The organism is Neobacillus sp. DZ-9 (assembly GCF_059587065.1).
This window is the reverse complement of the sequence record NZ_JCAIOL010000002.1, coordinates 173,015-286,353: the sequence shown is the minus strand read 5'-3', so window position 1 is coordinate 286,353 and position 113,339 is coordinate 173,015. Positions and strand designations below refer to the sequence as shown.

Genomic DNA, 113,339 nt, shown 5'->3' with positions numbered 1-113,339 from the left:
CAGTTTTTTCTCAAAAGAATTTTTTATAAACTCCCAGATTTGTTCCGGCATGACGATATATGTATAATCTTCTTGGTCCTCCATTAAATAAATGAAGGAATATTTATCGGAATCCACTAGAATTTGACCTTCTGGGATTAACCCTTCAATTTGTTGTTCAACTACTAAATAAAGTTTGTTGTCTGTTAGTTTTGTGTTTTGGATCGATATACTTCTTTTCATTATATTTTACCTCCGTCTTTCACTCCCCTCTATTTTAGCATAATTCCCCCATTTCTCCCAAGGATTGCAGTTGGTGTTGAATTTGAGATAATGAATTAAATATGAAATTAGGAAGGATTGACGTAAGGTGTCGCAAAATATTGAAATCGAATTTAAAAACATGCTGACAAAAACAGAATATGAAAATTTGCTTAAAGAATTTAACCTAGATTATCAGCAAATTATCACTCAAGAAAACCATTATTATGATACTCCAAGCTTTTCCTTAAAGGCAGCAGCCTCGGCATTACGCATCCGAAAAAAAAGGAATACTTACGAAATGACACTCAAGCAGCCTGCTGAAGTTGGTCTTCTTGAAACAAATCAAACTTTAAGCGAAGAAGAAGTATATCATGCTATTCATTATGGGAAATTACCCATTGGAAAAATTACTGATATTTTAAAGGAAAGTGGTATTCCTATTTCAGAAATAGAATACTTTGGATCTCTGGTAACCAATAGAGCTGAAATTGAATATAAAAAAGGATTACTTGTCTTTGATCACAGCATTTATTTACAGCATGAAGATTATGAATTAGAATTCGAAGCGGAAAATTACGAGGATGGGAAGCAGATTTTTCAAGAACTCCTTCATTATTACCGTGTTCCTGAGAGAAAAACAGAAAACAAAATTAGGCGTTTTTATAGGCAAAAGTATGCAAATCAATAAGTAAAAAACACTCTGCTTGTATACATTAAATAACATGTGCACCTCAATAAATTAGCCTTTTCAAGCCTATTTATTTGTGATATGAAAAATGCATTGCTACAATTAAACATACCAAAGTACTAAAAGGAGTTGTCAACATGATTGAGAAAAAGCTTACACCATTCGAAGCCATTGGGGAAGAAACTCTACATCGGCTAGTGGATACTTTTTATGGCCTTGTTGCACAACATCCTGATCTTGCACCGATATTCCCAAATGAATTTACAGAAATTGCTCGTAAACAAAAGCAATTCTTAACACAATATTTAGGCGGGCCAGCACTTTATACTGATGAACATGGGCATCCGATGATGCGCGCACGCCATTTGCCATTTCCGGTTACACCAGTCCGTGCAAAAGCATGGCTTTCATGTATGACTCAGGCAATGGATATAATCGGATTTCAGGGACCACTTAGGGATGAATTTTACTCTCGTCTATATCTTACGGCCCAACATATGATAAATACTCCTGATATTAATGAAAATATTGGTGATACTCGTGAATAGTTCTTGGCCATCAAGCCCAAAGCAGAATTGCCCTGATAAAAAGCCCATTGAAATTTATATGTTTATTGATCCTTTATGTCCTGAATGTTGGGCGCTTGAACCGATTTTAAAAAAATTGCAAATTGAATATGGTCGTTATTTTTCAATTAAACACGTTCTAAGTGGAAGACTGGCTAATTTAAATTTAAGCAGAAAAAAAAGCTATGAGAGTATGGCTGATTTATGGGAGAAAACTGCAAGCAGATCGGGAATGTCATGTGACGGAAGCCTTTGGTTAGAAAATCCGGTCGATGCTCCTTATAATGTTTCCATTGCCTTAAAATCTGCAGAACTTCAAGGGAGACGAGCTGGAATCCGTTTTTTGCGAAAAATTCAGGAGGTATTATTTTTAGAAAAGCGGAATATTTCGAATCTAAAGGTGCTTAAGGAATGTGCAGAAAGTGCCGGTCTTGATGTGGAGGAATTTACCAATGATATGCATTCAGAGAGTGCTGCTAAAGCCTTTCAATGTGATTTAAAGATTACTTCAGAAATGGATGTACATGAAATTCCGACTCTAGTATTTTTTAATGAAAATGTTGAGGATGAGGGGATAAAAATTACTGGAACGTATCCCTATGAGGTTTATGTTCACATTCTAGAAGAAATGCTATCCGAAAAACCGATTCAATCTTCCCCACCTCCGTTAGAGACATTTTTGAAGTGTTTTAAATTTGTTGCATCAAAGGAAATTGCCGTTGTGTACAATATGTCAATTTCTCAAATTGAAAAAGAAATGAAAAAGCTTCTTTTAAAGCAGATTGTGGAACAAATTCCTGCAAAATACGGAACCTTTTGGAGATATATTGAGGAAAATTAAACTTGGCTCTATTCTGCATTTGAAAAAAATGAAAATGCCTTGCAGTTTTATACTGCAAGGCATTTTTCTATTAATACGAACAAAGGGGATGGGAGAAATTTTTCACGGTCAAACAAAGGGGTATATGTTTGTAGTGATCAACTTCACGTTTTAAATATAGCATGGGGTTTAATAGACTGACAATGAGTTTGTGTGTTATTTCACATTATTGTCAAAAAATCATAATTTCAAGAATTGGACAATAGACATAATAGAAAAGCGGAAGCGCCTTGACCAGGGGCTCGAGCTGGACAATTCTCAAAGTCGAAATTTATTCTTTTAAATACTTTAAAAAGGTGGAATTACTTTGAGCAAATTTCCATTTATCGTAATGATTCTTTTTATATCAGCTGCGTTTTTTCTCCATTTGCTTGCTTTGCTTAAAATTTTTCCAATAATGCTTAGTACCCCAATTTTGTTTGTATCTATTCTTATTTTTATTTATTACCTTAATAACCGAAAACGATTTAAAGGTTTTTAAAAGGGATGGTGACAATTGTCACCATCCCTTTATTTTCCTTATGATAATAGCTGCTCCAATTCGTTTAATTTTTCTTCGAATACTTTACATGCATTTTTTATTGGATCAGCGCTCGTCATATCGACTCCGGCTTTCTTTAACACTTCAATCGGATAATCTGAGCTTCCTGAGCTGAGGAAATCAATATAGCGTTTGACTGCAGGCTCTCCCTCTTCTAGAATTTGCTTGCTTAATGCAGTAGCCGCACTGAAACCTGTTGCGTATTGATAAACATAGTAATTGTAATAGAAATGTGGAATTCTAGCCCATTCTAATCCGATTTCCTCATCTATCACGATATCCTCTTCGCCAAAATATTTTTTATTTAATGCATAGTAGCTTTCCGTTAAGGATTCGGCGGTTAACGCCTCATTATTTTGGGCTTTTTGATGAATCAAGTGTTCGAATTCAGCAAACATCGTCTGACGGAATACGGTTCCTCTAAAGCCTTCCAAATAGTGATTTAAAAGGTAAATCCGCTTTTGTTCATCATCAATCGTTTTTAATAAATAATCATTTAATAGTGCTTCGTTACAGGTTGAAGCGACTTCAGCCACGAAAATGGAATAGTTTCCATACGGATATGGCTGTGATTTTCTAGTGTAATAACTGTGCACAGAATGGCCAAACTCATGAGCAAGTGTAAACAAATTGTTTACATTATCCTGCCAGTTCATCAAAATATAAGGATGAGTTCCATATGCACCGGAAGAATAAGCGCCACTGCGCTTACCCTTATTTTCATGGACATCAACCCAGCGGTTTTCGAAGCCTTCTTGTAATATCTTTGAATATTCCTCACCTAATGGTGCTAATCCCTTTATGATTAAATCTTTAGCTTCTTCGTATTTAACTTCCATTTTCACATCTTTAACAAGCGGCGTATACAAATCATACATATGGAGTTCATCTATGCCCAACACTTTTTTACGAAGCTTTATATATCGATGTAATAAATGAAGATTATCAGTAACGGTATTAACAAGGTTATCATATACACTTTCAGGTATATTATTAGCAGAAAGGGCTGCGTGTCTTGCCGATTCATATTTCCTTATTCTTGCGTTGAAATTATCCTTCTTCACGTTGCCGCTTAGAGTACTAGAAAAGGTATTTTTAAAATTACCATATGTTTTGTATACTGCCTTGAAGGCATCGCGTCTTACACGCTGATCCTTGCTTTCCAAAAAGCGAATATAGCGTCCATGTGTGATTTCTACCTCTTCCCCATTTTCATCTTTAATAGATGGGAACTCCAAATCAGCATTATTCAGCATTCCAAACGTATTACTTGAAGCATCCATTACTTCACTTGCTTCAGCTAGTAATGCTTCCTGCTCAGCAGACAGTACATGTGGTCTTTGCAAATTAATTTCAGCAATTGCATGCTCATAAAGCTTTAATTCCGTGTTTTCATTTAAAAAGCTAGTCACTTTGTTTTCATCAATTGCTAGAATTTCCGGAACAATAAAGGCAAGTTGACTACCTGCTTGAGAATACAGAGCTTTCATTCTATCGTCTAATCCTTGATAAAAAGAATTTGTTGTATCCTGGTCATATCTCATATGTGAATATGTATATAGCTTTCCAATTCGTTCAAGCAGCTTATCCTGATATTGAAGAGCCTTATAAAAGGTTTCGGCGCTTTCACCCAATTTTCCCTCAAATTCTTTAATACCTGCAATTTGACTTTTTACATCCTGAAACTCTTTTTCCCATTCTTGGTCATTGGCAAAAATATCTTCTAATTTCCATGTATCTTCAACGGGAATCTCACTTCTTACTGGTAGCGATTTTACAGCTGCCTCATTTGCCATCGTCCATCCTCCATTCTATTGTTTTACGAATAACCATACACATACATATTATTCTCCTAATCCTTCCAATTTCCTCCTTTAAGGCTTGAAAAGAAACGATTTACCTCTCTATATTATGCCCATAGCAATTATTTCATTTATTGTTTCACTAACATATTAAGATATTTTTGATTAAAGTGGAGCTTTGCTTCTTCCTTTTCGCGATTAGTGGTTGGGATCAATATTTTCCGCTCTAGTTTAAAAATATTTTCTCCTTGTTCTGTTATAACCCCAATCTTTTCCAACTGTTTCAAGTAGGAAATCTCGGCCGTAATCGGATTTAGAGAGTCCAACTGCGGCAAGTTTCGCAGCATAATTTCCTTTCGATGGATTCTCTTTTTAAAATGGAAATTTAGTTCCTTTAATGTAAAAGTATCCTGTGGCTTTTTATCAGCGAGCAAATCAATAAATAAATATGTTTGCCATATGATGGGTGGTGTTTGAATAAGAACTGAATGTGGCACATGGAGGCCTATTTCTGGAGGTAATAAAAACATATTTAAATTTCGTTGATATATTTCATGGAGGAAAGAGTTTTGTTTTGGATTGGGATGAAGCATCCAATTTAATATGAATGATTCTTTTTCTGTATTCCAGTTATTCATATTTATACTGGCTGATAACCTAGGACCTAATAATTCTTCCAGACTAATTTTATCGAGTTGATATATTGAATGTTGTACCAAAGCATTTTTTATTGAAATGGGTTGAATGGATTCTAGGAGATGGAAGTGCCTATTTTCGGGGCAATAAGATGGAATAAAGTAGTTTTGTGCTGGAGCCTTCCGTAAAAATAAATAATCAAAGTTTGACAATGCCACGATATTTCTTCTTTTTTTATGGATATGGCTGTTTGCGATAATCCACAACGGGATATATTCATGAGTTAAATAGTTTGTCGTTCTCTTGATAAAATCCTTTTCTGGCAATGGAGAACATTGATATTCCAATGCGTATTTCTCCCCTTGATATTGGAACATAATGTCTGGACGCTGACCAATTACCTTATCATAAAACTCTAAAACTGCAGGAATGTTTTGTCCTAAAAGCCATTGAAAGAGCTGTCGTTTTCCTTCCAAATGGTTTATAGTTTCATTCTCATAAAACTCTCGGCAGCTCCCCCCACTTTTATGAGCAAAATGAAAAATTCGTTGGTTTCCTAATTTTAAGAAAACACTTTCCCCGCAGACTGGGCAAATAAATTCTTCCTTGTTGCGAAGGGAATTTAGGGATTCTTTCTTGTAATGATGACCCAGACAGACTTGTTTACCTGATTTCGTATTAGCAGTTAACATCGATTTTTCCTCCTTTCACCTTTAAGATTCGGCAAAATTTGATAAAAAACCTTTTTTTCAAAAAAATAAAACCCGCCATTCGACGAGTTTCTTATCCTTATAAGAGCGGCGAAAGCAAACGCGCAGTCGATTCTAGCAATCTAAATCCAATATGCCGCTGTTGAAAGGTTTGTAATTCAAGCTGCTTAGCATGCTTTAGATCATTTAAATATTCATCCACAAGCTTTTGGGTGCTATTTGTCCTAAATAAGAAAGCATTGACTTCGAAATTTAAATGAAAGCTTCTCATATCCATATTAGATGTGCCAATAGATGCCAGTTCGTCATCCACAATCACGATTTTACTATGCATAAAGCCTCTTTCATACTCGTATACCTTTACGCCAGCTTCTAAAAGTTCAGGAAAATAGGATCTAGAGGCGTGAAACACTATTCGTTTATCAGGCCGATTGGGTACGAGTAGCCTAACATCAATTCCACTAAGCGCTGCTACTTTTATGGCTGAAAAGATATCCTCATCTGGAATAAAATAAGGCGAAGCAATCCAAACAGACTTTTTGGCAGATGCAATCATGGAAAAAAAGATATTTTTTATAACACTCCACTCATTATCAGGACCGCCTGCAATCAGCTGAACACCACCGTGACTTTTAAAATCAAGTTGTGGCGATAAGTATTCAGCGGTTAAAAAACTATGATTGGTCATGTAATACCAATCCTGAAGAAAGATTAATTGCAGGGTTCGAACGGCTTCCCCTTTCAGCATTAAGTGTGTATCACGCCAAAAGCCTATATCTTTGTCTCTTCCTAAATACTCATCCCCGATATTCAATCCGCCAACAAACCCGATTGTCCCATCAATAACAATGATTTTTCGATGATTACGGAAATTAAATTTATTATTTAAAAAGGGGAGTTTAACAGGTCCAAAGGTTACTGTTTCTATACCGGCATTTTTTAAATCATTTATATATGCCTTAGAAAGCTGCCAGGAACCAACTGCATCAAATAGAAATCGAACTTTTACCCCCTGCTGAGCTTTTTCAATTAAGATATCTTTAATTTCCTGACCAATCCGATCGTGGCGAACAATATAGTATTCCAAATGAATATGATGCTTAGCCTTTTTTAATTGTTCCATGATATGAAGAAACGTTTCTTCACCATTGGTTAATATTTTTGTAGAAGTATCAAACGAAATTGGGCTATTACCTAATTTTTGAGCTAAAGTAAATAATTTCCCCTGATGTTCTCCCAAAAGATTTAGTTTTTCTTCACTTCTTGGATCATTTTCCCCTTCAACCGTTAAAAAAGCTTGTTTATCGAGAAAATACTTTTTTCGAAACATCTTCTCTTTGCGATAATTACGTCCAAATAGAAGATAAAAAATAAACCCGACAAGCGGAAAGCTTCCTAAAACAACGAGCCATGTAATGGTTTGGGTTGGGTGACGGTTTTCTAAAAAGATGACGAATCCAATAAAAATGACTGACAGCGATATTAAAACGCTTAAGAGTCCTAGAATCCCACTTTCCAATCGATCCTTAAAGAAAAACAAAAGTATGGTTAGAACTAAAAGAAAGCAAACAACCCTTACAGTGTTTTTCAATGTACTCACCTGCCAGAAGCTACAAATTTCATTCATACTAAAATACCGATTTCAATACTGAAATCGGTACATGTCTAGCTAAAATGTTTCCTTAATGTTCCAAAAACATTTTCAGAAATTATTTCTTTGCCGTATTCTTGAATCCGATGAATCGTAAGTTGTGTTTCATAACCATACTCAAGCAATAGACTTAATAGGTCATCGATTTCATCTTCTTCAAATAAATCTTCCGGAAATTCAGTATATAAATAGTATTTCCCTTCAAAATGATATAGCTGGGTTACTAAATTGTCTAAACCTGAGCGTTTTGATAACATTATTACATCTTCAAAGTCTTTAAAGGCAAGAATGAACTCCAATGTTTCTTCTTCGAGTAATAACTCATCTTCGTCACTTTGATTTGGACTGAAGTGTTGATCTAAGATATCTTCAATCTTATCGTCTACTTGCAAATCCTTTAATTTATCAGAAGGAATAGGGAGCTCAAACTTTTGGCCATCTTTTGAAAGCTGGGCTTTTGTTACAAGAACCTCTAATCCCTTATCAAGAGCTTGAACTTGAATCCAAAGCGGGCCTTCGACGACAAACTCCTCTTCATCATGAACTTCATCCATCATTTCCCAAAAGAGTTCTTCGCTTCGTTCGCGATTGTACCAGATTTCTTCGCGATCAAATCCTCTTTCTTCTATGTCACCATAGGAAATATAAAATTTGACTGTATTTTCGTTAATACGTTCAATCTCCAACATAATCTCTCCCTTCCTTTGTCGATATTGAAGGGACTAAATACCCCCAGCAGATAATGCCATATAGCATTTACTCAAATAAAAAGGTTTATTCAAATTTATTTTCTACAAAATGTAAATACTCTTGTGCTTTCATTTTATGACATAAATACTAATAAGGGAAATAAAAAAATCCAAAATCAAAAAATCCATTAAAAGCCTAATAAATTAAGGAATTTTCTTATAAGTATATTCCTTAAATTATAACAAAAATTAACCAAAATAACAAACATTAGAGATACAAAAAAGACCTCCAGTCAATGAAGGTCTACATATTTAATTAACCATCCGTTGAGCTTCTCGCAATTGATAAGTCCTCACTCTTCTAGGCAAGAAACGTCTAATTTCATCTTCATTATAACCAACCTGTAAACGTTTTTCGTCTATGATAATGGGACGTCTTAGGAGACCTGGATTTTCTTTAATTAATTGAAATAAATCTTGAAGTGGCATATTATCTAGGTTTACGTCTAATTTTTGGAAAGTCTTTGACCTCGTGGATATGATTTCATCTGTTCCATCCTCAGTCATCCGAAGAATTTCCTTTATTTCTTCCATTGATAATGGTTCCGAAAAGATATTTCTCTCTTTGTATGGAATCTCATGCTCTTCTAGCCATGATTTAGCTTTACGACATGATGTACAACTTGGTGAAGTGTATAATGTTACCATTTGTTCTTCACACTCCTCTTTAATTTACGATTCATATTTATTAAAACGAAATTAGATAAATTAAAAGTATAAAAGGAAAAACAGGGATAAATAATTAAAATTATTATAAATAAGGAATTTATATCATTTATTATACACCACTGTTTCTAAAAAGGATATCCCTTTTTCAAAAAATGTTAAGCGCCTAAAAACTAAGAAAAATATCGTTTCTATCTTATTAGACGAATATTTAGACTAAAGGTTTCAAAAATATTTACATATATCTGTTAGAATTTTTTTACCGAATCATTTTTACATCAATAAAGTCGTATTTAATCTCCTCTTATATGTGGGCTTAATAGAAATTTTCAAAAAAATTCATCCCCCCTTATGAATTACAAGAAAAAGCGAAATGCTCATTCTCAATTATAAACCCGAAATGAAAACGCATACATTTTAACGTTGATCTTTAAGAAGTGTGTGTTTATTTTCCTCTTCCCTTAAGTAGCAACTTCTTTTAAAATAGAAATGGAGGGATTTTAGTTTTGTATTGCAAAAATTGGAGGGTATTTCTATGGGTGCTTACATAACTGATTTAACGATTGTCGCTTTATTAATTATTGGGATTACAGCCCTTATGGGTGTCATAACAAACAGTTTTGGAGAAAAGGTCTTTGGAGGAAAACGCCGCACTGAATTTACCGATCAGGGTGCTAAATATCAAACTGGATGGAAAAATGTCGGTGGTAATAGAAAAGCGTAAGCATAAGTAAGAAAAAACGATCTCAAACTCGAGATCGTTTTTTTTTTAATGTTTACTCTGTGCTTGAAATTGTTTAAATTCTCTTTCAGAACAAAGAACAAAGTGCCCAGGGGTAACTTCTCTAAATTCGACCGGTTCATTGTCCTGGTAATTATGACTTGCAGGATCATAAGTTTTACGTTTACGAGTACGTTCACTGATTGGATCCGGTGCTGGAATTGCCGATAATAGTGATTGTGTGTACGGATGAAGTGGGTTTCTGTATAGTTCATCCGCAGTTGCAAGCTCAACCATTCTTCCAAAATACATAACACCGATTCGATCACTAATGTATTTTACCATGGAAAGGTCATGCGCAATGAAAAGGTATGTTAATTCTTTTTCTTTTTGCAGCTTTTTCATGAGATTAACAACTTGAGCCTGGATAGATACGTCCAATGCTGAAATAGGCTCATCCGCAATAATAAACTCAGGTTGAACAGCTAGGGCACGAGCAATTCCAATACGCTGACGCTGACCACCAGAAAATTCATGCGGATAACGGTTTGCGTGCTCCCTATTTAATCCAACTGTTTCAAGGAGTTCATAAACCTGGTTCATTCGGTCTTCATTAGATTTTGCTAATCCATGAATATCGATGCCCTCAGCAATAACATCGGCAATTTTTAATCTTGGGTTTAAAGATGCATATGGATCTTGGAAAATCATTTGCATTTTACGGTTAAACTCTTTTAATTGCTTTTTAGATTTTCTGCCATGAACATCTACGCCGTCATACAAAACTTCTCCGCCAGTGGCATCATACAAACGAATAATTGTACGACCTGTTGTCGACTTTCCGCAGCCCGATTCCCCAACCAGTCCCATAACTTCACCTTTGAATATCTCAAAGGATACATTATCTACTGCTTTTACTTCATTAGCTTTGCCTTCATTGAAATATTGCTTTAAACCTTTAATCTCTAATAATTTTTTCCGTTCTGTCATTTATTTTCCCTCCTTATTTCCAGGGAATGGACTTCCTGCCCCAACACCTACACCAACATATTGATTTTGGCGTCTTTTTACTGCATCAGGTGGTTCTACCTTCGGTGCATCCGGATGTAGTAACCATGTTGCGGCATAATGTGTATCGGAAACCTTGAAGAACGGCGGCTCCTGCTCTAAGTCAATCTTCATCACGTAAGGATTACGCGGCGCAAAGGCATCACCCTTTGGAGGATCTAACAGATCAGGAGGAGTACCAGGAATAGAGAATAACTCCTCATCATTTGTTTCCATGTCAGGCATAGAACTGATCAATCCCCAAGTATACGGATGCTGCGGATTGTAGAAAATCTCATCAGCAGTCCCAATTTCAACGATTTTCCCACCATACATAACTGCAACCCGATCGGCTACATTGGCAACAACACCCAGATCATGAGTAATGAAAATAATCGATGTATCAATTTTTTTCTGCAAATCCTTCATGAGCTCAAGAATTTGTGCTTGAATAGTTACATCCAGTGCTGTTGTCGGTTCATCGGCAATAAGAATTTTCGGATTACATGCCAATGCAATAGCGATAACTACCCTTTGTCTCATACCACCTGAGAATTGGTGAGGATATTGATTCACACGAATCTCAGGCTTCGGAATCCCAACAAGTTTTAATAACTCTACTGCTCTTTCCTTCGCAGCATGCCTGCTCATGTTTTGATGCTTAATTAGTGGTTCCATAATTTGGTTAGCAATTTTCATAGTTGGATTCAATGATGTCATTGGATCCTGGAAAATCATCGAGATATCTTTACCGCGGATTTTTTGCATATCTTTATCTTTTAATTTGGTCAAATCCTTTCCGTCGAAAAGGATTTGGCCGCTTTTAATTTCTGAATTATGCTCAGGAAGTAAACGCATAATGGATTTCGTTGTTACGGATTTACCAGAACCTGATTCACCCACAATAGCCAACGTTTCTCCTTTAAATAATTCAAAGTTAACTCCGCGAATCGCTTTTACTTCACCTGAAAAAGTATGAAACGATATATTTAAGTCTTTTACTTGTAAAACTTTCTCCACTACCATTCACCTGCCTTCTAATCACGCATTTTTGGATCTAGTGCATCACGTAAACCATCTGCTACTAGGTTAAAGCATACCATTATTAATGCAATCATAACGGACGGAATAATCATTTGATATGGAAACGCAATCATTGCTTTAAATCCATCATTAACTAATGTTCCCAATGAAGCACTAGGCTCTTGAAGTCCCAAACCAATAAAGCTTAGGAATGCCTCGAAGAAAATAGCATTCGGGATTGAAAACATAGTATTAATAATAATTACGCCAAACATATTCGGAATCATATGCTTGAATATGATCGAGCCATTTGAAGCCCCTAATGTTTTAGCAGCCAAGACAAATTCCTGGCCCTTAAATTTTAATACTTGCGCACGTACAACACGAGCCATACTAGTCCATCCCGTAATAGTCAGGGCAATAATAATTGGAATTATCCCTGGTTTAAGGACAAGAATCATTAACACTACGACAATTAAGTTTGGAATACCTACAATTACCTCGATGACCCGTTGCATAAAACTATCCAATTTGCCACCTATATAGCCTGATATTGCACCGTATGAAACACCAATTAACATGTCAATTAACGCTGCCATGAAAGCAATAAATAATGACACCTGTGTACCCTTCCAAACACGGGCAAAAAGGTCACGTCCCAAGTTATCAGTCCCAAACCAATAATAGGCATCTACTTTACGTACTTCATAGGCGTTATATTCCGTACCATCTCTTCTTGTTAAGGTTCCATCAAAAGGAAGCCAATGGACATTCTCAAGCCCTTGAATCCGTGGCGGCAGGTTATTATGCTTTGTTGTTTGCGTGTCATATGAATACGGTGTAATCATAGGACCAACAAATGACATAACAATTAAAATGACAAGCACAACAAGACTAAAAACGGCCCCTTTATTTTTTCGAACCCGAAGCCATGCATCCTGCCAAAAGTTAAGGCTTGGCTTTGCAATTTTTTCACTTTTAGACGGATCAACATGGGCGGGTGCAAACATATCTTTAGAAATTAAAGTTTCTTTGTTGATCATTTAGTTTTCCCCCCCGAAATACGGATACGTGGGTCGATGATTCCGTAAAGAATATCAACAACTAATATAATAACGACGAACAATACAGCAAATAAAATATTTGTTCCCATGATAACAGGATAGTCGTTGACACTGATGGATTTAACAAATTGCTCACCAAGTCCAGGAATTGCAAAAATCCGCTCAATAACTAATGACCCTGTCATTAAGCTGACTGCTAAAGGCCCGAGTACCGTAACTACTGGAATTAAGGCATTTCTTAATGCATGCTTAATGCTAATTTGCCAGAAGCTGGCCCCTTTTGCCTTCGCAAGGGTAATATAATCCGATCCTAATACCTCAATCATTTCCGTTCGCATGAATCGAGCTGCGATAGAAATTGGGAACATCGCTAATGCGATCGTTGGAAGGATCGTGTATTCCGGTCCCCTCCAGAACATTACTGGCAGCCATCCCAATTTAACAGCTACGTAATACTGAAGCAATCCAGCAAAAATGAATGAAGGTACAGACTTACCAACAACAGCCAAAAATGTTGATCCATAATCAATCCAGGTGTTTTGCTTCAATGCAGCAATAACTCCAAGAAAAATACCAATAATTGAGCCGAAAAGCATCGCTTCGAACCCAAGTGTAGCGGAAGGACCTATTCGGTTTGAAAGAAGCGTTGTAACAGGGGTATTATCAAATTGGAAGGATATCCCCAAATCCCCCTTCACCATATTCTCCATATAGTGTAAATATTGAACAGGCACAGGGTCATTTAAATTGTACTTATCAAGTAAAATATTGCGTTGGACCTCCGTGAGCTTTTCAAAGTTATTAAAGGGACTTCCAGGAATTAACTTCATGAGGAAAAAGGTAACGGATGCAACAATGAAAAGTGTAATTAACATATAGAGAACGCGTTGCAATAAATATTTCGCCATGCCTACACCTCCTAATTAGTGAAATATTCGACGTTTTTCGACAATTCTGACACAGGTAAAAAGAGAGTATATTTTTGCAATATACTCTCTTTCTATTTGATTAGTTATAGTTACTTTTTAAGGATTTTGATCCACTGGTAACTATATTCTGCACCAAATGCATGGTGAGCAAAACCGGTAACCTTTTGATTAACTAATAGGTTAGCTGAACGTTGGTATAATGGTGCAATCGCTGCATCATCTTCTAACAAGATTTTTTCAGCATCTTGTAGAGCTTTCCAGCGCTCTTGTGGCTTAAGAGCTAATTCTTTATTAGCAGAATCGATTAATTTATCAAATTCTTTGTTGCCGTAATCCATGTGGTTTTGACCGCCGCCTGTTACCCAAAGATCCATGTAAGTCATTGGGTCAGCGTAGTCAGGACCCCAACCACCCATTAATAAACCATAATCTTCTTTGTCTTCACGTGCAATACGGATTTTGAAAGGTACGCTTTCAATAGTAAGTTTTAATCCAGGAAGATTCTTCTCTAATTGGTCTTTAATGAAAGCATCAGTAGTTTTAGCTGCTTCAGTATCTTGACCAACATATACTAATGAAACTTCTTTAGTTCCAAGTTCTTGTAATCCTTTTTCCCATAACTTCTTAGCTTCTTCTTTGTTAGTCTTAGACCATTGTCCAGCTGTATCGCGGAAGTCTTTACCATCTAAGAATGCAAAGCCTTTTGGTACTAAGTAATCAGCAGCGACAGAGCCGTTTGCTAATACATCGTCAACTAAAGCTTTTTTGTCAACAGACAAAGCGATCGCTTTACGGATGTTTTTGTTTTTCAAAGCAGGAATCTTTTCGTTCATTTTTAACCACCAGATAGATGGCTCTTGGTAACGTAATAAGTCTTTTGTTCCTTCAAATTGTGAAAGAATTGCAGCTTGTGAAAGCTTTGGTGTGATATCAGTTTCGCCTGCAGTGAATGCGTTAGCAGAAGCCTGACCATCTTTTGAAACGTTAAAGTTGATTTTAGTTAAAGTTACGTTTTTAGCATCCCAATAAGTTTCGTTCTTTTCAACTGTCCATTCAGTTGCAGTAGGGCCATCCCACTTAGTCATTTTGAATGGTCCGTTGTAAACTAGGTTAGCAGCATCTTTTGCAAAGTCTGCGCCTTTTTCAGTAACGAACTTTTTGTTTTGCGGATAGAACAATGAGAATGTTAGGTAAGACTCGATGTAAGGAATTGGACCTGTTAAAGTGATTTCTAAAGTATTAGGGTCAATCGCTTTAATACCAAGGTCTTCAAGCTTAGCTTTACCTTCAGTAATTTCAGTTGCGTTTTTGATTTTGCCCATCATGAAGTATGGACCGTATGGAGAAGCAGTTTTTGGATCAATTGCACGCTGCCATGCAAATACGAAGTCATCTGCAGTTACAGGGTCTCCGTTTGACCATTTAGCATCTTTTTTCAATTTGATTGTTAAAACAGTCTTATCATCATTATAAGTTGGCATACCGTCTGCAACACCAGGAATAACTTTTTGATCTGGATCTAAACGGTATAAACCTTCGTTAATAGCTCCCAAAATTGTACCACCAAGTACGTCTTGGTTCATAACACTATCTAATGATGGAATTTCAGCAGATTCTAAAACATTTAGTTCTTGTGTATCTGCTAATTGTTCAGTTGCAGCACCTTTATCTGTGCCCTTGTTCTTGTCCGTTTCTTTGCCTGTGTCCTTACCGCCAGAGCAAGCTGCTAGGAACATGCTAAGAACTAGTGATAGTACTAATAGTAGTGAAAGTTTTGATTTCTTCACTAGTAGACCTCCCTTTTCTATTATTCTGAAAAATTACTACATTCTCTATTATACATATTTTCAACCAATTGTACATTATTTTTTGAAAATTAATTTACAGATTAGATACAATCTTTACGCAAACATTACAAGAACCTGTGGTATACTTTATTTTTGTAGCCATTTTCGGCTATAATAATTCTATATTTTCCTTAATAAATCAATGTTTTGGAGGTTTGCTTGTGAAATTGAGACTCAGAAAAAAATTAATTATGGTAGCGTTTACACAAATTGCCATTTTTTCCCTGTCCCTTATTTTCAACCATGAAATTTCTTTATTAAGCTATATCAATATATCTTTTTACATCTGCGCTGCTTTTCTTTTAACCGCATTACTTCTATATACAATTCATAGCGGTTTTTATGATGTCATTTCAAGGTCCTTTACTCTTGCATTTTCAAGGGGACATAAGCATAAACAGTTTAATGATATCCCGGGATTATCAGAACTTATAACATTTAATCAAAAACCGTTGCTTTTTAATGGTCTTGTGAACGGTGTATTAATGCTGCTTGCCCTCTTCGCCTATTATTTTTTACTGACTTGAAAATAAATATGCAATTCATTTATAATGTTTGTAAATGCATAGTGTTAAAAAAGCGATGATAAAGAGTAGTAAGTATTATTTTTCGATAAAGAGAGTTTGTGGCTGGTGGAAACAAACGCGAATGAAATACTGAATGGACTTTGGAGCTTCTTTCTGAACCTTTCCACTATTGGAACTATTAGTAGGACTAGACGTTTTCCTTACGTTAAAAAGGAATCCTAATCAATTCATTTTTTTGATTTTGGAACTGAGTGACTCATTTTGAGTAATTTAGGGTGGTACCGCGAAACCATTCGTCCCTATTGTTTTTAGAGGATGAATGGTTTTTTATTTATATTTTTAGGAGGAAATAAAATGAAGACAATTTTTTCAGGCATTCAACCAAGTGGAACGATTACACTTGGGAACTATATTGGGGCTTTGAAGCAATTCGTGGAATTGCAAAACGATTTCAATTGCTTTTTTTGCATTGTTGACCAGCATGCTATCACTGTTCCCCAGGATCCGGCAACACTGCGTAAAAATATCCGAAGCTTAGCAGCATTATATCTGGCTGTTGGGATTGATCCTGACAAAGCCACTTTGTTTATTCAATCCGAGGTTCCGGCACATGCACAGGCAGGTTGGTTAATGCAGTGTGTCGCCTATATCGGAGAATTAGAAAGAATGACTCAATTTAAAGATAAATCTGCAGGGAAAGAAGCTGTTTCCGCCAGTTTGTTAACCTACCCGCCACTTATGGCAGCTGATATTTTATTGTATAACACAGACCTTGTTCCTGTTGGGGAAGATCAAAAACAGCATTTGGAATTAACAAGGGATTTAGCAGAAAGATTTAATAAAAAGTATAATGACATTCTTACTATTCCCGAAATCAGTATTCCAAAGGTTGGAGCACGAATCATGTCACTTCAAGAACCAACCAAAAAAATGAGTAAATCTGATCCAAATCAAAAAGCATCCATTACACTTTTAGATGATCCGAAACAAATGGAGAAAAAAATTAAAAGCTCCGTTACCGATTCAGAAGGAATCGTAAAATTCGATAGAGAAACTAAACCTGGCATATCTAATCTTTTATCCATATACTCAATCCTGGGAGGAAAATCTATTCCAGAGCTTGAAGCATTGTACCATGGCAAAGGATATGGGGATTTTAAAGGCGAATTAGCTGAAGTAGTCGTTAACTTCTTTAAACCGATTCAAGAAAAATACTACAATTTATTGGAATCAAGTGAACTTGATGACATTTTAGACCGCGGTGCCGAAAAAGCAAACCGAGTCGCTACAAAAACATTAAAGAAAATGGAACGTGCGATGGGGTTAGGAAGAAAAAGGAAATAGGAAAAGCATAAGCGCCTTGGTCAGCCCCGACAAGAAACCTCGAGTGGCTAGGCGCTGGACAATTCTCGAAGTCAAAATTTATGCTTCCTTGAATTTTAAAAAGTAAAAGCCTGATCCGCAAAAGATATGTGCAGCATACCTTTTGGGTCAGGCTTTTAGTTTACTTTTGGACCATGCTCCATTTCCCATAGTTTTTCAAAAAATGGCTGTCCTTTAATTAAATTTTCACAGAATGTCTCGTGCTTTTTTGACCATCCGTATTTTGCTTCTACAAATAACTGTTCCCAAGCTTCTTCAAAATTTAACTCTTGAATGGTGGAATACTGTTCTGGGCACCACTCTGTAAACCAATAGCGAATTTCAGCTTCATTATTTGAAGAGAGCAGCTGATCAAGTGCCATAAACAACAGCTGTTTAAGTTGTCGCTCTTTCCGAGTTAACCCTGTCATCAGTTCTGGTTCAGGAGAGAGAATATGAAAATCCTTTGTTTTTGGCTGTTGATAAAAATGATATTTTTGGGCATCATGTGTCCCTATCATTTCATAAACAAGCTGTTCCTGTCTTGGGATTAGTCTGCTTTTCCTGATCGGAATATTATAGCCAATTGTATCAACTGCCAATATCCCCGTCCCATCGGTAATAACAAAGCAATAATCCAACTGGACTCTTTCATGATTTTTCCTTAAGTATGCTTTTTGATAAATATCATCTAGAAGTTGTTGAGGTAACTCTGACAAGTCATTTTCGATATAGTTAAATAGAATCGGCTCGACCTTTAACAGCGGAACCTGGTCCAGCAGTTCCACTCCGTCATCTTTTCGCCATTCATGAAAGTGACAAACATTATAACCGTTTTCTTCACCTTCAAACCAATTTACCCAAACATCATGAAGATATAACATTATACAACCCCTCACTTCAAGAAACTGTTTGTCAATCAGTATGGGCAGACCTAAGTTAAATTATTCCTTTAGAGGAAATTGAACATGTCCTAAATTTTACTTAAGATATATGAAACGGCAAATATGTTTAGTACAAAATAAAAAATCTACCATAAATGGATGGTAGATTTTATCTTCTTGATTTTGGATTAAAGGCATCTTTTAAACCCTCTCCGATAAAGTTAATCGAAAGAATGGTTAAAGTAATAATCAATGCAGGTGGTACCCAAATCCACAGCTTATATTGTAGTACATCAGGTTCATTTGCTGAATTCAGCATATTTCCCCAGCTTGGCACCTCTTGCGGCACCCCAAATCCTAAGTAACTTAATGCCGATTCAACTACAATCATTGTTGCAAACGTAATCGTTGCTTGCACAATAATGGTTGATAGTACGTTGGGCAGAAGATGTTTAACGATGATTTTCGCTGGTGAACAGCCAATAGATATTGCCGCGATAATGTACTCATTTTCCTTTTCAGCAAGAATTTTACTGCGGACAACCCGGGCAATTCCCCCCCAGTAAAGAAGGCTGATTACTCCAATTAATACCCAAAGTCCAGATACTTTACCAAAAAGAATGGCATTTAAAACGATAACAAAAACAAGAAAAGGAAAGTTTAAAATTAAATCGGTAAATCTCATTAACAAACTATCTGCTCTTCCCCCAAAATAACCGGCAATAGAACCAATTAAGATACCAATAAATATGACAAAAAATGTACAACTAATTCCAACTAACAGTGAGATCCGGCCGCCGTAAAGTAACCTTGTAAAAACATCCCGTCCAGCTTTATCCGTTCCTAACCAATGCTTACTAGAAGGTTCTAATCCCATTTCACCAATATTTATTTTCGTAATGTCAGCTGTTGTAATATACGGGGCAAGACAGGAAATAATCGCAACAAGTGCTAAAAAGATGAGGCTGGTCATCGCTAATCTGTTCTTGGTAAATTTTTTCCTGGCAATTGCTAATGGAGATAAACTTTTTTTCTGGGGGACATGGGTAACATTTGTTTCGTTTTGTGTAACTATTTCCATCATTTCTCCCCCTAATCTAATCTGATTCTCGGATCTACAACACCATATAAAATATCAGCGATTAAATTGCCGAATAGTGTTAAGAAGGAGAACATCATTGTCAACGTCAATAAAACAGGATAATCCCTCACCCCGACGGATTGTAAAAATAATTGTCCAAGGCCAGGATATGTAAAAATAGTTTCAGTGATAATGGCACCGCTGATAATAGCAACTATATCGAATCCTAAATAGGTTATAAGCGGAATTATGGAATTTCTAAGTATGTGTACATTATAAATTTTACTTTCAGGTGTACCTTTCGCTCTTGCCGTACGGACATAGTCCTTTCGACTATTTTCAATAATATCGTTTCGCAAAAATTGTGTATAACTGGCAATATTTAAAAATCCCAGGACAAAAGCAGGTAATAATACATGGTGCAAGCGGCTTAACCACCAATCAAATGTACCTTCGGTAACACCGATATCAACAGATCCATTTGAAGGAAACCAGCCTAGTTTAAATGAAAAGAAATAAATAGCAAAAACCCCTGCAATAAATGATGGTATGGACAAACCTAGATAGTTTATCCCGCCAATTAGATTATCCCCAAGCGTATATGGTTTTCTTCCTGCATATGAACCCATCATAAAAGCAAGTAAATAAGTAATTAAGATAGATGTGAATCCTAATAGTATCGTATTAGGTAATCGTTCTCCAATAACATCAGCTACTTCAATCTTAAATCGGGTTGATTTTCCAAAATCTCCTTCGATAAAATTACTAACCCAACGAAAATATTGCTGTGGCATAGGGTCGTTATAGCCTAGCTTTTCACGCATTTCCGCAATATACTGTGGATTTGTATTTCTTGGATCGATTTCTCCACTTAGTGAATCCCCCGGCATTAACTTTGCCAAGGAAAAAACAATGATGGAGGTAAGGAGCAGCATTGGAACCATACCCAATATTCTGCGAAATGCATATTTTAACATGTGCATTCTCCTTGTCTTTAAGCTTTGATGAACCTTAGCAGTTATAAACCCTATCTTGTTCGAATGGGAGAAGTGAACTCCTCCCATTCGATTATTAAGATAGAGTTTTAAAAATTAAGCACTTAAAAGAGACTATATTTCTTGGTCACTCTAATTATTGCTTAATCCACCATTCATTTGGACGGTTCATACCTGATACGTCGAATTTCACACCATTAACGCGCTTGTTTACTGCCATTGTTTCTTCAAGTTCAGCAATTGGCAATACAGGCAGATCTTTCATAAACAGCTTTTGCCATTGTACATAAAGATCTTTACGCTTATTTGAATCTGTTCCGACAACATTGATATCTAGTGCTTGGTCAAGCAATTTATCACTATCCGCATTTACCCATCGTGGATAGTTCCAAAGTGCTTTAGAACCCCATAGTGGAGTTGGATCTGGATCGGAACCTGTTGACCAGCCGCCAAAGAATACTTCCATTGATTTGTCCGCTTTTTCAAGCATATCGTAATATAGATTTACATCCGTCATTGTAAGTTTTGTTTTCAAGCCAACTGCTTCCCAATATTGAGTTAATGCTTTTGCACGTGATTCGAATGTTGGGTTTTGTGTTGCATAGTGGCTGAAGTTAACAACAAACTTTTTACCTTGCGGATCTTCACGGAAGCCATCTCCGTCAACATCTTTATAGCCTGCTTCATCTAATAATTCTTTTGCTTTCTTAGGATCGTACTTGTATTGCTCTAATTCTTTATTATCTGCTGCAATCCAGTGGTTTGTTGGAATTGGACGGTTAACTGGCTTTCCAACTCCAAAGAAGAACGCTTTTACCCATTCATCACGGTTAATCGCATAGTACATTGCTTCACGAAGCTTCTTATCTTGATACTTTGGCTCATTCATGACGTTTTTCTCGCCATCCCATGTTCCTAATCTGAAACCAACATAATAATAACTTACGCCCGGATATGTGATTGTATTTACATTATCAAGTGCCTTAACTTGATCTATGATACTTGGATGGAACGCAGTCATGTCAAGAGTTCCGTTTTTAAGTTCGCCCACTGAAAGTGATGGGTCAATTACCTTAATAACAACCTTTTCAATATGAGGCTTTCCACCGAAATAATCGTCAAAACGTTCCATTTCAATTGATTCGCCAGGTACAACTTTTGTTACTTTAAATGGACCTAATCCAACAGGTTTTGTACGAACCTGTTCAGATCCTACCATATCTTTTACAGCCATACCTTTAAATTCAGTACGATTCATTGGATATGTCCAAAGGTTATCCAGGTTATTAACACGAGCTTTATCAAAAGTAATTTGAATATGGTAATCATCAATTACTTTAATACCTGAAATTTCTTTTGCTTTTCCATCATGGTAATCTTGAGCGCCAACAATATTTCTTACGTTATCAAAACGTGGTCCCTCATAATCCTTGTCAGCAATTACTTTTAAAGCGAATTCCCAGTCTTTTACTGATAATTCGTCTCCGTTATGCCATTTAACGCCTTTTTTGATTTCAAAATCAAAGACTTTATTGTCTGTTGTTTTCCATGAGGCAATATGCGGCTGTGCCTTTAATTGTGCATCATAATCAATAAGGTTCTCATCAAAGAAATCAATTACATTTGCATCAGTTTGAATTCCGTAAAAAGCATAGTTGAATTTACCTTCAGGAGCTGAATCCAAGGCATACACGAGTGTACCGCCGTCCTGTGGTTTATCTGCTGTTTCCCCCGTCTTGCCCTCATTTTCATTCTTTTTCGTTCCTGCCTTTTCACCACCGCTGCAAGCCGCTAAAAATGCTGATAGGACAAGCATTAGGGCCGCCAGCATAAGCATACTTCTCTTCTTCATTTGTTTCCCCCCTATAAGATTTTTTATTTTTTTAGTCTAGTAAAGGTGGCACGCTACTCGATGAGAGGGCTTCACCTCCTTTAATACAGGTTTTTGTTTAGAGCATTCTTCCATTGCCATTGGACAACGAGGATGGAATGGACATCCGGATGGAGGATTGATAGGACTTGGGACATCACCTTTTAAAATAATCCTCTCCTTCTTTTGTCTTGGGTCAGGAGATGGAATTGCTGAAATTAAAGCCTGAGTATAAGGGTGCAGCGGCTCAGCGTAAAGACTATTTTTCTCAGCGATCTCCATCATGTTGCCTAAATACATAACCCCAATTCGGTCGCTCATATGCTTAACAACACTTAAATCATGTGCAATAAAGAGGAAAGTTAACTCAAATTCTTCCTGTAAGTCTTTTAATAGATTTAAAACCTGTGATTGTACTGAAACATCTAGGGCAGAAACAGGTTCATCGGCTATAATCAACTTTGGCCTTAATGCAAGTGCACGTGCAATACCAATTCTTTGACGTTGTCCTCCGGAGAATTCATGAGCATATTTAAAATAGGCATCTGGTGGGAGACCTACCTTTTCCAATAGATCCATAACATCCTGTTTTAATTCATCCCTGCTTTTCTTTGAAAAGTTATAAATAGGCTCTGCTATAATGTCCCCAACCATCTGCATTGGATTTAGAGATGCATACGGATCCTGGAACACCATCTGCATGTCCTGCCTAATATCACGAAGAGATTTACCAGAAATTCGAGTGATATTTTTTCCTTCAAACAGAATACGGCCTTCCGTAGGTTTTAAAAGGCGCAGTATTGTCCGCCCTGCTGTTGATTTGCCGCACCCGGATTCCCCAACTAATCCAAGTGTTTCCCCTCTTTTTATTTCAAATGATATATTATCTACCGCTTTCACATGGCCAATTGTACGTTTAAAAAATCCACCTTTTACAGGGTAATATGTTTTTAAATTTTGAATTTCTAATAGATTTTCAGGTTGAGAGGATTGTTTTTCATCATTTTTATGTATGGTAACAGTACTCATTACCTCACTCCTTCTCTTGGTTTACTAGTTTCAAAAAGGAGACAGGCCACTTCATGACCTTGATCGGCTTCTGCAAGCTTTGGGGTTATGGTAAGGCATTCAGGCATGGCCTTTGGACATCGATTCGCGAATCGACATCCGGATTTGGGCATATTCGTTAGGGAAGGAACGATACCTTGTATGGAACTTAGCCGCTCTTCCTCTTGTTCCATTTTAGGAATGGCCCCTAAAAGGAGTGTTGTATATGGATGTTTCGGATTATAGAACAAAGTGTCTACATCTGTTCTTTCAACAATTTTCCCGGCATACATAACGATTACTTCATCACACATTTCAGCTACGACACCTAAATCATGTGTAATGAGAATGACAGACATATCATTAACTGCTTGAATATCTTTTAAAAGTTCTAGAATTTGAGCCTGTACAGTCACATCCAATGCCGTTGTTGGTTCGTCAGCGATTAATAATTTAGGCTGACATGCGATGGCTATGGCAATCATGACTCGCTGTCTCATCCCGCCAGATAGTTGATGGGGATATTCATCCACAATTTTTTCGGGCCTGGATATCCCTACACTTTTTAATAGGGCGATAGCTTTTAAACGCGCTTCCTGTTTTGAAATCTTTGTATGATTAAATAATACTTCTTGAAGTTGATATCCAATTGTAAACACTGGATTAAGGGAGGTCATAGGTTCTTGGAAAATCATAGAAATTTCTTTTCCACGGATTTTATTAATTTGGGATTCTGTCATTTTTTCTAGATTAAACCCGTCAAAAAGAATTTCTCCGGATTTTACCTTGCCGCTTCCTTTTGGTAGAAGCTGCATGATTGAGAGACTCATAACAGATTTGCCACAGCCAGACTCACCCACGACCCCGACTATTTGACCAGGCTTTACTTTAAAGGAAACATTATCAACGGCATTATAATCGATTCCGTCAATGTCAAATGCAGTTTCTAAATTTTTCACTTCGAGCAATGGTGCCTCTTTGAGTAGTGATTTTTTTGTGCTCATAGTACACCTTCTTACTTTTTAATTATTCTGTTAATTAAAGTGTTCAACTAAAATTCTATTACAGAATTGTTACAATTGCAAGACTCTTTTAATAAATTGCTAATATTCCAACTTATCAAAATAAAAAAAGCCCTAGTTTTATAGGCTTTTTTTACTAATTATCTGGTTATTGCTTTAAAAAACCTGATGAAGGGGCCGAAAAAGATAGTTTTGTAGAATATTGATGTGTTTTGTAATATTCCCCAACAATATTATACCCTGCAGCATATCCAAGCAGCTTGGGTATCCTCCCGCCTCCATACAATAATAGGTCATGGATCCTTTCATCTTTTTTACAGCTTAACTGTTTTTTCATATATTTATCCCAAAATATAGATAATTCCTTTTCAGAATACATTTTGCACCAATTTGCCAGGTATTCTTTTCCACAATTTTTTAATACGGCATATTCTGCCAGACCCTCTATTACAATTGAGTCCAGCAGCGTATATTCTTCCATTTTTTTGTTTAGAGCTTGAAGGCGGCATACATGATGGTATTCATGGACAAAAAGTGCCTCTAATTCTTTAGGGTCCTCAATAGCTGAAAGAAACAGAAACATTTTATCGGGGAATGAAACCCCGCCCTTTTGTCTTTCATCCTTCCGTATAAAAAATCCTCCTGATTGGCCTATCGGAAAGAGAAAGACAGGTACATCCGGTCCAGACCATTTATTCTTATAGTTTTGAAACAACCGTTCAACACGATCCCACGCTTTCTGTTCAACCATTCGATTTAAATTTCTCTTTGAACTTCCCTGTGGACTATACATCCCAAAATTCATTAATTGGCGGTATATTGCCGGAGCAGACTGCCCGTTAAAATTCGGTTTCAATCTTTCACAGATTTTACCTGGCTGTTCAAAATCATCCATTAACCATTTATCCGTTCGAATAATGCCCATTTTTTCCTCACCTCGACAACATATCTTCTGATCATTTTATGAATGTTAAAAGGATAGGTTCGTAAAGAAGGATAGAGAATTTTTCGAAATGCTCGGTTAAACTTGGTTGTTGATTTGCGCTCCAGGCACTTCGCTCCAATTAACGGTGTTAAAAATCAACTATGTCCTTTAACACAGCCATTCAAAAAAAAATCGGCCAGTAAGAACCTGACCGAGTTTTTATATACTATTCGTATTTTTTTAAGACAATTGTCGCGTTATGACCACCAAAGCCTAATGAATTACTCATGGCTGCTTTAATTTCCATTGGACGTGCCGCATTTACAACATAGTCCAGATCACATTCCGGATCTGGCGTTACATAATTCATTGTCGGTGGAAGCATCCTGTCTCTGATTGCCAATACAGTAAAGATGGCTTCAACACCACCTGCTGCGCCAAGTAAATGTCCAGTCATGGATTTGGTTGAACTCATCGCAAGCTTATAGGCATGCTCGCCAAATACTTCTTTAACGGCAAGTGTTTCAAATTTATCATTGTATTCTGTACTTGTTCCGTGAGCATTAATATAATCAATATCTTCTGGCTTTAAGCCTCCATCACTAATCGCCATTTTCATTGCTCGGGCCCCGCCCTCACCACCTGGTGCCGGTGCAGTAATATGATAGGCATCACCTGTTGCCCCGTATCCAATGATTTCAGCATAAATTTTCGCTCCGCGTGCCAATGCATGCTCTAACTCTTCCAAGACGATGATTCCTGCTCCTTCACCAATTACAAAGCCGTCGCGATTTTTATCAAAAGGCCTGCTCGCTGTCATTGGATCAGGGTTTGTGGAAAGGGCAGTGTTGGCACAGAACCCAGCAACTGACATTCTTGTAATTGGCGCTTCTGCACCGCCTGATACCATAACATCTGCATCACCACGCTGAATCACCTTGAAGGCATCTCCAATTGAATTTGTGCCGGTTGCACAGGCTGTAACCGTACAAGAGTTAAATCCCCGTGCACCAAGTGTAATGGAAACCTGGCCAGTTGCCATATCTGGAATCAACATTGGTACGAAGAAAGGACTTACACGTTTATAGCCCCTTTTTTGAAAAATTTCAAATTGCTGTTCAAAGGTTTCCATACCACCAATTCCAGAACCAATCCATACACCCACGCGGTGAGAATTTTCTTCATTGATAGTTAAATTAGCATCTTTTACAGCCATTATTGCACTTGCAACTGCAAATTGCGTAAAACGATCCATTTTTCTTGCATCTTTTTTATCCATAAATACTTCTGGATTAAAATCCTTTACTTCAGCAGCAACCTTCGCTGGATACTCGTCTGCATTTACTCTTGTCAGCGGACCAATTCCTGATTTCCCTTCAAGTATCCCTTTCCAAGTTGTTTCAGCATCATTTCCAAGTGGTGACACTGCTCCTACGCCCGTAACTACGACCCTGCGCTTTTCCATTTGTACATCTCCTTTTCTCTGTTAACTTTTTCCTATTTTTATATAAAGAATCTTCTTATTTACCCCAACGGATTGCAATGGCTCCCCAAGTCAAGCCCCCGCCAAAACCAACCATGACTATGAGGTCATCATCTTTAATCTTTCCTGCTTCTAATTCTTCTACAATTGAAATGGGTATTGATGCTGCAGAAGTATTTCCATATTTATGAATTGTTTTAGACATTTTTTCAATTGGGAGCTCTAAACGCTGTCTCGATGCTTCCATGATCCGAATATTGGCTTGATGTGGGATTAGGAAATCGACATCATCCTTGGTAAGTCCTGCTTTTTCAAGAACATTTATACAGCTCTCTCCCATTTGTCTAACGGCAAATTTGAAAACTTCACGGCCATTCATAATGATATATTCATCTTGAAATAAATGCTTTGCCCCAGTCCCATCTGCACCAAGCTCAAATGAAAGGATTCCTCGATTTTCGGATACTTGGCCAAGTACGACTGCTCCGGCACCGTCCCCAAATAGAACAGCGGTATTTCGATCGCTCCAATCCGTAATTTTAGAAAGCTTTTCAACCCCTACAACAAGTACATGTTTATATTCTCCTGTTTCTATAAACTGTTTCCCAGTGATAATTCCATACATGAACCCAGCACATGCTGCACTAACATCCATTGCTGCTGCCTTATAGGCCCCTAATTTTTCCTGAATTCTGCAGGCAACGGATGGAAAAGGTGAATCTGGAGTAACTGTTGCTACCAAGATTAAATCAATTTCTTCTGGATTTATACCTGCGTTTTGAATTGCTTTTTGGGCAGCAGACAGTGCCATATCAGATGTATTAACATCGTCTGATGCTATCCTTCGCTCTTCGATGCCTGTCATAGTTCGAATCCATTCATCAGAGGTATCCATCATTTTTTCTAACTCATGATTGGTGAGAATTTTTTCAGGTAAATACCTTCCTATTCCAACAATACCAGCTTTCATCATTCCATCTCCTTTAATATTATAAGCTCTCTATACCTAAGATTAATATCAATTATTATGACTTGGTACTAATTTTATCAAATGAGACCTTATTTAAGCAACTGTTACTTACTTTTACCCATCCGCTAGAGTACATTCCTTTTGTTAGTTTGTTCATATTCTAAAGGTAAGAGACATTTTTCTTTGAAGGAGTGTGAGAGGTAATGGAAGATTGGGAAAAAGAGGAATCAACTTTAGAAGAGCAGCCAATGAACTCTGAGGTTGAAAAGCATCATGATCGGTTTACCAGTTTCATGTTTGGACCAAGAAGACCTCAACATGAAAGGAGCCAACTATTTGGCAATCGGCATACTCAAAATTCACATCAAAACCAACCAGATATCGACTATGAACAACTAATGATGAATATTGATACTTTATGGGAATCTATCCAAGGCTTTAAGCCATTATTTCAAAAATTCTATCCGTTTATCCAGCAATTTTGGAAAAAGAAATAAGCTGCCTTTTTTAACGGCAGCTTATTTTAATTATTTATTTATTGATTTACTTCCTTAAGAGCTTCTTCACGGCCAAGGTCATATGCTTCTTGCATAACCTTTGTAAATAAATTCATAAACGGTTCAATTAAGTTCATCGATAATTCTACTCCTGATTTTTCCAGTTGTTCCTTTGCTTCAGGTAAATATTTCATAGCAATCATCATAAATTGTAATGACTTATCTTCGTTGTTCATATGTATCCCCTTTAATATTTATTTTATTGTGGTAACTTCCCAGTTTGCTTAAATGTTTGGATTTGCTTATTAATTTTCTTAATAAATTCCTTGCTCACTAAGGGACTATATTTCCCTAGAGTTATGACATTATCTTGAAAATCGAAGGAAAGGTTTCCTTCATTTAATTTACCGTTATTAAATTGTTCTGCAACCTTCTCATATAATTTATCAACCTGCTGAATCGTGCTTGTTAGTACCGTTGATTCACCCAAATCTGATTGGTCAGAAACATAACCAATAACATATAGTCCTCGTTCCTTGACTCTTTCAATAACAGGGACATTGAAGCCATCCCCAGCAGGATAAATTACATCGACCCCTTTGTCCATCATATGATCGACTAATTGTATAGCTTTTTTTTCATCATCCCAATTCCCTACGTATTCTATACTTACTTGGGCATTTTTATTTTCTGCCAATGCTCCTTGATAGAATCCTTCTATTTCTGGCTGCCATTCATAGGCAGCTAACACTCCTACTTTCTGTCCCTTTGACATGTGGGAAGCAACCATACCGCCAAAAAAGCCCATCGCGTGTGCTTTAAAATTCAAGCTGGTAGTGTTAGCGTTTTTAGCATCGCCATTAAAACTGACAAAGTGAATTTTAGGATAATCCTTTGAAATCATATTAAAATACTCAGCATACTCTGAACCATGACCAAAAATAAGATTTACCCCTTTTTGATCAAACTCTTTTACAGCCCTTTCAACTACCGATTCAGAATTCATACCCTCTTTATAGTAAACTTCCACATTGAATTTCGATTGTATTTTTAGCATTCCTTTAAAGCCCTTTGTTCCCCATACTTGGTCATTTACCGTTTCAGGCACTAATAAGCCAACATTTTGTAATTTGCCTGAGGGCTTTTTTGTTACCCCGCAGGCCCCAAGTAAAAAAAGACATAAAAGAATGATCCCGAAACGGTTTAACATTCAATGCATCTCCTTCATACCGCTGCCATTTCTATACCTCATTTCTTTCTAGATATAATAATGGACCTGTTATTCCTCAATTTTCAACTTTTATTCTACCCTTTGAATAATAAAATGAAAAGATAAATTTCCTACACTGCCACTTTCTGTATATATAGAACACTATCATATATTAACGGCTTCCGTACAACTGGTCTGCTTGATTTTTTTGCTTCAAAAATGATTCGGAAATCGGGGTGACTTTTTTAATTGGGATTTTAACAACTGTTGGATCTATTGCAAAAGGTTCAATACGGTTTGAATGAATAAGATTCTGTTCAATCTTTAAGTAGGACGCGCATGCATCCCAATAATTCTTCTTTCCACTTTCTAATACATAGCTTCCCTGCACATTTATGTCCATTATTTCAAAGATAGAATCGATTGCATCCTCCACAAAAATTGTATCTATTGTCCATTCCCTATTCGATTTAGAAATTTGTTTCCTTTGAAAGTCTGAGATAATCACTTGTTGAAATATAAAAGTTTCAGTCTGCCAGGGACCATAGATAGAAGGTAAATAAAAGAAATGAGTCTTTTTCACCAATCCTTTTACTTGATTCAAAAAGCCTCTGTGCATGTTTTCACCATCAGCTCCCAACAGTTGAATTGGGAGAATAAAGACAAATTCTGTGCAGGAATTATTTCGCTCAATATAGTTCAATATTGGCCCGGTAACCTTTTCCTCTAAATAAATATCATCCTTATATTGCATAAAGGAATCAAATAATGAATAAATAAGGACGGTGTCCGTATTTCCTTGACCGTGATTTTTCACCCAATCCAGTAGACCATGTTCAATAAAATTTGAATTTCTGCCAACTTCAAATCTTTTTTCATCAAGAAATTGGATTTTATCCATCTCTTCAATATTGACCCCATAAACCTCTATTCCTTTATTAAGTAACGTTTTGCAAATTTGAAAACTGACAAAATCATATACACCAAAAATAATGGCCTTGTCCATAAAATCTTCCTCCCCATACTATCCTTAATGAATCCTATGCGTTTGAATAAGGAATTATTTCATTATGGGGATGGGGAGGCTTAAAGGACCTCTTCATGGCTATTAAAAAACTTTATGCATATATCGCCAAGCTGCGGTTTCTTTTCTGGCAGCATATACGTTGGATTAATTTCAGGAGACTTGATAATTTTCTGATAAAGCGTTGATTGGTTATAAGATTTTCCTCCAGATAAAACATGAATAATCTTGACAGGAAATCCAAACTCAAGATTAACATGATCATCCATACTAAAAATGGTGCTTTCAAGTACATTTTGTTCTAGTTGATGAGCTGATACTAATTCTCGTATTAATTTTTTATAAAAGAACTTATGTTCCTTTTCCTGTTCTAAATGATGCTTTAATGAAATGATTGGGTTTAAAAGGATGACCGATCGAATACAGTTCTTTAATTTTTCCATTAATTTTACGGCAACTAGCGCGCCCATTCCTTCTGCTAAAATATGAATTTTATTATTTAGGATTTCACTTCGGATTACATGTTGATATAGCCGCTGTGCCAAATCAACAGATTTTTCGCTCCCCCAGTTTCGCCCATAAAGATTTGAGGAAAAAATCGTGTATCCCTTTTCTTTCAGTTGGTTGATAATAACGGACTTCCCTTCATTTTGTGTCCAAAAGCTTTTACAATCATCCACAAAATGCCGTTCATCTCCAATTATTAAGACCCCAAATCCAGTAGGCTTTTCTGGGTAATAAATGATATTCCATTGGGTATCCATCTGAAAATTTCGACTGTCCATAGGTAAATCTCCTTTTACATATTTCCTCACGATATTGTATGTTGGTTCACAAAAGATGAAAGGGAGTTTGCCTATATTTATTAATTTACATTTATGTGTAGACAACTAATTAAATGAGTGAATTATCAAATAAACATTTATTAATTAGAAGTCATATGGTAATATTAGAAATGATGTAAATAAGGTTAGAGGTGAAAAATAGTGCGATTCTTTTGGACTTTTTTCTGGTTATTTTTACTAGTACAAATGCTTACATATGTTGTAAGTTCAATGAATGGTGTTGCATTTGATGTTAAAGTTGGTTCCATTTTAGCTGTTGCTGTAACCATCTTAGTTTATGTCGTATCATCTTTGATACCAAATGAGCCTGTTGAAAAACATTAAGTGCGGATAAAAAAAGTCTTCCAAATCAATGGAAGACTTTTTTTACTGGAACAATCCCATGTTTATTTTATTAAAATTGTCACTTCTTCATTATGAATCGTAATTTCAACACTTGAACCATCATGGACTCTTCCTGCAATAATTTCTCGAGCTAACTTTGTTTCAATGTTCCTTTGGATGTAACGCTTTAGCGGTCTAGCACCATAGGTTGGGTCATACCCGTTAACTGCGATGAATTCCTTGGCTTCCTCATTGATTGAGATATTTATTTGCTGTTCTTTTAACCTGTTCTGAAGCTCTTTTAACATTTTGACGACAATATTTTTGATTTCTCCTAATGCTAATGGCTTAAATAGGATAATTTCATCAATACGGTTTAAAAATTCCGGACGAAAATGCACTCTTAATTGGCCCATTACCATTTCTTTTGCTGTTTCTGAAATTTCAATTTCATTTTCGACACGTTCAAGTAAAAATTGTGATCCGATATTGGAGGTCATAATAATAACGGTATTTTTAAAATCTACTACCCTTCCTTGTGAATCAGTGATGCGCCCATCATCTAAGGCTTGAAGGAGAATATTAAAGACTTCAGGATGAGCCTTTTCAATTTCGTCCATCAGAACAACCGAATAAGGTCTTCTTCTAACCGCTTCTGTCAGCTGCCCCCCTTCTTCATAACCAACATACCCTGGTGGAGCACCAATTAAGCGTGATACCGCATGCTTTTCCATATATTCCGACATATCGATACGAATAATATGTTCTTCACTATCAAATAAAGACTCCGCCAAAGCTTTTGCTAACTCTGTTTTCCCTACGCCAGTTGGCCCTAAAAAAAGAAAGGATCCAATTGGGCGATTAGGATCTTTAATGCCGGCCCTAGCCCGTAGTACTGCATCTGCTACCAAATTGACGGCTTCATTTTGCCCAATTACTCTCTCATGAAGAATTGCTTCGAGTTTCAATAACTTTTCTCTCTCCCCCTCAACTAATTTTGAGAGAGGAATTCCTGTCCACCTAGATACAATATTGGAAATTTCCTCACCTGTTACCTCTTCGCGCAGTAACCGATTCTCCTTTTCCGTTTCCATTTCTAAACTTTTAAGTTCTTTTTCAGCTAACGGAATTTGACCATGTCTTAATTCAGCAGCACGATTTAAATCGTATTTGTCCTCGGCTTGCTGCAGCTCACGGCGAAGCTTCTCCAGTTTTTCCCTTTTTTCTTGCAAAGTCTGAATGCTTTCTTTCTCTTCCAGCCATTTTGCCTTCATGGTATTAGACTGGTCCTTTAAATCTGCCAGTTCCTTTAGAAGGAATTCTAACCGTATTTTGCTTGCTTCATCGTTTTCTTTTCTTAAAGCAGCCTCCTCAATTTCTAACTGCATGACTCTGCGTGTTACTTCATCTAATTCTGTTGGCATTGAATCAATTTCGGTGCGAATTAAAGCACACGCTTCATCAACAAGATCTATTGCTTTGTCCGGGAGAAAACGATCAGTAATATAGCGGTCAGATAAAGTAGCTGCTGCTACTAAAGCATGATCGTGAATTTTCACACCATGGTGAACCTCGTATCGTTCCTTTAATCCACGTAAAATGGAAATGGTATCTTCCACATTTGGTTCTTGTACAAGCACCTGCTGGAACCTCCGTTCTAAAGCAGGGTCCTTTTCAATATACTTCCGATGCTCATCAAGTGTGGTTGCTCCAATACAATGAAGTTCACCGCGGGCAAGCATCGGCTTTAACATATTGCCTGCATCCATCGCTCCTTCTGTTTTTCCAGCACCAACAATGGTATGAATTTCATCAATAAACAGTAAGATTTGTCCATCACTTTTTTTGATTTCATTCAAAACCGCTTTTAATCGTTCTTCAAATTCACCTCTAAATTTTGCACCAGCAATTAACGAACTCATATCTAAGGAAAAGATGGTTTTATCCTTTAGTCCTTCGGGAACGTCCTTTCTAACAATCCGTTGGGCCAGTCCCTCCACAATGGCGGTTTTCCCTACCCCAGGTTCTCCGATTAAAACAGGATTATTCTTGGTCTTCCTTGATAAGATCCGAATTACATTGCGAATCTCCGTATCACGTCCAATAACCGGATCGACCTTTCCCGCCTTTACTTCAGCAACCAAATCTCTGCCATATTTTTTTAAAGCATCATATCCTGCTTCAGGATTCTGCGATGTCACTCTTTGGTTCCCCCTTATTTCTTTTATTGCTTTTAAAATATCTTCAGGTGTATGGCCAAAAGATTGAATGATTTTTTTCATTTCGGATTGTTTTGAATAGATTGCAGCTAAGAGAATATGCTCCACCGAGATATATTCATCTGAAAACTTTAGAGCGAATTCTTCGGCAGCTGCTAAAAGTCTTTGCATCGGGTCTGTAACATACAGTTTTCCGTGCTCTGCTCCAGTTCCAGTAACCTGAGGTTTTTTATCAAGGGATTCTTTCAGTTTTTTCTTAATGGTTTCTGATGGCAATGTCAATCGCTTAAATATAGATTCAATAAGACTGTCCTTTTGATTCATTAATGCCAAAAATAAATGGGATTCATCAATCTCTTGATGATTATTTTTTACTGCTAAAGATTGCGCATCCATTATTCCGTTTTGTAATCGTTCTGTCATTCGGTTTAAGTCCACTTTTCTCACTCCCTTATTGACCATTTTTGACCTATTACTTTTATTATAAAGCAATCACAGATTTTAAGTAAAATTTGACTAAGAAAAAAGTCATCCTGCATGGATGACTTTTTCTTTTTTTACTATTATGGTTTTCGTTGATAGGTCCAAACACGTTTATCATTGGATGTCTCCGGAAACGAGTCTCCGGCTTTTAATTTAATTTTTTTTGGATTGATCACATTGTCTCCAGTTTCACCTATTTCAATATACACACCGTTATTTGGTGCCTTTTTCCCTGATTTGAACTGATGATTTTGTCCCATTCTTTTCCCTCCTTATCGTCTACATCATTATTATTTCCTTTTCTAGAGTGTCCATTAAAGGAAGTTCTTTCTTTTTTTCACATTGTTCGACAGTATTTCCTAAGAAATAATCGAATCATGTTTGACTTTTTGACGATTGTATGAATTTATTCCACTTTTATTGCTAAATATTCTTTGTAAACAATATAATTATAGTAAAATCATGTAATAACCAACCTTGACTGTCAGTTAAAAAAGTTAAGTAATCGATTAATGTCGTACCATTAAAGGTGGTTTTATGTATGCAGGCAGCAAAAGAAATGCCAGTATCGTTGTTACATCTCCTTGAGAACGTACACCATACTAAAAAAATTGAAAAGGGATCATTTTTATTTCAAGAAGGCTCTCCAGCGGATGAAATGTATATCGTACAAAGTGGGATTTTGCAAATCAGTAAAATTATTCCAGATGGAAGAGAACTTACCTTAAGAATGTGCTCTAATGGTGATTTTATAGGTGAATTAAATTTATTTTCTCCCTCTTCAAGGTATTTATTAAGTGCACGGGTCGTTGAAAGTGGCGAGGTGGCTGTAATTTTGAAGGATGTTCTTGAGGAAAAACTATCGCAAAATCTTTCTGTTTCCTTTGAATTCATTAAATGGATGAGTCAGCAATATCGCAAAACCCAAACAAAATTTCGCGACCTTGTTTTACACGGAAAAAAAGGAGCTTTATACTCTACATTGATTCGATTAAGTAATAGCTATGGAATTAAAACCAATAAAGGAATATTGCTTGAAGTTCCATTAACAAATCAAGAATTAGCAAATTTCTGCGGTACATCAAGGGAAGTGGTTAATCGTTTATTAAGCGACCTTAGAAAAGAAAAAATTATTTCAATTGATAAAGGAACAATCACCATTCATGATTTAGAGTTTATAAAGAATGAAATTGATTGTGAGGATTGCCCAACGGAAATTTGCAAGGTTGATTAGTTAATTAAATCATTAAAAAAATCGGTCTTATTTGACCGATTTTTTTAATAAGTTTACAGTCCAGCTAATCGATGCTTCATCATTAATAAAAAAACATGGTATGTTCATTAGTTCTTCGAGGTGATTTCTTATGGATTCCTTCCAATAAACAACTGCCATTATATTGGTCACACTTTTTAACAAAGGAAGGTCTTCAAGATCCCTAAGTAATAAAAGCTTCGGGTATTTTTTTTGTTTATATCCTTCAATTAAAATCACATCTGGATGAAAAAAACTAATTAATTCTATCTGTTCTTCAATGCTGTTCTCCCATTTTTCTACCTGGAGAAGAAGCCTTCCATCACCTTCAATTATTGAGGCCGCTGCTCCTGCTGCGAGATATTTTGTAGAATCCTTATTATCCACTAAATCAGGCTTGCCGCCGTGTCCGTGGTGTTTAATTACTGCTGATATTAAACCTTGGCCTTTTAAGCTTTCAATTAGCCTTTCCATAAATGTCGTTTTTCCACTATTTTGGTAACCTACAATCTGAAAAATGACCGGTTCTACCAAGGCCACACACTACCCGTCTGATCCTCAAGGAGAAGAACCTCTATCTCTGTTCCTGCTGTAAAACCTCGGGTACCCCCTGGTAATATCATTAAAGAATTCGCTCCTGCAAGGCTCATAATAATATTCGACTTATCTAATCCGCTAGGTATCGCTTTAAGTCTGCCTTCTTGAATAAATGCGGAACTGCGGACAAATCGTGTAAAAGGATTTGCTTTAGGAAAATCAGCCTCTAGTATCGCTTTTTCTTTTCGTAAATGCGGTTTTTCCGAAAATAGACATTTTCGAAGAATTGGTCGTGCAAATAATTCAAAACCAACATAGCAAGCGGAAGGGTTACCAGAAAGCCCGAATAGGAGCCTTCCCTTGTGATGTGCGACTGTCGTAACACTGCCAGGACGCATCGCTACTTTATTAAAGAAAACCTCTGCTCCTAATTTTTCATAAATTCCAGGCAGGTAATCAAAGTCTCCAACTGAAACTCCTCCTGTGGTAACTAACAAATCGACTTTGTCCAGAGCATTTTTTACTGCTTCAAAGCATGTATCGAATTCATCTGGCAGTTTCCCGAAATAATGAACCGTTCCGCCTGCCCGTTCGATTTGAGCGGCGATCATATGAGAATTGCTGTTGCGAATCTTACCAGGAACTAATTCATCGTCGACTTCTAAAAGCTCTGTCCCTGTTGCGAATAAACCAACAATGGGTTTTTTCGCTACGGGGACGTTCTTGTACCCAAATGTTGCGAGCATTGCCTGAATTCCAGGATTAATTAGCGTTCCCTTTTTAACTAAACTTTCGCCTTCCTTTGCGTCTTCACCCCTGAAGGAAACATTGTCTCCTTTTTTAAAGCTTCGTTTGATCGATATATGTGGAATTCCATTCTTTTCATATGATTGTGCAACTTCAAACATTACAACACAATCGGTGCCTTCTGGCATCATAGCTCCTGTCATAATTCGTATAGCCTGGTTTTGTTTGACAACCTTAGTGGAGACCATCCCTGCACCAATATGATCAATTATTTCCAGTTCGACGAAATTTGACTGAGAGGCATCAGTAGTGTCAATCGATCTAACAGCAAAGCCATCATAGGGTGCCCTGTCAAAATGAGGCACATCACTTGTTGCAACTATATTCTCCGACAAAAAACGACCAAAGCTTTCCTCAATCAATACATACTCAGTTGACCCCTGTAATTGAAAGTTCATAATTTTTTTGACTGCTTCCCCTATCGCAAGGGGGGTTCTTCTTTCAAACAAATGAATCGGCTCCTATCTCAAAAAAACGGTATGTAATATAAATCATTCCTTATCATTATAAGCCTACAAAAAGCTTACAGACATATCAAAAGTCACAAAATTGATAGAAACTTAATTAATATAAAAAATCATTTGCAGAGTGTGATTCGTATCACCAAGTTTTATTCTTAATTCTAGTATGCTTATCTCAGAAACCAAATACCTTAATTTTAAGGAGGAACTATAAATGACTTTTCCATTCACGTCTACTTCATTAGTTAAAGATATTGTAAATGAATTACCTAAAACAAGTGATGTTTTCAAAAAGAACCGAATCGATTTTTGCTGTGGCGGCAACATTCCACTTTCAGAAGCTGTCGTACAAAACGGACTCAATATGGACAATTTGTTAGAAGAATTAAAAATCGTTTTTGAAAAATATGAACACGAGGAAAAAGATGTGGAAGTTTGGACAAATTCTGACTCTAATACGATTATTGATCATATTATCTCTAATTACCATCGTACTTCAGAAGAAGAATTAACAATGCTCAGCCCATATGTGACAAAAGTTTCTCGGGTACATGGCGATAACCATCCAGAGCTATTAAAAGTGTATGAATTATTTTATGAATTTAAAAAAGAATTGGTTGAACACATGAAGAAGGAAGAAGCGATTGTATTCCCATTAATCAGGAAATTAGCCGACGGAACAATTGAAAATAAAGAGGATGCCATAAATTTAATTACTGAGCTTGAAAAGGAACATGATCATGCAGGAGAGATTTTAAGACAAATCCGTGCGGTAACATCTGATTTCACTCTACCTCTCGATGCTTGTGGAACATACCGCTTAGTATATGCTCGTTTAGAAGCGCTGGAAAGTCTAACCTTCATGCATGTGCATCTTGAAAACAACATTTTATTTCCTCGATATATTGCATAGTAAAAAACAGCCCGCTTAACAATAAGCGGGCTGTTTTTTAACCACCGATATAAGACATTTCAATTTTTTTACGGCTTTTGTTTGTTTCTGCTGTTCTTTCATCAGAATATCGGTCGTCACGACCATTCCAAATCGCTGTAATCCGCATAGCTATTTCCTCATCGCTAGCACCATTTCTCATGAAATTCCGGATATCATGGCCATTTCCATTAAACAAACAAGTAAAAATCTGCCCATTTGCAGATAAACGTGAACGTGTACAGCTAGTACAGAATGACTCTGAAACAGAAGTAATAAATCCAACCTTCACATCAGAGTCTTTATAATGATAAAGCTTGGCCACTTCCCCAAAATAGGCCGGGTCTACTGGCTCTAGCTCAAAATGCTCTTTCAACAGAAGATAAATCTGTTTTTTAGTCACGACATCGTCCATCTTCCACCCGTTTGTTGAGCCAACATCCATAAACTCGATATAACGAAGCTCCAGTCCATGATTTTTACAGTACTGTGCCATTGGAATAATATCTGCATCATTCAGACCTTTTTTTACAACCATGTTGATTTTAACTCCAAGACCAGCTTGTTTTGCTGCTTCTATCCCCTCTAAAACTGGTCCAGTGCCTACCCCGCGTCCATTGATTTGTCCGAACAATTCATCATTTAAAGTATCAAGGCTTACATTTACTCGTTTAAGACCGGCTGATTTTAACTCTCCTGCCAATTTCGGCAGCAGGACTCCATTTGTTGTTAATCCGATGTCACTTAAACCTTCAATTGCAGAAAGCTTTTTTACAAGTATCGGTAAATCCTTGCGAAGCAGCGGCTCTCCTCCGGTTAAACGGATTTTTTCGACACCTAAATTAACAAATATTTTTCCTAGACGTTCAATTTCTTCATATGTCAATAGGGCCGACTTAGGAAGAAATTCAAAATCCGGTCCAAACTGATCAGCAGGCATACAGTATTGGCAGCGAAAATTACACCTGTCAATCACAGAGATACGTAAGTCACGTAGTGGTCGATTCAATTTATCTTTAATAATGGTTTTTTCCATTTGCATCAACTCCATTATTTAAAAAAAGCAAGAATTATCATAAGTGTATCAGTGTTTTACTAAAAAGACTGTTACTTTATTCACTATCAATATACTTTTAAATATTATTTTACCAGATGTTAAACATGGATGAAATAATTGTATATATAAAAAAATTTCGTATAAGTTTTCACTATATTGTCATTGTTTACTTAATATTATTGGCTGATCTTGAGATAAAATGTTACTAACGAATCCAAAATTGACATTTATTATAAAAATATGATAAGAGGTGATATCCTATGTTAGCACAAATGAAACCAACACATTCTATTGAAATAAAGGAATTACTTAAATTGGGGGACCGGAGATTCAAGAGTGAACGGGATAGTTATATATTTCAGGAGGGTATGATAGCTGAAGAACTTTACGTGATTGTTTCTGGCAAGATTCAAATCAGTAAAATTACTTCTGACGGGCGAGAGCTTTCCTTAAGAATTTGTGGAGAAAATGATATTTGTGGTGAATTGACTCTTTTTACCGATAGTCCAAAGTATCTATTGAGTGCCAAGGTTCTTGAAGAAGGCGAAATTGTCGCAATTAAAAAAGACGTAATCGAAAGTGAAATTTTCCTAAACAGTAAGCTCGCCTATGAATTTATGAAATGGATGAGTGATCATTTTCGAAAAACACAGACAAAATTTCGCGACCTCGTCCTTAATGGAAAACGCGGAGCACTTTTTTCAACCTTAATTCGAATGACAAATAGCTATGGAGTCGAAAAAGGCAATGAAATTTTAATTGACTTGCCATTAACCAATCAAGAACTTGCTAATTTCTGCGGCACTTCCCGTGAAAGCACAAACCGAATTCTTAGTGATTTAAAGAAAGAAAATATCATCTCTGTAAAAAAAGGAAAAATAACAATCTTAGATTTACAATATTTAAAGGATGAAATCGGCTGCGAAAATTGTTCAACTGTTTATTGCAATATTGAGTAAGATGGGAGATTTCTCCCATCCTTTTTTAATGGACTTAATTGTGTCTGTTTTTACCGTATTGCTTTTGGAATGTAAACACAGAATGGTTCACTTTCAAGGTAATCGCCCGTCATAGCATAGGCTCTTGACCTTGAGCCACCGCAAACATGCCGAAATTCGCAGACTCCACATTTCCCCTTAAATTCATCGGGATTTCTTAAAGATTTGAAAATAGGTGATTCCCGGTAAATTTCCGCTAATGGCTGCTCGCGAACATTTCCTGCTTTTACCGGAAGAAGACCACTAGGATATACATCTCCAATATGGGAAATGAACACAAAACCGTTACCATCATTTACTCCCTTTGGAGCACGGCCGAGCCCATCAATCGAACCTGTTAATCCCTGTTCTGTTAAAGCACTTAAATAATTGATTTCAGCTGTCTGTTCCTTTGCTTCACGCATTTTTTGCTGTATAACAACGCGGCGGTAATGCTGTGCAGCAGTTGTTTTAATATCAAAAGTAACTCGTTTGCTTAGTTCATATAGCCATCTAAATACTTTTTCATGTTCAACAGGAGAAATCATATCGGATTCCTGTCCTCTTCCCGTCGGAACTAGGAAAAAGACACTCCACAATACGCATCCTAAATCTTCCACCATTTTGGCCATATCATCAAGGTAGTTAATATTGTACCTAGAAATTACCGTATTAATCTGAATCGGGATTTCAAGCTCGTGTAAGTATTTAATTCTTTCCATTGTTAAATCAAACGACCCCGAAGTTCCGCGAAAATGATCATGGACTTCAGCAGTCGGTCCATCAATACTGAAGGCCCAGCGGGATAGACCAACCTCTTTTGCCTTTTCAATTGCTTCTTTTGTCACATTCGGTGTAGCACTTGGAGTCATCGAAACACGAACTCCTTTTTCTACAGCATATTTAGCAATATCAAAGACATCTTCCCGCATCAAAGGGTCCCCGCCTGTAAATACGAGCATTGGATTATTCATTTCATATATTTGATCAATAAGGTTTTTGCCTTCTTCGAAGGATAATTCACGAGGGTCACGTCTATACTGTGCTTCTGCGCGACAATGCAGGCATTTTAATTGACATGCACGTGTAAGCTCCCAAATAACAATAAAAGGGTCTTTATTAAAATCTCGGCTAAAAGCCATATGAAACGCCTCCTAATAACAGCTATTTCAAAATCAAATAGCCTTTATTACTTTGTATTATAAAGGTGTTTATAGGGTAAAAAAGTGAACTATCTCACAACCTGGCCATTTTATATGTCTGTTTTGTGAAAGTACAAAAAAAAACAGCAGAAATCTCTGCTGTTTTTAAGGTAACTTATCTAATTCCAAGCGCAATTTTTGCATAACGTGACATCATCTCTTTGTTCCATGGTGGATTCCAGACAATATTTACGTCAACATCTTTAATTTCAGGGATATCCGCTAATGCTCGTTTCACTTGGTCAACAATGGTGCCTGCAAGCGGGCAGCCCATAGTCGTAAGAGTCATTGTAACAGTTAGATTCCCTTCTTCATCCATTTCAGTATTATAAACTAATCCTAAATTAACAATATCTACACCTAACTCAGGGTCTATTACTAATTCTAAAGCACCCATTATATTTTCTTTTAAATCTTCATTCATTTTTTCCTCACTCCTATTTATTTTTGTTTTTATTATAACAAAAGCTAATTTTAAACCACATTACCTTTGCTTTTCATTCCTCTTAGTAAGTATAAAGTTTTTTTAATCCTTTTAATGTGAATTTTTTTACACTTTAGATATAAAATTGTTAACATAGAAACTATAGAAATAAAAATTTCCATAGCCGTAGTGTATCATGGAAATAAAATATTTCCTAAATAAAAGGAGTCCATATGGCAGAAAAACATTTAATCGCATTAGATTTGGATGGGACATTATTAAAGGATGATAAAACAATATCTGAAAAAACAAAGGACACCCTAAAAAAAGCGAGAGCGGAAGGTCATATCGTGATGATCGCTACAGGCAGACCCTTTCGCTCCAGCGAAATGTATTATCAGGAGCTCGAATTAGACACACCAATAGTAAATTTTAATGGCGCATTTATGCATCATCCGCGAAATCCAAAATGGGGCTTTTACCATGAACCGTTGGATGTCAAAGTGGCTAAGGAAATTGTTGAAGCCTGCAGAAGCTTTCATTTTCATAATATAATCGCTGAAGTAATGGATGATGTTTACTTCCATTACCATGATGAAAAGCTTATCGATATTTTTAACTTTGGAAATCCAAAAATAACAACAGGAGATTTAGCAAATTATTTACAGGATTCCCCTACTAGTTTGCTGATTCATACTGAAGAAGATCAATTAAAAACGATACGTGACCATTTATCAGCAGTTCATGCTGAAGTTGTTGATCATCGGAGTTGGGCAGCACCATGGCACGTAATAGAAATCATTAAGGTAGGTTTAAGTAAAGCTGTTGGATTGAAAAAGGCTGCCGATTACTTTGGTATCCCTTCAGAACGAATTATTGCTTTTGGGGATGAAGATAATGACCTAGAAATGCTTGAATATGCTGGTCACGGGATTGCGATGGGAAATGCAATTGATAAAGTAAAGAATATTGCCAATGATGTTACCCTTTCAAATGAAGAGGATGGAGTTGCACAATATTTGGCAAATTTGTTAAATTTAAAAGTTTAATCGCAATTCACCATTGTTTACCTAAATGAACGAATCTGGATTTGTGCATACTATTTTATGAGGCAGCATTGCTGCTTCAATTTGGGCTATGAGCATATTGGAGGGATTCGAATGGGTAAACGAAACAAATCAAAACGCTTTGTCCAGCAAGGAAAGGATACCGTCAGCAAACATGCCGAACGTATTCCTTATCACATGACCTACGCTGAAGCGGAAGCTCAGAAATTGGCCAATGTGCACGATTCCTCGATTGGAGGAGCATAGGATGGGAAACCTACTGTTCCAGGAAGCAAGGAGATTTGTTGAAATGGCGAAGTCTGCCAGCCCTGCTGATGTTGACTCTGCAGTAGCGAAAGCCAAGAACGCCCTAAGTTCAGCATTCGCCAATTCGACTGTTGCAGAACAAGCACAGCTCCAACAAATGCAACAAGAGCTTGAACAGATTACTTAAATTAAAAATAAGAAAAGCGGAAGCTCCCCATTTTGAGCTTCCGCTTTTCTTATTGTGTAATTTCTAAAATTATTAGGTATTGGTTAATAATATTTCCATCTTTTTTTCGTTCATAAAGATTCAACATCAATGAACCATTAGCAGGAAGTTTATCGATTGGAAGTTGAATATGAAGCTTAAACGGCTCCCACTCTTCCTTTCCTGTTAAACCAATCTCTTTTTCCTTTATATACTCCTTATGGCCATCCTCAACCGAATAAAAGAAGCCCCTGTTTGCTGGTCTCACTTCTCCTGTAACAACATAATCCCCTTTGGTGCCTGACACTTTTACAAACCTAAATGCAGGGTTTTCTTCAGGAACCTTTAGCTTTTGACTATGGTATAGCTTCGCCCGATTTTTAATAGGTTCATCATTAAGACTTACGGGCTTGAGCAAGGCATTAACCGTATAAATACCTGAAGGTACCCTTTTACCCTTGAATTGATAGTTCCACTTCTCATATCTTTTTACCGTTTGATGCGGCTCTACAACAATGGTTTGAAATGCCTGAAGGAAATACTTCCCTTTTGAATAAACATACACTTCCGTTCCAGCTTGGTCAGTAATCGTTATTTCAATCATTTGCGAGGTAGGAAATTCAAAATGGAGCGGTATGTCTCCTTCATTTTTGATGACTATTTCAAATAAAACATTTTCAGGGCCTGCGATTGGTATAAGATAAAATGAATAATTGAAATCATTCACCCCGTTCGCATTCGTATTCATTGCTAATGAAAAGAAAAGCAGGATTATACATAAAAGAATTCGCATGTTGGGCTCCTTTTTCCTTTATTCTCTTCGAAAAAATCCGTATACCGCAGTTGTCTGAATGATATTAGTGAAAGCTTTGGGGTCAACATCCTTAATAATTCTTTCTAAATCAAACAGTTCATAGCGAGTAATAACAATCATCATGATTTCCCGAGTTTCATTTGAAAAGGCACCTTTCCCCTGAATCATGGTAATACCCCTTACAAGTTTGGCATGAATCGCTTTTTTCATTTCGTCTGCTTTTTTGGTAATGATAAAAGCTGTAAGCTTTGCATGCCGAGTATGGATAGCATCGACTACTCTTGTTGATGTGTATAAGAAAACAAGGGTATAAAGAGCTTTTTCGGCACCATAAAGAAATCCTGCCGTTACAATGATAATGCTATTTAACACAAACATATACGGTCCAATTGGTTTGTCTTTTAATCTTGATAAAACCATTGCTATGATATCGAGACCTCCAGTGGAAGCTCCCCATTTTAATGTTATACCAACACCTGCCGCTACGATGACACCGCCAAAAACGGCATTTAATAAAATATCGTGCGATACTTGTTTAACAGGTATTAGCTCTAAAAATAATGATGAAAGCGCAACACTAAGGAAGCTGTAAACAGTAAATGACCTTCCCACTTTCATCCATCCAAGAATTGCAACTGGAATATTCAATAACAAAAGTAATAATCCCATCGATACGTGGATAGGTGTATGATCACTTAATACCTTTGAAAGTAACTGAGCAATACCTGCCACCCCACTGGAGTATATATTCGCAGGTATAAGAAACAAATTCATTCCTAAAGCATATAAAAATGCCCCTGCAACGACAATGATGATTTTTTGAGTTTGGAGCCAAAGCAAGACAACGCCCTCCTTTATTGTTCACACATTACAATTTTGATAATTGTATTTTTAAGGTGAAACCGATAAACTGAAACTAAATATAATAGCTTGAAAGCAGGTGAGCTTCATGCAGGTAAAAATACTGGCTGACAGCGCATGCGATTTACCTCTAAGTTTCTACCAAGATAATAATGTCACATTAATTCCCTTGAAGGTCCATATTAATGATGAGGAATATGAAGATGTTAAATCGATTGACCCAAAAACTGTTTATGATGCCATTCGAAGAGGAGCGGTTCCCAAAACATCACAAGCCTCTCCCCTAATGTTTGAGGAGATTTTTACCCAAATGGCAGAAAATAATGAAGATGGAATTTACATAGCCTTTTCTTCCGAATTGTCAGGAACATATTCCACCGCTGTTATGATTCTTGACCAAGTGAAAGAAAAATATCCAAATTTTAATTTAACGATAGTCGATACGAAATGTGCCTCGCTTGGACAGGGCTTAATCGTCAAGGAAGCAACAAAACTAGCTGCTGAAAATGCATCCAAAGAAAGCATTTTAAAAGAAGTTCAGTTTAGAAGTCAGCATATGGAGCATCTTTTTACTGTTGAAGATTTGGATTATTTGGCAAAGGGAGGCCGAGTCTCTAAAGCATCAGCCTTTCTCGGTGGATTACTGAATATTAAGCCTATACTAAATGTAGAGGACGGAAAACTTGTTCCGATTGAAAAATTACGAGGTAAGAAAAAAGTATTTCGACGTTTAATTGAGATCATGGAAGAACGCGGTTCGAACATGCAGGAACAAATTATCGGGATCAGTCACGCTGATAATGAAGAAACTGCCTTAGAAGTAAAAACTATGATTGAGGAAGCATTCCATCCAAAAGAAGTTTACATTTCTTCAATAGGTTCAGCTATAGGAGCTCATACTGGTGCAGGTACTATTGCCATATTCTTTTTAAACCAACTATCATAAAAAAACAGAGCAGAATCGCTCTGTTTTTATTTATGATCTGTCGTTTTCGAGTATTGATTTTTCCCGGCCTGGCGGTTTTTTTCGCGCATCATATTTTTTTCATGATGAAGTGCATTATTATCCTTTGCTTTTTTATCATTATCTGATGTATGCGGCATCTTTTCCATACCCCTTTCAAATTACTTCACCTGTAGTTTCTGTTAATTTGAAAAAGATATGTAATCGACTTATTATTCTTTCTTGGCGTATGTCCAGGTGCCTTCCTGATATACCCTGCCCTCTTTCAATAACTTTCCCAGCGCCCGTTTGAATGCACCCTTACTTAATTGAAAACGTTCTTGTATATCTTCCGGCATACTTTTATCGTTGTAGGGCATTGCTCCATTTCTGCTCATCAAGTATTCATAAATCCTTTCCGCATCTAAGTCCTGCGATTCTTCTTTTCTGGCAAGTAAAGAAACGTTAATCGTTCCGTCTTCCTTAATATCGATGATTCGCCCTTCTACTTTTTCACCTAAACGCGGCTCCTGATTTCGCTGCGACTCATGAATAAATCCTTTGAAGCCTTCCAATGTGTAGACCCAGCTTCCAACTTTCGCTGTCCGGTAAATGTGACCCTGTATATTTTTGTTAAAATCATTTCTCGTTGCTTTTGCCGATATAGATTGAATAACCTGATCACTTGCAAGCTTTGCATACAAAAGGAAATTTCGTGTAACTCTTAAGGTGATATAGACTAAATCTCCTACCTTTGGCCATACCGATCTATATGAAGGGAGATCATCTCTTCCCAGCAGGATATCCTTTTGAAGACCAATGTTAAGGAAAACGCCAAGATCGGTGTTGATATCCGTTACCTTAACCCATGCATATTTGCCAACAGCGATTTCCGGAATGTTTGTTGAAGCAGAAATTCTTCCTGCTGCGTCAACGTAAAGAAAAACCTCAACTTGATCCCCTTCTTCAAATTCTTGATGCGCTTCATTTTTATGTAATAACACATCTTCAGTTCCATCAGTTAAAAAATAACCAAATGCAGCCTGTCTAGCTACGGATAATGTTGTTGTTTGACCAATTAGTTCATTTAATGACATATATTACTCCCCTTTTCTTTTTGGAGCTTTTATTTAAGTTGTAATAACCTGCTATATTTTACTATAATGTAGCCATAAAGGGAAACTTTTGCAGGGAAACATTTTTACATAAATGTTAAATAAATGGAGGTTTTGTAATGTCTAAAGACAGCTCATTTGATATTGTATCCAAAGTTGAATTTTCTGAAGTTACCAATGCCATTACGCAAACGATGAAGGAAATTGGCACCCGCTACGATTTTAAAGGCAGCAAGAGTGAGGTTTCGCTCGACAAAGAAGAACTTGTTCTTGTTTCCGATGATGAATATAAAATGGATCAGTTGAAAGATGTTTTACTTGGAAAATTAATTAAAAGAGGTGTTCCAGTAAGAAATCTAGATTACGGGAAAATCGAAAAAGCTTCAGGAGGCACAGTCCGCCAAAGAGCCAAGCTAGTTCAGGGCATTGACAAAGAAAATGCCAAAAAGATTAATACCATCATTAAAAATAGTGGAGTTAAGGTAAAAAGTCAGGTTCAAGATGACCAGATACGTGTAAGCGGCAAAAACCGTGACGATCTACAAAAAATAATTTCCTTGGTTCGTGAAGCAGATCTAACTGTGGATGTTCAATTTATCAATTACCGTTAAAATCATGGCGGAAGGATTTTTATCCTGACGCCTTTTTTATTGTATTCATCTTAAGCTTTTCTCGAAAACTAACAGGTGAAATGATCACTTGGAGGTTTTTACACATGAGCAACAAGCAAAATCAACAAAAAGTCATCTTCCCGCCTCAACATCAGAATCATCAGCCAGGGATTGAAAGCATAATGGATCCATTGCCAGTTTCGATTGATCCCAATTTTAAGCCAGGTGGGAAGTTAGCAGGAAAAGCAGCGATAATTACCGGCGGTGACAGCGGCATTGGGAAATCTGTGGCCATATATTTTGCAAAAGAAGGCGCTGATGTCGCAATTGTTTACTTGGAAGAGCATGGGGATGCTGAAGAAACAAAGCAGTTAATTGAAGCGGAAGGCCGACGCTGTCTCCTTTACGCAGGAGATATCGGCAATGAAGATTTTTGTAAGGATATCGTTCATAAAATCATTTCTGAATTTGGTAAGCTGGACATTCTCGTTAACAACGCGGCAGAGCAGCATCCGCAAAAAAGCTTGCTGAATATTACTTCTACTCAATTAGAAAAAACGTTCCGGACAAATATTTTCTCTTACTTTTACATGACGAAAATGGCTCTGCCTTATTTAAAGAATGGGGCATCGATTATCAATACCGCTTCCATAACTGCCTACGAAGGGAATGAACAATTGCTTGATTACTCTGCTACTAAAGGTGCCATTGTTACCTTTACGCGCTCACTAGCAAAATCGCTTGCACCTCAAGGAATACGTGTAAACGGCGTTGCACCCGGACCAATCTGGACGCCGCTAATTCCCTCCACCTTTCCTGCCGACCAAGTCGCAACCTTTGGTTCGACGACTCCAATGGGAAGGGCAGGGCAGCCTTGCGAACTTGCACCCAGCTATGTTTTCCTGGCATCAGACGACTCTTCCTATGTTAGCGGTCAAATGATACACGTAAATGGTGGAACAATTGTAAATGGGTAAGAAAAACGCATCGGGAGTAAAGCCCCCGATGCGTTTTTAATTCGTTCTTCTTCTTCTTTTAAGAATTAAAATAAGAAATAAGAAAACCAATAAGTAAACGACTATTAACGATGCAATATGAGGAATATTGAGTCCGCTTTTCTTTGTCAATACATATATTTCTGATACATCCCGATCGATAATTAGATTATATTGATTATCATGGCTTCGAACAAGGTCTCCTCCAAGTAAGCCACGCAGCTCTTTCCCGCCTTCAAGCTGTTTTTTTGTCAATGTAACCTTTTGGGATTTTCGTGTATTATTGATTGCAATAATTGAGGTTTCCCCTTTGTAGACACGCTTATAAACAGACATCCCATCCCGGTTATAGAGCATCTCCATTGTTCCTCTTGTTAATGATGGCAGCTGATTTCTTAATTCACCCAGCTTTGTAATATAGTCGATTAGCTCTTTTTCCGCTCTAAAACTCATTTGCCGGCGATTATCCGGAATTTCTCCACCATTTAAAGCAATTTCGGTACCATAATAGACATTCGGAATTCCTGGCGTGGTATAGAGATAGGTCAAAGCCGTTTTCCAGCGCGATCCTGGGAACTGTTTCTGGTCCACGATGTCACTCGTAAATCTGACGGTGAATTCATTATCAAAAAATGTTCCATTTTGAAAAGCTGGTTTACCGTTTTTAGTATTCGATGAGACTGAATGTAAGGATTGATTCGTATTCGCAAAGGCTTTGCGTAAAGACTCACTTTGATTATAATCAAACAAGCTATCGATACCAGCGCTTTGGAATTTATTCATATCAATTGAAGTATTTTCTGCCGGAATGCCTAGTAAGAAGAAGTCCTTTTTATCTTTTTTAACTTCTGTTGAAAAATCCTTCCAAAAGCTTAATGGAACATGATTTACTTCTGGCAGACCAAAACCGTCCACTTCTGTTTTTTTAATCCACCATTTAGCCGCATCAATTAAATATTTTTTTACTTCAGGATTATCTTGATTTAGGTCAGGCAAACCATTTACCCACCCATTTTCAATTTGCTCCTGATTATTCCAATCGGCAATTTCCTGTTTTGGGTGAAACCAATCCTGCTTGGTTTGGTCGTTTACCCATGGGTTCGATGCCGCAACATTATTAGTGACAAAATCAAGAATCACCTTCATTTTCCGATTGTGAGCTTCACTAACAAGCTTTTGGAATGTTTGCAACGTACCAAAATGCTCGTCCACTTTATAAAAATCATTTACCCAATAGCCATGGTATCCATTCTTGGCATTGTCAAAGATAGGGGTTATACGTATGGCGGTAAAGCCCATATCCTGTATGTAATCCAATTTATCGATTATACCTTGAATATCACCGCCGTTAAAGGTTAACGGGTCATTAGTATTTGTATCAATATCATTGCTTGAATCACCGTCATTAAAGCGGTCGACCATGATTGAATATACCGTTTCATCCTGCCATAAGCGTTTTTCTTTTTGTACCTTAGCACTAACCGGAACGGAAGAAAATAAAAAAATGGTGATTAAAATGAGTGTCAATCTTTTCATAAATAATATCCTCCTCATAAAAAAGAGGGGGGAGTGTTCCCCACCCTACACTCATTTTAATCGAATAAAGGTTTTATTCCAAATTTAATCTATTATTTATTGTTTTAATTCACTATATTGATATTGTAATCTTTAAACCATGTGTGCAGCTGCACAAGGTAGGCCAATAATTGTGGTCCTGTCATCAACTGGCCAAACCATGGTTCTTGAAAGGATTTCCCTCCAGAATCAACAATTGCCTCAAGCTTCTCCTTATTAAAGAATTCATGTAAGGCTGAGGATTTATCCAGCAGCACATTTTTTAAGATTTTCTGGACTGCTATTGTATACTGTGGGTTATGTGTTTTTGGGTAAGGACTTTTTTTCCGGTATAGAACTTCTTCAGGAAGGATTCCTTCAAATGCCTTTCGTAACAGTCCTTTTTCTCTTCCCCGATACATTTTCATCTCCCATGGGATATTCCAAACATATTCGACCACCCTGTGGTCTGCAAATGGGACTCTGACTTCAAGACTTGCCCCCATACTCATCCGGTCTTTCCTGTCGAGCAGGGTGGTCATAAACCATGTCATATTTATATAGAATAATTCTCGGCGTTTGGCTTCTTCTGAGCTCTCCCCTTCTAATTTTGGAGTTTCCGCAATCGCCTTTCGATATTGCTCCAAACAATATTCCTGTAATTGTAATTTTTCCTGCCAATGAGGCTTTAATAAATTTTCCCGCTCTGACACTGAACGCATCCATGGGAAACCAGGCCGCTCCAAGTCCTGTTTACGATGAAACCATGGGTAACCCCCAAAAATTTCATCAGCACATTCTCCTGATAGACTTACAACAAAGTCTTTTTTGATTTCTTTACAAAACCAGAGCAGTGAGGAATCAATGTCTGCCATCCCTGGTAAGTCTCTGACATGAACCGCTTCGATTAAATCACTAACTAACTGCTGCTGGGAAATGACCTTGTTATGGTGCTTAGTTCGAAAAATGTCTGTCATCATTTGAATATATTTCCCGTCCGAATCCGGCTGAAACTCATTGGATGAAAAATATTGGTCATTTCCTTCATAGTCAATCGAATAAGTATGAAGCTTCCCTTTATTTTGATCTGCGAAGCCTTTAGCAGCAATGGCAGTAATAATACTTGAATCCAGACCTCCTGATAATAAGGTACATAAAGGTACATCGGATACAAGCTGCCTGGTCACAGCATCACTTACTAAAAAACGTACCTTTTCTGCCGTTTCCTGTGTATTATCCTTATGTTCTTCGCTTTTTACATTCCAGTAGCGCCAGATCTTTAAGCCCTTTTTAGAAAAAGTTAACGCATGTGCGGGCCTAAGTTCCTGAATTCCTTTAAACACACCTGATCCAGGTGATCTTGATGGACCTGCTCCAAAAATCTCGGCAAGCCCTTCTTGGGTTACCTCGGTTTTCATTTCCGGGTGAGCCAGGATTGCCTTAATTTCCGAAGCAAATAAAAGTCCTTTATGATGTTCCGTGAAAAATAACGGTTTTACACCTAATCTATCTCGTCCAATAAAGAGTTGTTCGTTTTTACTGTCCCAGATTGCAAAGGCGTAGATTCCATTTAGATAATTTACACACTCTTCCGCCCATTCTATATAGGCAGTTAACAGAACTTCTGTATCAGAATGACCTTTAAAGGAATATCCTTTAGTAAGGAGAATTTTGCGGATATCTTCAGTGTTATATAATTCCCCATTATAACAAATGGTGAATTTTGCGCTTTCCTTTTGTTTGGACATGGGCTGCCTGCCCCCTTCAGGGTCGACAACAATAAGACGTTTATGCCCAAAGCCTACATGTGTCTCAGTCCAGATGTTCGTTTCATCAGGGCCTCTCTTTGCCAGGGTTTTGGTCATTTTTTCAATTATATCTGTTTGGTTTCTTACGTCCATACCATAATTAATCCATCCAGTAATTCCACACATGTACGTATCTCCTTTCTGTCAATCAAACTACTGTACATCCAATTTATGGTTTATTGTATTCAGCCCATTATTTTTGGTTAATTGTCCATTATCAGAATCACATATTTGGTATACCAAAAGGGGTTTAAATATTAATACTTAATTAAAAAAATTACCTTGTTATAAAATTTCAGGAAGATGTCTAAAAAGGAAGATGAAAGCATCTGGTACGGAGGTTAATAATGAATCGACAACAACGAATGAATCTATATGATCTTCAACAAAGAGCCTATACCGAGGGAACAGTCGAACAAATTAATGATCAGTGGATATTTTTTGATGAGGAGACGGAAGAAGCTGCTATGCTAGAGGATTATCTACAGCAGGAAATTGAAGTTTTCCGGATGAATCGATGGAAAAAAGGGATTTTGTATGAATCGGGGAAAATTCGAATCGGGAAAGAAGCGACCATGCTTCGGGACCATGACTTGGTGAGAATCCGGAAGCATTTAGTTTACTCTCTTGAAAGGCTTTTAGAAGGGGTTAATGATGACGCCTTCTTCCAATTTGTTACCACTCTAAACTCGTTAAACTTTTCCATTTACGATTGTATTTATTGCTACAATCATCTCTCATTTATATCGGATGAACACCGTAAAGATGGCGTAAATTTTATGGTTTTTGATAATCAAGAGCAAATTTGCAATGTTCAGCATCATTTTTTCTACTTTGAAAAGGTCAACGACCGCTTCGAATTCACTTTAAATACCGGAAAAAGACTTATCATCGAAAAAATGATTTCATGAAACAAAAAGGCAGGGATTGTCCCAGCCTTTTTTAGTTTCCAAATTGATTGTCTCTGCTATCTGGCCTCTTGAAAGGGTAATATGTTAATAATATTATAATAAATTAATGCGGTGAACTATTAAAGAAAGTGAATAAAATAAAAAGCTGTCTTTTTAGACAGCCTTTACTTACACAAATATTATGGATTTAAAAAGGACATTGGCAGTTGAACAAAGCCTAAATATAATACTAGCAAAAATGCCACTACAAACTGAATCCAAAATGCCGAAACTCTCCTTTGGCTAGCAACTCTGCCAAGAATCATTTCAAATAAACCAATTACCCAAAGACCAGCGACTGCTTTTAACCAATACATTGGTGTAATATTTCCAACCCCATTTAATTTGGCTAGAAGCCCAATTCCTGTTGCTATAATGAGTAAGAACAATACCCTTAAAATCATTCGAACGATTTTAGCACCTTTTGCTTTTCCTCCTTTAAGTAAGGAAAGAGCCACGAAAAATAATATTAGAGCTAAAACCCATGAAGTAATATGAGCGTGAATCATTGAATTGCCTCCTTATGTATGTTCATTTCATTTATTCCGAAACTATCATACCATAGAGAGTTCCAAAAATCGAAAAAAGTATGTTCTAAATAAAGATAATTAATATGAAATTGTTACTAACTCATGTCAGAAATTTTTTTGAGTTTTTTTATTGTTATCATTGGCCCGTTTGAAACAATTGGTGGAATCATAGCAATAACATGTCCCTCATTCGGCAGCATAAAATCAATAACAGGTGAACTTTCGTCGATTTTTCTTCCGAAAGTGGTGCCAATTTTTTTTATTACGCTTAATAAATGATCGTTATTACGGAATTGAATAGGAGTTAATAATATTTTACCATTCCGTTCACAGTACACTTCGTTTGGTCCATTCACCAAAACGTCTGTAACATCCGTATCCAATAAAAGTGATTTAATTGGCCCAAATGCATGAAAAGGCGTTAGCATCTTGAGCTTTGGAGTAGATGATTGATTTCCAGAGGAAGAAATCTCTTTTTTCAATCCTCCATCGGTTTGATTACTTTGTTCTTGAATGCGTAGTAATAGACCCATTCAGTCGACCTCCTCCTTCGGTAACTGGCTGGCATAGTGCTGATGCACTTTAGCCCCTTTAGCTTTGCGTCACTGATTTTCATCAGTTTTGCCTTTATCGAGAATCAGTAAATTTATTTTCGACTGTTCTCATTATCATCATAGTAGAAATTCACCTCTTATAATATCATACTAATCTATCATTTATAACCTTAAACAATAGTCAATTTGACTCATTTTATTATTTTTTGATAAGGCTATTTTCGCAAAGATGGTTGTTTTTCGTAAAAGTTCATCAACCCGTATAACAAGATTCTTCATGGCATCTTTTCGTAAGGACATTTGGGAAAATTGCCTACCAACTTAGTAAAAGCCCTAAATTAAGCCCCAAAAGCAACATAGTTTACGAAAAGAGCCTTTGATAAAAAACTTTATTTGGGCGAATGAATCACATTACACCCGCCCAATCATAGAATGTAAAGATATTAATAAAAAAAGGGTGTTGAACATGCCAGCAATTGTTGGAGTTGCACAGGTCATAACACTTGGAAGCAGCTCTGTTTTCCATATTGGAGATGTCTATAAAATCATGCCATTTTCTGCAGCCAAAACATTCTCTGGTGCAGGTTCTTTTAATACAGGCGAAATATTAGATGTAAATAACCGATTAAGTACAACAAATACCTATGATCCAGATTCGATTGACCAGCCAATTTCCTTTAACCTGTAAGAATTGGGGGGATATTGATGAATTTTTATATTCAGCAGAATATCCAGATTAATTTTATCAAAATTGGCGGTATTACCAATTCCTCCGTTCTGCAAATAGGGAGTGCCGGAATTATTAAATCAGCAGCTTATTTATCTAATACAGGAGGATTCACCAAACCAGCACCGCCCACTATAAAACCTGGTGAAATTACAAGTGGGGTACCATCCTCACAATTATTACTGGCTCCCTCTGTGCCGCTGCAAGCACCAGTACGGTTAGGAAGTATTGAATAAGGAGTTATAGCGAGGTGATTTAATGTATCAAGATTATTACCAATATCTTCAATGGTTGCAAAAATGTATTCAGGCTCAAGAAAATCGAATCACGGCATTAGAACAAACGATTCAAATGATGCGGGATGAAATAAAAAAATTAAATGAAAAACAATCCATCCATGTCGATAAAATTGAATATAAATTCGATCAATTAAAGGTAGAAACTCTCGAAGGTACATTAAACATTGGCTTAAATCCTAATGATTTAGCGGGAATTGAGGACTTTGCTGTTCAAAATCAATCCTTAAACACTCCATTATCTCCACAATCAAAAATGCAGAGGTCCATTAAAATTGAGGAAGCTATTTATCAATATTTGGAGTTGGATTTACCACAAATAATTGAAAATACTCAAAATAAATTAGCCATCCCACCAAATGAATCCTATTTTTCCTTTATCAAAGAAGATATTTTAAAACAACTTCCTAACAGGATAGATTATCATTTAAAAAATATGAGGTCGAAAGAGAACTCTGAAAATAATCAGTTACACGACGAACAAATCATTGAATTATTAAAGCAGGAGATCCAAAACGGGGTATTTATTTTTCTAAGTAATATCCCAGAAAATGTGAAAGGAATGAAAAACGAATGATATTTGAAGTCTATAACCGGAATCTTTGTGTCGGAGACATTAAAATTACCGGCGTCTCCAGTTCCTCGTTAGTCATGGTAGGTGATACCGAGACCATCCAGTTAGCATCTGCATTTGACACACCGGCAGAATCCTTAATCATTGGACCTTTTGTTCCATTGGCGGCGGATGTGACACCTGGCTATGCTACAGCGACTATCTAGTGTTGATCACCTTAAAGTAATGATTGCATCTTTCTCCTCAATTCTTCAGCTTGGCGATTCCTGTATTATTAATGGATTTTCCCGCGCTCTTGCTGTTCAAAGGGAAGCTGAAATATTTTTTGGAAATGAGGGCAATATGTCTTCCTATAGTGTATCTACCAAACCTATTCCATTCCTGCCAATAAATGAAGCACTTTACTTTACCGCCTATAATACCAATCCTCTGATAAAAGTTCAAAACATGGATATAATCGGTTTTTCTAGTTCATCCATTTTACATGTTGGCAATACTAAAAATGTATCATTGGAGGCCAGGGTTAAACACATACGACATGAACTTCTGTTTGGCCATGAACAGGATATATGAAATACGCATATGTTATCTTATATCTTAATTAAAAAAGGATGTTTATCATGCCAGCCATTATTGGCCCAGTCCAAATTGTGAATGTCGCCGGCGGAATTGTACAATTCGGGGACACCGTCTACATTTCACCTAAATCCGGTTCCAAAACCGCAGCCGGCTCAGGGGCATTTAATACTGGTGGAATCATTATAACCAATAACGGGCTTAGTGGTACTAATGTACTTGATACCAATTTAATTGACCAGCCAATTGCGGGGAATAATTAAAAAATGACATAAACCAATACATTGGTCTATGTCATTTTTTGTATTTTAATCAAGTCTTAAAATATGAGCCCCGTCGAAGAAAAATAAATACCTCTGCGAAACCTTTCTTCGCCAAATTTGCTCAATAGCTTTTGAATAAATGTCAATTTGCAGTCTGTATCTTTTTTCAAGAATTGGTTTAGCCTGGTCAAACCCGCCTTTATATCTGTCAATAATTCCATCGGATTTATAGTCAATTAAGATTAGACCATGCTCATCTTCAAGGATGCAGTCAATAATCCCTTGGACAAACACTGATTCATTCTCGTCCTTCCAATCTGAATAAACTTCATGTGCTGGCAGTGAAAGTGTAAACGGAATTTCTCTATATATAGACTTAGCAGAAAAATATTTTTGTCCCAACTCTGTTTTAAAAAATTGACAAATTAAATTGGTGTCGATAATTCCCGCTTGCTCCTCCGTTAATAATTCATTTTGAACCATCCAGACTAGTTGATTGTGAACGGACTCATTCGTTATAGGCTTTGTCAAATCCACGTGCTGCATCACCATGTGCATGGCAGTACCGCGCTCAGCAGGACTCAATGACTTTTCCTGCATAAATTTAGGCCGTTTTAAAATTGGCTTTTTAATCCGGCGAACAAGGTCTGTACCACTTTGCTCGTCAGCAATCTCCCGCTGGCGTTTCATTTCAGAGACGGTTTGCTTAGAGCGATGAGATGACGCATTTGGGTATAAATATTCCCACGACAGTCTTGAATTAATTTCTTCTGAATAAGCAGATGTTACCGGAACGACATTTCCGTTTTGAACCAATTCTAAGTAATGGTCCTCTTCCATTTCCAAAGTTACTTCCTGTTTTCTTATATCTTCCGCAGACATGATGGAAATTTTCCAACAGGAGGGATGATGTGTAATTTCCTCCGGTATAAACCCATTTGCCTCAGCAGCAGGGTTTAACATCTTGCTGTTCTGATGACGGATAAGCGCCGGCCCTATCCAGTCAATATAACTCGTGCTGCTTGCGCGCTCATAATCATTTAACAGCCATTCTTGATTCGAGGACATGTCTATCCATTGCTCAATCTTTTTTATCGCTTCCTTTAATGTGGCTGTCATGTAAAGCTTCTCCTTCGCCCTTGTCATGGCCACATATAACACCCGCATTTCTTCTGCAAGCATTTCCATTTTCTTTTTTCGCTTAAAGGCAATTTGCGGCAGGGACGGATAGGAAATTCTTTTTTCAGCATTGACATACTTTGCGGCAAATCCGAATTCCTTATCTAGCATATATGGTTTTCGTATATCCATCATATTAAAGTTTCTCGCCATACCAGCCATAAAAACAATCGGAAATTCCAATCCTTTACTGCTGTGAATCGTCATGATCCTCACAACATCCTCCTGCTCCCCAAGTGCTCTTGCTGCTCCGAGGTCATCCCCTCTTTCCATCATTCGTTCTACGAATCGTAAAAAGCGGAACAATCCGCGAAAGGAGGTTTGTTCATAACCTCGCGCCCTATCATAAAAGGCCCGCAAATTCGCCTGCCTTTGTTTTCCGCCGGGGAGGCCCCCGACAAAATCATAAAACTGTGTGTCCCGATAAAGCTGCCAGATTAATTCGGAAAGCGAGCCTTGACGTGCTAATTCCCGCCAAACTTTTAAGGAGTCATAAAACAGACGCACTTTTTCATAAAAAGCTTCATTACTTTCAGTTTCCCTACTCCGGCAAAAAGCAGAAACAGCTTCCCAAAAAGATCCCCTTTTCTGATGAATACGAATCTTTGATAACTCTTCTTCATTTATACCAACGATTGGCGAACGCAGTACCGACGCTAAAGGAATGTCCTGGTAAGGATTATCAATAACCCGGAGCAGCGAAAGCATTATTGCCACTTCGGTAGCTTCAAAATAGCCAGTGGATAAATTGGCGTAAATTGGAATTCCTTGTTGCTTGAATTCCTCCATAATCTGAGGTGCCCACGTCATGGAACGGAGGAGAATGACGATATCCCGATACATTATAGGCCGTTCCGATTTCGTTTTTGTATTATAAACTGGTGCTCCTTCTGCAACTAATTCCTTTATTTTGGCGGCGATTACTCTCGCTTCCATCTGAGACTGTTCAAGATCTGCCTGATCAAATTCAGGCGCCACATCATTGGACTCAACTTCGCCGTCTGAAGTCGATTCGGTTGTTTCTGCTGTTTGGTCAATCATCATAACCTCTACGGGATAGGGAACTTCCTCGGGATACGGTGCACCATTTTTCAATTCTGCAGCTTCGTCATAAGCAATTTCCCCGACCTTAACACCCATAATTTGTTTAAACAAATAATTGGTGGCATCGAGGACCTCTTTTCGGCTGCGGAAATTCTGGGCTAAATCGATTCTAAGACCTGTCGAGTCACCATCAAGGCGGAAACGATTATATTTTCCTAAAAACAGATTTGGCTCGGCTAAGCGAAATCGGTAAATCGATTGCTTAACATCCCCGACCATAAATAGGTTGCCGTTTGCCTCCTCCGGCTTTGCTACCAGCTTTAAAATCGTTTCCTGCACCATATTCGTGTCCTGATATTCGTCACAATAGACCTCTTTAAAATGATTTCGAAAAGCGAGGGCTGCTTCTGAGGGGAAAAATTCTCCTTCTGGCGAAATTTGACCAGTTAAAATATCTAGGCAATAATGCTCCAAATCCGCATAATCCACAAGACCTTTCACTTTTTTTGCTTTTTCAAACCGTACGGAAAATTCTTTAACGAGATGGACAAGTGTTTCAATTAGAGGCAGCATTTCCTCCATATCATGTAAAAAACTTTCCGGCCTCCGGGAAAAGAGCTCTTCTTTAATATCTTGAATTTTCTTCTTTGCCTTTTCCCTTAGCTTTTGTGCCTTTTCTGTCATACTTTCATCATATTCGCCTTTTTTCAGCCTTTTGGCAGTAGAAAATGACCAGTTCTGCATTGCCTGATATAGAACTGCCCATGAATCTTGTTTAGCTAAAATAAGGGTATCAATGACCTGTAAATCATCAATAAAATTTTCCGCCCTCGGGGAGGGACCTCCTGGCAGCTTTGTTAGTTCCAATCCCTTTTTAATCATTTCCTTGGCTGCCTCTAACTGTAATTCAATATCAAAAAGGAGCGCATGGGTAAAAGGAAGTTCTTCAATATTGGTAATCCCGCCTACATCATACATAGAAACAATCCCATGTAAATATTCATCAGGGAGAGGATTGGACCGGGCAAAATCATAAATGGACCGAACAATATCCATTAATGCCGAATCACTCCGATCATTCGTGAATGAATCGACCAATTTAAAAAATACCTCATTCTCCCCTTTTCCATATTCTTCTTCAAACAACTCGTCCATTACTTCATCCCTGATTAATTGCGCTTCAGTTTCATCCGCGATTCTAAATCCTGGGTCAACATCGATTAAATAATAATATTTCCGGATTACCTCCATGCAAAAAGAATGAAGTGTTGAAATGGATGCTTTATTCAGCAAACTAAGCTGTTTTCTTAAGTGGCGGGAGCTTGCATCTGCATCGAGTGCTCTTTCTAATGCTTCGCCAATCCGGTGTCGCATCTCAGCTGCAGAAGCATTGGTAAATGTCACGACTAATAATTCATCAACATCAATTGGATTGTCTTCCGAAAGAATTTTTCGAATGATTCTCTCGACTAAAACAGCAGTTTTTCCTGACCCTGCCGCTGCGGCGACAAGAATATCTTTATCTCTCGCCATTATTGCTTTCCACTGATCATCAGTCCATGTCACGTTTTCCGGTTTTGGCGGTATAATAAAATTACTCATTTGAATCAGCCTCCTTCCGTATTAACCCCAATACCTCTTCCTTCGAATATGGTGTTAGAATCCTGTATTGATTGTTTTCAATCGATTCATCAAATTGACATACTGATTTATAGACGCAAAATGTACAAGGTGTTTTATCCTTCAGTTTGTATGGTGTGATGCCAATCTCGCCATCGATAATGGCATTTCCTGTTTTTTGATATAACTTACGGATATGGTTTTTGAGATTGTTGAATTCATTTAAACTGGCAACCTTAGATTTTTTGGACAAATTGCCGTCCTTCTTAATGCCAGCAGCAATTATTTGCGAGTCGCCGGATTCAAGGGATTGGTCCATCATGCGGATGACATTTTGATCACTTAGCATTAACCCATTCATTTTAAATTTTTTCATGATTTGATTTTCAATTTCATCAATTGTCAGCATTTTGGTAGTATAAATGAATGGATTATGAACATGAAAATAGAGAACTCCAGCGGGACTTGCTTGCATCTCTACCAACTCTTTTGAATGAGTCATAACAATATCAAGATAGGTTAACATTTGCAGGGCAAGACCATAATACACTTCCGTTAAATTGACATCCTTTTCGCTGGATTTGTAATCAATCACTCGTAAAAATACCTGGTCATCTTCACCTTTCGATTGGTCAACTCGGTCAATCCTACCTGCTAACTCCATCTTTTTTCCATTTTTCAAAGTGAAGGACAACGGTGGCAGCTTGCCATTCGGACCAAAAGCTAATTCCAAACCGATTGGCGAGAATCCACTCACCTTTGCATGCTCGCTTAAAACAAGAGAGGCACGAGTAATAATTTGCTCCAATTTTCGCTTGATATAAAGATGGCGCTCCGAGCTGAGAAGGATTTCATTTTGAAGCTTAGGTGCCAATGTCTTAACTGCTTCTTTTGAAAGTTCCTCACATTGCTGACGCGTTAACTGCGCCCATGTTAAATTTTGTTCATTGACGATATCCGCAATCTGCTTTAAAGCAGCATGAAATAATTCCCCAATGTCTGGTGCCTCTAAACGGAATACCTGCCGCTCACGAAGTTTTAGTCCATGCTGGGCGAAATGTGAGAAAGCACAACCATTATAAAGTTCCATTCTGGAAACACTTGCCTGAATTGCTTCACCATAAAGTTCATCGGCTACTTCTTTCGAAAGTTTCACAGTCTGATTGGCGTAAAAAAGACTTGAGAATACTTTAAAAGCCTGTCCCTTCCACTTGCTCGTCATGTAAAAGTTATAAACATCCCACCATAAATCAGAAATCGGATAATGACGTTTGTTCAATTGCAGCTGGGAATTAAGATAGGATAAGGCAGTTGTTACATTAGATACAAAGCCTAATTGCCCTTCTACCATTAATTCAGCAGGGTCTGTAACATAGAAATCCTCTCGGACGTCAGGAAACATATCTTTTATTCTTTTAATATACGAAGAGGGAAGCAAAGCTTTTCCTTCATCATTTGCTAATGGATAGCTAATGTATAGAATTTCGGAGGGTGCTGTAAAAGCTTTATAAGCTAAGAAGTTCTCATCCAGCAGCCGTGTCCGGCTGCTAGGAGCCACCTTAATTCCTGCGTTAAATAGCATTTCTCTATCTTCGTCTGCTAAAATTCCATCAGCAGAAATTTTACCAGGTAAGACGCCTTCATTAACACCCACTACAAAAGCCACCTTGATTTCAGTCAGGCGTGATTTCTCCAAATCTCCAATTATTACTTGGTCGAGTGCAGGTGGAATTAGAGAAAAACGCATCGATTCAAAACCCGTTTCTAAAATGGAAGCAAACGCTTTTAAAGAAACAGGCTCTTCTCCCAATATTTCAACATATTGGTCAAGTAAATCAATTACAGAATTCCATACCTGTTCGTGTTCTCTTGCTCTAACTAAATTCCCTTGCTCTTCAGCTGCTATTTTCCAGTTTTCCAGCTTCGCAGGAATATCTAACTCCTCTAAAAATAAATAAACGGCTTCACATAGCTTTCTTCCTGTATCTGCTTTTTTCAAACGGCGGGTAAGGCGCAGTATTGGAGCAGTTATCATAAGTTTTAACTCATTTAATTCCTGCTCCATTTCTTTTTCTGCATTTGTTTGAACATTCGTTTCCATTTCCAAAGCTCTAATTCGCCGATAACTCCATCGATCCTTTTTCGTCCACTTACTGCCGTTTATTCCATAAGCTAATACATAGTTTTCCAATTTATCAAGCTTCTCTCGCATTTTTGCGGGATTATCCTGCAAAGGGTAGATTAATTCGGTTTTTATTACCCTGAAAACAGACTCGTAGCGCCAAAAAGAATTAATGACTTCAAGGCTTGAACGAATGAGTTCAACTAGAGGGTGGTTTAGCATCGTCCTTTTTTGGTCGATAAAATAAGGAATCTGATAATCAGCGAAAACGGGTTCAACTGTCTCATGATAATCTGCACCATTTCTTATTAATACCGCAATATCTCGATAGCGGTAGCCCTTTGTTCGAACTAATTGGCGAATTTCTCTTGCAATTCCCTCTATTTCAGCGCGTCGATTTACTGCCTGAAAAATCGTAATCGTTGGTTCCCCATGAAAAGCTTCCGCTGGTCGGACATCAAATTTTTCCTCTAAATGAGCTAATGACTTCATTTGCCATTTTTTTTGCTCCTTTAGGACGATAGGTCGTTCGATTTCGATTCTGCTGGCTTTTGCTATTTCATAAATGGAAAAGCAGGCATCACTAGATAAACGGAACAATTCCAATTCGTCCGGCACAGAATCCAACAATATCCGATCGGTTGTCAAGGCGACCGAAACGCGATTACAATGCTTCATTAATTCCTGAATAACCTGATATTCCTGTGGTGAAAAGTTATAAAAGCCGTCAATATAGATTTCAGCCTCTTTTAGATAATCTGAGGCTTGTACTTTCTCAGCAAGAAGTCGAAAATAATCTTCCGAATCAATGTACTTTCCAAAAACCTCGTCCTCAAATTTATGATAAATAAGCTCTAAATCATTCAACTTATCCTGCAGGGCTTTTGAGGACCCTTCGGACTTTAGTGAATCTTGAATAAGCTCTTCTGGCCGAATACAATAACGCTTAAATTCTGTAATCATTTGTTCTAACTGCTGGACAAAGCCACTCTTATCTGCAGCCCGGTGGAACAATCTTAATTGATCCTTTTGTTCTTCAATTATTTTCCGGATTAGCATACTCATCCCGACACTACTTAGATGAACCCGGCTTATTCCGCCGGTCTCTTGGAGTATGCGCCATGCCAAGCGGGAAAAACTAAACACCTGGGCCCGGATCATTCCGCTAATCTCTGGATTAACGGCCAAACGGTATTCAGACAAAAAGGTCATCTGTTCTGGGACAATATAAATAATGGGATTCCCCTTCGGGTCTTCCAATAGTTGATTATGAATTTCGTCAAAAAACATCGTCGTTTTTCCGCTTCCTGATCGCCCAATTACCATTCTTAATGACATGTATTAACCTCTCCTTCCCTATCCCTTCAAAAACTCTGTATCTTCCATTCTAACATAATATGAGTACAAACGTTTGGTTTGCTGCAGACAGATTCATACCAAAATTGGTAATAAAAAAACACGATTGCAAAATCGTGTTTTCTTTCTTAATATATTTATCTGTTGATTTCCGCTCCAGGCGCTAGCTTTCCTCTCTAATCAACCAAGTTATTCGATTAATATTTACTTAAAAATGCACGTCCATTTCGTTTAACGGCCAGTAGCGGAGATCCACCTTACCGACAACCTGATGTGCAGAAATAAAACCAAAATGTCGGCTGTCCCAGCTGCCTAATCGGTTGTCCCCTAGTACAAATAATTTTCCGTTAGGCACCGATTCTACACCGGTAATTTCTTTTAAATTGAAATCGCCTGTTATTTTCACACCGGGTGATTTTTGTTTATACACATTCAAAAATGACTCATCATACTTATGCCCGTTAATGTATAGGGTATCATCACGGTATTCAATTTTATCGCCTGGCAATCCAATAATTCGTTTCACAAAATCTTCTTTTTCATTTGCGTGAAAAACAATCACGTCAAAACGATGTAATTCTCCGACTTGGTATCCAAGCTTGTTCACTACCAGCTTATTACCGTCCTGAAGAGTTGGCATCATAGACTCGCCTTCGACTACATAATTTGAAAAGAAAAAAGTTCGAATAAAAGCAAAAATGATGATTCCAATGGCAAAAGCCTTCACCCATTCCATTCCTTCTTGTTTCCATTCAATCTTCACCGACATTCCTCCTCCGTTTCTCCTGTTCTTTCATTCTATCTATTTCACCAGTATGGACATTTTCTAAAGGTTTATTCAATCTAATCTCGATTCGTTTACCTACATACCACAGGATGAAAATAACAATTAATACAATAACCGATCGATACGGCTGAGTTATCAAGGAATGAATGTCATAACCCACAAAGCTTAGAGTGAATATCATCACCAGTTTTCCAATACATACCGCAAGCATGTATTGAGCAATGCTGATTTTCGAAAGTCCGGCGACAATATTCACGACAGCCGAGGGTGTAAAGGGAAAACATAGTAATATGAAGAGAGGACCGAAGCCATGCCTGTCAACCCAGTCCATCAATTTACGAACCTTCGGGTGATTAGGTAAAAAAGATAATAGCCTTTTTTGCCCATATCTTCGGATTAAAGAAAATACCAGTAATGCGCCAATGCAAGCACCAAGCCAAGAATATAAAAAACCCAGCCAAAGCCCAAAAGCACTGGCATTAGCCATTACAAACAAAAATAGAGGGAGAAACGGCAAAAAGGCTTCAATAACAATAAGCAAAATGACAGGAATGGGACCAAGGGCTCGGTATTCCTGGATAAGATTCATCAAATTCTCAATGGTAAACCATGCTCTAATCGATTCGAAATCCATCCGCTTCTCCTTATTCTTGTTGTGTATTATTTAAGATAGTCTTTTAGGGCTTATTTTGTAATAAATTGTTGAAGCGCTTCTTTATTTTTTTCGACATCAATATCTAATACCGCTCCCTCTCCCTCTATACGTGGTTCCGTAAAACTATTTTCGACAGGAATTCTTAATGTCTCTACATTTCCTCTTTTATCGGAAAAGAAATCTTTTGCCATAAAAATCATGTCCGAAGTTTTCATATTTGTATTAACATACGGAGCAACGACTCCAACTAATTTTGGGAGTTTTGTAATGGTTTGGAATCCGCTTAGTTGGTCTCTAATTGCTTTTACTGCTTTTTGCTGCCGCTCTACTCGCCCAAAATCCCCCATGGCATCATGGCGAAAACGAACATACCCCAGCATCTGTGTGCCATTTAATCGTTGTAGACCAGGCTCTAAGGTCATGTAAATATTCTTCTCCATTTTTTTCTCTACATCAATTTCTACCCCATTAGGGAAAGCTTCATCAATGAGCTGCACAAAGCCTTGAAAATCAACAATCGCATAATATTGCAAGTCAATATCAAAATTTTGTTTGATTGTTTGTCTCATTAATTCAGGACCTCCACGGGCAAAGGCAGAATTTATTTTATGCTTTCCATGGTCCGGAATCTCCACATAACTGTCACGCATAATCGAGGTAAGCTTAAAGGTACCTTTATCTTCGTTATAATGAGCAATCATAATCGTATCTGCCCTGGCTTTTTCTTTTCCCCGTGCATCACTTCCAAGCAATAAGATATTGGTGTCGCCATACTGATCCTTCTTGCCTTCAAATGTATAAACAACCTTCGTTTCCTTCTGGTCTTTATTTATTTTTTTTAAAGATTGATTAACTCCTTGCTCAAATTGATAATAAGCATATCCTGCCACACCGCCAATTAATAATAAGAATATAAGCAAAATGGACGTCCATCTTCTCTTTTTCTTTTTTTGATGTTTTTCAGACCTCACTGTAATCACCTATCTCGTCCATGTATTTTCTGTTCATCTATCTAAAGTTTTATTTTCTTTTTCAAGGTTTCTTCTTTAATTCATTTTCCCCTATCAGATATCCTTCTATTAATAAAAACTTTCTCACGAAAATGAGAAAATTTGCAATAAAAAAACTCGCTTTTAAGCGAGTTTTCTAAAAAGGAATGCAGTATTGCTTTTAATGAAGCTTTTATGTAAAATAAAACAAGAACATTTGTTCTCTATAGGTAGAAAGGTGCGGTGGTAAATGACCAGGATTCCAGAGAATGATCGCGACATCATGGAAAAAGCCATCTATTTACCGATGGTTTTAATCGTCTTAAATCGGGACCTAGAAGTTGTGGAAAAAAGCCCCTTCAAATTAAAAAAACCTTATTTGAATTTAATTGAGGAAACAATGAAAGAAATCCAGAGGGAACTCTCTGAGGTAAAACAATATATGAAAAAGAACAAACTTCAGGTAATTGAAACAAAACGGGACGATGCCTTTACAATGTTCATGTTTATTTATAAAGGATATGAAGAAAACCATAATTATTTTAATCCTAGAATTCGCAATAAAGTTCAAGAATTAATGGAGCTATATTTATTAAAAAAACACCTGTCCCGTTAGAGGATAATATTAACCGGTTTACTCCTCGCCCTTCGAGAATTCACCAGCATATTCATGGGTACTTTCTGAGGCTTGTAACGTCTTCGGAACGTGCAGTAAGTAAGTTAACTTTCTCCCCTTATGGTCAATTCTTTGTAAAATAGTTGATTTTAATAATGCCGTTCTTAATAATTGAGTTTCAATTGTAGAGGATGAAACAGGAAAAAGATAAGATTGTTTATTATGGAAAGTTATCATCGTTTGGTTTGCCCCTGCTCGACGGTAGTCATTAATATGCTCTTGTGAGAGCCAAATACATTCAGGGTTGCTAGGTGAGGCAGTTGGGAAAAAGAAAATGTGATTTGCCGGTTCAATGGCAATTGGGTTTTTGCGATTATAACCAGTTAATTTTCGCGTTCCCCTTTTCCGGCTTTCGTAATCGACGCCAAAGTAATCACAGCTATTTTTTATTATATCCAATGGTTTAAACGGAGACAGGAAACGATCCTCAACTTCATAAATCTGGGAATAAATTTTACTTCCATAAACGACAGGCTTCAAAAACATGGTGCATGAATTAATCTCATATTCATCAATTTTCTGCTCTTTCAATCCATTCCACTCCTTTTCATACTCCTAATTCCACCATATCTTATCATTTTTATTTTTCCAATTCCTCTACTTTTCTGAATTGTTATTAATTATTCACAATTGATGTGTCAAGTAAAAATGTTTCTGAAAATTAAAATAATTTAATGATATTATTCAAAAAAACCCATATAATTAAAAAAAGCATCAGAGGTGATTTTCATGAGTGAAAAATCATACACGGAATTAATGAAACTTGGTGCCATGAAACGAAATCGGCTGAAGGAAAATTTCGTCCAGGATTTATACATTGATATGCTCTTATCAGAAATCCAGCTAACAGTTGAAAAGGAAAAATTATTACGAAAGATCGACTTTGCAATTGATCATCGGGACAAAAAGTCATTCCTCCATCTTTCAGGACAGCTTAAAGAAATTAACAAACGATTTGGAACTTAAGCCTTTCGGGTTAAAAAAATTGCCAGCCTCTCAGCTAAACGTGACAGGCTGGCACTTTTTTTATTTTATAACCTTTTACGATCTACGAACAAATATGGAAACCCCGAAGTTTCCAACTACTTCTTGGAATTCTCTTACAAAGGCGTTTTCTAATAAGCAGCTTTGAGCACGTGAAAAACGATCGTTACGTTCTAAAAGATTCCGACATGGATTAGCACTACCGATAACAGTTGCTTGGACAATTCTGCGAGGGGATCTTCTGTCATTAGCGTTTCTTTCCCAAATAATGAAAACAATGTCTGGTTGATTATTCACTGTAGTACCCCCTTTCATTCCGTTTCTATATTAGATGAAAGGATTAAAATGCTTGTCTAGTGAAAATATCTATTATTTGCCTAAATTATCATAAATAGGCTGATGACAAAGTGTTCGTCATCAGCCTGTATTTTACCCTGTTACTGTTCATGCTTTATTTGATATTCTTCCAGCATTGAAATCCGGTCAAGCATGGAAGGATGGGTATATCTAAAAATTTTCACCAAGAACGGAGGTCTTACTTGGCTTAAACCTGATCGGGTCAATTCCTGAAAGGAAGTAATGGCAGCTTCAGGGTTTTGGGTCATCTCAATAGCATACCGATCTGCCCGTGTTTCCTGATACCGTGAAGCCAAATTTGTCAGCGGACTTGCTGCAAATAACAGCATGGAAATGATCATAAAAAATAACGGGAGAGATCTTATATCTCTGACATCTGAGATTTTCAATTCTTTTCCCCAGCGTTTAACTATCCAATTCATAAATCTATAGGTCAGATATAAACCCAATAGTGAAATTAATAAGTACCCTGCTATCCCCCAATAAATATGCTTTTCAACATAATGACACATTTCATGTGCCATTATAAATAAGATTTGGTCGTCTGTCAGCTTATTTAGAGTCGTATCCCAGAGAACAATCCTGGCGTTTGAGCCAATCCCGGTAACATAGGCATTTAATGAGTTCGTTTTATCCGCCATATTCACTTCAAACACATGTTGGGCAGGAATGTGAGCCTTATCTGCGAGTGCTAATATTTTCGTTTCTAATTCTTTATTTTTTAAAGGATAAAAATCATTGTAAAGCGGGTCAATGACAACCGGCTGCAGGAACATCATAAATAAGGTAAAAGGTATGGATAACAGCCAGCCATATAGCCACCAGCGCTTTTGGCTTTTTTTCATGAGCCAGTATAAGATCGGCACAATAATCAACCATGTTCCGTAATTAAGCCAAAAGTCAATGAGCTCATCCTTCATCCATGATGGGAAGGTCTGGGTAGAAATATGATAGGTTTTGGATAAAGAATAACTTATATAAGTCAAAGGTAAAGTGGCCAAGAAGGCAAAAAATGATAACCAAATCAAATAGATGGGAGTTTGCAAGAATTTGTACTTTGCAGAGTTTTCTGCCCACCGCTTAAAGGCCTTAGAAAAACCAAATAATAAAATTAGAAAATAGAATATCCATTCAAATGGCGTTGATAGGAAAAATAATAAATTTCTTATTTTTGAATACTCCTCACTCAACATGAGCTCTCTGCCATTTAAAAAAGTTGCAGGATCCGCTTTAGTTCCTTGATATTCAAATGGCAGCTTTGGGTCGGCAAGATGGAATAAATACCAATAAAAAAACAACCCATATAGGCAAAAGGCCAAAACCGCATAGAACCCCATTTTTCTGACCATGATTTTGTCCCCCTTTGTGTACAACCTCTCTATACATAGTGTAGATAAAAATCGCTGATTTAGAACTGGACATTAAAAAAAGCCAGCAGAAGACTGGCTACAATAGATAAGAATATAGGGCGAGAACTGTGATAGAACCAAGCGCAGCCATGTATGTTTATTTGCCTTTAAATACTGGTTTTCTTTTCTCAGCGAAGGCCTGCAAAGCTTCAATCCGGTCTTCAGTAGGAAGCGTTACCTCATAGGCTTTTCGCTCGATTTGCAGACCTGTGCTTAAATCAGTATTCATACCATTTTTGATAGCAAATTTCGCTTGTTGTAAAGCAACTGGGCCATTTGCAAGCAGCCCGGAACAAAAAGCGATACCTTCTGAGAGGAGCTGGTTACGATCAACAACCTTTGTCAATATCCCGTAACTAAACGCCTCGTCAGCAGTAAGCCTGCGTGCGGTTAAGATAAGCTCTAACGCTTTGGCTTGGCCGATTAATCTTGGCAGGCGCTGAGTCCCTCCTGCACCGGGTATAATCGCAAGACTGGTCTCAGTTAATCCCATTACTGCAACACTTGCAGCAATGCGAAAATCGCAAGCAAGGGCGAGTTCCATTCCGCCGCCAAAGGCAAAGCCGTTAATAGCAGCTACTGTCGGCTGCGGCAATTGATCAATAGCATTAAATACCTCATTAATTTTGAATAAATTTCGTTTCACCTGTTCATCGGTAAGGTTTTTTCGCTCTTTTAAATCAGCCCCCACACTAAAGGCTTTTTCACCCGCTCCACTAAAAATAACAGCGCGGATTTCTGGATTGATACGAATGTCTTCTACCTTCCTTTGCAGCTCAAGTAAAGTTTCATAATTAAAAGCATTTAGTGATTCTGCACGATTAATCGTAACAACTGCAATATGATCCTCTAAATTCACTAAAATTTGCTCCATGATTTCCACCCCTTTTTAATCCTCTTTAGAAATTCGGAAAAGGCAAGCCAAAAGCCTGCCTTTATTTAAAAAAATAATGTGATTTACGCTCCAGGCGCGAGCCGTTTGGCCTGGAGCGTAAATCAACAGTGTTAAAAAATATTATTTTGCCGTTTCCGTTAGTTGTGTTTTTAATGCACGTCTTAATATTTTTCCGGTCGTATTCTTTGGAAGCTCATCTAAAAATTCAATTGATGATGGAACTTTATATTTAGCCAGGTGTTCTTTACAATACTTAAGTAATCGTTCTGGTGTCTGCTCCGGATTTTTACTAACAACAAAAGCTTTTACGGTTTCTCCTTGATTAGGATCAGGAACACCAAGAACCGCCACTTCTACTACATCTTCGAGATTGTAGATGACTTCCTCCACCTCACGCGGATAAACATTATATCCGCCAACGATAATTAAATCTTTTTTTCGATCGACAATATAAAAATAGCCATCTTCATCCCTTCTAGCTATATCGCCAGTATAAAGCCATCCAGCCTTAATTGTAGCTGCTGTTTCCTCGGGCATTTTATAATAGCCTTTCATCACATTTGGTCCACGAACGATTAACTCCCCAGCCTCTCCAAAAGGCACTTCTTCACCCAGCTCGTTCACCACTTTGTTTTCTACATTAAAAATAGTAGTTCCAATCGAACCAGGCTTCCGCGGACGATCCAGTGGGTTAAAGCATGTTACCGGGGATGCCTCAGATAAACCGTATCCTTCAGAAACTAAAACATTAAATTTCTGCTCAAAATTCTTTAAAAGGGCAACTGGAAGGGATGCACCACCAGAAATGCATAAACGTAATGTTTTTAAATCTTCTGGACTCCCCTCGGGAAATTGATAAAGGAAATTATACATGGTTGGCACGCCTGCAAAAACAGTGGCTTTATATTCTTTTGCAAGCACAAAGATATCCTTAGGGCTGAACCTTGGGGCAATCAACAGTGTTGCTCCGCTCAATAATGGTGCATTCAGGGCTACGGTTAAGCAAAAAACATGGAACATTGGCAGAGTTGTGATAACCCGGTCATTGTTGTTCATTTTTAAATATTCCCCAACATCCTTAGCATTGCTATATAAATTCTTATGGGTCAGCATGGCTCCCTTTGGTTTCCCTGTTGTTCCTGAAGTATAAAGGATGATGGCTATATCATCGTTATTCAGCTCAGGTCCATTAAAGCTTAAATCACCGAGCGCCAATACATCTGTAAACGATTTCAATTTTGAGAAAACCGATAGATTTTCCATTTCTGATTGAACCATACCATTTGGCTTCGTTTCACAAAATACGTAATGTTCAATTTTTGGCAGCAAAGTATGCACTTTTTCTACCAAAGGAATCGCTAAGTCAAGGGCTACAACTGCTTTAACATCGCCATTATTTAAGATATAGCCAATTTCCTCCGCTGTATAGATTGGATTAACGGGAATAACCGTTGCCCCCAGTCGTAATGCCCCGTATAAGCTGATGACAAAATGCGGAGAATTCCCCAACAGTAAGGCAATATGATCCCCTTGCTTGACCCCCAATTTTTCTAACCCTGATGCAAACTTCGTAATCGCACCATCCAATTCGGCATAGGTACTGGACTGGCCCATGAAATAATAGGCTGGTTTATTCGCATAGGCCTTAGCTGTTTGATAAAACTGTGATGATAGATTCATAATTCTCCCCCTTTATTGAATGAATACTCATTCATTTTAATCGTAAAAATTTTCTAAATATATTATATTTAAAGAATTTTATGTATTCAAGTATAACGCGCAAAAGAATATAAAAACGCGATGCTAATTACATCGCGTTTCATTCTTAATAAATCAAATTGATAAATTCATCTTTTGAAATTTTGCCAAAATAGTAGGTAGTATCGATACCTATAAGAGCTTTATCGATTTCACCTTTTTCATATCTAACACCTTTTAACTTGTTTTCTAACTCACTAACATCGCCAACACCAAAAAAGTCACCATAGATTTTGCAATTTTCAATCGTTCCTTTATTGACTTCCAAACGGACATCGATGGAGCCCGCAGGAAAGCGGTGGGAATGCTGCAGATTGAATTTTGGCGATTTCCCGTAGTTCCATTCCCAATTTTGGTAGCGTTCCTTGGAAAGCTCGTGAATTTTCTCCCAATCCTCTACAGTAAGCACATATTCGGAGATTTCGTCTTCTCCTTCAAAAATATATTTTAGAATCAATGAGCGAAATTCCTTGATCGTAATTTTTTCCGTTAGAAATTCAGAGATATTGGCCACCCGGCTGCGGACAGATTTAATTCCCTTTGATTCAATCTTATCTTTCTTCACCTTCAAAGCAGAGACGACATTGTCCATTTCTGAATCAAATAATAGTGTTCCATGACTGAACATCCTGCCCTTTGTTGAAAATTGAGCATTTCCAGAAATCTTTCTGCCTTCGACTTCAATATCATTTCTGCCGCTAAGTTCTGCATTTACCCCTAATTTTTGCAGTGCCTTAATAACGGGCTCGGTAAATTTACGGAAATTATGAAAGCTTTCCCCATCATCCTTCGTTATAAAACTAAAATTCAAGTTTCCAAGATCATGGTACACTGCGCCGCCGCCCGATAAACGTCGTACAACATGAATACCATTACCCTCAACATACTCGGTATTAATTTCTTCTATGGTGTTTTGATTCTTTCCAATAATGATGGAAGGTTCATTTATGTAAAATAGCAGGTATGTCTCATTAATATCAAGATTTTTCAGCGCATACTCTTCAATTGCAAGATTAATGCGTGGATCTGTGATACCTTTATTATCGATAAATAACATCCAAGAAGTGCCCCCCTTATAGTGAAATAGTTTGGAATTCCTCTGCAAGTTTAATTATACCAGCAAATTCACCAGATGCTTCCCTAAGTAATTCAGATAAAATTCCGTAATGCGGCAGGTGTGTAAGTATTAATTGTTTTACACCAGCATCGGCCGCGAGCCTTCCAGCCTCCAGACTATTCATATGGCCGGCTGACTTTCCATTTTGATGGCCATAAAAATTACACTCACACAATAAAACATCGGCACTTTGACTAAATTGATTAAACTCTTCTTTAAAAGCACTGTCCGCCGTGTAAACAATTACCTTTCCGCCTGCCTCGATTCTCATCGCATAGCATGGAACCGGATGTTCGGTCTTTAAAAAGGAGATTTGGAAGGGTCCAACCGCAAGACTTTCAGCTGGATCATATGGGATTCCTTTTGTTATGTTTTTATAGGTAAGCTTGGTAAATTCATATTGATCATAATGGTGTCCGTATATAGGAAGGGTTGGAAAATCTTTGCCTAAGAAACCTTGAATTAGTCTGGCATGCTGCAGAACACCTATATCCGCTGTATGGTCAGGATGATAGTGAGAAATGATGACAGCATTAAGGTCTTCCGGCTCTATTACATTTTGCAATTTTGCAAGAACACCGCTTCCACAGTCGATTAATAAATGAAAACCTTCGTGTTCAAGTAAATATCCAGAGCTTGCCCCATTCTTCTTCGGATAACCGCCCCAATATCCAATTACTGTTAGTTTCATTACGAACTCCTCCATCAAATTAAACTAATTAACTATACTATACATTATCCTTTCATAAACAGAAAAACCAGCCGGATCATAGATTCGGCTGGTCTAAATCAGAACTTATTCACTGACGATGTTTTTGTGTTGAGATATATGTCTCATTATGAAATAAGCAATTGTTCCAACGGAGACCATTCTTTAATCATTGCAAGTATAAAAATGTTAAAAAAGAAAGCTGTTATCAATGAACAGCTTCCTTAGATATTCCCTTCCCTTTTACATAATCCAAAACGGATTTTACTGCTGCCTCTCCTTGGTCTATGCAATCTGGAACTCCTACACCGCCATAGGATGCACCTGCCAAAAACACTCCTGGAAGCTCTTCTTTCACATGAGCAAGAATGGTTTCAAGGCGCTGTTTATGGCCGACAGTATATTGCGGCATTGAATTTTTCCAACGGGAAACAATCGCGAAGTCGGGCTTCATCGTTATCTTCATCGTCTTATTTAAATCGTCAAGAACAATCTTAGTAATTTGGTCATCTGAAAGGTCAACAATTGTTTCATCCCCTGCTCTGCCTACGTAACAACGGAGCAGTACTTTTCCTTTCGGAGTGGAATGGGCCCATTTTTTATGTGTCCACGTGCAGGCTGTTATAGAATAGTCACCATTTCTTGAAACAACAAACCCTGTTCCATCGATATCCTGCTTAACAGCCTCTTCCGGAAAGGCCAGAGCTACAGTTGCAACCGATGTGGAAGGAACTGATTTAAAAGGATCAAAAAAGTTATATTGTGAAAACATCATTTGCGTTACTTGGTGAGGTGTGGCCGCAATAATGCTATCTGCATAAATGGTTTCCCCATTATTTAAATAAATTTCATATTCATTGTCAGTTTTCGTGATTTTATCAACACGATGCCCTTTTAAAATTGAAGAAGGGTCTAATTTCGCTTCGATCGCTTCAGCAAACGATTGAAGACCGCTGACAAAAGTTAAAAATGCCCCTTTTGTTTTTTCTGTACTTACAGGCTTTTTTGGTTGAGTTGGAGTTGATTTTTTCATCCCCAGGATTAAGCTTCGGTATTTTTGCTCTACTTCATAAAATTGTGGAAAAGTTGACATTAAGCTTAATTGATCAATATCGCCGGCGTATATACCCGATAATAATGGCTCAATTAAATTCTCAACCACCTCATCACCGAGCCTTCTTCTAAAAAACTCTCCTAAAGATTGGTCTTTCCCGCTTTCAGACCGAGGTAAAACAAAATCAGCTGCAGCTCTTAATTTGCCGGGAAGAGAAAATAAACCAGATGTGATAAAAGGTCCAATTTCTGTTGGGATTCCCATAATCGAACCTCCCGGCATGGAATGAAGCTTTTCGTTGACTAAAACATAGGATTTTCCTGTGGAATTATGAACTAATTGATCATCCATCCCCACTTCTTTTGCCAGCCTTACCATACTGGTCTTTCTTGCTAAAAAGGAATCTGGACCTCTTTCAATCGTAAATCCATCCCTGACAACCGTTTGCATCTTACCTCCGAGACGGTGGGATGCTTCAACTAGTTTAATTTCGATAGGAAGTGTAAGCTCCTTAGCTGCTTTTTGAAGGTAAAATGCTGACGTAAGCCCCGCTATTCCTCCACCGATAATGACAACCTTTTGTTTTTCTTCCGCCACGGACGTCACCTTCTTCCATTGTATTTCCTATCTTACCGATCCAATTCTTTAAGGACGACGCTGGAAACAGCATCAATAAACTCTTCTTTAGAATTTGGCATTTCAGCACGATAGTAGCTGACTCCTAATTCGTCAGTAACTGCTTTGCATTCGATATCGTTATCGTAAAGCACCTCAAGGTGATCACAAACAAACCCTACAGGAGCAAATACGAATGCTTTATATTGATTCTCATTAAATAATTCCCTTGTTAAATCCTGGACATCAGGCCCCAGCCATGGTTCCGGAGTATTTCCGGCACTTTGCCAGCCAATCACATAATTTTTTACACCAGCACGTTTTGCAATTAAATCCGCTGTTTCTTGCAGTTGTTTTGGATAAGGGTCTCCAAATTGCAAAATTTTCTCTGGCAGACTGTGTGCAGAAACGATTAGTATCGCTTCATCTTTTTCTTCCCCGGGCATGGATTCAAATACTTTTGTTATCCTATCTGCCCAATAGTCGATAAATTTGGGTTCCTGATACCAGCTCTCAATGGTTTTAATTCTGAGGTTCCCCAATTTTGCTGCTTCCTCAACGGCACGTCCATTGTAGGATTGTACACTGAAGGTTGAAAAATGCGGGGCAAGGACCATACTAACCGCCTCTTCAATCCCATCTTCATGCATTTGTTTGACAGCATCCTCAATAAATGGATTAATATGCTTTAATCCGAGATACATTTTAAATTCGATTTCGTCCTGGATTTTATTTAAATGCGCTTCAAGCTTCTCAGTTTGTTCTAGAGTTATTTTTGCTAATGGAGAGATGCCTCCAATTGCTTCATACCGATTGCGAAGATCTTCAATCATTGCATCGGTTGGTTTCCGGCCATGTCGAATATGGGTATAATATCTCTCTAAATCATCTAAATTATATGGGGTACCGTATGCCATTACTAGCAAACCCATTTTCTTTTTTGTCATGTTCGCACCTCATTTTTAAGTCTTTTCACTTTCTCCGGTAATGGAGGTATCACTTTATTGTGCCAAAAAATTGGACGCCTTACCAATTTTAACACTTAAATGTGAGTCCTATCGACTTAATTTTGAAGCTGAATACTCATGGATAAATGAAGTTAATTTTTTCAATGTTTCCGGGTTGACAGAAGGGAATACTCCATGACCTAAATTAAAGATGTATCCATCCTGAGCCATACCTTGGTCTAAGATCGCTTTTGCTCTTTCCTCAATGACTTCCCATGGAGCCAGCAAAATCGCAGGGTCAAGATTTCCTTGTACAGTTTTCTGGATACCTAGCTCTCTAGCCTGCCCAATCGGCAAGCGCCAATCTAAACCAACAACATCGAGAGGAAGATCATTCCATTCTAATGCCAAATGACTTGCCCCAACACCAAACATGATTAATGGGACATTTTCTTCTTTTAATGAAGTAAAGATTCTGTTCATTACCGGTTTGATGAAGTAACGGTAATCCTCTACATTCAGGGCACCAACCCATGAATCGAATATTTGAATCGCTTTTGCTCCCGCTTTTATTTGCGACTTCACATAAGTTATGGTCATATCAGCTAACTTATCCATTAACGCAAACCAAGCTTTTGGCTCAGTGTACATAAATGCTTTTGTTTTGTTATAGTTTTTCGATGGGCCGCCTTCTATCATATAGCTGGCTAGGGTGAATGGCGCACCGGAAAAACCAATTAATGGTACGGATAATTGTTCAGTAGTCAGTAATTTGATGGTTTCGAGCACATAGGGAACGTCTACCTCAGGATTTATTTCGCCTAGTTTTTCAACATCGGCTAAAGAACGGATTGGATTGTCAATAACTGGTCCAATCCCACCCTTTATTTCTACCTGCATTCCTATCGCTGGAAGGGGTGTCATGATATCTTTATATAGAATTGCTGCGTCGACGTTATATTGCTCAACCGGCAAACGGGTTACATACGCACAAAGCTCTGGCTGATGCGTTATTTCAAATAGCGAATACTTTTCTTTTATTTCTCTATATTCTGGCTGAGATCTCCCTGCCTGCCGCATATACCATACTGGAACGTAGTCGGTTTTCTCCCCCTTTGCAGCTTTTAAAAACGTTTCATTAATCGGTCTGGTCATAAAAAAAAGTCCACCTTTCAAAGACATGTCTGTTTTCCATTTTAATATATAACGGAGGAATTTAAAAACTTTCTAATATATAGACAGTATCCACTATATCTATTAAACCTATTTCTGTATAGATAACGAGCATATCTGTCAAAAAAAAGTCGTTTTTTACGTTTAAAAAATTGTTTAAATCATAAGATAGATTTTTTTCAAACCCCTTTCACCACTTTAGGTGTTTTTCATATTCTGTATTACATCCAACAGGGCTTTAGCCCAGTGGATAAAAGAAGGGGGGGAATTATATGATAGTTGAGCTTACCGCTCTCCATTGGATTTATGTAGTCTTTATTGCACTAATTATCGGATTCATGGTGATGAGAAGGGATACAACCATTGTTTGTATTGCTGGGATATTCATAATCGCCATTACTGCCACTGGCAGTTTAAGTCATTCCATTAGCAGTATTTTCAACAGTTTTAGTTATGCCATTACAGAATTATTGTCTACTATTCTAGTTATTTCCATTATTGTTGCGATGAGTAACACCTTAACCTCAACAGGTATTAATGCTGTCATGATTTCACCTTTTAGAAAATTAATTCGCAACCCAACCCTTGCTTATTGGACCATTGGGATTCTGATGATGGTCATATCCTGGTTCTTCTGGCCATCCCCTGCTGTTGCCCTCATCGGAGCTGTTCTTCTGCCAGTCGCCTATGAAGCTGGTTTGCCTGCCCTAGGAACAGCGAATGTCAACAAAGGAGTTTATAAGGACAATATTATTTTCTACATTTAGAGCAAGCTTTTCTGTTACGTCCCTTTACTTTGAATGATTCAGGTTTTCTGTGAGTACCACATTTTTCACAAAGTTTATAAGCCTCTTTATCAACGATAACTTTAATCATCTATATCACCTCCTTAGATTTCTTTAAATGTCACGATTTCAAATGGAAGTTTTTCGCATAGTTGACCAAATTCCTTTTTTCTTTTTTCGCTTTGAGTGAATATACATAATTTTGGCTGAGCTCCAAATTGCTTTTTAATTTCTTTCCACATCTCTTTGTATTTCTCAATTTTTTTCCTGTTATCTTGCATGGTCCGAGTATTGTCTATCTCGATTAAATGTACATATCCATTTTGACTAAAAACTGCATCAGGGATAATCTTCTTTTTAGTGGCAACAGATAACCCTTGAATTTGGATTGCAAAGTTAAATTCTTGCTTTTGTTCTATTTCAATCGCATATTCTCTCTTCCAGTCGGCCGGACAATTGTAATAAATATAAGCTTGATTTGATAAAAGCATGTGGTCAAAAAGGACTGATTTTTTTATTTCCTTTTCGGATCCGATGAGCTGCCGGCCATCTTTATTTAAATAAACAATTTTTTGCTGGCTTCTAGATACGTGTAGAAATTTTTCCAGCTCACTTATTACTCTACAGGTATGACGATAAGTTCCTAGTTTCAAAATTTCATGTAGTTGCCCAACGCTTGCTACTCCTAAGTGATCAATCAACGATAATATTTGTTCCACTCTTGCTATGTTCATGTAAATACCCTCCAATTTGTTTATCAGAAATATACGGGCATTGGATTTCAACTTTTTCGGCTAATTTATAAATAGCTCTACCTGGCACCGGTTTTAATTCCTCAGCTCCAGTTTCGCCCAAAATAACTCTGCTGCCGGTACTATCTGCAATTTTAAAGGCCAAACGTGCAACCATATTCATTTTCACTTGATTTGGTACTGCTTCCACAGTAGGATATTGGGTAGAATATACCAATCTAAACCCCAATCCTCCCCCAATACGTGCAATTTCACCAAGATAAACATGGCATAGTTCTGCAAATTTTTTTGCTTCTTTTGATACTAATTTGGGCGCTAAATCTGCTCCTTCATCCACAATAATAAATGTGCGCTCTTTTATTGGTGTTTCCGTAATATTAGTCCATCCATTGTTTCTAAATCGTTCCTCTTCAAGTTTGATTAATTTATAAACATGATCCAGTGCTTTCGCTGCTTCAACTAAATCCGGAGCGACTTTAAAAACTTGCGGTAAATTTCTGTATTTCCAAAACTCAACACCGCCTTTTAAGTCTATGATTATGAATCTTACCCGGTCAGGATTGGATAATAACAATGAGGTAAAAAGACTTTTTAAAAAAATTGTTTTTCCAAATCGTGTCGTACCGCCCACAAGCAAGTGTGGATAATGCTCAAAATGGTGATAAATCACTTTTTTCTTCTTCCCGATTGGCATTAACCAGGAATGATGATAAATATGTTTTTCTTTGTAGTCCCAATTGGATAGCGTTTTATTTGGGACAAGTGCAGCAGCCGTGACGAGCACTGGCGGAATAAACCATTCCAACATAGTCATTCGCTCCTTCATTGTCATAGTCATTAGGTTTCAATGTCTTTGAATCGGTCAGTTCTTTTAGTAGTAATATTTTGTTGTGTTTTTTTAAGTCATTAGCAAAGCAACTAAGAATACTTATCGTATTCTTCCTCCCCCTCCATCTGCTCCGCATCTGTCACGGGAGGCTGGTTGCCTATTTCCCACATTTACAGTCAGTATAAGGCTTACCACACCATGAACAGGTTGGTATATATGGGTCATTGTCTCTTTTCATAATCACCTGGAATACCTCCTAAAAGAATAATTTAGTAAGATGCTGTAGAAGATAAAGCATTCCACCGTATTTAGTAATCTCTAAAGCAAGATTAATTGCCGTTTCATTTATTTCCACACCTAATGCTTTAAGGATGGATACCACACACAAACTACCACCAGCTACTCCAATTGCCACCATTCCAAATGTTATCGGGCCCATTTTGTATACCTCCTTTGTCAGTGTCTAATACAGTGTATGGGCGAATGACTAGGAAATTGCCTGTCTATCAAAAAAATAGTTGGATTTTTTTAAAAGTAATTTTGTGAGAGGATTTAAACCAATTTTCACGAAATGTTATTTGAGGTGTTTTTATGAAAAGTAATATTGGATGGTTAATGAAACAATCACCGTATAACAGGGAATACATAATGAAACAATTAGGAGTATCAGCTAACACATTATCAAACTGGGCAACTGGAAAGAGTATTCCTTCCCTAGAAAAAGCATTTCAGCTGGCCGACTTATTAGGTGTAAAGGTAGATGATCTATATGAAAGAGATAACGATTGAGATCTATTACATAGCCAGTGGTAGTAAATCCTCTCAAAGTGCATCATTTCAGCTTAGGGGAAGAAAGCCGGAACAAATTGCTTTAGAATGGTGGAAACAGATTAATAAGGAAATGTCTTATCATACACAGTTGGTTAAGGTAATTGTGAATGTAGATCAGGATATCACGCAGCTGGTGAAGGATTTAGAGAAGTATGAATGGAATAAAGTAAGGGATGATAATTTGCCTTTTTAAACCAATTTTTGAAACTTTTTAATTCACAAGCTCGTATTTTATTTACATAAATTTGAATAGGAAGAAATTAAAAGGGGAGAAATTAAATGAATACAATTGAAGAAACCATTAAATTAGCAGGGTTTGGCAAAAGAAAGGCTATGCAGAAACAGATTGAATTAATGGAAAGCAAGTTACAAGAAGGAGAAAAATTACTCGGAGTTGTTTGCTCTACTCCTAAACCTACTGATCAGCTTTATGTAACAAATAAAAAGGTTATTGCTCATAAAATCACTGGAATCTTGAGTAATAATTTTAATGAAATACCTTTAGGGAATATTTCCTCTATTAACTTAAATCAAAAAGGGCTTTTGAATACTGAATTAGAAATTGTTACTTCCAATAATAAAGCTACTGCCGAACATTTACCTTTACCAGTAGCTCAAGAAATAAAGAAATTAATCGATTCTTTGATTTACCAAAAAAGTGAGGCAGTTACCCCACCAGTTCAATCTTCCAGTGTAGCTGATGAGATAAAGAAGTTTGCTGAATTAAGAGATGCTGGAGTATTAACCGATGAGGAATTTAACGAAAAGAAAAAGCAATTATTAGGAATATAAAAATACAAAAAAAGCCCCCATCTCAATCGAGACAGGGGCTTTCCCAACAAGGTCGACTTACTTCGTTTCGTCAAATACATTGTAACATGGTTATTGAATCCATGCACCTTTGGAGTCAAATTGATATTTTTCCCCGTCAATTTCACGCTCACAGTTAGCGACCATCTTCCCGTTGTTATCGAGATAATACCACTTACCACTGGACCGCTGCCAGCCGGTCTGCATGATACCGTTTTTGGCGAAGAAATACCAAGTGCCAGCCACTTGTTTCCAACCTGTCACCATAGCTCCTGTTTTCTCATCAAGATAATACCAATGACCTTCATCGAAAAGCCATCCAATCCTTTTCTTACCATCCTCATAGTAATACCAAACACTATTTTCCTTTTGCCAATCGTCCTTCGTTTCTTTCAACATAGCCTTGAATTGGTCCCATCTTAAAACTTTGCAGCTTCTCATAATGCTTGGACAATTTTTACCCGTCCATTTATTGTGCTGCACAACACGATCAATCGGAATATTAAATTCTTTCATCAGCTGTCGGGTTAACTCTGCAGTATTTTTAACCGTTTGTAAGTAATCTCCATCACTGTTTACACACATTTCGATATGAATTGATTGGTTGTTGCCGGGACCATGGACGCCGTCTCCTGCTGCCCAAGCAACTTCATTATCAGGAATAGACTGGATGATATATTGTTCATCTACTTGATAATGCCAGGATGCTATCCGGCTGTTACCACCCTCTTGCAAACGTGCGTGAGCTTCTGCATTGGCCTTGAACCCTGGATTATCCGTTTCATGAATGGTAATAAATTGGGGCACCATTTTGATTCCAGGTCTTGTTTTAGTGATATCTTTTGGAATGAAACGTTGAATAATGTTCATTAACTTCCCTCTCCTTTAATAAAAAATAATAAGCCGCTGGTAATCAGCGACTTATTTCTTAATTAATCCTTGGGCTTGCAAAGCTTTTTTCTGCAGACCACCCTTTTTACTTAGATAATTATTCTTCCATGCTGCAACCAAAGAAATAATGATTAATGATAGGGCAGTGATATGCTCCCCAAATTCTGTCGGGATTGTTTTAAAACCAAACAGGTTTAATACCGCATTTACCAAAACAATTACCAATGCCACCATACGACTAACACTTGCTTTATCCATTTTACATTCCTCCATTTTTTGCATATTGAAATAAAAGTCCTATAACCCCTAAAATTAGCCCACCAGCAACAGTACGCCATAGCCAAGTAACATTACTCTCCATAGAATCCAATCGCTTATGTGCGCTCCTAGTACTCTGCAAAGCTTCGGTTGTGTCTTTTTCTACTCCGTTAATCATTTGCATTTTCGTCTCGATAACAATGAGGCGGTCTTTGATATCATCTAATTTTTCTTCTAATTTGCTTACGTTTGGTTCCATTTCGGACCTCCTCAAATACAAAATAAAAAGAGGACCTGCCGAGGCCCTCTCTAACTCAATATTTACTTTATATTGTCTACCATAAGATCACCTTAGATAGATAAACCCTCGATAAAGCCTTCTTTCTTTTAAACCGTTGATTTTGATTTAAAGGCATATAAAAACCTCCTTAAAATAAAAATAGAGCAGTCAATGACTACTCTTACCATTAATTTAGTTTTGTGGTGTTACTAAAATTTGGTCTGCTTCTTGCTGTGAAATAAAGCCTTTGGCTACGTAATTATGAACCTGTGATTCTGTAATTTTACGGAAAGTCCACATATTAAGCACGAATTGATACATTTTTATCAACTCCTTTCTACATGAAATCCATAAGCGTAATAATAGCCATTTCTGCCGATTCTAAGCGCTCTTTCAAATCTGCATTTTCATTTTCAAGATCAACTGTCTTTATTATATAATTTCCTTTTTGATCTAAAGAGATTAATTCAGGAGTTACAGTCCCATCAAAGGAAACATTATCATCTATTAATAAAAATGGAAGATTAGCACCCGTTAAGGCGCCAGTCTTCCATTGGATATTGTTATCATCGATAATGGGATCCGCTACATTTTCAACTATATCAACTATGTTATTTTCAGGATCATAAAATAATACTTTCATAACTTCACCCCATTATTAATAAGTTGCTTCAAGTGTACATTGTCCACTCATAATTGAATAATATTGATTACTTGTTGATCCTGCCCAAATACCAATCCCTTTATATGATCCACTCTGGAAACTTGCAAACCATGTAGAAGGAATTGTTACCCAGGCACCTTCACCCCATGCCAGATCCACAAACACATTGAATGAAGTTTCCAATGATAATGATGGATTATTTGGTGTTGCAGCCTTCATTGCAAAAGTATGTGGATGGAGATAATGTCTTACTTTTCCTGAGTTACCACCTGAAGAAGCCCTCTGGATCCAAACTCTCATCGACTTAATTGTCTTGCCTGTTAAAGTTGCAGCAAATGGTGAAGATTCAAACCACCATAAACCTTTTCTTTGACCAAAGCCATAATCCCCTTGTTTCGCCCCTCCACCTTGCCATGAACTATAAGCAGATGACCAGTTATCAGCAACATTTGATGTCCATTTTGTTGTTGTCTGTACTGGTGGTGCTGTTCCTGCAGCTCCATTATTCACTGTAGAGGATCCCAATGTAAATCCTCCTCCTGAATCATTATAGGTATTGGAAGTAGATCCTCCAGGATATGTGCCTTGAACATAGATCCATCCACCCCACTGAGCAACTATTCCTCTTGAAGTTCCAAGACCTTTACATGTATCAACCATAATCATTGAGAGATTTTGAGCGTTTACAACAAAAGACCCATTATATCCTTCACATTGACTTAAGAACATTCTTGTTCCATTTTGTGCAAGGAACATTGACGCTGCTTTACCTTGTCCATAAACCCAAACTTTTGTACAAGATACCCAGCTACACGCATACGCAGCAAGCGCTTCACTACCATTATCACCTGTATAGTTGATTGTAAAATTATTAATATAAATTTTATTTGTACAACCATTAATTACAACTTTTCCTTGAATATAACTATTCCAGTTGTATCCTTCAATCGTAATAGATCCAGCACCTTGGAAACCTGATATATCAATATTGCCCCAATAATCATACCTTGTTCCTGCTGTCACTTTACAATATATATTGACCTGACCATTATTAAATTCTGGTATCAAATTAATTGCAGACTGGATAGTTTGTTTCGCTGTACCTGTAGTTAATCCATCATTTGAATCGTCACCGGCAGGATCCACATATAAATTTAAAGTTTGCTCATTATAACCTGCAATTGATGGGCTTTTTAAATCACCTACATAAAGCCTATCAAATCCGCCTTGTGAGGCATCAAATTGGGCTATATTTTCACCCAATGCATTTTGTATAGTTAGGACACCATTTGAGGCACCACCTAATGTTAAAGTGACACCCATGATATTTCCTGCAGTTACATTCCCAAGATTGGCAGAGATTGCTGACAACATAAGAACATTTAATGTTGCTGCATCCATTAATGCTGGACTCCATACTGTTCCTGTCCATTTCTGGATTGCTATTATCTTTCCACCTGAATCAGTTTGGAACCATGTGCCATTTGTTGCTGGATTACTTGGAGCAGATTGACCAATATAAGCTACGCCATCTTTACCTGCTGGCCCTTGAGGACCCTGAGGACCTGTATTTCCTGTTGGTCCCTGGGAACCTGTTGCACCATCATTAATATTTGTCACTGTTACCTGTGTAGTCTGGACAACCACACCTGTACTTTTATCTTTTATATCACAGAAATATGTTGCTCGTTCAACAATATCTGAAGCCACATTTACACTCACTGATTTTGAAGTAGGATTTGACGGCGTAGTTACAACTCCATCTTTATCCTTCTTACTCCATGAATAATCATACAATGTTCCGCCCTCTTCAATTGTGGGCTGCGCTGCTGAAATATCAGATGGCAAAATATTTGCTCCGCTGCCCTTCTTGATAAATATTCTAATTTTTGTCGTGGTAGCTGTTGTTTTTATATTTAATTCTTGCCCATACGGATTCCACAAAATTTTTCCTGTGTCACTTGAAATATCTGTAGCTGCATCGCTCAACTCGTCAAAACTGATAATATAACCGCTCGTAACCTTAACAGTATAATTTGTGCTCGGTTTTACAGAAATAAATTGCGGATACCATAATGTTGTTGGTTCCCCTGGGTTACCTTGATACCCTTGCGCCCATAGCCCCGCATTTGTAGGTATCGAAATTTTCCCTGTGTCTATTTCTTTTCCGGATGAAAATAATTGTGCGGTTAACGTTGTGCTGCCTATTCCGTTTTTGAAGGTTGTTCCGGCAGACGATGCAATAAAAGGATTAAATAAATACTTGGCTTTCAATTCCAAAGATTGTTTCAATGATGCTATTTGGGCCTGCAAATCTGCCTTTGAAAACTCTTTAAAACTACCAATCTTAAATGATTTCAGTTTTCCGGTTGATTGCTGCCGTTTTACTTCTTCAATTCTCGCCTCTAAATAAAGAGGTGGTTGATAGCCATCGTCTTTGATTCTCACCGTTTGCCCTTTTCTGATTTTCTCATGGTTGAGCCCTGGAATTTCTTCCAGGCTTGCTGCATCGCATTCATAAGTGACAACGGAATCAATCCGCTTTTCTAATTCGTTTTGGGTTAACGTTTGCAACCTATCCAATGTCATTTCTGTGTCGCTGCTTTGGGGTTCATAAGTTTGGATTAAGTCTAACCCTTTCCGGCCCCATCTTGCTTTAGCATCTGTATCATAAACGGTAATGGTTAGCTGGGTTCCATCTTCTTTAACAGGGCCCAATCCTGTTAATGCGGTTATGATGGCTAATCCATCCTCTTTTCGTTTGACGGTTTGCAGATCCTTCCCAAAATTGATTTCCTTGCCCTCAAATCCGGCAACCTGGGTTTTTAAGTCAACAAACCGCCCGGTTATTTTGTTCCCGGTAATCTCAACCCGGTAATTGATTTCCAGGTTAAAGGTTGATGCAATGTTTTTTAATAAATCCAATGGATTTGTGTATCCATCTAAAAACATGGTATTAATCCCGGCATAATCAACTTGGCCTAATGTCCATTCTGTGCCTGTTAATGCAACCTGGGCTGCGCTTGCTGCTGTTGCCCCTTGCAATGTTTGAGGCGGAATAATATTAGCTTTGGCCAAATCAATCCAGGAACCGTTTGAACGGATTTGTTTTTCTCCCCGGTTGTACTGTTCACAATACCAAATTAGATATTCTCTGAAATATCCATCTTCATCTTGCAAAATTAAACGGTTCCTTTTTTGCAGTAAAGAGGATTTTTCATATCTCGCATTTACCACAAAATCAAACATATCTTCATTGTTTAAACTGTCGGTTCTTTCGTCCGCCCAATAATCTGCATTTCTTACGGATAAAACCCCAATAATTTCATCTGTTTTTCCGTTTAGTATATGGATTAAATCGTTCACTTTCTCACCCCATTTTTACAACCATTTATCTTGCCATTGGGTTTGTACACTTGTAAATGCGGTTGTCGGTTCGGCAATTAAAGTATTGCTACCTGGGGCCAATGGCCAATATTCACCAATAAATGCTTTGTCCTTTGTAACGTCTACCCCATTCCTGGTTATAACGTTGTTTTTGTGGTCAAAAACAATGGTATCCCCATTCTTACCCACATACGGCAATTGTCCTGCTGCCAATGTGTTTTGCCTCCAAAATGATGCATCATCGCAAGCCTGAGAAAGAGCATTGTAAGCATCCCTTTGCATCAATTGAACTTGGATTTGTGTTACTGCTGCGGTTGCAATGCCTCCGGAATCTATCCAAAACCTTTCCGGGTGTAAAATGGTAAGCGGAACATATCTGTTGACTTTGTATTGAAATACGTCAAATGTCCATGTTGTCCCCTTTCGAGTAATCCGCAACATTACCGATAAATCATTTGAATCCATTCTTTTATCTTGAACGGCTGTATAACCATTGGCGGCTTTCCCGGCTCTTAAACTAGCAAACATGGAACCCATGCCAGGGTAGTATTTATATAAGCTGCCCTTTGCAACAACATTGTTCTGTCCATCCAACAAAGATATAACTATTCCCCCGGTTGATTGGAGAGCCCCCATTATTGCCATACTACAATAAAAATCCATTCTAAAATCTTGGATAGAAGACGGTAAACTTTTCTTTAATGCAGGTCCATGCCATCCTGTGCCTGTTCCATAATCACTGCAGATAAATTTATATCCCCCAAAAACAGACATCGTCCCTGCAATTGTTCCATCTTCTGTACTCGCCGGGGCTGTCCAACCTGTTACGGTTGTAAACTGCTCCAATGAAATTAATGTATCTGCATCTGTTGGTGTTTCGCTTGGTTTTGTGGGCATCCCTAACAGATTCATTTTTCCTGTTGTGGCATTATACAAAGAAATGTATGGTGTATCTGCTTTCAAAACAATCGTTGTAATTGGGTCTGAATTTTGGTTCCCAGCAGCGTTTATGGTTGCCGTTTCTGTATAAGCCGCCGTTGTGTTTTGGCTGCTATATTTATGAGGGTCTGCACAATAAAAATTAATGGTTCCTTTTCCTCTGAAAAGAAACTCATTCCAATCTGTATTGGCACTTGGCATCCCATAATAGGTTTTCGTTGGTTCATCATTAAAGATAATAGGCACCGGGGCTGAAACATTTAAAATAGCATTCAATGAATCTACCTTTGTCCGAATATCCGCCAATGAATTTCCGGTTAAATCAACTGAAACTGGAATTGTTCGAGCAGGAATGCTTTTATCCACAAAATAAGCTCCAGGTCTCCCCGGAACTGTGATTGTATTCAAATCTTGGGAAATGGGGCCACGGCCTTTAATATCTGTAATTGCAAGCCCTGGAATGGCCGTTATTAAATCTGTCCCATTGAAATTGATCATGTTGTGGCCCATCTCCTTTCCCTTAACGCCTGTTCTTCTTCAATGTAATCAATCATAGCCAACATAGCCTGCCGGCCATCAATATTGATGATTGCATATTGTGGTGCGGCGTATGGTTGATTTGGCGTTGATGGTTTTTCAAACATCTGCTTTGTTCTATAGGCTGTATGAACTTTGCTACCTGTCGGAAGCTCAAGCAATTCCGGCCCTTCCTCCCCGACAATAGCAAGTCCTCCAGGGTGAAAATTCGTACCTTTTGCATAACGGGCCGGGGCAGCTGTTTTTGATATACTGACACCAGTGCCGCTAGATCCAGTTTTTTTCCCTACTTCTACATATTGCACATGGGCGATTAAAGGGATTTCAACACCTGGAATTTTGTTGATTTTCTTAATTAACGAATTGATACTATCAATTACCTCATTAACGGATTTTTGCGCAGTTCTTTTAATGGCATTCCAAACGTTTTCCCAAATGCTTTTGGTTGAATCCCAATTTTCAGCTAAATCAACAGCCGCCTGGATTAAAAAACCTATCGGACCAAGAACAATATTAGCTACTCCTTGAAAAGCCCCTAACTTATCCCATAATGCCGCCGTTTTGCTTCTAACGGTGTCCCAATTTTTATATAACAAAATCCCACCGGCTACTAGCAATCCTATAGCTCCTGCAACCAACCCGATTGGATTTGCATTTAATGCAGCATTTAATAACCATTGTGCTGTTGTCATAGTTGCGGTTGCTGTTTGCCAAGCTTTGACTGCAGCTACAATAGGTGTAATGATGGAATAAGCTGTAATGGTAGCTAAAACCCCCACCAAAATCGGCCCAATGATATTAAAATTATCTGCAGTAAATTTAACAGCATCTTTCAATAAATTAAAGGCTATAACCCCAACATCTTTTACTGTATTAAACACAGAATACAATTTATCCACATTGTCTGGGCTTATGATTTCACCTAATGCTGCTTTCAACCCCTGGTCTTTTAAAGTTGAAGAGAAACGGTCTAGGATTGGCATTAATGTGTCCAACCCCTGTTTCATCTTATCGAAGAGAGGTTTGGCTAATTGTCCTGCGATAATGCCCAAATTATCTTGTAATGTAGACATCATTCCGTCAAAAGTTTGTGACTGTGCATCTGCTGCCCCTTTTACACTTGTAGCAATGCTGTCAAAAGCTTTGTTATAAATATCAGCTGTGATTTTTCCCTCTGATGCCATTTTCTTAACTTCCGCAACATTGGTTCCAGTAACTTTAGCAATAGCTTGAAGGATTGGTACCCCTCTATCCGCTAAAATATTTAAATCCTCGGTATAAGCAACGCCTGCCTGTTGAACCTGGGCCATTTGCTTTGCTAATTCTGTGGCTGAATCTGCTGTTATATTGAACGCACCGGAAACGTCTGCAATCTTTCCTAATTGGGCAAATAATTTTTCCCCGGCATATCCAGCATTGTTCATATATTTGGCCATTTGGTCAACTGATGCAGAATCAAATTGCGTTTTCTTCGCAAAATTAGCGATATCCTGATACATTTTTACTGCTTTTTCTTGGGTGCCCAATAAGGTTTTCCAGGCCATTTGGGAGCTCTCAGCGGTTGCGTTTTGGTCAATTCCCACTTTTGCAATAGCTGTTGCTACTGTTGCCATTGCGCCAACTGCCAATGCAGCACCAGCCTTTATAACTCCCATTGCTCTTGATGATGAATTTTCCAAGTTGCCAAATGCCCCTGTTATCGCTCCGGTTGCTCTGTCCTGGGCTGATAATATAATTTCAACGGTATTTCTTCCGGACCCCATTTATTAGCCCCCTTTCTTGCGTTCTTGGGCTTCATATTGGTTAATAACATCCTGGGCCAGTTCAAACGCCTCTATATAGATTGCAGGCTGTTCTAAATAACCGCCGGCATAGGGCAAACAACGGAACTCTTTACACATAAAAAATAAATGCAAGTATTCATTAGAATAACTGCCGTTCCCCATACATTGAGAAACGGCAGTCATTAGTTTTTTCTTTCTTTTTCAGTTAACTTGTTCATTTGATCCACTTCTTTTGCAAGTTGGTCAAAAATTTCATCGTCTAATTCCTTTACCGTATCCACTGAAACTGGATCCTCTGCACTCCATTCTTTAATGGCCTCTGCAACTTTGTAATATTCCAATTCATTGATTTTTTCCAATACGGACCCAATGGAATCCGGCACTGCATTTAAATCCTTATTTTCTATAGCCGTTTTATCTACCCCTTTCAAGGCTAACGATAATTCCGCTAATTCCCTTGTATACTGATCTTTTACCCCTTTGGACAGATGCTGCAGGATAACAGTATGTTCATTGTTTTCGCCAAAAAACAGTTTTTTAGTTGGTTTATTTTTTGCAAACATTGACATTTACCCCTCTCGTATTCATAGTTTTAAAGATTAATAAGATGCTTTACTATTTACTAACGTTACTTTCATTGCTAGAGATTGAGCAGTATCGTATTCTGCAACTCCATCTACCTGTGCTGTGATTGCACCGGATCCTCCAACGTTAATTGGGAAGGCATTAAAATGAAATTTAGGAACATCAATAGTCAATTTAAAGTTTGTTGCACCTGTAATGATTGGACCAGTTAATTCAATTTTTAATGCTACCTCATTTTGTGCTTTAAATAAGTTGTATTCAGTCTGATCTAATAATTCAAGGCTGAATTTTACAGGAAAATTCCTTCTGCCATTACGTAAAATCCGGCTGATATTTCTGGTTCCATCCAGTGTGTCTTTTGCTTCTAATTCGTTCTTAATTCCAAATTCAATGGTTGAAAAGTTGTTGTTAGCTGATCCATTAAATGTAATTACTGCTTGATTCCAAACAAAAGGGTCCTGGGCATCAAATGTTGGAGTAGTTTTTGAGATTAATGCAAGGGCTTTAGCAATAATAGCCGCTTGGAATGTCATAATTTTTTTATCAGATCCGATATTAAAAGTTAATTCATTTACGACACCACCAGCGTATTGGAATGCCTGCCCAATGTCCCGATTAACTTCAAATGTATATGGAGGCAGGGCACAAACATTGGAGAAATTGGCCTGTGTAGGGGTGAAAACATGCTGATATGCTCCAGCAACGACTAGGGTTGATGTTGGGGCTCCAAATGCAGATCTCAACAGATGCCCAATGACATTTGGATAGACATCCCCGGATACATCCCCGGATACAGAATGCAACCCCTCGTATTGTGGACCCTCATCCACAATTCCCATGATTCCCTCATTTTTAATTTGTTCGATATTTTCATTTAAATTTTCGGAAGCAAAACGAATATAATCTGTTGCTGCCACTGGTGTTCCGAATGTTGTTTCTTTTCCTAAACCGACATGCGACAATGATCCGATAGGCACTATTCAACACCCACTTTCTTTTTATCGTCTTTTACTTCAAATAAACCAGTTCCCAATAAGGTTTCATTGTATTCGGCTTGATCTCCCTTTGAAAATACACCAAACCCTGGGATTATTTTTGTTACTTCTTCAACATAAATCAACTCCATATTTAATCCCCCTATCTTGATTCTTGGGTTGTCGCAATTAAGGTTATTTCGCTAACCATTAACGGGTTATTTGCATTTAAAACATTGAAAATATCCCCATCTGTAATAGTTGAAAATAAACAGCTATAGTTTATGGTAATGTTTTGTCTAAATGCTTTTATGGTTTCCGTTGTTAATGTTCTAATGGTCATCTGCGGGCTCTTGATATCGCTTGTAGATATCGGAACATAAATTCTAATTGTCCATTTCCACCCATATTGCAGACGTCCGATTGTATTTTCTTCTCCGATAAATCCATCAAAATATAAGGTTGCTGCTGGTAAATGGTTTAACTGTTGAGGCTCATGATCGTAAGCTGCAACAATGCCTGGCACCGATGCCAAAATCGTTTGTATTTGCGATGCCATCGTATTTAAATCAACCGCCATTTTGCACCTTCTCTATCGCCTCTTGTACCCCTTGGGAGAATAGACTTTCCACCTGTCCGGAACTTTGCATATTGTCAAAAGTTCCTTCAAAAAATTTATAAGGCCTAATCCCTGGATGAAAGGCTGTTTTAGTTTTGATAATCTTTCCATCAATCGGAATTCTTAAAAACTTTTTATTCCATTTTTTCTTAGGTTTAATTAAATGGGGATGTGTTCCATCTTCTAAGAAATGGGCGTACCATGATTTGGTCCCAATAAAGGATTTCCGGTTCGTTGTCGAACCCCTCACGCTTTTTGCAAGGGCTCCAGATTGTTTTAAACCCAAACTTCTAATTTTTGATTTAATTTGCTTGCTTCCTTCTTTAGTAACACGCCTAAACCCAAATTTTTCAGAATTAGGAATGATTTCAGCATTGTGGGCCATCAACCGTTCTAATTCCGGACTAATATTTAATTCAACCCGAACATTTTCTAATAATTGTGTTCTCCTAGGCATTGTTAAACCACCTTCTTATAAGGCTGTAGCATCAATTTGACTTGCACCGGAATAGCATCAGCTCTAAAAGCAATACCATCAGCAAAAGTTGTGGAAAACGCCGCAATATCTGTTTTAAAAAAAGCTTTTACAAAAAGCCGACATGCAAATTCTAAGTCAGATGGAATCTCACTATACCCAGCTGTGTAAGTGACAGTAAGATTTAGATCATCTTTTGGCCATATATTATTTACTCGTATAAGTGTTCCATTGGACTTCCTGACTTTATATTGATTGGAATCTAAGACCACACCATTAAGCTTCACATCCCCTATCGATTTAACAGGGTATTGTTGCAAAAGAATATTTTTTGTGCCGGTACCGTCGTATTCCTCATCTGTATATGTTTGTTCTTTAAATTTTCTTTCACAATAGGTCTCAATTATAGAAGAACAAGCATTAATTAAATCCTCAAGTATAGGCTCATCAGCATCTTGAGTATTGGGTATAAAAGATTTGACAGCTTCGATTGTAGTTAAAGCATTAGTCGTAAGAGGCATTTTGCCACCTCCAAATAATAATAAAGGAGACCAAAAAGGCCTCCTTTAATTAGTTCACTAAAACACTTGGTGGATTTGTTTGCTCATATTTGTTGTCCACAATAATTTCAATGAATGCAAAGTTGGTTACTTGCCCACTCGCTCCGATTCTTGCTTGTAAGCTTGTAAATCCATTGTTGATATCAAGTTTGTTCGGTTCAATTTGGAAAACAACTGTCTTGTTTTTGACTGTATTAGCAACAGCATAGGATACCCCGTCAGCTTGGCGGACAAATTGATCAGTAGCTGCTGCATCCTCATTAGCCCAAATAGGAACAGCACTGGCAAGAGCCTTGGCATTCGTGCCACCTACATCCTGCGCTTGAAATAAAGAAATTTGAGTCGCATGACCAACAGCTTGAGTCAAATGAACGACTACAAATGCAACAATGGCATTTTTTAAGCTGACATATTTACTATTAATTGCAACATTTGTAGTTTGTGGTTGAGCTGCTTGAACAATATTATATTTTTCAGGTAAAGTTCTCATTTCCATTCTCCTTTATCATTAAAATAAGGCGGACGAATCCGCCTTTATTATCTTGCTTGTAATGCAACAAAGCTTGAAAGGGTATTTGTACCTTTGAACGGTGTAATTGGTGCTGTACGGTACGTTTGACCGTTGAAACGATAAATAAAACGGAACACTGACTCGTCATACAAGAAACGAACGTGGATAGAAACATCCGATTGAGCTTTTGTTTTATCGATTCCAATATATTGGCTTGGATCTGCAAGAACAATATCTCCTACTGTTCCTAAACTAGATGCTTGCTCAATAGTGATAACAGGACGATTTTTAATCGTACCCTTTTTTACATACTCATCTGCGTATGGAGAAAGCATAGTATTTCCACCCGACGTAAAGGTCATATCAGTCAATTGCCCTTCACATTCTTGGTTAATGAACCAAAAGGCATTTGAACGGCTACGAGCAACAAGTCTTTGCCACATTTTAGTGATGTTACCGTGGACAATTGTTCCTGCCGCTTGACCACTTTCTTTATTCTGTGTGACCAATGCTCCGGAATTCAGAATACCGATAGGTTTACCAATGCCATCACCATTCAAAATTGCATCATCTACTTTGAATGCCATTTCTTCGGCATAAGCTTGTTTAATGATTGCTTCTAAAGCAGTAGCGTCTTGTAACAACTCATCAGTTGTATAACAAAGAGCCATTAATTTCTCTAACTTCATATCAATGTCTCGAAACTTAGGTTTGGAGGCTGTTACTGTGTCAGCTTCAGCTACCCAGTAAGATTGTACGCCACCCCATCTTGAACCATTCGCACGGGAGTTCTCATCCACACCTAGTGCTTTTAATCGGTTTGTGTTGTCACCAATCGGAATTGCCTTAATTAATTTGGCCAACTGTGATTCAGCAGTCATCGCTTGCTGCAATCCGTCAATAAATTGATTATCAAGCAAGAATCCACCTTCTGACGAAATGCCTCCACTAAGACCTGTTGCCGCGTTTTGAATGGATAACCGGTTATCAATCGAACCATTCGGCATATACGCATTTTTAACTGCCTGCAAATACTCACCAAGATTTTTCCATTTGTTATCATCAGGATTTTTTGGCTGAGCAAAAGGCTTATCAGGAACAATAATAGTTGAACCTGGCGCCGGTTGCTGTGCAGCTGCTTGAGCTTTCGCAACTTTATCCTGCGCTTCGATGGTTTTTTCTAGGTTCTTAATATCCGTTTCGAGCGTATCAAATTGAGTTTGCTCTTCAGCTGTCATCGCTCGGCCGGCATCAACAGCAGATTTTACTAATAAAGATTGCTGATCAAGTTTGTTTTTTAACATTAATTTTAAGTCCATATTTTCTTTCTCCTCTCAATATTGAGCAATAAATTTTTATATAAATTAAAATCCACAGGCTTTTCTGCTGTATTAACAGGTTCCTGTGGATTATTGTTTTTATTAAATTGTTTTGAACGCTCTAAAAACTCGGTAAAAAACTTTTTAGTGGATTGAGATAAGGTATTTTGCACTTTGATACCGGAAAACGCGAAATTATTCACTGGTTCGGTGCCATCATCTTCTTGGTAAAGAATATTATCAATGAAGCCTTCAGCAAGTGCTTTTTTTGCACCCATATAGGTTTCTTCATCCATAAGGGCACTTATTTCTTCCTCTGATTTTTTAGTTTTGGACTTATATGCTGTAATAATGGTGTTTTTAATTTCATCCAAAATATCAGCATAGTGTCTAAAATCTTTAGCTTCACCCTGAATTCGTCCACCAAGCCATGGATTATGGATCATCATAATGGCTGTTGGGGACATGTGTATCTCATCAGCAGCCATCGCAATTACACTTGCAGCAGACATGCAAACTCCATCTATTTTGGCTGTAATTTTGCCTGTGTGCTCTTTAAGAGCTGTATAAATACAAGAAGCAGCATAAGTTTCGCCGCCATAAGAGTTAATCCACACTGTTAAATTCTGATTCTTGTACTCTTTTAGGCTGGCAATAAAGCCTTTTGCCGTGAAACTCTCAATTCCAAAAAGCATGTCCCAAAAATCTTGCTCCATCTTAATGTCACCATCAATTCGGAGCTCAACCTCTTCAGTCGCTGAGTTTTGCACGAAATTCCAAAACTTAGGCAATATTCTCACCCCTTTCTTTCATCATGTTATATATTTCTTCAACCAATTGAGCATGAGCTTTCACCTGAGGTTGCATTCCAGCTTCAAACATATTGCTTGGTTGTAGATAAATATCGCCATTAGGGATAGGATTCATGTTTTCCATGCGTCTAATATCGTTAACGGATAGCCATCCCCATTGTCTGCCGGTTGCATAGGCCTCAGCCCTTGTTTTAGCATCACCACGAAGGAGAGTATCAATCTTAAACTCGAAATATCTACCTAGTTTCTTATCTTCAGTAGTAAGCAACTGCAAGTTGAAATTCTCTTCCCATCGTTTAAACCACGGCAACATAGTGTACATAACGAATTCAAGACTTTGATGCTCAATATTGTTATTTGTGGACCGACTCAAGTCCTGGACCAAATGAAGAGGCACCCGAAACAGTCTACAAATATCCTCGACTGTAAATCTCTTGCTCTCAATAAACTGTGCATCTGAAAGTTTCATAGAGACTTCTCTAAATTTTGCACCACCTTCGAGAATAAGAGGTGTTCCAGACTTTTTTAACCCTTGATAATTCGTTTTAATATCCTCTTTCAATCGTTTGAAAGCATCGTCCTTCAATTCATTCGGATATTCAAAAACACCTGAAGTTTGAACACCATTGTTATAAAAATTATTCGTAAATTCATCTTGATTTCGGCCAATCTTTAGGACACTTTGGGCATAAGTAATAGGTGTGACACCGATGTAGCCATCAAATGATAATCCAGGAATATGCAAAATATCAGCTCTTGTATAAGTTTTGCCACCCACTTCATACTCAAGTCGATTAGTCTCAGAATTGAATTCGACACTGACCTGATTCCATGGAATGGGCCGTAATTGAACGATATCCCCTAATGAATTTTTTACCTTTTGGGCAAAAAAATTGCCACCTAAATTGATATTAGTCGCTCCACTCTCTTTAAATTGGACTGGAGTCATATCAGGATTAGGGGCATATCTTAATAATTCTGCTGCATTCGAACTTACTTGTTTTCGGTTTCCATTTTCGTCTTTTTCATACAAACTGACAGGGCAACTCGCTAATGTTTCAGCTAACACTCTATTACAAGCAAAAACAGAGGTTAATTTTAATGCAGATCCTCCATAAAGCGCTGTACTCTCGGTTGGAACATCTTCACCGGCTAAAAAGTCTTTAGCATACTGTTCTAATACATCGTAAAGAGCATTTTTCGGTGAAAATGCCAATCGCAATCGGTCAGTAAACTTCAAATTTTTCACCTCCTCACAGTAGAGAACGCATTCCGCGTTTTTCATAAACAGATTGTGTGTCAATTTGCTCCATTTTAACCGCTACCGCCATCGCATTTATTAGAGAAACTGTTAAGTCAATCCGATCAATTGACTTATTTTTCATTGGTTTTATGTTTTCATTGCCATCTACAGCGATATGAACATTACCAAAACACCATCTAGCAGCAGGATTTTCCTCATGATACATGTGATTCGACCTTAATAGCCGTTCAATTTCCTTCATTCCAGGAGACATCCCTGACATCGTTTGAGGGATTTCAAGCACTTCGACATCCTGATTCATCAATCTTTGCGTCAACATTCGGCTGTTCCATGGGTCAGTTCCAAGGGTGACAAACTCAAATTGTTTGCTATATTGGATAATCCGCGCTTCGACAAACTCATAATCGATCACATTGCCCGGGGTAGCATGCATAAAGCCATCATTTACCCATTTATCATAAGCAACTTTATCGCGCTTGATTTTCTCATTCATCTTATCCTCTGGAATCCATCCTTCACTAAAAAAGTACCAATCATCAAGCCCTTCTTGAGGAGGAAATAAAAGTGTTAAGCCAGTCAGATCCGTTGTGGACGACAAATCTAGCCCCGGATAACAACGCTTTCCAAGGAGCTCCCTTTTATTAATCTTTTTAACGGTGGTATCCCATAAAGTTAATGGCAACCATCCGACAGACTTTAAAGCAACCCACTGATTAAGCCTTAGCCATCTAAAAAGCTTCTCTTTTGCCGGGTCATTCCTAGCTCCAATAGCCTCCTGACGGACAGATTCAATTTCGATGGTTACTCCCAATGATGGGTTAGCCATATACCATGTTTTTTCATCGAAAATATCAGCGTTTTCTGGGGCACAATATATCCTTACATACCAATATGGGTCCTCGATTTCTCCAATGGAAATTTTCCTAGCATATTCATGCTGTTCCCAGCCAATAGATTTTTTGTCGGGGTCGTCTCCAGCCGTCGTGATGACCCAATAAAGAGGTTCCTTACGGGCAGCACCGGAACCGAAAGTCATTACATCCCACAAATCCCGGTTAGGCTGAGCATGTAATTCGTCAAATATAACGACAGTTGGGTTTATACCGTGCTTTGTAAAAGCCTCTGCGGACATTACTTTTAAAAATGTACCCGTTTGCTCATTAATGATTTCTTTCTTACTGTCCACTACTTTTAAAATGGATGCTAATTCGTCATCTTGCTCAATCATTTGTTTAGCAGCTCGATAGGTTAAGCTTGCTTGCTCTTTATCTGCTGCACAACAATAAATTTGCCCTCCAGGTGGATCGCAAGTTAAATGAAAAATGGATAGCGCCGCAATGGTAGTGGTTTTTGCATTCTTTTTCGGAATTTCCAAATAAGCATATCGATATTGCCGGTAACCACGTTCGTTAACGGTGCCATAAACATCCCACAGAACATCATGCTGCCATTTTTGAAGCACAAAAGGTTGGCCGTAGAAGTCGTCAGTAAGGTTTAGCAGCTGTATAAACTCAATGACTTCCAGCGCCCTATTCGGATTATGAGCCATTGCCTACACCCCTTTTGTTTAAGAAAGAGGACATTTTACTTTTTTCACCTTTTTCAGGTGGGGTTTTAGGTATTGCTCTCACCCTAGCAGTCGGATTAAGGAAGAGTCTATCTTCCAATTTAAGAATCATACCTCTCATTTGATTCAGCTTAGAAGTCATGGAAGCAATGTTTTTATACAGGGCCAGACGGTCATTGGCTTCTTCCATTGATTCTATGTCCTCATTCATGCTGAACATCAGTTTTTGCAAGGATTGTTCCTGGCTGATCAACATACAATATCGATTAATGATTTGTTCATCCAAGCCATCCACATATTCAATGTTCTTATAAAGCTTCTTCAGTCTTAAAAATTCCTTATGAGCAATCGGATCTGACTTCACAGCAGGCGATTCTTTAAAGCTCGTTCCAGTGTAAAGAGCCTTCTCAATCTTTTCCCGATGGGCCAACTCCGCTTTAGTCCGTCTGTCCTTATTGCCTTCCAATTTAATCAATTGGACTGGTTTGCTGCCTCTTCCTGCCATGAGTTTTCACCTTCTCCCTAGGAAAAATTTTATTTTGCGAAAAAATCCTGCGTAAATTGGGGGAAATCGCGGTCTATAGTAAACTGGGGAGGATTTTGACCCCCCTACCCTTAAATTGTTTCAAATTTACACACAATTAAAGAATCCCATTATTCGACATTGCTTCGACCAAACCCGCCATCTTCAGTAGCTGTCTTACGGTCATGATACTCTTTCAATCTATTAATGAATGTATCAAATGACTCTGGCTTTATCCTTGCAACAAAAGGAAGCATAGCTCCTCTTGCACGATTGCAATTGTTGCAACTAATAACAAGATTAGTAGGAGCATTATCCTGCTTGTTCTCATTAAGATGATCTATTACTACGGCATCCCAATCTAATTCAGTTCCGCACCAATAACATTCCTGTTTGCCATTACCATATATATCATATAGTACTTTCCTATGTTCATATACATATCCATAACTATCTGATAAAGGATGATTAGGAATATTTAGCTTTATATAACCAGCTTGTGTTACACATTTATATAAAGGCTTTTGTTTTTTAGTTGTACCTGTTCTTCTTAATCTATAATAGCAAGTCTCACATAAACCATACTTCACACGGTTTGCTGGATTATTACATCCATCTGTTTTACATTCCGAATAAGTTTTTAATCGTTCATTGGCTAATTTCCTTTTATGCTGCATTCGGCACTCATCAGAACAATGTTTTCTGTCGGTTCCTTTACCGATTGTATAAGAGAAGTGTTTACCACAAACCGGGCAAGCCTTTGTCCTAATATTCATAAATAAAACTCCTATTCTATTATCTTATCTTTTTATTATTTTATCTTATTTGGTTTCCAAATCCTCCATCTTCATGAACAGTTTTTCTCGAGTGACATGAGGCACATAAACTTTGATGATTAAACCTCGTCCAGAACAATCCCTTGTTTCCCTTGTGTGGGATGATGTGGTCTATTACAGTAGCAGGCGCACCGCACTTCACACACACTTGATTGCGCTTGAGATAATCCTCTCGATACTTGCGCCATTCATGATCATATCCACGCTTAGCAGCTGAACCTCTTTGCTTGTCATGGGCCTTGGCTTTTTCTTTATTTCTTGTAGGCTTATATTGGTTCCTTAGCGCCTTATGTTCTTCACAGTATCGGTCACTGGTAGTTTTAGGACACCCTGGTTTATTACAGAATCGTTTAGGTTTAACTGGGCATTGTTTTCACTCCAAATTAAAAAGCACCAAAGTTGGTGCTTTAAATTACCTTTTATGTCTTACCATTTTTCCAGGCATTTCATAAACAAATCTTAATAACATCTCTGTAAAGTCTAACAATTCTATAGCATCATCTTTACTCATAGTAGGTATTTCATGTGTTGCCTCATTACCCTTACTTCTAATATGGTCTACCCACTCTCTGCTGTTTGGAGGTATAAAATGGTTTTCTTCTAGAAAATTAACGTAAGATGCAAAACTCTTTCCTGGTTGAGCGCCTTTAGTTACAGAAACATTCATTAACAATTTCCTGCAGGATAAGATAGATGAAGTGAATGCATTTACAGAAATACAATTACGCGCTTCGTTATACAACTGCTCAATTTCAACAGGTAAATATTCAATATCGTTACCTAATCTTGGTCCTGGAGTTTGTTCGGAAGGCTGATCAACAAATCTTTTTGTAATAAATGTTGGTTTATTACACGTTGGGCAGATAAATATTTCTGCGTGAGTTATTGCAACACCTTTAGGATTTCTATAATTACAATAATAAACTAAAGATGGACCTGCTGTTGCTCCACAGTATCCACAAATGTAAGAAAACCCTTTTGTTACTGACGCATTTTGCCAACTTCCATTTAATATTTTAACCATTTTATTTTCGCATCTCCTTTCATCATATTATGTTTGACAAAAAAAGACATAATCCTGCAAAAAATTGTAATTTTTAGATGTACTATTTCCTCCTCACAGCTCCATTCCTTCTTTCATATCTATCCCGATTCATACCCATGATTTCTTTCCAGTTAACCTTCTCTTCCTTCTTCTTAAGTGACTTACTCTTAAGCTGCTGTTTTTGTTCTGGAGTTAAATGATCAGCGAATTTCATAAGCCATCACCTTCTTAGACAAAATAAAAACACCTGCTTTAATAGATGTTTAAAAAATCTATTAACCTAGCAAAGTAATTTGCTAGTATGTTTTCTTTATAGTTTTCTTTATAGTTTTCTTTATAGTTTTCTTTAGCACTTTTGCATATAATGAAGGAATAATTTTTACTGTACTCTACGTAGAGGACGAACAAGCATTCCTATTTTATCGCATTAAAAAAGCACCCCCAAAAGGATGCTTAATATTAGCGGTGTCTATTCGATTTGGTCTTTGACATATATCCTGACCGCATGATCTTATGCAGGTCATCCCCACCTTTTTTCTTTATCACAGCGGTAACAAACTCCCTATCGAGGTTTAGCTTCTTTGTCACCTTGATAATGCTGTTGGTCAGTGCATATTCCTTAATGACTTGCCTTTCTGGTGTGTCGGTTGGATAAGACTCAACCAGGTCGACAAAATGCTGCAGCTCTTTTATTTTTTCTTTTGCTCTTTCGACTGTGATTAGTTTTGTCAAAATATCTCCTCCTTTACTGGAAGTATTCGACAAAAGATTTCAACAGCCTATTATCAGTTGTTAATGTTTTGTGACACTAAATAAAGCACCCTAAGGATGCTTTAATTTAAACATAGTTAATTAATAAATAATATTAGAGGGTTTAATTCTTGGATAGTTTCCCACTCAGGATATTTCTTAAATAAAACTTTTAATACTTTTTCAAGCCTAAAATAGTATTCAGTTTCATTGTCATGGACCATAACGTCCGACAATTCGTTTTTCATTCCATGTAAATCACCAATATTCCTACATAACATCGTTATTCCAGTGTATGCATTAGAATTATTATTTATATGATTGATATTTTCAGCAACACTGTTTTTAATTTCGTCAATACTATTAAATGGATACATTTTCGCTGATTCATGATGTGCATAATATTCACCCCATAAATCATGAACTTTTCTATATAAACTAATTTGACTATATTCCAAGGTATTAATTAAACTCAAAAAAATCTTTTCATCATGAATATGAACTAATTCGTGATATATTGTATTAAAAATTTGATTTACAGACTTACTACCAAATGGCTCAGGGGCAATATTTATCATATAAAATAAAACAGAAATATAATTATGAAAAAAAATAGCTGACTTTGGTACTTGATTTTCATCAAAATAACCTAATGCTACAGCGAATCCTTGACCGTATTCATTATTAGTAGGTTTAAAATTCAATTTATGTTTAAAACTAAACTCACCTATCTCCTTATTATAGTCGTTAGTAAAATAAAGATCTGTTAATTTCTCTAAGTCCAAATTATTTGCACTTTTAAGAAAATCTTCGATAAATCGGACCATTAAGGAATTTTCGATATCATAACTATTACCATCTAAAATATAACTTTCATGAAAATGAACTCTTACCATTTTTCTCATCTCCTCGCATTCTAACGATTTCAACAAAAAGGAGATATTTTCCTGCATTATTAGGAAACAAAAAGGAACTTATAAGGTTGTCCCTTATTTCCCGATGATATAAATTTAACAGTATTTTCACCAAATGACATAAATTAATTTTCTTTTTTTCTTAAAAATAATTTCTAAAATTTTACTAATTTTTTGTTATATTAATAGAGAATGGTATAACAATTCCAATTTTGGAGGAGAGGTAATTTGCTTAATGTTTTTAAACATATATTGACTTTGGTTTGTGTAATGGGGCCATCATTTTATTTTGGTTATATAGGAAAGCCAACAGAAATGGGGTTAGCTATTGCTGCTGGTGCTATATCTGTAATTTTTTTAAACTTGGACAAATTTCAGAGTTTCAGTGCAGCTGGGGTTCAGGCTGAGCTAAGAAAGACGGTAGAGGAAGCTTATGCAAGTATTGAACAGTTGAAAGAAGTCGCAAAACCTTTAATTTGGACTTCAATTACTAATTTAACATTTCAAGGTAGATTCGGAGGAATTCCAGAAAAAGAAATGAATAATTATAAAAAACACGTTGAAAACCTAATAAATTCCTTGGAAATAGATTATCCAGAATTAACAAAAGCCTTAGATACGTATAATCGTTATATCACCTGGGACTATTATGATAGTTTTATTTTTAAATTATTAAATGAAACACAAGAATACGAATTAAGAAATGAATTAAGAAGTTTAATAGTCAGAGATTCAACTAATTTCCCTAATGAAGAAAAAATTATTTCAGTTTGTAATAAATATCAAATGGAAATTAATGATGAAGCTCAGAAATTATTAGATGACTATATTCGTTTTTTAAACAAGAAAACTAAATAAAAGCCACTATTCAGTGGCTTTTTCATTTACTTTAGTAATTGCAATATTTAGGTTTAATGCCAGCCTATAGAATGCTTTCCAACGAATTTTAGCATATGTCATTGCACTTATGGGTGGCTGGAATCTATGGCAATAAACTTTGTAGTCTGTTATATATTCGCTGTCATCAGACATGTATCGTTCCTCAATTAAAAACCGTTCCATTTTCGGCAAGCGGTTAACAGCTCTTTCAATTCTTTCACAAAACTGCTTTCTTTTTTCCTGCTCATCCACATTGTGAATAGCTATGGATCCAGTTTGGTCGCTTGTTAGATTGGTTGCTCCATGATATCTTGGTGTGCTACTAGAGGTAATTGAAGCTTCCCTTTCCTCAAAGGTGAGGTATTTAAATAGACGGTATCTTTCAAGATGTTCTTCTACCTTAGCCTGGGTAGCCTTTCTATCTAGTTCAGGTAATTCAAAACTCATATTCCCACACCCTTTAAGGAACCCCAGGAATTCCCCGGGGCTTTTTCTAGTTTAATAGGTCGCTTTCATCGGCAAATGAATCCTCATCTGGAACATCGTCTAATGTCAGCTGATTCGGAGTGACAGAGGCAGTACCGTCCTTATCGACCTTATACTCAATTCCGTCATGCTCTTTGTCATCATAAAACTCCTCGAGGCTCATTTGAGATTCCACAATGTTTAAAGTAACATCGGAACCGGCTTTCTTATAGAAATTGTAAGATTGGTCTGCAGATGTGTCACCTTTAACAATAAACTCTAAAACTGTTTTCTTACTGTCCTTAGTGGTTTTACTAAATTCACAGGTAAGCTTTTGGTCCACTCCATCAATTTGCAGCTCAACTACTTCTCGAGTTAATTGATTGATTTCTGGCTTTTTTTCATCTTCACCCTTAACGTAAAACTGGATGAGCTCCTTCTTGCTATCTTTTGTTTGTTTATTGAAATGTGCTTTAACTGTTAATTGCATGATTTAATCTCTCCCTTTATTCTTAATAGCCTTTATCCTGGCGTTGGTGATTTACTTCATTTTTTTCTAGGTAAGCTTGTTCGATTTGTTCCCAGGTGAATCCAAGCATTTCCCCTAGACCAATGAAAGCAGAAATAACAGCATCATAATTGTCCTTAAATCCAAAAGCTAATAGTGAAATTGCATTGAACAATCCGTTGAATTGCTCAATTAAATTTTCTTTTAAAATGGATGCGATTTTGATTTCTTTAACTTGCAACTCCAACCCAATTGATAAAATAAAATGCAGGGAATCCACGTATTCTTCGAGGAGTGGATTATAATACTCCTTATCCTCCTCCATCATGGCAGGAATTCGTGTAGCAAACGTTCTTGGCTCTTGGTTTTTACTCCACTTCTTAAATCCTCGCCATTCTTGAGCACACTCGCCTAATTCAACCTGCAGCGCAAGGATTTTCCAATCCAAATTGTTTTGCCCTTTTAGTTCTGGATGCTCGTCCAAAATGTGATCATCCAATGTTTTTTGCATTTCAAACAATTTCACTAGATTCATAGCCTTCCAGCCCTTCTTAAATGATTCACTTTATCTTTAACTGCAGCCCTAGTTTTGTCCAACATTTCTCCTACAAGTGCGTAGGTGCCGACCTTGACCTTTCCATTTTCGCCAATACAATTTTCCTCTTTGAGGTACTTAATGACGAAACGCTCTTGCTCTGTTGTCCAACCGTATTTACTTTTTGGAAACGCCCGTTTTTCTGTAACTACACCTTTTAATTCCAGTATTCGAAAAGCAAACTCCTTCGCATCATTTGCACAAAGGATAAAATCTTCATCATTGGTAAAGGTAAAGAATTCCTTGCACACTGGCTTACAGCTGCAGATCTTCTTTTGTCGTTTATCACTCAGCTGTGTTAAATCTCCTTTTGTAACGACAGGAATCATAATTTATCACCCTCTATTGGCCAAATCATTAAGCAGCCAAACCCATATCCATGCTTTTTCACTTCACTGGCCTTTACCCAACCCCGGCTCTCGTGATCATCAATCACTATTTTTAAAGTAGACTTAGTCAATGCATAGGCGACTTTTCTTAGCTGTTTGGGACGTTCTTTCTTCCAGCTGCCCATATTACTTAGCCTTCTTTTTTTGAGGTTCAAGGATTGATTGAATAACCTCAGCCTGGTATTGCAGCAATAAGCGGAATACATTCTGTTCCATCCAAATTTCTTGAGCAATTTGAGCCAATATGTAAGCATCTACAACGTTGTCACTCTTATGCTCAAAGTTATAATGATCATAAACTGCTTTCATGACTTCTCTTTTCTTTTGGGTACCGGTTAAACGCACCTTACTTCCCTTTTCACCAGTCCATCCGGAAACGTTCACGAATTTTTTTACTGCATTAGGGGCAACTTCATAATAGGGAAGTTTTCTCTTGAATAATTCGTTTCTAATACCATGGTGCAGTCCTCCAGCAAACATGGCCCGTTGCGTGTCATAGGGAAAACCTTCTATACAGATTAAGTCGCCGGGCTTAACATGGGCTATTATTTCATCAATGAGTGTAGTCATCCTTCGCGGGTCCTCGGAGCCAACACCAGTGAGATCTTTTGCCCGGACGACTTGTCCACCTTGATCAATTGCAACGAACCCTGTTTTCGTTGATGGATCTATTCCTACAAAGCGCATCCTTTTCCCTCCTCCTCTGCAATTCTCTTGCAGCTGCATACCGTTCTAATAATCTAATATTTTCATTTCTAGCAATTTCATAGAGTTGTTCAACGGCAGCTTTTGATAGGTCCATTTAAAAACCACCTTTACCTATTCTTAGAGACACACTAAATCAAAATTTAAATCAAAGACACATTTGTTTCGTAGGGTGCATCAAACAGCTGCTTCTAATATGTGTTTTCCTACCTCTGGCAAAACGCAATTTCTTAACACTTGTCTTTTATTTGGTAATTTATATTCGGATAAATCGTACCCATACGCTTCTTGCAATTGTGGTATTTGAGCTGACCTCAATTTAGGCCTAACAAACTCAGTTTCTTTAATGTCAAAGTTGCACCAAAATTTATGTCTATCTAATTCAACGTTAGGATCAATTAAGGGTTTGTAATAAGGATTAACATTTTCCACTACCCATTTACCTTCGAAATTGTACTGCAGGAATATAATTTCTTGATACAATTTCATGTCTGGGTATACTGGATCTACCCCTCTAAATCTCACACCGATATTTTGTCTAAAACTGCTATGAGTCTGACACGGGGGACTCGCCCATATAAAATCAAACTCTTTAAAATGATCGAGTAAGTATTGGTGTGCATCTCCTATAATTACATTGTCATTAGGAAACAAATCTTTATAAACCTTAGCAATATTTTCATCAAACTCCACTGCTGTTACTTCGTGTTCATTTCCCCATAATTTTCGGTTTCCACCGATTCCACAATATAAATTTAATATCTTCATACGTCTCTCCCTAAACTTCTTTCATAGCTTCGTAAGATTCAATAATTTGTTTAATTGTCGCATGTATTAAATTAGGGCTGTTTTCAGCATTTACAACTTGCTTTATTGTTTCAATTGCCCAATTTTCACAGTTCATCTTAATTCCTCCTTATGTCTCCCTTTTCTTCAAAAATTCACTAAGGCTAGCTGGGATGAAAGTTCAATGAAATATTCCCTGTCTTTATCATCTAGTGCCAAATCAATCAAGTCGTTTAAATCCTCTTCGTGTCTAACCTCATCGATGGAAACTATTTTTTGCTCATCAATCCATAGTCTCCCCTCGGACCGTTTGCCGACTGGAGTTGTTGTAATGATTACTCTATATTTGGAATTCCAAAAATCATATTCATCAATGAATCCTACATAACCACCCAGTGAATGTTTCGCAACGATTTGAATCCATTCACCTTTTTTCAAGTAATTTTCATCCATCATTTCCAAGCCCTCCTCTTCACTTACTTGGCAATTCAGTAAAGTGTTGTTTCCATCCTTGGAACAATAAGCGAAACTCATTAAGTCCTGTGTCTCTTCCCTTGGCAAAGGTTTGTTGAATAACTTTCCCACCCATTTCAGTATCATTAGGATCGTGCCAAAGAAACTCAACAACATCAGCATCTTGCTCAATTGAACCACTCTCCTTTAAGTGGGAAAGCAGGGGTCTAGCTGCAAACTTCTCTGAATCTCTGGACATTTGAGATAACATGATAAAGCAACAATCTAACTCCATTGCTATTCGTTTAGCCTCACCAGTGACGTTCCCTATAGCTGATGAACGGCTTTCACCTTTTTTCTGAGGTATCTTCATGATTTGAAGGTAATCGACTGCTATTACTGCAAGACGGCCATGCTTCTTTTTGATTTGTTTCGCAGTAGCTCTAATTTCTTCGATGGTTACTCCTGCAGAATCCTGAACGTATAACGGCAAGTCTTCAAATAATTCGTAAGCTATTTCAATCTGATCTAAATGTTCTTGGCTTAAATTTTTATGTTTAATTTTTTGGTAGCTGATTCCTGTTGCACTGGATATCCATCGGTCAATAAGTTGTTCTTTACTCATTTCCTGAGAAAATAGAATAACAGCACCCTTATTCTGCAGGGCAGCTCCTTGCAATCTTTGTAAGAGTAAAGCTGTCTTTCCAACTGATGGTCTGCCGGCCGAAACGAACAACCATTTTCTCCATAGCCCTTTAGCCCAATTGTCAAATTGCTCAAAATTCGTTTTAATGTATTGTGCTGGAGTTCTTATATGCTTGAAATAGATATCTCTCATTTCACTAAAGCTTCTCATTTTTGAAGTATCATTCGGCCTCAGTTCAGAAACTAATGCTTCGATACTAGCGAAATATTCCTCATCCGATTCAAAGTCATCCCTAGACATACCAGAAATGATATCGCCCATATTCCTTGTCCGTCGTTCCATAGCTTTTGAGCGAACAATTATAGCGTAATGTTCTACATTAGCTGTTGTTGGGCAAGATGCAGCCAATTGAGAAAGATAGGATACTCCACCTAAATCCTCTATATTCCCGAATTTCACGATTGCATTAGTAACGGTTATTAAATCAACTGGCTGTCCCTTCTTTTCTAGGTATCTCATAACCTTATAAATGGACCGGTGCCTTTCGATAGAAAAGTCCCTGTCCTCAAGAAATACAATGTCATCCAAAACATTAGGATCCAATAAGACAGCACCTAGGACGGATTGCTCAACTGCAATATCATTTTCCCCAATCAAAATCATTTGGATCATTCCCTTCCTGGACCCATCGTTGGAATTCGATGTCTTTATTTCGAAAGTTCGGTTGGTGTGTTTGTGGTTGCTTAGTCCTTTTGGTCGCTTTCATTTTTATGGCCAACTCACTGAATTTCTCTCGAAGCTTTTTGGCGGATAAAACATTCGTTTTCCAGAATTCATCTGTTGTAACCCAATCCATAACCGCTTTTGCTAAATGCTTGTCCACTCCGTCTATTTCAATAAGCTTTCTAAAATCATCGGCCCATTTTTGTAGATTAGCTTTTTTAAGGAGGTGTTCTACGCCTGCTTCTTTTGCTACCCTTGAAACTCTGTTAAAAAAATAAGTAGCCATTTTAAAATAAGAGCTTCCCTCGTCATACGTTGTTTGTTGACGAGTATTTTTTTTATTATTTTCTTTAATATTTTCTTTCTTGGGTATCTGATTAGTGACTAGTACTGGTAACGAATCAGTGACTAGTTCTGGTATCTGATTAGTGACTAGTGATGACTGGTCACTAATTGGTGACTGGTCACGCCATTCTTCATAATTCTTATTAAACTTCAAAATTTTGGTCCCCCTTGAACCGTTCCCAACGACACTGATAATCTTGCGCTCTAATAATGTTGTAAGCTCTCTTATAACGATAAACCTATGGTTTACTCCGATTGCTTGGGCAATAAAAGCATTTGATAACTCATGTTGCTTACGTTGAAATCCATAAGTATAACGCCAAATAACCAAGACTATTCGAAGTTGTGTGCCGTTGAGATTGGTTTTTGAGATATGTTCTAAAATCTCATTAGCAATCCTGGTGTGTCCTTTTTCAATTTGAGGGTTTGCCATGAGTAATCATCCGTTCATTTTTTTCTGTGGTCATTAAACCACCTGAATCTTATAATGTGTGCCAGCCCTTAATGCTTTATTGGTTAATGCCCTTTTTACCGTCATTTCTGCCAGCGCAGGCATGTTGTTTTTGCTTGAAAGATGCGTAAGATATATTTGCTCTCCCACACCCAATATGAGCCTAGAAAGAGCTTCTGCCGTCTGCTCATTGCTTAAGTGGCCGATATGGGATAGTATTCTTGCTTTAACGCTGTTTGGATAGTCCGATACCTCCACCATGTTCGGTTCATGATTAGCTTCAATAATGTAGATATTTGAATACTCCATAGCAGCTAACATGTCTGGATCTACTCGCCCGGTATCCAAACATATTGAACATTTTTGACCTTCATAGTCGCTTATGACGTATCCAATTGGATCATGAGCGTCATGGTGCGTTTTAAATGATTCAATATACCAATCATCGGAATTAATATCGCTACCAGCTTTGATTGGCCTTTGTAAATCTTCATCCACACCTTTTATGACCTTCCACTCACCTTCAGCTGCATAAACTGGAATTCTATATTTATTGGCCAATGGTAATCCTTTAACGTGATCAGAATGTGCATGCGTGATAAAGATGGCTGCTATTGAATCAACACGGATCCCGACTTCCAGGAGACGCTTTTCAATTTTGGTTTTGGCAATACCGGCATCAACAAGAATAGTAGTTTGATTGGACCGGAGAGCAATGCAATTGCCCCCCGAACCAGATGCTAAGATATCGACTTTCATGGCTTACTCCAATAAATCGCCATCAGCCGCTTGAGCTTCCTGCATTTCGATATTCATATCCAGCAGATGATTTAATGCAACATAATCAGAAAGAGTGCCTTTGAAATTAGGAATATTCTTTTCCATATATTCCTTTTGTCCGTCCTTATCAATTCCTAGATGTTTAAACTTGTTTGCAATCAATGAGCGCATGGTTTTGATATTGGATGCCTCATCGTCCTGTTTTGGTGGTGGTGCATCAATTACATCTTGATTAGGTGTTATATCTTTTCGTTGCTGTGGCTGTGGTTTGTACTCAGGAATGGTGTTTTCAGGCTCGCTATTGGCAATGGTTTCATCCTCAAATTCAAGACCGTATTGGCGTTTTAAAGCACGTTGCTGTACATGTTTACCAAACATATCTGAAGTCCACTTGTTCCAGTTATCTTTGTTTTGGCCGGTAAACATATGGGCGACCTCTTCAATATCCATAATGACTGTTACAGGGCGATGGCCATCTCTATAGGCGATGGAATAGGCACCGATGATTTTCCCTCTTGGAAAGCCTATTTCATGGAGAACAACTTCCATTTCCTTTGTTTCCTTGTTCATCGCAATTTTAAATTCATCATTCTCATGGACCATCTGAGTATCTGGTGGCTGGAATCCTTCCATTGTCCGGGCTTTTGCTAAATATGCTTCAGCAGCAAATTGAATCCGTGCAGTATTCCCATACTTAATAAAGAAAATCTCGTTTTTGAAAGGATCCAGACCATAAGAAGCTGCTTTATGAGCAAACAATAAGAATTCCGTGTCCGTTGCTGTAGGAGCAATAGATGTGCGAATTACTTCTAAAACTTGTGGAGCAAATGCTTCTGTGATTTGTGGTGTTAATGGTAATGCTGCTAATTGGTTTTTTGACATAATCTTTTTCCCCCTATATTAAAATCGTTTTCATTTCTCCGGTTTCTCGGTGAACAATAAGCATTTGGTCATGTTGTTTTTTTACAATCAACCAATTCATTGGGTTTAGTCCTGCTTCTAAGAAAATCTTCTTTTGGTTTCGAGTAGGTCTTTTCCCGTTTTTCATTTGCTCACCTCAATCTTTAATTCCTGATCAGCAACAACTCGACTAATAATCAACTGGCCATTTGGCTGTTTAAAGCTAGTAATGGATTCGGCATTGTCAACAAAGCATGGAGTAATTAAGCAGCTTTGCTGTGAAAGTACATCTCTTAGTTCCAAGCCGGCACGAATGCCCTCAGAAAGTGAAAGCCTTTGATAGCCTTTACCATCCAATTCAATTTCAAAGTCAGGTTTGTATTCCCCATCCCCTTTGTTTTGTTTAAAGAGACGGACAGACAAGGTTGTAAACACGGCTTGTACTTTTTCGGCTTGTAGTTCTGCCTCTTTTGCCCTAAAAGCTTTGATACTATCGAGGATGAAAATACTAGCTTTTAAATCTTGGAGAGTAGCATTTTCATCAGCTTCGGCAGATTTTACTTGTGTATCAAGGGTTTGGTATCTGGAATAATCCTGCATCGCTAGTCTTAATGGCTGCCCTTTTTCATCGATTTCTTTAATCTGCTCTCTTAATTCGGTTACATCGATGTATTCCAATGCGGCAAGTTGGACTCTTAATTCATCACGCTTTTTGACTAGTCCATTATGGTTAGTTTTGTATTCAGCCATACGATGTTCCTTATCTACCTTTACAGCCTCAACTGATTCTTCATCTAGCGGACGTTTGCAAGTACGGCAAGTATCTTCAATTGCTTCATTTTTAAGTGCCGGCCATCTTTCCTTTGACATTTCAATTTGGTCCTGAAGGTTACAGATCT

The 113,339-nt window shown here is 37.5% G+C and carries 131 protein-coding genes, 2 pseudogenes, 1 riboswitch and 1 other annotated feature (2 of these 135 running past the window's edge); of the genes and pseudogenes, 32 read left to right on the top strand and 101 right to left on the bottom strand.

The window, feature by feature from the left end; translation table 11 throughout:
* Positions 1-222, bottom strand: the 5' portion of a protein-coding gene (locus AC59HZ_RS05895) for a UPF0738 family protein (RefSeq protein ID WP_496544928.1). It extends 138 nt beyond the left edge of the window; the window shows 222 of its 360 coding nt (coding positions 1-222); its start codon is at positions 220-222; its stop codon lies off the left edge, out of view.
* A 127-nt stretch (positions 223-349) separates the two neighbouring features.
* Here AC59HZ_RS05895 and AC59HZ_RS05890 point away from each other — a divergent pair, with 127 nt between their 5' ends.
* From AC59HZ_RS05890 to AC59HZ_RS05875, 4 genes are all read left to right on the top strand, one after another.
* Positions 350-931 carry a CYTH domain-containing protein gene (locus AC59HZ_RS05890; protein ID WP_496544927.1) on the top strand — a complete coding sequence of 194 codons (582 nt, stop codon included), beginning with the start codon at positions 350-352 and terminating at the stop codon, positions 929-931.
* Positions 932-1,068: 137 nt separating this feature from the next.
* Positions 1,069-1,479, top strand: coding sequence for a globin domain-containing protein (locus AC59HZ_RS05885; RefSeq protein ID WP_496544926.1), 411 nt, complete (start codon positions 1,069-1,071; stop codon positions 1,477-1,479).
* Positions 1,480-1,537: 58 nt separating this feature from the next.
* Positions 1,538-2,338, top strand: coding sequence for a ClpXP adapter SpxH family protein (locus AC59HZ_RS05880; protein ID WP_496544925.1), 801 nt, complete (start codon positions 1,538-1,540; stop codon positions 2,336-2,338).
* Between the two features lie 370 nt (positions 2,339-2,708).
* Positions 2,709-2,858 carry a hypothetical protein gene (locus tag AC59HZ_RS05875; protein ID WP_496545348.1) on the top strand — a complete coding sequence of 50 codons (150 nt, stop codon included), beginning with the start codon at positions 2,709-2,711 and terminating at the stop codon, positions 2,856-2,858.
* A gap of 38 nt (positions 2,859-2,896) precedes the next feature.
* Here the strand turns inward: AC59HZ_RS05875 and pepF are convergent, their stop codons facing one another.
* From pepF to spxA, 5 genes are all read right to left on the bottom strand, one after another.
* Positions 2,897-4,714 carry an oligoendopeptidase F gene (gene pepF, locus AC59HZ_RS05870; protein ID WP_496544924.1) on the bottom strand — a complete coding sequence of 606 codons (1,818 nt, stop codon included), beginning with the start codon at positions 4,712-4,714 and terminating at the stop codon, positions 2,897-2,899.
* A 137-nt stretch (positions 4,715-4,851) separates the two neighbouring features.
* On the bottom strand, positions 4,852-6,048 hold the full coding sequence (locus AC59HZ_RS05865) for a competence protein CoiA (protein WP_496544923.1): 1,197 nt from the start codon (positions 6,046-6,048) through the stop codon (positions 4,852-4,854).
* 97 nt (positions 6,049-6,145) lie between these two features.
* The gene (gene cls, locus AC59HZ_RS05860; RefSeq protein WP_496545347.1) at positions 6,146-7,657 is read right to left on the bottom strand and encodes a cardiolipin synthase; all 1,512 of its coding nucleotides are present in this window, start codon (positions 7,655-7,657) and stop codon (positions 6,146-6,148) included.
* A gap of 74 nt (positions 7,658-7,731) precedes the next feature.
* Positions 7,732-8,403, bottom strand: coding sequence for an adaptor protein MecA (gene mecA, locus AC59HZ_RS05855; protein ID WP_496545346.1), 672 nt, complete (start codon positions 8,401-8,403; stop codon positions 7,732-7,734).
* Between the two features lie 315 nt (positions 8,404-8,718).
* Complete coding sequence (gene spxA, locus AC59HZ_RS05850) at positions 8,719-9,114, bottom strand: transcriptional regulator SpxA (RefSeq protein ID WP_430064930.1); 396 nt, start codon at positions 9,112-9,114, stop codon at positions 8,719-8,721.
* Positions 9,115-9,667: 553 nt separating this feature from the next.
* Between spxA and AC59HZ_RS05845 the strand changes: the two genes are divergently transcribed.
* A complete protein-coding gene (locus AC59HZ_RS05845) occupies positions 9,668-9,856 on the top strand; it encodes a hypothetical protein (protein WP_335715479.1) in 189 nt (62 codons plus the stop codon).
* A 45-nt stretch (positions 9,857-9,901) separates the two neighbouring features.
* Here the strand turns inward: AC59HZ_RS05845 and AC59HZ_RS05840 are convergent, their stop codons facing one another.
* From AC59HZ_RS05840 to AC59HZ_RS05820, 5 genes are all read right to left on the bottom strand, one after another.
* Positions 9,902-10,843: an ABC transporter ATP-binding protein gene (locus AC59HZ_RS05840; protein ID WP_496544922.1), complete on the bottom strand. Its 942-nt coding sequence runs from the start codon at positions 10,841-10,843 to the stop codon at positions 9,902-9,904.
* On the bottom strand, positions 10,844-11,920 hold the full coding sequence (locus tag AC59HZ_RS05835; RefSeq protein WP_496545345.1) for an ABC transporter ATP-binding protein: 1,077 nt from the start codon (positions 11,918-11,920) through the stop codon (positions 10,844-10,846).
* Between the two features lie 17 nt (positions 11,921-11,937).
* A complete protein-coding gene (opp3C, locus tag AC59HZ_RS05830) occupies positions 11,938-12,966 on the bottom strand; it encodes an oligopeptide ABC transporter permease (protein ID WP_496544921.1) in 1,029 nt (342 codons plus the stop codon).
* Entirely contained in the window at positions 12,963-13,895 is a 933-nt protein-coding gene (opp3b, locus tag AC59HZ_RS05825; RefSeq protein ID WP_496544920.1) for an oligopeptide ABC transporter permease, read from the bottom strand. Before opp3b ends, opp3C begins: the two co-directional genes overlap by 4 nt.
* Before the next feature lie 110 nt (positions 13,896-14,005).
* A complete protein-coding gene (locus tag AC59HZ_RS05820) occupies positions 14,006-15,703 on the bottom strand; it encodes a peptide ABC transporter substrate-binding protein (protein ID WP_496544919.1) in 1,698 nt (565 codons plus the stop codon).
* Positions 15,704-15,924: 221 nt separating this feature from the next.
* Between AC59HZ_RS05820 and AC59HZ_RS05815 the strand changes: the two genes are divergently transcribed.
* Entirely contained in the window at positions 15,925-16,290 is a 366-nt protein-coding gene (locus AC59HZ_RS05815; RefSeq protein WP_496544918.1) for a hypothetical protein, read from the top strand.
* Between the two features lie 46 nt (positions 16,291-16,336).
* Positions 16,337-16,594, top strand: a binding site (T-box leader).
* Positions 16,595-16,644: 50 nt separating this feature from the next.
* The gene (gene trpS / locus AC59HZ_RS05810) at positions 16,645-17,634 is read left to right on the top strand and encodes a tryptophan--tRNA ligase (RefSeq protein WP_496544917.1); all 990 of its coding nucleotides are present in this window, start codon (positions 16,645-16,647) and stop codon (positions 17,632-17,634) included.
* Between the two features lie 155 nt (positions 17,635-17,789).
* Here trpS and AC59HZ_RS05805 read toward each other — a convergent pair whose 3' ends face one another.
* The 9 genes from AC59HZ_RS05805 to AC59HZ_RS05765 all read right to left on the bottom strand — a co-directional run bounded on the left by AC59HZ_RS05805 (position 17,790) and on the right by AC59HZ_RS05765 (position 27,929).
* Complete coding sequence (locus tag AC59HZ_RS05805; protein ID WP_496544916.1) at positions 17,790-18,536, bottom strand: YjbA family protein; 747 nt, start codon at positions 18,534-18,536, stop codon at positions 17,790-17,792.
* A 169-nt stretch (positions 18,537-18,705) separates the two neighbouring features.
* Positions 18,706-19,617, bottom strand: coding sequence for an oligopeptide ABC transporter permease (gene opp4C, locus AC59HZ_RS05800; RefSeq protein WP_496545344.1), 912 nt, complete (start codon positions 19,615-19,617; stop codon positions 18,706-18,708).
* An 11-nt stretch (positions 19,618-19,628) separates the two neighbouring features.
* Positions 19,629-20,594, bottom strand: coding sequence for an oligopeptide ABC transporter permease (gene opp4B, locus AC59HZ_RS05795; protein WP_496544915.1), 966 nt, complete (start codon positions 20,592-20,594; stop codon positions 19,629-19,631).
* A gap of 154 nt (positions 20,595-20,748) precedes the next feature.
* On the bottom strand, positions 20,749-22,464 hold the full coding sequence (gene opp4A / locus AC59HZ_RS05790) for an oligopeptide ABC transporter substrate-binding protein (RefSeq protein WP_496544914.1): 1,716 nt from the start codon (positions 22,462-22,464) through the stop codon (positions 20,749-20,751).
* A gap of 36 nt (positions 22,465-22,500) precedes the next feature.
* On the bottom strand, positions 22,501-23,511 hold the full coding sequence (locus tag AC59HZ_RS05785; protein ID WP_496544913.1) for an ABC transporter ATP-binding protein: 1,011 nt from the start codon (positions 23,509-23,511) through the stop codon (positions 22,501-22,503).
* Positions 23,511-24,533 carry an ABC transporter ATP-binding protein gene (locus AC59HZ_RS05780; protein WP_496544912.1) on the bottom strand — a complete coding sequence of 341 codons (1,023 nt, stop codon included), beginning with the start codon at positions 24,531-24,533 and terminating at the stop codon, positions 23,511-23,513. Before AC59HZ_RS05780 ends, AC59HZ_RS05785 begins: the two co-directional genes overlap by 1 nt.
* Positions 24,534-24,699: 166 nt before the next feature.
* Positions 24,700-25,476, bottom strand: a complete 777-nt coding sequence (locus tag AC59HZ_RS05775; RefSeq protein ID WP_496544911.1) for a DUF2268 domain-containing putative Zn-dependent protease — start codon at positions 25,474-25,476, stop codon at positions 24,700-24,702.
* Between the two features lie 226 nt (positions 25,477-25,702).
* Positions 25,703-26,941: a beta-ketoacyl-ACP synthase II gene (gene fabF / locus AC59HZ_RS05770; protein ID WP_496544910.1), complete on the bottom strand. Its 1,239-nt coding sequence runs from the start codon at positions 26,939-26,941 to the stop codon at positions 25,703-25,705.
* Positions 26,942-26,996: 55 nt separating this feature from the next.
* Positions 26,997-27,929, bottom strand: coding sequence for a beta-ketoacyl-ACP synthase III (locus tag AC59HZ_RS05765; protein ID WP_496545343.1), 933 nt, complete (start codon positions 27,927-27,929; stop codon positions 26,997-26,999).
* Positions 27,930-28,132: 203 nt separating this feature from the next.
* Here AC59HZ_RS05765 and AC59HZ_RS05760 point away from each other — a divergent pair, with 203 nt between their 5' ends.
* Positions 28,133-28,426, top strand: coding sequence for a hypothetical protein (locus AC59HZ_RS05760; RefSeq protein ID WP_496544909.1), 294 nt, complete (start codon positions 28,133-28,135; stop codon positions 28,424-28,426).
* Positions 28,427-28,464: 38 nt separating this feature from the next.
* Here the strand turns inward: AC59HZ_RS05760 and AC59HZ_RS05755 are convergent, their stop codons facing one another.
* The 4 genes from AC59HZ_RS05755 to AC59HZ_RS05740 all read right to left on the bottom strand — a co-directional run bounded on the left by AC59HZ_RS05755 (position 28,465) and on the right by AC59HZ_RS05740 (position 31,445).
* Positions 28,465-28,662 (bottom strand): ComZ family protein, encoded by a 198-nt coding sequence (locus AC59HZ_RS05755; RefSeq protein ID WP_496544908.1) that lies wholly within the window; start codon positions 28,660-28,662, stop codon positions 28,465-28,467.
* Between the two features lie 23 nt (positions 28,663-28,685).
* Positions 28,686-29,636 (bottom strand): BMP family ABC transporter substrate-binding protein, encoded by a 951-nt coding sequence (locus tag AC59HZ_RS05750; RefSeq protein ID WP_496544907.1) that lies wholly within the window; start codon positions 29,634-29,636, stop codon positions 28,686-28,688.
* A 172-nt stretch (positions 29,637-29,808) separates the two neighbouring features.
* Positions 29,809-30,642 (bottom strand): hypothetical protein, encoded by an 834-nt coding sequence (locus tag AC59HZ_RS05745; RefSeq protein WP_496544906.1) that lies wholly within the window; start codon positions 30,640-30,642, stop codon positions 29,809-29,811.
* A gap of 80 nt (positions 30,643-30,722) precedes the next feature.
* Entirely contained in the window at positions 30,723-31,445 is a 723-nt protein-coding gene (locus tag AC59HZ_RS05740) for a hydrolase (protein ID WP_496544905.1), read from the bottom strand.
* A gap of 201 nt (positions 31,446-31,646) precedes the next feature.
* Between AC59HZ_RS05740 and AC59HZ_RS05735 the strand changes: the two genes are divergently transcribed.
* Positions 31,647-31,829: a DUF2929 family protein gene (locus tag AC59HZ_RS05735; protein WP_430064968.1), complete on the top strand. Its 183-nt coding sequence runs from the start codon at positions 31,647-31,649 to the stop codon at positions 31,827-31,829.
* Between the two features lie 62 nt (positions 31,830-31,891).
* On the opposite strand, the gene clpB is transcribed toward AC59HZ_RS05735, so the two are convergent.
* Together clpB and AC59HZ_RS05725 are read right to left on the bottom strand one after the other, a co-directional pair.
* Positions 31,892-34,486, bottom strand: a complete 2,595-nt coding sequence (clpB, locus tag AC59HZ_RS05730; RefSeq protein ID WP_496544904.1) for an ATP-dependent chaperone ClpB — start codon at positions 34,484-34,486, stop codon at positions 31,892-31,894.
* 125 nt (positions 34,487-34,611) lie between these two features.
* Positions 34,612-34,791, bottom strand: a complete 180-nt coding sequence (locus tag AC59HZ_RS05725; protein ID WP_223592850.1) for a YjzC family protein — start codon at positions 34,789-34,791, stop codon at positions 34,612-34,614.
* 281 nt (positions 34,792-35,072) lie between these two features.
* On the opposite strand from AC59HZ_RS05725, the gene AC59HZ_RS05720 reads away from it, so the two are divergent.
* Complete coding sequence (locus tag AC59HZ_RS05720; protein WP_496544903.1) at positions 35,073-35,765, top strand: Crp/Fnr family transcriptional regulator; 693 nt, start codon at positions 35,073-35,075, stop codon at positions 35,763-35,765.
* A gap of 27 nt (positions 35,766-35,792) precedes the next feature.
* On the opposite strand, the gene mobB is transcribed toward AC59HZ_RS05720, so the two are convergent.
* Both mobB and AC59HZ_RS05710 read right to left on the bottom strand, forming a co-directional pair.
* Positions 35,793-36,323: a molybdopterin-guanine dinucleotide biosynthesis protein B gene (mobB, locus tag AC59HZ_RS05715; RefSeq protein ID WP_496544902.1), complete on the bottom strand. Its 531-nt coding sequence runs from the start codon at positions 36,321-36,323 to the stop codon at positions 35,793-35,795.
* Complete coding sequence (locus AC59HZ_RS05710) at positions 36,311-37,576, bottom strand: molybdopterin molybdotransferase MoeA (protein ID WP_496544901.1); 1,266 nt, start codon at positions 37,574-37,576, stop codon at positions 36,311-36,313. Before AC59HZ_RS05710 ends, mobB begins: the two co-directional genes overlap by 13 nt.
* A 226-nt stretch (positions 37,577-37,802) precedes the next feature.
* Between AC59HZ_RS05710 and ric the strand changes: the two genes are divergently transcribed.
* The gene (ric, locus tag AC59HZ_RS05705) at positions 37,803-38,501 is read left to right on the top strand and encodes an iron-sulfur cluster repair di-iron protein (RefSeq protein WP_496544900.1); all 699 of its coding nucleotides are present in this window, start codon (positions 37,803-37,805) and stop codon (positions 38,499-38,501) included.
* Between the two features lie 37 nt (positions 38,502-38,538).
* Here the strand turns inward: ric and moaA are convergent, their stop codons facing one another.
* The gene (gene moaA / locus AC59HZ_RS05700) at positions 38,539-39,555 is read right to left on the bottom strand and encodes a GTP 3',8-cyclase MoaA (RefSeq protein WP_496544899.1); all 1,017 of its coding nucleotides are present in this window, start codon (positions 39,553-39,555) and stop codon (positions 38,539-38,541) included.
* A gap of 281 nt (positions 39,556-39,836) precedes the next feature.
* Here moaA and AC59HZ_RS05695 point away from each other — a divergent pair, with 281 nt between their 5' ends.
* Entirely contained in the window at positions 39,837-40,535 is a 699-nt protein-coding gene (locus tag AC59HZ_RS05695; protein WP_496544898.1) for a Crp/Fnr family transcriptional regulator, read from the top strand.
* 50 nt (positions 40,536-40,585) lie between these two features.
* On the opposite strand, the gene AC59HZ_RS05690 is transcribed toward AC59HZ_RS05695, so the two are convergent.
* Positions 40,586-41,695, bottom strand: a complete 1,110-nt coding sequence (locus AC59HZ_RS05690; RefSeq protein ID WP_496544897.1) for a TIGR04053 family radical SAM/SPASM domain-containing protein — start codon at positions 41,693-41,695, stop codon at positions 40,586-40,588.
* Between the two features lie 175 nt (positions 41,696-41,870).
* On the bottom strand, positions 41,871-42,179 hold the full coding sequence (locus AC59HZ_RS05685; RefSeq protein WP_430064988.1) for a metal-sulfur cluster assembly factor: 309 nt from the start codon (positions 42,177-42,179) through the stop codon (positions 41,871-41,873).
* 233 nt (positions 42,180-42,412) lie between these two features.
* Here AC59HZ_RS05685 and AC59HZ_RS05680 point away from each other — a divergent pair, with 233 nt between their 5' ends.
* The 3 genes from AC59HZ_RS05680 (at position 42,413) to AC59HZ_RS05670 (ending at position 43,679) form a co-directional block, all read left to right on the top strand.
* The gene (locus AC59HZ_RS05680; protein ID WP_496544896.1) at positions 42,413-43,228 is read left to right on the top strand and encodes a Cof-type HAD-IIB family hydrolase; all 816 of its coding nucleotides are present in this window, start codon (positions 42,413-42,415) and stop codon (positions 43,226-43,228) included.
* Between the two features lie 111 nt (positions 43,229-43,339).
* Complete coding sequence (locus AC59HZ_RS05675; protein WP_496544895.1) at positions 43,340-43,492, top strand: hypothetical protein; 153 nt, start codon at positions 43,340-43,342, stop codon at positions 43,490-43,492.
* Between the two features lies 1 nt (position 43,493).
* Positions 43,494-43,679 carry a DUF3813 domain-containing protein gene (locus AC59HZ_RS05670; RefSeq protein WP_430064994.1) on the top strand — a complete coding sequence of 62 codons (186 nt, stop codon included), beginning with the start codon at positions 43,494-43,496 and terminating at the stop codon, positions 43,677-43,679.
* Positions 43,680-43,728: 49 nt separating this feature from the next.
* Here the strand turns inward: AC59HZ_RS05670 and AC59HZ_RS05665 are convergent, their stop codons facing one another.
* Together AC59HZ_RS05665 and AC59HZ_RS05660 are read right to left on the bottom strand one after the other, a co-directional pair.
* Entirely contained in the window at positions 43,729-44,490 is a 762-nt protein-coding gene (locus AC59HZ_RS05665) for a BsuPI-related putative proteinase inhibitor (RefSeq protein ID WP_496544894.1), read from the bottom strand.
* 18 nt (positions 44,491-44,508) lie between these two features.
* On the bottom strand, positions 44,509-45,351 hold the full coding sequence (locus tag AC59HZ_RS05660; RefSeq protein WP_496544893.1) for a YitT family protein: 843 nt from the start codon (positions 45,349-45,351) through the stop codon (positions 44,509-44,511).
* A 109-nt stretch (positions 45,352-45,460) separates the two neighbouring features.
* On the opposite strand from AC59HZ_RS05660, the gene AC59HZ_RS05655 reads away from it, so the two are divergent.
* Positions 45,461-46,318 carry a DegV family protein gene (locus tag AC59HZ_RS05655; RefSeq protein ID WP_496544892.1) on the top strand — a complete coding sequence of 286 codons (858 nt, stop codon included), beginning with the start codon at positions 45,461-45,463 and terminating at the stop codon, positions 46,316-46,318.
* A gap of 26 nt (positions 46,319-46,344) precedes the next feature.
* Here AC59HZ_RS05655 and AC59HZ_RS05650 read toward each other — a convergent pair whose 3' ends face one another.
* Both AC59HZ_RS05650 and AC59HZ_RS05645 read right to left on the bottom strand, forming a co-directional pair.
* A complete protein-coding gene (locus tag AC59HZ_RS05650) occupies positions 46,345-46,476 on the bottom strand; it encodes a DUF3941 domain-containing protein (RefSeq protein ID WP_430065002.1) in 132 nt (43 codons plus the stop codon).
* A gap of 72 nt (positions 46,477-46,548) precedes the next feature.
* Positions 46,549-47,412, bottom strand: coding sequence for a CvfB family protein (locus AC59HZ_RS05645; protein WP_496544891.1), 864 nt, complete (start codon positions 47,410-47,412; stop codon positions 46,549-46,551).
* A gap of 137 nt (positions 47,413-47,549) precedes the next feature.
* Between AC59HZ_RS05645 and AC59HZ_RS05640 the strand changes: the two genes are divergently transcribed.
* Both AC59HZ_RS05640 and AC59HZ_RS05635 read left to right on the top strand, forming a co-directional pair.
* A complete protein-coding gene (locus tag AC59HZ_RS05640; RefSeq protein WP_496544890.1) occupies positions 47,550-48,041 on the top strand; it encodes a YajQ family cyclic di-GMP-binding protein in 492 nt (163 codons plus the stop codon).
* Positions 48,042-48,145: 104 nt separating this feature from the next.
* Entirely contained in the window at positions 48,146-49,018 is an 873-nt protein-coding gene (locus AC59HZ_RS05635; RefSeq protein ID WP_496544889.1) for an SDR family oxidoreductase, read from the top strand.
* 36 nt (positions 49,019-49,054) lie between these two features.
* Here the strand turns inward: AC59HZ_RS05635 and AC59HZ_RS05630 are convergent, their stop codons facing one another.
* Together AC59HZ_RS05630 and asnB are read right to left on the bottom strand one after the other, a co-directional pair.
* Complete coding sequence (locus tag AC59HZ_RS05630; protein ID WP_496544888.1) at positions 49,055-50,572, bottom strand: alpha-amylase family glycosyl hydrolase; 1,518 nt, start codon at positions 50,570-50,572, stop codon at positions 49,055-49,057.
* A 104-nt stretch (positions 50,573-50,676) separates the two neighbouring features.
* Entirely contained in the window at positions 50,677-52,524 is a 1,848-nt protein-coding gene (gene asnB, locus AC59HZ_RS05625) for an asparagine synthase (glutamine-hydrolyzing) (protein ID WP_496544887.1), read from the bottom strand.
* A 221-nt stretch (positions 52,525-52,745) separates the two neighbouring features.
* Between asnB and AC59HZ_RS05620 the strand changes: the two genes are divergently transcribed.
* Positions 52,746-53,309 (top strand): DUF2777 domain-containing protein, encoded by a 564-nt coding sequence (locus AC59HZ_RS05620; RefSeq protein ID WP_496544886.1) that lies wholly within the window; start codon positions 52,746-52,748, stop codon positions 53,307-53,309.
* A gap of 179 nt (positions 53,310-53,488) precedes the next feature.
* Here the strand turns inward: AC59HZ_RS05620 and AC59HZ_RS05615 are convergent, their stop codons facing one another.
* Positions 53,489-53,857: a YisL family protein gene (locus AC59HZ_RS05615; protein WP_496544885.1), complete on the bottom strand. Its 369-nt coding sequence runs from the start codon at positions 53,855-53,857 to the stop codon at positions 53,489-53,491.
* A gap of 116 nt (positions 53,858-53,973) precedes the next feature.
* The gene (locus AC59HZ_RS05610) at positions 53,974-54,411 is read right to left on the bottom strand and encodes an ATPase, T2SS/T4P/T4SS family (RefSeq protein ID WP_496544884.1); all 438 of its coding nucleotides are present in this window, start codon (positions 54,409-54,411) and stop codon (positions 53,974-53,976) included.
* 16 nt (positions 54,412-54,427) lie between these two features.
* A riboswitch (cyclic di-GMP riboswitch) is annotated at positions 54,428-54,514 on the bottom strand.
* A gap of 384 nt (positions 54,515-54,898) precedes the next feature.
* On the opposite strand from AC59HZ_RS05610, the gene AC59HZ_RS05605 reads away from it, so the two are divergent.
* From AC59HZ_RS05605 to AC59HZ_RS05580, 6 genes are read left to right on the top strand one after another with little or no spacing between them, the layout of a single operon-like run.
* Entirely contained in the window at positions 54,899-55,120 is a 222-nt protein-coding gene (locus tag AC59HZ_RS05605) for a spore germination protein (protein ID WP_496544883.1), read from the top strand.
* Between the two features lie 17 nt (positions 55,121-55,137).
* A complete protein-coding gene (locus tag AC59HZ_RS05600) occupies positions 55,138-55,395 on the top strand; it encodes a spore germination protein GerPB (protein WP_496544882.1) in 258 nt (85 codons plus the stop codon).
* A gap of 22 nt (positions 55,396-55,417) precedes the next feature.
* Positions 55,418-56,032: a spore germination protein GerPC gene (gene gerPC / locus AC59HZ_RS05595; RefSeq protein ID WP_496544881.1), complete on the top strand. Its 615-nt coding sequence runs from the start codon at positions 55,418-55,420 to the stop codon at positions 56,030-56,032.
* Complete coding sequence (locus AC59HZ_RS05590) at positions 56,029-56,235, top strand: spore germination protein GerPD (RefSeq protein WP_430065025.1); 207 nt, start codon at positions 56,029-56,031, stop codon at positions 56,233-56,235. The genes gerPC and AC59HZ_RS05590 overlap by 4 nt, the downstream gene beginning before the upstream one ends.
* The gene (locus AC59HZ_RS05585) at positions 56,216-56,602 is read left to right on the top strand and encodes a spore germination protein GerPE (protein WP_496544880.1); all 387 of its coding nucleotides are present in this window, start codon (positions 56,216-56,218) and stop codon (positions 56,600-56,602) included. Before AC59HZ_RS05590 ends, AC59HZ_RS05585 begins: the two co-directional genes overlap by 20 nt.
* Positions 56,603-56,649: 47 nt before the next feature.
* Complete coding sequence (locus tag AC59HZ_RS05580) at positions 56,650-56,868, top strand: spore germination protein (protein WP_430065029.1); 219 nt, start codon at positions 56,650-56,652, stop codon at positions 56,866-56,868.
* 45 nt (positions 56,869-56,913) lie between these two features.
* On the opposite strand, the gene addA is transcribed toward AC59HZ_RS05580, so the two are convergent.
* From addA to AC59HZ_RS05555, 5 genes are all read right to left on the bottom strand, one after another.
* Entirely contained in the window at positions 56,914-60,693 is a 3,780-nt protein-coding gene (gene addA / locus AC59HZ_RS05575) for a helicase-exonuclease AddAB subunit AddA (RefSeq protein WP_496544879.1), read from the bottom strand.
* The gene (gene addB, locus AC59HZ_RS05570; protein WP_496544878.1) at positions 60,686-64,171 is read right to left on the bottom strand and encodes a helicase-exonuclease AddAB subunit AddB; all 3,486 of its coding nucleotides are present in this window, start codon (positions 64,169-64,171) and stop codon (positions 60,686-60,688) included. The genes addA and addB overlap by 8 nt, the downstream gene beginning before the upstream one ends.
* Positions 64,172-64,397: 226 nt before the next feature.
* Positions 64,398-64,952 carry a signal peptidase I gene (gene lepB, locus AC59HZ_RS05565; RefSeq protein WP_496544877.1) on the bottom strand — a complete coding sequence of 185 codons (555 nt, stop codon included), beginning with the start codon at positions 64,950-64,952 and terminating at the stop codon, positions 64,398-64,400.
* Entirely contained in the window at positions 64,942-65,610 is a 669-nt protein-coding gene (locus AC59HZ_RS05560) for a TVP38/TMEM64 family protein (protein ID WP_496544876.1), read from the bottom strand. The genes lepB and AC59HZ_RS05560 overlap by 11 nt, the downstream gene beginning before the upstream one ends.
* 50 nt (positions 65,611-65,660) lie before the next feature.
* A complete protein-coding gene (locus AC59HZ_RS05555; protein WP_496544875.1) occupies positions 65,661-66,602 on the bottom strand; it encodes an LCP family protein in 942 nt (313 codons plus the stop codon).
* 268 nt (positions 66,603-66,870) lie between these two features.
* Between AC59HZ_RS05555 and AC59HZ_RS05550 the strand changes: the two genes are divergently transcribed.
* On the top strand, positions 66,871-67,236 hold the full coding sequence (locus AC59HZ_RS05550) for a YhjD family protein (RefSeq protein ID WP_496544874.1): 366 nt from the start codon (positions 66,871-66,873) through the stop codon (positions 67,234-67,236).
* Positions 67,237-67,254: 18 nt separating this feature from the next.
* On the opposite strand, the gene AC59HZ_RS05545 is transcribed toward AC59HZ_RS05550, so the two are convergent.
* A complete protein-coding gene (locus tag AC59HZ_RS05545; protein WP_496544873.1) occupies positions 67,255-67,827 on the bottom strand; it encodes a competence protein ComK in 573 nt (190 codons plus the stop codon).
* Between the two features lie 198 nt (positions 67,828-68,025).
* Between AC59HZ_RS05545 and AC59HZ_RS05540 the strand changes: the two genes are divergently transcribed.
* Entirely contained in the window at positions 68,026-68,262 is a 237-nt protein-coding gene (locus AC59HZ_RS05540; RefSeq protein WP_430065045.1) for an IDEAL domain-containing protein, read from the top strand.
* Between the two features lie 75 nt (positions 68,263-68,337).
* Here AC59HZ_RS05540 and AC59HZ_RS05535 read toward each other — a convergent pair whose 3' ends face one another.
* The 9 genes from AC59HZ_RS05535 to hemE form a co-directional block, all read right to left on the bottom strand.
* The gene (locus AC59HZ_RS05535; RefSeq protein WP_496544872.1) at positions 68,338-68,595 is read right to left on the bottom strand and encodes a hypothetical protein; all 258 of its coding nucleotides are present in this window, start codon (positions 68,593-68,595) and stop codon (positions 68,338-68,340) included.
* A 122-nt stretch (positions 68,596-68,717) separates the two neighbouring features.
* Positions 68,718-69,986 (bottom strand): M48 family metallopeptidase, encoded by a 1,269-nt coding sequence (locus AC59HZ_RS05530; protein ID WP_496544871.1) that lies wholly within the window; start codon positions 69,984-69,986, stop codon positions 68,718-68,720.
* A 157-nt stretch (positions 69,987-70,143) separates the two neighbouring features.
* Positions 70,144-70,920 (bottom strand): enoyl-CoA hydratase-related protein, encoded by a 777-nt coding sequence (locus AC59HZ_RS05525; RefSeq protein ID WP_496544870.1) that lies wholly within the window; start codon positions 70,918-70,920, stop codon positions 70,144-70,146.
* Between the two features lie 141 nt (positions 70,921-71,061).
* Positions 71,062-72,621 carry a fatty acid--CoA ligase family protein gene (locus AC59HZ_RS05520; RefSeq protein WP_496544869.1) on the bottom strand — a complete coding sequence of 520 codons (1,560 nt, stop codon included), beginning with the start codon at positions 72,619-72,621 and terminating at the stop codon, positions 71,062-71,064.
* A gap of 145 nt (positions 72,622-72,766) precedes the next feature.
* A complete protein-coding gene (gene lplA / locus AC59HZ_RS05515) occupies positions 72,767-73,756 on the bottom strand; it encodes a lipoate--protein ligase (protein WP_496544868.1) in 990 nt (329 codons plus the stop codon).
* A 16-nt stretch (positions 73,757-73,772) separates the two neighbouring features.
* Entirely contained in the window at positions 73,773-74,507 is a 735-nt protein-coding gene (locus AC59HZ_RS05510) for an MBL fold metallo-hydrolase (RefSeq protein WP_496544867.1), read from the bottom strand.
* Positions 74,508-74,733: 226 nt separating this feature from the next.
* Positions 74,734-76,176, bottom strand: a complete 1,443-nt coding sequence (hemY, locus tag AC59HZ_RS05505) for a protoporphyrinogen oxidase (protein WP_496544866.1) — start codon at positions 76,174-76,176, stop codon at positions 74,734-74,736.
* A gap of 32 nt (positions 76,177-76,208) precedes the next feature.
* Positions 76,209-77,141: a ferrochelatase gene (gene hemH / locus AC59HZ_RS05500; protein WP_496544865.1), complete on the bottom strand. Its 933-nt coding sequence runs from the start codon at positions 77,139-77,141 to the stop codon at positions 76,209-76,211.
* Between the two features lie 108 nt (positions 77,142-77,249).
* Positions 77,250-78,296 (bottom strand): uroporphyrinogen decarboxylase, encoded by a 1,047-nt coding sequence (gene hemE, locus AC59HZ_RS05495; RefSeq protein WP_496544864.1) that lies wholly within the window; start codon positions 78,294-78,296, stop codon positions 77,250-77,252.
* A 290-nt stretch (positions 78,297-78,586) separates the two neighbouring features.
* Between hemE and AC59HZ_RS05490 the strand changes: the two are divergent.
* Positions 78,587-79,033, top strand: a pseudogene (locus AC59HZ_RS05490) (hypothetical protein); the annotation flags it as partial.
* 31 nt (positions 79,034-79,064) lie between these two features.
* On the opposite strand, the gene AC59HZ_RS05485 reads toward AC59HZ_RS05490, so the two are convergent.
* The 4 genes from AC59HZ_RS05485 to AC59HZ_RS05470 form a co-directional block, all read right to left on the bottom strand.
* On the bottom strand, positions 79,065-79,190 hold the full coding sequence (locus AC59HZ_RS05485; protein WP_496544863.1) for a hypothetical protein: 126 nt from the start codon (positions 79,188-79,190) through the stop codon (positions 79,065-79,067).
* Positions 79,191-79,203: 13 nt separating this feature from the next.
* Positions 79,204-79,818, bottom strand: a complete 615-nt coding sequence (locus AC59HZ_RS05480) for a replication-relaxation family protein (RefSeq protein WP_496544862.1) — start codon at positions 79,816-79,818, stop codon at positions 79,204-79,206.
* Positions 79,793-80,659 (bottom strand): FtsK/SpoIIIE domain-containing protein, encoded by an 867-nt coding sequence (locus tag AC59HZ_RS05475; RefSeq protein WP_496544861.1) that lies wholly within the window; start codon positions 80,657-80,659, stop codon positions 79,793-79,795. Before AC59HZ_RS05475 ends, AC59HZ_RS05480 begins: the two co-directional genes overlap by 26 nt.
* Before the next feature lie 277 nt (positions 80,660-80,936).
* Entirely contained in the window at positions 80,937-81,119 is a 183-nt protein-coding gene (locus tag AC59HZ_RS05470; RefSeq protein WP_496544860.1) for a hypothetical protein, read from the bottom strand.
* Positions 81,120-81,271: 152 nt separating this feature from the next.
* Here AC59HZ_RS05470 and AC59HZ_RS05465 point away from each other — a divergent pair, with 152 nt between their 5' ends.
* The 3 genes from AC59HZ_RS05465 to AC59HZ_RS05455 all read left to right on the top strand — a co-directional run bounded on the left by AC59HZ_RS05465 (position 81,272) and on the right by AC59HZ_RS05455 (position 82,303).
* The gene (locus tag AC59HZ_RS05465) at positions 81,272-81,469 is read left to right on the top strand and encodes a helix-turn-helix transcriptional regulator (RefSeq protein WP_496544859.1); all 198 of its coding nucleotides are present in this window, start codon (positions 81,272-81,274) and stop codon (positions 81,467-81,469) included.
* On the top strand, positions 81,441-81,704 hold the full coding sequence (locus tag AC59HZ_RS05460; RefSeq protein ID WP_496544858.1) for a hypothetical protein: 264 nt from the start codon (positions 81,441-81,443) through the stop codon (positions 81,702-81,704). Before AC59HZ_RS05465 ends, AC59HZ_RS05460 begins: the two co-directional genes overlap by 29 nt.
* 86 nt (positions 81,705-81,790) lie before the next feature.
* Positions 81,791-82,303, top strand: a complete 513-nt coding sequence (locus tag AC59HZ_RS05455; RefSeq protein WP_496544857.1) for an SHOCT domain-containing protein — start codon at positions 81,791-81,793, stop codon at positions 82,301-82,303.
* 90 nt (positions 82,304-82,393) lie between these two features.
* Here the strand turns inward: AC59HZ_RS05455 and AC59HZ_RS05450 are convergent, their stop codons facing one another.
* From AC59HZ_RS05450 to AC59HZ_RS05315, 28 genes and pseudogenes are all read right to left on the bottom strand, one after another.
* Entirely contained in the window at positions 82,394-83,191 is a 798-nt protein-coding gene (locus tag AC59HZ_RS05450) for an N-acetylmuramoyl-L-alanine amidase (protein WP_496544856.1), read from the bottom strand.
* Between the two features lie 51 nt (positions 83,192-83,242).
* Positions 83,243-83,470 carry a phage holin gene (locus AC59HZ_RS05445; RefSeq protein WP_496544855.1) on the bottom strand — a complete coding sequence of 76 codons (228 nt, stop codon included), beginning with the start codon at positions 83,468-83,470 and terminating at the stop codon, positions 83,243-83,245.
* A gap of 1 nt (position 83,471) precedes the next feature.
* Complete coding sequence (locus tag AC59HZ_RS05440; protein WP_496544854.1) at positions 83,472-83,729, bottom strand: hemolysin XhlA family protein; 258 nt, start codon at positions 83,727-83,729, stop codon at positions 83,472-83,474.
* A 213-nt stretch (positions 83,730-83,942) separates the two neighbouring features.
* A complete protein-coding gene (locus tag AC59HZ_RS05435; RefSeq protein WP_496544853.1) occupies positions 83,943-84,071 on the bottom strand; it encodes a hypothetical protein in 129 nt (42 codons plus the stop codon).
* A gap of 16 nt (positions 84,072-84,087) precedes the next feature.
* Positions 84,088-84,393 carry a hypothetical protein gene (locus AC59HZ_RS05430; RefSeq protein ID WP_496544852.1) on the bottom strand — a complete coding sequence of 102 codons (306 nt, stop codon included), beginning with the start codon at positions 84,391-84,393 and terminating at the stop codon, positions 84,088-84,090.
* 15 nt (positions 84,394-84,408) lie between these two features.
* Positions 84,409-87,780 (bottom strand): phage tail spike protein, encoded by a 3,372-nt coding sequence (locus tag AC59HZ_RS05425; protein WP_496544851.1) that lies wholly within the window; start codon positions 87,778-87,780, stop codon positions 84,409-84,411.
* Positions 87,781-87,795: 15 nt separating this feature from the next.
* Complete coding sequence (locus AC59HZ_RS05420) at positions 87,796-89,238, bottom strand: distal tail protein Dit (RefSeq protein WP_496544850.1); 1,443 nt, start codon at positions 89,236-89,238, stop codon at positions 87,796-87,798.
* Entirely contained in the window at positions 89,235-91,040 is a 1,806-nt protein-coding gene (locus AC59HZ_RS05415; RefSeq protein ID WP_496544849.1) for a tape measure protein, read from the bottom strand. Before AC59HZ_RS05415 ends, AC59HZ_RS05420 begins: the two co-directional genes overlap by 4 nt.
* A gap of 3 nt (positions 91,041-91,043) precedes the next feature.
* Positions 91,044-91,244 (bottom strand): hypothetical protein, encoded by a 201-nt coding sequence (locus tag AC59HZ_RS05410; protein WP_496544848.1) that lies wholly within the window; start codon positions 91,242-91,244, stop codon positions 91,044-91,046.
* Entirely contained in the window at positions 91,244-91,624 is a 381-nt protein-coding gene (locus AC59HZ_RS05405; protein ID WP_496544847.1) for a hypothetical protein, read from the bottom strand. Before AC59HZ_RS05405 ends, AC59HZ_RS05410 begins: the two co-directional genes overlap by 1 nt.
* A gap of 36 nt (positions 91,625-91,660) precedes the next feature.
* Positions 91,661-92,623, bottom strand: coding sequence for a phage tail tube protein (locus AC59HZ_RS05400; protein ID WP_496544846.1), 963 nt, complete (start codon positions 92,621-92,623; stop codon positions 91,661-91,663).
* Positions 92,623-92,772 carry a hypothetical protein gene (locus AC59HZ_RS05395; RefSeq protein ID WP_496544845.1) on the bottom strand — a complete coding sequence of 50 codons (150 nt, stop codon included), beginning with the start codon at positions 92,770-92,772 and terminating at the stop codon, positions 92,623-92,625. Before AC59HZ_RS05395 ends, AC59HZ_RS05400 begins: the two co-directional genes overlap by 1 nt.
* 11 nt (positions 92,773-92,783) lie before the next feature.
* On the bottom strand, positions 92,784-93,200 hold the full coding sequence (locus AC59HZ_RS05390) for a hypothetical protein (protein ID WP_496544844.1): 417 nt from the start codon (positions 93,198-93,200) through the stop codon (positions 92,784-92,786).
* A complete protein-coding gene (locus AC59HZ_RS05385; RefSeq protein ID WP_496544843.1) occupies positions 93,190-93,696 on the bottom strand; it encodes an HK97 gp10 family phage protein in 507 nt (168 codons plus the stop codon). Before AC59HZ_RS05385 ends, AC59HZ_RS05390 begins: the two co-directional genes overlap by 11 nt.
* 2 nt (positions 93,697-93,698) lie before the next feature.
* Positions 93,699-94,235 carry a head-tail connector protein gene (locus tag AC59HZ_RS05380; protein ID WP_496544842.1) on the bottom strand — a complete coding sequence of 179 codons (537 nt, stop codon included), beginning with the start codon at positions 94,233-94,235 and terminating at the stop codon, positions 93,699-93,701.
* Between the two features lie 49 nt (positions 94,236-94,284).
* On the bottom strand, positions 94,285-94,764 hold the full coding sequence (locus tag AC59HZ_RS05375; RefSeq protein WP_496544841.1) for a hypothetical protein: 480 nt from the start codon (positions 94,762-94,764) through the stop codon (positions 94,285-94,287).
* Between the two features lie 47 nt (positions 94,765-94,811).
* Positions 94,812-96,104, bottom strand: coding sequence for a phage major capsid protein (locus tag AC59HZ_RS05370; RefSeq protein WP_496544840.1), 1,293 nt, complete (start codon positions 96,102-96,104; stop codon positions 94,812-94,814).
* On the bottom strand, positions 96,095-96,874 hold the full coding sequence (locus AC59HZ_RS05365) for a head maturation protease, ClpP-related (RefSeq protein ID WP_496545342.1): 780 nt from the start codon (positions 96,872-96,874) through the stop codon (positions 96,095-96,097). Before AC59HZ_RS05365 ends, AC59HZ_RS05370 begins: the two co-directional genes overlap by 10 nt.
* 13 nt (positions 96,875-96,887) lie before the next feature.
* Positions 96,888-98,156: a phage portal protein gene (locus AC59HZ_RS05360; protein ID WP_496544839.1), complete on the bottom strand. Its 1,269-nt coding sequence runs from the start codon at positions 98,154-98,156 to the stop codon at positions 96,888-96,890.
* Positions 98,157-98,169: 13 nt separating this feature from the next.
* On the bottom strand, positions 98,170-99,729 hold the full coding sequence (locus tag AC59HZ_RS05355) for a terminase large subunit (RefSeq protein WP_496544838.1): 1,560 nt from the start codon (positions 99,727-99,729) through the stop codon (positions 98,170-98,172).
* The gene (locus AC59HZ_RS05350) at positions 99,719-100,252 is read right to left on the bottom strand and encodes a hypothetical protein (RefSeq protein ID WP_496544837.1); all 534 of its coding nucleotides are present in this window, start codon (positions 100,250-100,252) and stop codon (positions 99,719-99,721) included. Before AC59HZ_RS05350 ends, AC59HZ_RS05355 begins: the two co-directional genes overlap by 11 nt.
* 149 nt (positions 100,253-100,401) lie before the next feature.
* Entirely contained in the window at positions 100,402-101,046 is a 645-nt protein-coding gene (locus tag AC59HZ_RS05345; protein ID WP_496544836.1) for a hypothetical protein, read from the bottom strand.
* A 40-nt stretch (positions 101,047-101,086) separates the two neighbouring features.
* Positions 101,087-101,248: an HNH endonuclease gene (locus AC59HZ_RS05340; RefSeq protein ID WP_496544835.1), complete on the bottom strand. Its 162-nt coding sequence runs from the start codon at positions 101,246-101,248 to the stop codon at positions 101,087-101,089.
* Between the two features lie 117 nt (positions 101,249-101,365).
* Positions 101,366-101,458 (bottom strand): annotated as a pseudogene (locus AC59HZ_RS05335) (DUF8602 domain-containing protein); the annotation flags it as partial.
* 60 nt (positions 101,459-101,518) lie between these two features.
* On the bottom strand, positions 101,519-102,130 hold the full coding sequence (locus AC59HZ_RS05330) for a DUF4145 domain-containing protein (protein ID WP_496544834.1): 612 nt from the start codon (positions 102,128-102,130) through the stop codon (positions 101,519-101,521).
* Positions 102,131-102,212: 82 nt separating this feature from the next.
* A complete protein-coding gene (locus tag AC59HZ_RS05325) occupies positions 102,213-102,365 on the bottom strand; it encodes a hypothetical protein (RefSeq protein ID WP_496544833.1) in 153 nt (50 codons plus the stop codon).
* A 245-nt stretch (positions 102,366-102,610) separates the two neighbouring features.
* A complete protein-coding gene (locus tag AC59HZ_RS05320; protein WP_496544832.1) occupies positions 102,611-102,883 on the bottom strand; it encodes a hypothetical protein in 273 nt (90 codons plus the stop codon).
* 116 nt (positions 102,884-102,999) lie between these two features.
* Positions 103,000-103,797, bottom strand: coding sequence for a hypothetical protein (locus tag AC59HZ_RS05315; protein ID WP_496544831.1), 798 nt, complete (start codon positions 103,795-103,797; stop codon positions 103,000-103,002).
* Positions 103,798-104,043: 246 nt separating this feature from the next.
* Between AC59HZ_RS05315 and AC59HZ_RS05310 the strand changes: the two genes are divergently transcribed.
* Complete coding sequence (locus AC59HZ_RS05310; protein ID WP_496544830.1) at positions 104,044-104,673, top strand: hypothetical protein; 630 nt, start codon at positions 104,044-104,046, stop codon at positions 104,671-104,673.
* 6 nt (positions 104,674-104,679) lie between these two features.
* On the opposite strand, the gene AC59HZ_RS05305 is transcribed toward AC59HZ_RS05310, so the two are convergent.
* From AC59HZ_RS05305 to AC59HZ_RS05235, 15 genes are all read right to left on the bottom strand, one after another.
* Positions 104,680-105,141 (bottom strand): ArpU family phage packaging/lysis transcriptional regulator, encoded by a 462-nt coding sequence (locus tag AC59HZ_RS05305; RefSeq protein ID WP_496544829.1) that lies wholly within the window; start codon positions 105,139-105,141, stop codon positions 104,680-104,682.
* A 46-nt stretch (positions 105,142-105,187) separates the two neighbouring features.
* A complete protein-coding gene (locus AC59HZ_RS05300; protein WP_496544828.1) occupies positions 105,188-105,649 on the bottom strand; it encodes a hypothetical protein in 462 nt (153 codons plus the stop codon).
* Between the two features lie 22 nt (positions 105,650-105,671).
* Entirely contained in the window at positions 105,672-106,178 is a 507-nt protein-coding gene (locus AC59HZ_RS05295; RefSeq protein WP_496544827.1) for a dUTP diphosphatase, read from the bottom strand.
* A gap of 20 nt (positions 106,179-106,198) precedes the next feature.
* Entirely contained in the window at positions 106,199-106,591 is a 393-nt protein-coding gene (locus AC59HZ_RS05290) for a hypothetical protein (RefSeq protein ID WP_496544826.1), read from the bottom strand.
* A complete protein-coding gene (locus tag AC59HZ_RS05285; RefSeq protein ID WP_496544825.1) occupies positions 106,588-106,776 on the bottom strand; it encodes a hypothetical protein in 189 nt (62 codons plus the stop codon). Before AC59HZ_RS05285 ends, AC59HZ_RS05290 begins: the two co-directional genes overlap by 4 nt.
* Position 106,777: 1 nt before the next feature.
* Complete coding sequence (locus AC59HZ_RS05280; protein WP_496544824.1) at positions 106,778-107,338, bottom strand: RuvC family protein; 561 nt, start codon at positions 107,336-107,338, stop codon at positions 106,778-106,780.
* 195 nt (positions 107,339-107,533) lie between these two features.
* On the bottom strand, positions 107,534-108,124 hold the full coding sequence (locus AC59HZ_RS05275) for a DNA cytosine methyltransferase (protein WP_496544823.1): 591 nt from the start codon (positions 108,122-108,124) through the stop codon (positions 107,534-107,536).
* A 10-nt stretch (positions 108,125-108,134) separates the two neighbouring features.
* On the bottom strand, positions 108,135-108,260 hold the full coding sequence (locus tag AC59HZ_RS05270) for a hypothetical protein (protein WP_496544822.1): 126 nt from the start codon (positions 108,258-108,260) through the stop codon (positions 108,135-108,137).
* A gap of 29 nt (positions 108,261-108,289) precedes the next feature.
* Positions 108,290-108,598 carry an IDEAL domain-containing protein gene (locus AC59HZ_RS05265; RefSeq protein WP_496544821.1) on the bottom strand — a complete coding sequence of 103 codons (309 nt, stop codon included), beginning with the start codon at positions 108,596-108,598 and terminating at the stop codon, positions 108,290-108,292.
* A gap of 16 nt (positions 108,599-108,614) precedes the next feature.
* Positions 108,615-109,904, bottom strand: coding sequence for a replicative DNA helicase (locus AC59HZ_RS05260; RefSeq protein WP_496544820.1), 1,290 nt, complete (start codon positions 109,902-109,904; stop codon positions 108,615-108,617).
* Positions 109,882-110,742 (bottom strand): phage replication protein O, encoded by an 861-nt coding sequence (locus AC59HZ_RS05255; RefSeq protein WP_496544819.1) that lies wholly within the window; start codon positions 110,740-110,742, stop codon positions 109,882-109,884. The genes AC59HZ_RS05260 and AC59HZ_RS05255 overlap by 23 nt, the downstream gene beginning before the upstream one ends.
* A gap of 33 nt (positions 110,743-110,775) precedes the next feature.
* Positions 110,776-111,519, bottom strand: a complete 744-nt coding sequence (locus AC59HZ_RS05250) for an MBL fold metallo-hydrolase (protein WP_496544818.1) — start codon at positions 111,517-111,519, stop codon at positions 110,776-110,778.
* A 3-nt stretch (positions 111,520-111,522) separates the two neighbouring features.
* Positions 111,523-112,422 carry a RecT family recombinase gene (locus AC59HZ_RS05245; protein ID WP_496544817.1) on the bottom strand — a complete coding sequence of 300 codons (900 nt, stop codon included), beginning with the start codon at positions 112,420-112,422 and terminating at the stop codon, positions 111,523-111,525.
* A 13-nt stretch (positions 112,423-112,435) separates the two neighbouring features.
* Positions 112,436-112,588 (bottom strand): DUF6906 family protein, encoded by a 153-nt coding sequence (locus AC59HZ_RS05240; RefSeq protein ID WP_496544816.1) that lies wholly within the window; start codon positions 112,586-112,588, stop codon positions 112,436-112,438.
* Positions 112,585-113,339: the final stretch of an AAA family ATPase gene (locus AC59HZ_RS05235; RefSeq protein WP_496544815.1), read on the bottom strand. 760 nt of this gene lie beyond the right edge of the window; the window shows 755 of its 1,515 coding nt (coding positions 761-1,515); its start codon lies beyond the right edge, outside the window; the stop codon is at positions 112,585-112,587. The genes AC59HZ_RS05240 and AC59HZ_RS05235 overlap by 4 nt, the downstream gene beginning before the upstream one ends.

What these genes read in the sequence shown, in the direction of transcription:
- AC59HZ_RS05375 (WP_496544841.1), bottom strand. Translation starts at nt 94,764, where the DNA reads ATGAGAACTTTACCTGAAAAATATAATATTGTTCAAGCAGCTCAACCA.
- AC59HZ_RS05390 (WP_496544844.1), bottom strand. Translation starts at nt 93,200, where the DNA reads ATGGCGGTTGATTTAAATACGATGGCATCGCAAATACAAACGATTTTG.
- AC59HZ_RS05780 (WP_496544912.1), bottom strand. Translation starts at nt 24,533, where the DNA reads ATGAGCACAAAAAAATCACTACTCAAAGAGGCACCATTGCTCGAAGTG.
- AC59HZ_RS05640 (WP_496544890.1), top strand. Translation starts at nt 47,550, where the DNA reads ATGTCTAAAGACAGCTCATTTGATATTGTATCCAAAGTTGAATTTTCT.
- AC59HZ_RS05880 (WP_496544925.1), top strand. Translation starts at nt 1,538, where the DNA reads ATGTTTATTGATCCTTTATGTCCTGAATGTTGGGCGCTTGAACCGATT.
- AC59HZ_RS05460 (WP_496544858.1), top strand. Translation starts at nt 81,441, where the DNA reads ATGATCTATATGAAAGAGATAACGATTGAGATCTATTACATAGCCAGT.
- AC59HZ_RS05240 (WP_496544816.1), bottom strand. Translation starts at nt 112,588, where the DNA reads ATGAAAAACGGGAAAAGACCTACTCGAAACCAAAAGAAGATTTTCTTA.
- opp3C (WP_496544921.1), bottom strand. Translation starts at nt 12,966, where the DNA reads ATGATCAACAAAGAAACTTTAATTTCTAAAGATATGTTTGCACCCGCC.
- AC59HZ_RS05265 (WP_496544821.1), bottom strand. Translation starts at nt 108,598, where the DNA reads ATGATGGATGAAAATTACTTGAAAAAAGGTGAATGGATTCAAATCGTT.
- spxA (WP_430064930.1), bottom strand. Translation starts at nt 9,114, where the DNA reads ATGGTAACATTATACACTTCACCAAGTTGTACATCATGTCGTAAAGCT.
- AC59HZ_RS05530 (WP_496544871.1), bottom strand. Translation starts at nt 69,986, where the DNA reads ATGGTCAGAAAAATGGGGTTCTATGCGGTTTTGGCCTTTTGCCTATAT.
- AC59HZ_RS05590 (WP_430065025.1), top strand. Translation starts at nt 56,029, where the DNA reads ATGATATTTGAAGTCTATAACCGGAATCTTTGTGTCGGAGACATTAAA.
- AC59HZ_RS05745 (WP_496544906.1), bottom strand. Translation starts at nt 30,642, where the DNA reads ATGGACAAGGCCATTATTTTTGGTGTATATGATTTTGTCAGTTTTCAA.
- AC59HZ_RS05520 (WP_496544869.1), bottom strand. Translation starts at nt 72,621, where the DNA reads ATGAATCTATCATCACAGTTTTATCAAACAGCTAAGGCCTATGCGAAT.
- AC59HZ_RS05345 (WP_496544836.1), bottom strand. Translation starts at nt 101,046, where the DNA reads ATGAATATTAGGACAAAGGCTTGCCCGGTTTGTGGTAAACACTTCTCT.
- AC59HZ_RS05410 (WP_496544848.1), bottom strand. Translation starts at nt 91,244, where the DNA reads ATGACTGCCGTTTCTCAATGTATGGGGAACGGCAGTTATTCTAATGAA.
- hemH (WP_496544865.1), bottom strand. Translation starts at nt 77,141, where the DNA reads ATGACAAAAAAGAAAATGGGTTTGCTAGTAATGGCATACGGTACCCCA.
- AC59HZ_RS05350 (WP_496544837.1), bottom strand. Translation starts at nt 100,252, where the DNA reads ATGGCAGGAAGAGGCAGCAAACCAGTCCAATTGATTAAATTGGAAGGC.
- AC59HZ_RS05680 (WP_496544896.1), top strand. Translation starts at nt 42,413, where the DNA reads ATGGCAGAAAAACATTTAATCGCATTAGATTTGGATGGGACATTATTA.
- AC59HZ_RS05755 (WP_496544908.1), bottom strand. Translation starts at nt 28,662, where the DNA reads ATGAACAACGAAGATAAGTCATTACAATTTATGATGATTGCTATGAAA.
- AC59HZ_RS05475 (WP_496544861.1), bottom strand. Translation starts at nt 80,659, where the DNA reads ATGTTGGAATGGTTTATTCCGCCAGTGCTCGTCACGGCTGCTGCACTT.
- AC59HZ_RS05580 (WP_430065029.1), top strand. Translation starts at nt 56,650, where the DNA reads ATGCCAGCCATTATTGGCCCAGTCCAAATTGTGAATGTCGCCGGCGGA.
- AC59HZ_RS05885 (WP_496544926.1), top strand. Translation starts at nt 1,069, where the DNA reads ATGATTGAGAAAAAGCTTACACCATTCGAAGCCATTGGGGAAGAAACT.
- AC59HZ_RS05270 (WP_496544822.1), bottom strand. Translation starts at nt 108,260, where the DNA reads ATGAACTGTGAAAATTGGGCAATTGAAACAATAAAGCAAGTTGTAAAT.
- AC59HZ_RS05645 (WP_496544891.1), bottom strand. Translation starts at nt 47,412, where the DNA reads ATGTCATTAAATGAACTAATTGGTCAAACAACAACATTATCCGTAGCT.
- opp4A (WP_496544914.1), bottom strand. Translation starts at nt 22,464, where the DNA reads ATGAAGAAGAGAAGTATGCTTATGCTGGCGGCCCTAATGCTTGTCCTA.
- AC59HZ_RS05690 (WP_496544897.1), bottom strand. Translation starts at nt 41,695, where the DNA reads ATGGCTTTTAGCCGAGATTTTAATAAAGACCCTTTTATTGTTATTTGG.
- trpS (WP_496544917.1), top strand. Translation starts at nt 16,645, where the DNA reads ATGAAGACAATTTTTTCAGGCATTCAACCAAGTGGAACGATTACACTT.
- AC59HZ_RS05510 (WP_496544867.1), bottom strand. Translation starts at nt 74,507, where the DNA reads ATGAAACTAACAGTAATTGGATATTGGGGCGGTTATCCGAAGAAGAAT.
- AC59HZ_RS05725 (WP_223592850.1), bottom strand. Translation starts at nt 34,791, where the DNA reads ATGGGACAAAATCATCAGTTCAAATCAGGGAAAAAGGCACCAAATAAC.
- AC59HZ_RS05845 (WP_335715479.1), top strand. Translation starts at nt 9,668, where the DNA reads ATGGGTGCTTACATAACTGATTTAACGATTGTCGCTTTATTAATTATT.
- AC59HZ_RS05280 (WP_496544824.1), bottom strand. Translation starts at nt 107,338, where the DNA reads ATGCGCTTTGTAGGAATAGATCCATCAACGAAAACAGGGTTCGTTGCA.
- AC59HZ_RS05740 (WP_496544905.1), bottom strand. Translation starts at nt 31,445, where the DNA reads ATGGACAGTCGAAATTTTCAGATGGATACCCAATGGAATATCATTTAT.
- AC59HZ_RS05630 (WP_496544888.1), bottom strand. Translation starts at nt 50,572, where the DNA reads ATGAAAAGATTGACACTCATTTTAATCACCATTTTTTTATTTTCTTCC.
- AC59HZ_RS05865 (WP_496544923.1), bottom strand. Translation starts at nt 6,048, where the DNA reads ATGTTAACTGCTAATACGAAATCAGGTAAACAAGTCTGTCTGGGTCAT.
- AC59HZ_RS05395 (WP_496544845.1), bottom strand. Translation starts at nt 92,772, where the DNA reads ATGGAGTTGATTTATGTTGAAGAAGTAACAAAAATAATCCCAGGGTTT.
- AC59HZ_RS05275 (WP_496544823.1), bottom strand. Translation starts at nt 108,124, where the DNA reads ATGAAGATATTAAATTTATATTGTGGAATCGGTGGAAACCGAAAATTA.
- AC59HZ_RS05550 (WP_496544874.1), top strand. Translation starts at nt 66,871, where the DNA reads ATGACCAGGATTCCAGAGAATGATCGCGACATCATGGAAAAAGCCATC.
- AC59HZ_RS05305 (WP_496544829.1), bottom strand. Translation starts at nt 105,141, where the DNA reads ATGAGTTTTGAATTACCTGAACTAGATAGAAAGGCTACCCAGGCTAAG.
- AC59HZ_RS05415 (WP_496544849.1), bottom strand. Translation starts at nt 91,040, where the DNA reads ATGGGGTCCGGAAGAAATACCGTTGAAATTATATTATCAGCCCAGGAC.
- AC59HZ_RS05405 (WP_496544847.1), bottom strand. Translation starts at nt 91,624, where the DNA reads ATGTTTGCAAAAAATAAACCAACTAAAAAACTGTTTTTTGGCGAAAAC.
- AC59HZ_RS05765 (WP_496545343.1), bottom strand. Translation starts at nt 27,929, where the DNA reads ATGAAAGCTGGTATTGTTGGAATAGGAAGGTATTTACCTGAAAAAATT.
- AC59HZ_RS05295 (WP_496544827.1), bottom strand. Translation starts at nt 106,178, where the DNA reads ATGCAAAAAACATTGGATGATCACATTTTGGACGAGCATCCAGAACTA.
- AC59HZ_RS05465 (WP_496544859.1), top strand. Translation starts at nt 81,272, where the DNA reads ATGAAAAGTAATATTGGATGGTTAATGAAACAATCACCGTATAACAGG.
- pepF (WP_496544924.1), bottom strand. Translation starts at nt 4,714, where the DNA reads ATGGCAAATGAGGCAGCTGTAAAATCGCTACCAGTAAGAAGTGAGATT.
- AC59HZ_RS05610 (WP_496544884.1), bottom strand. Translation starts at nt 54,411, where the DNA reads ATGGGTCTATTACTACGCATTCAAGAACAAAGTAATCAAACCGATGGA.
- AC59HZ_RS05775 (WP_496544911.1), bottom strand. Translation starts at nt 25,476, where the DNA reads ATGGGCATTATTCGAACGGATAAATGGTTAATGGATGATTTTGAACAG.
- AC59HZ_RS05685 (WP_430064988.1), bottom strand. Translation starts at nt 42,179, where the DNA reads ATGAATGAAGATTTAAAAGAAAATATAATGGGTGCTTTAGAATTAGTA.
- asnB (WP_496544887.1), bottom strand. Translation starts at nt 52,524, where the DNA reads ATGTGTGGAATTACTGGATGGATTAATTATGGTATGGACGTAAGAAAC.
- opp4B (WP_496544915.1), bottom strand. Translation starts at nt 20,594, where the DNA reads ATGTTAAAATATGCATTTCGCAGAATATTGGGTATGGTTCCAATGCTG.
- AC59HZ_RS05695 (WP_496544898.1), top strand. Translation starts at nt 39,837, where the DNA reads ATGTTAGCACAAATGAAACCAACACATTCTATTGAAATAAAGGAATTA.
- ric (WP_496544900.1), top strand. Translation starts at nt 37,803, where the DNA reads ATGACTTTTCCATTCACGTCTACTTCATTAGTTAAAGATATTGTAAAT.
- gerPC (WP_496544881.1), top strand. Translation starts at nt 55,418, where the DNA reads ATGTATCAAGATTATTACCAATATCTTCAATGGTTGCAAAAATGTATT.
- AC59HZ_RS05420 (WP_496544850.1), bottom strand. Translation starts at nt 89,238, where the DNA reads ATGATCAATTTCAATGGGACAGATTTAATAACGGCCATTCCAGGGCTT.
- AC59HZ_RS05435 (WP_496544853.1), bottom strand. Translation starts at nt 84,071, where the DNA reads ATGTATCAATTCGTGCTTAATATGTGGACTTTCCGTAAAATTACAGAA.
- AC59HZ_RS05675 (WP_496544895.1), top strand. Translation starts at nt 43,340, where the DNA reads ATGGGTAAACGAAACAAATCAAAACGCTTTGTCCAGCAAGGAAAGGAT.
- AC59HZ_RS05670 (WP_430064994.1), top strand. Translation starts at nt 43,494, where the DNA reads ATGGGAAACCTACTGTTCCAGGAAGCAAGGAGATTTGTTGAAATGGCG.
- AC59HZ_RS05585 (WP_496544880.1), top strand. Translation starts at nt 56,216, where the DNA reads ATGCTACAGCGACTATCTAGTGTTGATCACCTTAAAGTAATGATTGCA.
- AC59HZ_RS05430 (WP_496544852.1), bottom strand. Translation starts at nt 84,393, where the DNA reads ATGAAAGTATTATTTTATGATCCTGAAAATAACATAGTTGATATAGTT.
- AC59HZ_RS05255 (WP_496544819.1), bottom strand. Translation starts at nt 110,742, where the DNA reads ATGGCAAACCCTCAAATTGAAAAAGGACACACCAGGATTGCTAATGAG.
- AC59HZ_RS05485 (WP_496544863.1), bottom strand. Translation starts at nt 79,190, where the DNA reads ATGATTAAAGTTATCGTTGATAAAGAGGCTTATAAACTTTGTGAAAAA.
- AC59HZ_RS05440 (WP_496544854.1), bottom strand. Translation starts at nt 83,729, where the DNA reads ATGGAACCAAACGTAAGCAAATTAGAAGAAAAATTAGATGATATCAAA.
- AC59HZ_RS05450 (WP_496544856.1), bottom strand. Translation starts at nt 83,191, where the DNA reads ATGAACATTATTCAACGTTTCATTCCAAAAGATATCACTAAAACAAGA.
- addA (WP_496544879.1), bottom strand. Translation starts at nt 60,693, where the DNA reads ATGAGTAATTTTATTATACCGCCAAAACCGGAAAACGTGACATGGACT.
- addB (WP_496544878.1), bottom strand. Translation starts at nt 64,171, where the DNA reads ATGTCATTAAGAATGGTAATTGGGCGATCAGGAAGCGGAAAAACGACG.
- AC59HZ_RS05455 (WP_496544857.1), top strand. Translation starts at nt 81,791, where the DNA reads ATGAATACAATTGAAGAAACCATTAAATTAGCAGGGTTTGGCAAAAGA.
- AC59HZ_RS05290 (WP_496544826.1), bottom strand. Translation starts at nt 106,591, where the DNA reads ATGATTCCTGTCGTTACAAAAGGAGATTTAACACAGCTGAGTGATAAA.
- AC59HZ_RS05655 (WP_496544892.1), top strand. Translation starts at nt 45,461, where the DNA reads ATGCAGGTAAAAATACTGGCTGACAGCGCATGCGATTTACCTCTAAGT.
- hemE (WP_496544864.1), bottom strand. Translation starts at nt 78,296, where the DNA reads ATGACCAGACCGATTAATGAAACGTTTTTAAAAGCTGCAAAGGGGGAG.
- opp4C (WP_496545344.1), bottom strand. Translation starts at nt 19,617, where the DNA reads ATGGAAATAGTTACACAAAACGAAACAAATGTTACCCATGTCCCCCAG.
- AC59HZ_RS05385 (WP_496544843.1), bottom strand. Translation starts at nt 93,696, where the DNA reads ATGCCTAGGAGAACACAATTATTAGAAAATGTTCGGGTTGAATTAAAT.
- AC59HZ_RS05875 (WP_496545348.1), top strand. Translation starts at nt 2,709, where the DNA reads ATGATTCTTTTTATATCAGCTGCGTTTTTTCTCCATTTGCTTGCTTTG.
- AC59HZ_RS05330 (WP_496544834.1), bottom strand. Translation starts at nt 102,130, where the DNA reads ATGGTTAAAATATTAAATGGAAGTTGGCAAAATGCGTCAGTAACAAAA.
- AC59HZ_RS05445 (WP_496544855.1), bottom strand. Translation starts at nt 83,470, where the DNA reads ATGGATAAAGCAAGTGTTAGTCGTATGGTGGCATTGGTAATTGTTTTG.
- AC59HZ_RS05785 (WP_496544913.1), bottom strand. Translation starts at nt 23,511, where the DNA reads ATGAGTACTGTTACCATACATAAAAATGATGAAAAACAATCCTCTCAA.
- AC59HZ_RS05325 (WP_496544833.1), bottom strand. Translation starts at nt 102,365, where the DNA reads ATGAAATTCGCTGATCATTTAACTCCAGAACAAAAACAGCAGCTTAAG.
- AC59HZ_RS05470 (WP_496544860.1), bottom strand. Translation starts at nt 81,119, where the DNA reads ATGGGCCCGATAACATTTGGAATGGTGGCAATTGGAGTAGCTGGTGGT.
- AC59HZ_RS05260 (WP_496544820.1), bottom strand. Translation starts at nt 109,904, where the DNA reads ATGATTTTGATTGGGGAAAATGATATTGCAGTTGAGCAATCCGTCCTA.
- AC59HZ_RS05750 (WP_496544907.1), bottom strand. Translation starts at nt 29,636, where the DNA reads ATGTTAAACCGTTTCGGGATCATTCTTTTATGTCTTTTTTTACTTGGG.
- lplA (WP_496544868.1), bottom strand. Translation starts at nt 73,756, where the DNA reads ATGTTATTTATCGATAATAAAGGTATCACAGATCCACGCATTAATCTT.
- AC59HZ_RS05620 (WP_496544886.1), top strand. Translation starts at nt 52,746, where the DNA reads ATGAATCGACAACAACGAATGAATCTATATGATCTTCAACAAAGAGCC.
- AC59HZ_RS05720 (WP_496544903.1), top strand. Translation starts at nt 35,073, where the DNA reads ATGCAGGCAGCAAAAGAAATGCCAGTATCGTTGTTACATCTCCTTGAG.
- fabF (WP_496544910.1), bottom strand. Translation starts at nt 26,941, where the DNA reads ATGGAAAAGCGCAGGGTCGTAGTTACGGGCGTAGGAGCAGTGTCACCA.
- AC59HZ_RS05535 (WP_496544872.1), bottom strand. Translation starts at nt 68,595, where the DNA reads ATGAAAGGGGGTACTACAGTGAATAATCAACCAGACATTGTTTTCATT.
- AC59HZ_RS05665 (WP_496544894.1), bottom strand. Translation starts at nt 44,490, where the DNA reads ATGCGAATTCTTTTATGTATAATCCTGCTTTTCTTTTCATTAGCAATG.
- AC59HZ_RS05250 (WP_496544818.1), bottom strand. Translation starts at nt 111,519, where the DNA reads ATGAAAGTCGATATCTTAGCATCTGGTTCGGGGGGCAATTGCATTGCT.
- AC59HZ_RS05760 (WP_496544909.1), top strand. Translation starts at nt 28,133, where the DNA reads ATGGAAGATTGGGAAAAAGAGGAATCAACTTTAGAAGAGCAGCCAATG.
- AC59HZ_RS05370 (WP_496544840.1), bottom strand. Translation starts at nt 96,104, where the DNA reads ATGGACTTAAAATTAATGTTAAAAAACAAACTTGATCAGCAATCTTTA.
- AC59HZ_RS05840 (WP_496544922.1), bottom strand. Translation starts at nt 10,843, where the DNA reads ATGACAGAACGGAAAAAATTATTAGAGATTAAAGGTTTAAAGCAATAT.
- AC59HZ_RS05315 (WP_496544831.1), bottom strand. Translation starts at nt 103,797, where the DNA reads ATGGTAAGAGTTCATTTTCATGAAAGTTATATTTTAGATGGTAATAGT.
- AC59HZ_RS05650 (WP_430065002.1), bottom strand. Translation starts at nt 46,476, where the DNA reads ATGCCGCATACATCAGATAATGATAAAAAAGCAAAGGATAATAATGCA.
- AC59HZ_RS05600 (WP_496544882.1), top strand. Translation starts at nt 55,138, where the DNA reads ATGAATTTTTATATTCAGCAGAATATCCAGATTAATTTTATCAAAATT.
- AC59HZ_RS05285 (WP_496544825.1), bottom strand. Translation starts at nt 106,776, where the DNA reads ATGGGCAGCTGGAAGAAAGAACGTCCCAAACAGCTAAGAAAAGTCGCC.
- AC59HZ_RS05635 (WP_496544889.1), top strand. Translation starts at nt 48,146, where the DNA reads ATGAGCAACAAGCAAAATCAACAAAAAGTCATCTTCCCGCCTCAACAT.
- AC59HZ_RS05540 (WP_430065045.1), top strand. Translation starts at nt 68,026, where the DNA reads ATGAGTGAAAAATCATACACGGAATTAATGAAACTTGGTGCCATGAAA.
- AC59HZ_RS05300 (WP_496544828.1), bottom strand. Translation starts at nt 105,649, where the DNA reads ATGCAATTAACAGTTAAAGCACATTTCAATAAACAAACAAAAGATAGC.
- AC59HZ_RS05605 (WP_496544883.1), top strand. Translation starts at nt 54,899, where the DNA reads ATGCCAGCAATTGTTGGAGTTGCACAGGTCATAACACTTGGAAGCAGC.
- AC59HZ_RS05560 (WP_496544876.1), bottom strand. Translation starts at nt 65,610, where the DNA reads ATGGATTTCGAATCGATTAGAGCATGGTTTACCATTGAGAATTTGATG.
- AC59HZ_RS05355 (WP_496544838.1), bottom strand. Translation starts at nt 99,729, where the DNA reads ATGGCTCATAATCCGAATAGGGCGCTGGAAGTCATTGAGTTTATACAG.
- moaA (WP_496544899.1), bottom strand. Translation starts at nt 39,555, where the DNA reads ATGGAAAAAACCATTATTAAAGATAAATTGAATCGACCACTACGTGAC.
- AC59HZ_RS05805 (WP_496544916.1), bottom strand. Translation starts at nt 18,536, where the DNA reads ATGTTATATCTTCATGATGTTTGGGTAAATTGGTTTGAAGGTGAAGAA.
- AC59HZ_RS05380 (WP_496544842.1), bottom strand. Translation starts at nt 94,235, where the DNA reads ATGCCTCTTACGACTAATGCTTTAACTACAATCGAAGCTGTCAAATCT.
- AC59HZ_RS05615 (WP_496544885.1), bottom strand. Translation starts at nt 53,857, where the DNA reads ATGATTCACGCTCATATTACTTCATGGGTTTTAGCTCTAATATTATTT.
- opp3b (WP_496544920.1), bottom strand. Translation starts at nt 13,895, where the DNA reads ATGGCGAAATATTTATTGCAACGCGTTCTCTATATGTTAATTACACTT.
- AC59HZ_RS05245 (WP_496544817.1), bottom strand. Translation starts at nt 112,422, where the DNA reads ATGTCAAAAAACCAATTAGCAGCATTACCATTAACACCACAAATCACA.
- AC59HZ_RS05525 (WP_496544870.1), bottom strand. Translation starts at nt 70,920, where the DNA reads ATGGAGCAAATTTTAGTGAATTTAGAGGATCATATTGCAGTTGTTACG.